At 54.8% G+C, this 115,343-nt stretch carries 78 protein-coding genes and 1 pseudogene (1 of these 79 running past the window's edge); 50 read left to right on the top strand and 29 right to left on the bottom strand.

The features are described from left to right. Positions 1-220 precede the first annotated feature (220 nt). Both CA54_RS11005 and CA54_RS11000 read left to right on the top strand, forming a co-directional pair. Positions 221-844: a hypothetical protein gene (locus CA54_RS11005; protein ID WP_146370817.1), complete on the top strand. Its 624-nt coding sequence runs from the start codon at positions 221-223 to the stop codon at positions 842-844. Beyond that, a complete protein-coding gene (locus CA54_RS11000; RefSeq protein WP_146370816.1) occupies positions 822-1,223 on the top strand; it encodes a transcriptional regulator in 402 nt (133 codons plus the stop codon). The genes CA54_RS11005 and CA54_RS11000 overlap by 23 nt, the downstream gene beginning before the upstream one ends. Positions 1,224-1,232: 9 nt before the next feature. On the opposite strand, the gene CA54_RS10995 is transcribed toward CA54_RS11000, so the two are convergent. Beyond that, positions 1,233-2,624 (bottom strand): glutamate decarboxylase, encoded by a 1,392-nt coding sequence (locus CA54_RS10995; protein WP_146370815.1) that lies wholly within the window; start codon positions 2,622-2,624, stop codon positions 1,233-1,235. Positions 2,625-2,793: 169 nt separating this feature from the next. On the opposite strand from CA54_RS10995, the gene CA54_RS10990 reads away from it, so the two are divergent. The 5 genes from CA54_RS10990 to CA54_RS10970 all read left to right on the top strand — a co-directional run bounded on the left by CA54_RS10990 (position 2,794) and on the right by CA54_RS10970 (position 6,607). Continuing rightward, the gene (locus tag CA54_RS10990; protein ID WP_197532387.1) at positions 2,794-3,405 is read left to right on the top strand and encodes a TMEM175 family protein; all 612 of its coding nucleotides are present in this window, start codon (positions 2,794-2,796) and stop codon (positions 3,403-3,405) included. Positions 3,406-3,494: 89 nt separating this feature from the next. After that, complete coding sequence (locus tag CA54_RS29805) at positions 3,495-4,349, top strand: DUF1559 domain-containing protein (protein ID WP_146370813.1); 855 nt, start codon at positions 3,495-3,497, stop codon at positions 4,347-4,349. A gap of 10 nt (positions 4,350-4,359) precedes the next feature. After that, entirely contained in the window at positions 4,360-5,082 is a 723-nt protein-coding gene (locus CA54_RS10980; protein ID WP_146370812.1) for a DUF1559 family PulG-like putative transporter, read from the top strand. A 1-nt stretch (position 5,083) separates the two neighbouring features. Next, the gene (locus tag CA54_RS10975) at positions 5,084-5,869 is read left to right on the top strand and encodes a DUF1559 domain-containing protein (RefSeq protein WP_197532386.1); all 786 of its coding nucleotides are present in this window, start codon (positions 5,084-5,086) and stop codon (positions 5,867-5,869) included. 9 nt (positions 5,870-5,878) lie between these two features. Further along, positions 5,879-6,607 carry a DUF1559 family PulG-like putative transporter gene (locus CA54_RS10970; RefSeq protein ID WP_146370810.1) on the top strand — a complete coding sequence of 243 codons (729 nt, stop codon included), beginning with the start codon at positions 5,879-5,881 and terminating at the stop codon, positions 6,605-6,607. Positions 6,608-6,673: 66 nt separating this feature from the next. On the opposite strand, the gene CA54_RS10965 is transcribed toward CA54_RS10970, so the two are convergent. Next, on the bottom strand, positions 6,674-8,170 hold the full coding sequence (locus CA54_RS10965; RefSeq protein WP_146370809.1) for an ABC transporter substrate-binding protein: 1,497 nt from the start codon (positions 8,168-8,170) through the stop codon (positions 6,674-6,676). Between the two features lie 253 nt (positions 8,171-8,423). Beyond that, positions 8,424-11,180 (bottom strand): phosphoenolpyruvate carboxylase, encoded by a 2,757-nt coding sequence (ppc, locus tag CA54_RS10960; RefSeq protein ID WP_146370808.1) that lies wholly within the window; start codon positions 11,178-11,180, stop codon positions 8,424-8,426. A 347-nt stretch (positions 11,181-11,527) separates the two neighbouring features. On the opposite strand from ppc, the gene CA54_RS10955 reads away from it, so the two are divergent. After that, positions 11,528-11,947 carry a methionine-R-sulfoxide reductase gene (locus CA54_RS10955; protein ID WP_146370807.1) on the top strand — a complete coding sequence of 140 codons (420 nt, stop codon included), beginning with the start codon at positions 11,528-11,530 and terminating at the stop codon, positions 11,945-11,947. A gap of 129 nt (positions 11,948-12,076) precedes the next feature. Here the strand turns inward: CA54_RS10955 and CA54_RS10950 are convergent, their stop codons facing one another. Continuing rightward, positions 12,077-13,588: a B12-binding domain-containing radical SAM protein gene (locus CA54_RS10950; protein ID WP_146370806.1), complete on the bottom strand. Its 1,512-nt coding sequence runs from the start codon at positions 13,586-13,588 to the stop codon at positions 12,077-12,079. 580 nt (positions 13,589-14,168) lie between these two features. Here CA54_RS10950 and ppk2 point away from each other — a divergent pair. The 16 genes from ppk2 (at position 14,169) to CA54_RS10870 (ending at position 34,306) form a co-directional block, all read left to right on the top strand. After that, a complete protein-coding gene (ppk2, locus tag CA54_RS10945) occupies positions 14,169-15,047 on the top strand; it encodes a polyphosphate kinase 2 (RefSeq protein WP_146370805.1) in 879 nt (292 codons plus the stop codon). 140 nt (positions 15,048-15,187) lie between these two features. Next, positions 15,188-15,826 (top strand): adenylate kinase family protein, encoded by a 639-nt coding sequence (locus tag CA54_RS10940; RefSeq protein ID WP_146370804.1) that lies wholly within the window; start codon positions 15,188-15,190, stop codon positions 15,824-15,826. A gap of 179 nt (positions 15,827-16,005) precedes the next feature. Beyond that, the gene (gene coxB / locus CA54_RS10935; protein ID WP_197532385.1) at positions 16,006-17,160 is read left to right on the top strand and encodes a cytochrome c oxidase subunit II; all 1,155 of its coding nucleotides are present in this window, start codon (positions 16,006-16,008) and stop codon (positions 17,158-17,160) included. Positions 17,161-17,175: 15 nt separating this feature from the next. Then, positions 17,176-18,840 carry a cytochrome c oxidase subunit I gene (gene ctaD / locus CA54_RS10930; protein WP_146370803.1) on the top strand — a complete coding sequence of 555 codons (1,665 nt, stop codon included), beginning with the start codon at positions 17,176-17,178 and terminating at the stop codon, positions 18,838-18,840. A gap of 16 nt (positions 18,841-18,856) precedes the next feature. Beyond that, positions 18,857-19,483, top strand: coding sequence for a cytochrome c oxidase subunit 3 (locus CA54_RS10925; protein WP_146370802.1), 627 nt, complete (start codon positions 18,857-18,859; stop codon positions 19,481-19,483). 26 nt (positions 19,484-19,509) lie between these two features. Continuing rightward, positions 19,510-20,388, top strand: coding sequence for a hypothetical protein (locus CA54_RS10920; protein ID WP_146370801.1), 879 nt, complete (start codon positions 19,510-19,512; stop codon positions 20,386-20,388). After that, a complete protein-coding gene (locus CA54_RS10915) occupies positions 20,385-21,158 on the top strand; it encodes a c-type cytochrome (RefSeq protein ID WP_146370800.1) in 774 nt (257 codons plus the stop codon). Before CA54_RS10920 ends, CA54_RS10915 begins: the two co-directional genes overlap by 4 nt. A gap of 22 nt (positions 21,159-21,180) precedes the next feature. Further along, entirely contained in the window at positions 21,181-21,735 is a 555-nt protein-coding gene (locus CA54_RS10910) for a QcrA and Rieske domain-containing protein (RefSeq protein ID WP_197532384.1), read from the top strand. 28 nt (positions 21,736-21,763) lie between these two features. Continuing rightward, the gene (locus tag CA54_RS10905) at positions 21,764-23,227 is read left to right on the top strand and encodes a cytochrome b N-terminal domain-containing protein (RefSeq protein WP_146370798.1); all 1,464 of its coding nucleotides are present in this window, start codon (positions 21,764-21,766) and stop codon (positions 23,225-23,227) included. Between the two features lie 40 nt (positions 23,228-23,267). Further along, the gene (locus tag CA54_RS10900; RefSeq protein ID WP_146370797.1) at positions 23,268-25,703 is read left to right on the top strand and encodes a cytochrome c oxidase assembly protein; all 2,436 of its coding nucleotides are present in this window, start codon (positions 23,268-23,270) and stop codon (positions 25,701-25,703) included. Positions 25,704-25,705: 2 nt separating this feature from the next. Then, positions 25,706-26,260: a hypothetical protein gene (locus CA54_RS10895; protein ID WP_146370796.1), complete on the top strand. Its 555-nt coding sequence runs from the start codon at positions 25,706-25,708 to the stop codon at positions 26,258-26,260. A gap of 160 nt (positions 26,261-26,420) precedes the next feature. Then, on the top strand, positions 26,421-28,043 hold the full coding sequence (locus CA54_RS10890) for an FMN-binding glutamate synthase family protein (RefSeq protein WP_146370795.1): 1,623 nt from the start codon (positions 26,421-26,423) through the stop codon (positions 28,041-28,043). A 41-nt stretch (positions 28,044-28,084) separates the two neighbouring features. Further along, positions 28,085-29,332: a hypothetical protein gene (locus CA54_RS10885; RefSeq protein WP_146370794.1), complete on the top strand. Its 1,248-nt coding sequence runs from the start codon at positions 28,085-28,087 to the stop codon at positions 29,330-29,332. A gap of 72 nt (positions 29,333-29,404) precedes the next feature. Then, positions 29,405-31,093 (top strand): NAD-dependent malic enzyme, encoded by a 1,689-nt coding sequence (locus CA54_RS10880; protein WP_231963032.1) that lies wholly within the window; start codon positions 29,405-29,407, stop codon positions 31,091-31,093. Positions 31,094-31,108: 15 nt separating this feature from the next. Beyond that, entirely contained in the window at positions 31,109-32,815 is a 1,707-nt protein-coding gene (locus tag CA54_RS10875) for a thiamine pyrophosphate-binding protein (RefSeq protein WP_231963031.1), read from the top strand. A gap of 117 nt (positions 32,816-32,932) precedes the next feature. Beyond that, positions 32,933-34,306, top strand: a complete 1,374-nt coding sequence (locus CA54_RS10870; RefSeq protein ID WP_146370791.1) for an NAD(P)/FAD-dependent oxidoreductase — start codon at positions 32,933-32,935, stop codon at positions 34,304-34,306. Between the two features lie 45 nt (positions 34,307-34,351). Here the strand turns inward: CA54_RS10870 and CA54_RS10865 are convergent, their stop codons facing one another. The 14 genes from CA54_RS10865 to CA54_RS10800 all read right to left on the bottom strand — a co-directional run bounded on the left by CA54_RS10865 (position 34,352) and on the right by CA54_RS10800 (position 53,432). Then, positions 34,352-35,326: a TraB/GumN family protein gene (locus tag CA54_RS10865; RefSeq protein WP_146370790.1), complete on the bottom strand. Its 975-nt coding sequence runs from the start codon at positions 35,324-35,326 to the stop codon at positions 34,352-34,354. A 347-nt stretch (positions 35,327-35,673) separates the two neighbouring features. Beyond that, entirely contained in the window at positions 35,674-36,498 is an 825-nt protein-coding gene (locus CA54_RS10860) for an SH3 domain-containing protein (protein WP_146370789.1), read from the bottom strand. Further along, positions 36,495-38,390, bottom strand: coding sequence for a BatD family protein (locus CA54_RS10855; RefSeq protein WP_146370788.1), 1,896 nt, complete (start codon positions 38,388-38,390; stop codon positions 36,495-36,497). Before CA54_RS10855 ends, CA54_RS10860 begins: the two co-directional genes overlap by 4 nt. Positions 38,391-38,441: 51 nt before the next feature. Beyond that, positions 38,442-39,848, bottom strand: a complete 1,407-nt coding sequence (locus CA54_RS10850) for a tetratricopeptide repeat protein (RefSeq protein WP_197532383.1) — start codon at positions 39,846-39,848, stop codon at positions 38,442-38,444. A 19-nt stretch (positions 39,849-39,867) separates the two neighbouring features. After that, positions 39,868-40,989: a vWA domain-containing protein gene (locus CA54_RS10845; protein ID WP_146370786.1), complete on the bottom strand. Its 1,122-nt coding sequence runs from the start codon at positions 40,987-40,989 to the stop codon at positions 39,868-39,870. 108 nt (positions 40,990-41,097) lie between these two features. Continuing rightward, positions 41,098-42,174: a vWA domain-containing protein gene (locus CA54_RS10840; protein WP_146370785.1), complete on the bottom strand. Its 1,077-nt coding sequence runs from the start codon at positions 42,172-42,174 to the stop codon at positions 41,098-41,100. A gap of 3 nt (positions 42,175-42,177) precedes the next feature. Beyond that, positions 42,178-43,212 carry a hypothetical protein gene (locus tag CA54_RS10835; RefSeq protein WP_146370784.1) on the bottom strand — a complete coding sequence of 345 codons (1,035 nt, stop codon included), beginning with the start codon at positions 43,210-43,212 and terminating at the stop codon, positions 42,178-42,180. Positions 43,213-43,220: 8 nt separating this feature from the next. Further along, entirely contained in the window at positions 43,221-44,096 is an 876-nt protein-coding gene (locus CA54_RS10830) for a DUF58 domain-containing protein (protein WP_146370783.1), read from the bottom strand. Positions 44,097-44,181: 85 nt separating this feature from the next. Next, positions 44,182-45,195 carry an AAA family ATPase gene (locus CA54_RS10825; RefSeq protein ID WP_146370782.1) on the bottom strand — a complete coding sequence of 338 codons (1,014 nt, stop codon included), beginning with the start codon at positions 45,193-45,195 and terminating at the stop codon, positions 44,182-44,184. Between the two features lie 393 nt (positions 45,196-45,588). Further along, the gene (locus CA54_RS10820; RefSeq protein ID WP_146370781.1) at positions 45,589-46,953 is read right to left on the bottom strand and encodes a sigma-54-dependent transcriptional regulator; all 1,365 of its coding nucleotides are present in this window, start codon (positions 46,951-46,953) and stop codon (positions 45,589-45,591) included. A 49-nt stretch (positions 46,954-47,002) separates the two neighbouring features. Continuing rightward, on the bottom strand, positions 47,003-48,460 hold the full coding sequence (locus CA54_RS10815; RefSeq protein ID WP_146370780.1) for a sensor histidine kinase: 1,458 nt from the start codon (positions 48,458-48,460) through the stop codon (positions 47,003-47,005). A gap of 327 nt (positions 48,461-48,787) precedes the next feature. Beyond that, positions 48,788-51,427 (bottom strand): zinc-dependent metalloprotease, encoded by a 2,640-nt coding sequence (locus CA54_RS10810; protein WP_197532382.1) that lies wholly within the window; start codon positions 51,425-51,427, stop codon positions 48,788-48,790. Between the two features lie 168 nt (positions 51,428-51,595). Then, a complete protein-coding gene (trxA, locus tag CA54_RS30095) occupies positions 51,596-52,240 on the bottom strand; it encodes a thioredoxin (protein WP_197532381.1) in 645 nt (214 codons plus the stop codon). 328 nt (positions 52,241-52,568) lie between these two features. After that, complete coding sequence (locus CA54_RS10800) at positions 52,569-53,432, bottom strand: FKBP-type peptidyl-prolyl cis-trans isomerase (protein ID WP_146370779.1); 864 nt, start codon at positions 53,430-53,432, stop codon at positions 52,569-52,571. A gap of 432 nt (positions 53,433-53,864) precedes the next feature. Between CA54_RS10800 and CA54_RS10795 the strand changes: the two genes are divergently transcribed. Further along, positions 53,865-55,127, top strand: coding sequence for a hypothetical protein (locus tag CA54_RS10795; RefSeq protein WP_146370778.1), 1,263 nt, complete (start codon positions 53,865-53,867; stop codon positions 55,125-55,127). A 29-nt stretch (positions 55,128-55,156) separates the two neighbouring features. On the opposite strand, the gene CA54_RS10790 is transcribed toward CA54_RS10795, so the two are convergent. Then, on the bottom strand, positions 55,157-58,603 hold the full coding sequence (locus CA54_RS10790) for a protein kinase domain-containing protein (RefSeq protein WP_197532380.1): 3,447 nt from the start codon (positions 58,601-58,603) through the stop codon (positions 55,157-55,159). A gap of 249 nt (positions 58,604-58,852) precedes the next feature. Here CA54_RS10790 and CA54_RS10785 point away from each other — a divergent pair, with 249 nt between their 5' ends. From CA54_RS10785 to CA54_RS10765, 5 genes are read left to right on the top strand one after another with little or no spacing between them, the layout of a single operon-like run. After that, a complete protein-coding gene (locus CA54_RS10785; RefSeq protein ID WP_146370776.1) occupies positions 58,853-59,170 on the top strand; it encodes an ArsR/SmtB family transcription factor in 318 nt (105 codons plus the stop codon). Positions 59,171-59,229: 59 nt separating this feature from the next. After that, positions 59,230-59,790: a rhodanese-like domain-containing protein gene (locus CA54_RS10780; RefSeq protein WP_146370775.1), complete on the top strand. Its 561-nt coding sequence runs from the start codon at positions 59,230-59,232 to the stop codon at positions 59,788-59,790. 48 nt (positions 59,791-59,838) lie between these two features. Further along, entirely contained in the window at positions 59,839-61,251 is a 1,413-nt protein-coding gene (locus CA54_RS10775) for an MBL fold metallo-hydrolase (RefSeq protein ID WP_146370774.1), read from the top strand. A 25-nt stretch (positions 61,252-61,276) separates the two neighbouring features. Then, complete coding sequence (locus CA54_RS10770; protein WP_146370773.1) at positions 61,277-62,113, top strand: sulfite exporter TauE/SafE family protein; 837 nt, start codon at positions 61,277-61,279, stop codon at positions 62,111-62,113. Positions 62,114-62,159: 46 nt separating this feature from the next. After that, positions 62,160-62,693 carry a hypothetical protein gene (locus CA54_RS10765; RefSeq protein ID WP_146370772.1) on the top strand — a complete coding sequence of 178 codons (534 nt, stop codon included), beginning with the start codon at positions 62,160-62,162 and terminating at the stop codon, positions 62,691-62,693. Positions 62,694-63,135: 442 nt separating this feature from the next. Here CA54_RS10765 and CA54_RS10760 read toward each other — a convergent pair whose 3' ends face one another. Continuing rightward, on the bottom strand, positions 63,136-64,587 hold the full coding sequence (locus CA54_RS10760) for an HTTM domain-containing protein (protein ID WP_146370771.1): 1,452 nt from the start codon (positions 64,585-64,587) through the stop codon (positions 63,136-63,138). A 701-nt stretch (positions 64,588-65,288) separates the two neighbouring features. Here CA54_RS10760 and CA54_RS10755 point away from each other — a divergent pair. After that, positions 65,289-68,810, top strand: a complete 3,522-nt coding sequence (locus tag CA54_RS10755; RefSeq protein WP_197532379.1) for a DUF2339 domain-containing protein — start codon at positions 65,289-65,291, stop codon at positions 68,808-68,810. Here CA54_RS10755 and CA54_RS29265 read toward each other — a convergent pair whose 3' ends face one another. After that, positions 68,811-68,972, bottom strand: a complete 162-nt coding sequence (locus CA54_RS29265) for a hypothetical protein (protein WP_197532378.1) — start codon at positions 68,970-68,972, stop codon at positions 68,811-68,813. Positions 68,973-69,133: 161 nt separating this feature from the next. On the opposite strand from CA54_RS29265, the gene CA54_RS10750 reads away from it, so the two are divergent. Further along, on the top strand, positions 69,134-70,231 hold the full coding sequence (locus CA54_RS10750; RefSeq protein WP_197532377.1) for an SGNH/GDSL hydrolase family protein: 1,098 nt from the start codon (positions 69,134-69,136) through the stop codon (positions 70,229-70,231). Between the two features lie 1,582 nt (positions 70,232-71,813). Here CA54_RS10750 and CA54_RS10745 read toward each other — a convergent pair. Continuing rightward, positions 71,814-72,644 carry an ankyrin repeat domain-containing protein gene (locus CA54_RS10745; protein ID WP_197532376.1) on the bottom strand — a complete coding sequence of 277 codons (831 nt, stop codon included), beginning with the start codon at positions 72,642-72,644 and terminating at the stop codon, positions 71,814-71,816. 100 nt (positions 72,645-72,744) lie between these two features. Then, on the bottom strand, positions 72,745-73,410 hold the full coding sequence (locus CA54_RS10740) for a hypothetical protein (RefSeq protein WP_146370768.1): 666 nt from the start codon (positions 73,408-73,410) through the stop codon (positions 72,745-72,747). A gap of 325 nt (positions 73,411-73,735) precedes the next feature. Between CA54_RS10740 and CA54_RS10735 the strand changes: the two genes are divergently transcribed. Together CA54_RS10735 and CA54_RS10730 are read left to right on the top strand one after the other, a co-directional pair. Beyond that, positions 73,736-75,949, top strand: coding sequence for a DUF1549 and DUF1553 domain-containing protein (locus CA54_RS10735; protein WP_197532375.1), 2,214 nt, complete (start codon positions 73,736-73,738; stop codon positions 75,947-75,949). 16 nt (positions 75,950-75,965) lie between these two features. After that, a complete protein-coding gene (locus CA54_RS10730) occupies positions 75,966-77,393 on the top strand; it encodes a DUF1501 domain-containing protein (protein ID WP_146370766.1) in 1,428 nt (475 codons plus the stop codon). 466 nt (positions 77,394-77,859) lie between these two features. On the opposite strand, the gene CA54_RS10725 is transcribed toward CA54_RS10730, so the two are convergent. Beyond that, a complete protein-coding gene (locus CA54_RS10725; protein WP_146370765.1) occupies positions 77,860-78,579 on the bottom strand; it encodes a hypothetical protein in 720 nt (239 codons plus the stop codon). 102 nt (positions 78,580-78,681) lie between these two features. Next, positions 78,682-97,443: an Ig-like domain-containing protein gene (locus tag CA54_RS10720; RefSeq protein WP_146370764.1), complete on the bottom strand. Its 18,762-nt coding sequence runs from the start codon at positions 97,441-97,443 to the stop codon at positions 78,682-78,684. 1,427 nt (positions 97,444-98,870) lie between these two features. Here CA54_RS10720 and CA54_RS10715 point away from each other — a divergent pair. From CA54_RS10715 to CA54_RS10700, 4 genes are all read left to right on the top strand, one after another. Then, a complete protein-coding gene (locus CA54_RS10715; RefSeq protein WP_146370763.1) occupies positions 98,871-99,227 on the top strand; it encodes an ArsR/SmtB family transcription factor in 357 nt (118 codons plus the stop codon). Between the two features lie 83 nt (positions 99,228-99,310). Next, on the top strand, positions 99,311-100,444 hold the full coding sequence (gene arsB, locus CA54_RS10710) for an ACR3 family arsenite efflux transporter (RefSeq protein ID WP_146370762.1): 1,134 nt from the start codon (positions 99,311-99,313) through the stop codon (positions 100,442-100,444). Between the two features lie 41 nt (positions 100,445-100,485). After that, on the top strand, positions 100,486-100,923 hold the full coding sequence (locus CA54_RS10705) for an arsenate reductase ArsC (protein WP_146370761.1): 438 nt from the start codon (positions 100,486-100,488) through the stop codon (positions 100,921-100,923). Beyond that, a complete protein-coding gene (locus CA54_RS10700; RefSeq protein ID WP_146370760.1) occupies positions 100,920-101,390 on the top strand; it encodes an ArsI/CadI family heavy metal resistance metalloenzyme in 471 nt (156 codons plus the stop codon). Before CA54_RS10705 ends, CA54_RS10700 begins: the two co-directional genes overlap by 4 nt. Positions 101,391-101,450: 60 nt before the next feature. On the opposite strand, the gene CA54_RS10695 is transcribed toward CA54_RS10700, so the two are convergent. The 4 genes from CA54_RS10695 to CA54_RS10680 form a co-directional block, all read right to left on the bottom strand. Beyond that, entirely contained in the window at positions 101,451-102,869 is a 1,419-nt protein-coding gene (locus CA54_RS10695; protein ID WP_146370759.1) for a YncE family protein, read from the bottom strand. 46 nt (positions 102,870-102,915) lie between these two features. Then, positions 102,916-103,320, bottom strand: a complete 405-nt coding sequence (locus CA54_RS10690) for a hypothetical protein (protein WP_146370758.1) — start codon at positions 103,318-103,320, stop codon at positions 102,916-102,918. Positions 103,321-103,386: 66 nt separating this feature from the next. Beyond that, positions 103,387-104,349 (bottom strand): DUF1559 domain-containing protein, encoded by a 963-nt coding sequence (locus CA54_RS10685; protein WP_146370757.1) that lies wholly within the window; start codon positions 104,347-104,349, stop codon positions 103,387-103,389. Positions 104,350-105,145: 796 nt separating this feature from the next. Next, positions 105,146-105,697, bottom strand: coding sequence for a MarR family winged helix-turn-helix transcriptional regulator (locus tag CA54_RS10680; protein ID WP_146370756.1), 552 nt, complete (start codon positions 105,695-105,697; stop codon positions 105,146-105,148). Positions 105,698-105,933: 236 nt separating this feature from the next. On the opposite strand from CA54_RS10680, the gene ectA reads away from it, so the two are divergent. The 12 genes and pseudogenes from ectA to CA54_RS10620 form a co-directional block, all read left to right on the top strand. Next, positions 105,934-106,422, top strand: a complete 489-nt coding sequence (gene ectA / locus CA54_RS10675) for a diaminobutyrate acetyltransferase (protein ID WP_197532374.1) — start codon at positions 105,934-105,936, stop codon at positions 106,420-106,422. A 24-nt stretch (positions 106,423-106,446) separates the two neighbouring features. Further along, positions 106,447-107,742: a diaminobutyrate--2-oxoglutarate transaminase gene (gene ectB, locus CA54_RS10670; protein ID WP_146370754.1), complete on the top strand. Its 1,296-nt coding sequence runs from the start codon at positions 106,447-106,449 to the stop codon at positions 107,740-107,742. 38 nt (positions 107,743-107,780) lie between these two features. Then, positions 107,781-108,176 (top strand): ectoine synthase, encoded by a 396-nt coding sequence (locus tag CA54_RS10665; RefSeq protein WP_146370753.1) that lies wholly within the window; start codon positions 107,781-107,783, stop codon positions 108,174-108,176. A 225-nt stretch (positions 108,177-108,401) separates the two neighbouring features. Then, a pseudogene (thpD, locus tag CA54_RS10660) lies at positions 108,402-109,352 on the top strand (ectoine hydroxylase). Between the two features lie 18 nt (positions 109,353-109,370). Further along, the gene (locus CA54_RS10655; protein ID WP_146370752.1) at positions 109,371-109,670 is read left to right on the top strand and encodes a hypothetical protein; all 300 of its coding nucleotides are present in this window, start codon (positions 109,371-109,373) and stop codon (positions 109,668-109,670) included. Positions 109,671-109,703: 33 nt separating this feature from the next. Then, positions 109,704-110,192: an aminopeptidase P family N-terminal domain-containing protein gene (locus CA54_RS10650; RefSeq protein WP_197532373.1), complete on the top strand. Its 489-nt coding sequence runs from the start codon at positions 109,704-109,706 to the stop codon at positions 110,190-110,192. A gap of 9 nt (positions 110,193-110,201) precedes the next feature. Further along, positions 110,202-110,828, top strand: a complete 627-nt coding sequence (locus CA54_RS10645) for a M24 family metallopeptidase (protein WP_146370750.1) — start codon at positions 110,202-110,204, stop codon at positions 110,826-110,828. A gap of 97 nt (positions 110,829-110,925) precedes the next feature. Then, positions 110,926-111,465, top strand: coding sequence for a TRAP transporter small permease (locus CA54_RS10640; protein ID WP_231963028.1), 540 nt, complete (start codon positions 110,926-110,928; stop codon positions 111,463-111,465). Between the two features lie 55 nt (positions 111,466-111,520). Continuing rightward, on the top strand, positions 111,521-112,783 hold the full coding sequence (locus CA54_RS10635; protein ID WP_146372356.1) for a TRAP transporter large permease: 1,263 nt from the start codon (positions 111,521-111,523) through the stop codon (positions 112,781-112,783). A 5-nt stretch (positions 112,784-112,788) separates the two neighbouring features. After that, positions 112,789-113,856: a TRAP transporter substrate-binding protein gene (locus CA54_RS10630; protein ID WP_146370749.1), complete on the top strand. Its 1,068-nt coding sequence runs from the start codon at positions 112,789-112,791 to the stop codon at positions 113,854-113,856. A gap of 343 nt (positions 113,857-114,199) precedes the next feature. Next, positions 114,200-114,778 (top strand): cytochrome c nitrite reductase small subunit, encoded by a 579-nt coding sequence (gene nrfH, locus CA54_RS10625; RefSeq protein WP_146370748.1) that lies wholly within the window; start codon positions 114,200-114,202, stop codon positions 114,776-114,778. 14 nt (positions 114,779-114,792) lie between these two features. Continuing rightward, positions 114,793-115,343, top strand: partial view of an ammonia-forming cytochrome c nitrite reductase subunit c552 gene (locus CA54_RS10620; RefSeq protein WP_146370747.1) — the start only. The gene runs 1,000 nt beyond the window's last position; 551 of the gene's 1,551 nt are visible here — the first part of the coding sequence; it begins with the start codon at positions 114,793-114,795; the stop codon falls past the right edge of the window.

Below are 115,343 nucleotides of genomic sequence, written 5' to 3'. Positions count from 1 at the left end.
ATTTTCGGGTATGACTCCCGAGAATCCCAAACCGACCGCTTGCGGTGGCATTGTGCGCTCCGTGCCGGGACGACGCTCTTCGCGAATCGTGCTTGGGGCCCCTGGTGTGGATCCGACTCTTGTGGTGCTTCCCCGTGATTTCTCTTGACGGCGGCCTATGCGGGCGTGTAGCTTTGTACTACAAAGCAAAAATGATCGCCACTTGAGGGTTGTCCCCGCTATGGAACTCCAGGAAGCACTGGTTCAGATATCCGAGATCCGCCAACAGATGGCGCGGGCGGAGGTGTTTCGCGGTTTTCGCGCGCTTCCCGTTGCCTGCTCCGGCGGACTGGCGATTGCCGCAGCCGTTGCGCAGGCCAGTTGGATCGAGAATCCGCTGGCTCAATCGACACCCTATCTCAGCTTGTGGATCGGAGTGGCGGCGATCAGCCTGGGGGCGCAAGCGATCGAGATGTGGATGCGTTCCCGCACATCGCAATCCGCTTATTCCAAAAGCATTATGCTATTGGCGGCGGAGCAATTCTTTCCCAGTGTGATCGCCGGAGCGCTGCTGACGTTTGTTTTGGTCAATTTCGCTGAAGAAACGATTTGGATGCTGCCCGGTTTGTGGCAAATGCTAATTGGACTGGGAATGTTCGCCACTTATCGCTTGTTGCCCAAAGCTGTGTTTTGGGTGGCTGCATTTTATGTGATTAGCGGCATTGTGTGTTTGGCCGTGGCACGGGGCGAAATGGCGCTCTCGCCGTGGGCGATGGGTCTGCCATTCGGATTGGGCCAATTGGCGACCGCTGCTGTCTTGTATTGGACGTTGGAACGAAACGATGACGAAGCCCTCAAAATCTGAAGCCGCCGCCGAGAACGGACGTTTCGCCTACAACGGTTTGGAACGCGTGATCCACGAACGCGCCCGGTTGAGCATTATGACCTCGCTCGTTGCGCATCCGCACGGCTTGCTGTTCTCGGACTTGAAGGATTTCTGCGCACTGACCGACGGCAACCTGAGCCGACACATCGACGTCCTCAAAGAAGCTGGGTTGATCGAAGTCTGGAAGGGACTGAAGAACAACCGCCCGCAAACGCTCTGCCGACTGTCGGATGTGGGACGCGAACGGTTTACGGAATATATCAACGTGCTGGAGAACGTAGTCTCCGACGCCGTCAATTCCGAAGCCGCCGAGCGTGCGGCGGATAAGACCATCACTGAAGGCTGGTCGCCGGTGTGATCGCCGGCATCAATGGTGAAAGTTTGAACCGGCTACCTTCGCGGTGTGTTCCGGTTGCGATTGAAAATGCTCCACCGCCCGCCGTAGATCGACCAGCAGCATGTTGGCCATATCGCGGGTGAAGCCTTCTTTACAAACTGCGCGTAGCACGGCCAAGTCATCGCGGTTTTTGGGGAACGTGTAAGCCGGGAGCAGCCAGCCTCGTTCTCGCATTTTGTCGGAAATGTCGAACACGGAAAAATTGTTTCCCGGTTTGACGGCGAAAGCGAACACGGGAATATCGCTGCCGTCGGAAATCAATTCAAACGGGCCGATCTTGGCGATTTCTCCTGAGAGAAACATAGCGACTTCCCGCGAGGCTTCGTGAATCTGCCGGTAACCTTCTTGGCCTAGTCGCAGAAAGTTGTAGTACTGCGCGACGACCTGATTGCCTGGCCGAGAGAAATTGAGCGCGAAGTTTGGTAGATCGCCTCCCAGATAGTTGCAGTGGAATACCAGATCGTCGGGCAACTCCGCCTGGTCCCGCCAAATGATCCAACCCACGCCGGGATAGACCAGTCCGAATTTGTGTCCCGAGGTGTTGATCGATTTTACCAATGGAAGACGGAAATCCCACTCCAGGTCCGGCTGTAAAAAAGGCGCGACCATGCCGCCGCTGGCACCGTCGACATGAATTGGGACCTCCCAACCGGTGTCGGCATTCAATTTTTCTAGAGCGTCGTTGACCTCTTTCACGTTTTCATAACGACCGTCGAACGTGCTGCCCATGATGACGACGACGCCGATTGTGTTTTCGTCGACCAGCTTGAGAGCTTCCTCAGCGTTGAGGCAGTAGCGATCCCCTTCCATCGGCACGAAGCGTGGTTCGATCTCCCAGTACCGGCAGAATTTTTCCCAGCAGACCTGCACGTTGATGCCCATCACCATGTTCGGTTTATCGTGCGGCTTGCCTTGGGCTTTGCGGCGGTCGCGCCATTTCCATTTCAGCGCCATCCCGCCCAACATGGCGGCTTCGCTGGAGCCGATCGTGGAACAACCGGTGGAGGTCGCCTCTTTGGGGGCATTCCACAAGCGGGAGAGAATATTCACGCACCGCAGTTCAATCTCGGCGGTTTGCGGATATTCGTCTTTGTCGATCATATTCTTATCGAACGTTTCGGCCATCAGCTTGGCCGCTTGCGGTTCCATCCAAGTTGTGACGAACGTTGCCAGATTCAGCCGCGAATTCCCGTCGAGCATCAATTCGTCGTGAATCAGGTTGTAGACGGTCTCAGGGGGTAACTCTCCGGCGGGCATTTCGTACTTGGGCACAGGTTCGTTGACCGCGCGTCCCCCATAAGCCGGGGTGAGCATCGTATCGGCCGGATTCAATTCGCTGAGGTCGACTTTTTTATGCATAATGCTTTTGCCTTGAAATCTATTTTAGTGGTACACGTTATCGTGTAAGTGTTGGTGGCTATCAGCTCGACGGTCATTGTGCGCCGTCGATGCAAGCTTGGCAACTAGCTTTCTTTTTGACCGGGCCATCGGCACAATGACCGGCAATCGAATTTCACGCAAGGTGAGATGTATGGAATCGAACAACGATGCAAGGTGGACCTCTTCTCCGGTACGGTTATGTTCATTGACCGATGGAGTCTACGCGATTGTCTTGACGTTGCTTGTGCTGGACCTGAAGCCGCCGCAGGATGCCAACCTCTCGAACGACGCGTTGATGGATGACGTCTTACAGCAGTTCCCCACCTTCTTGGCGTATATTGCCAGTTTCACCGTGGTGGCTCAAATCTGGCAGCGGCACCACCGGTTGTTCACGCATCAGCGCGAGTGCGACTTAACAATCGTCAGCCTGAATTTCTTGCACATTTTTTTGGTGACACTAATTCCGTATACAGCTTCGCTGGTCGGACATTACGACAATGATCGTTTTGCGGTCATCTTGTTCAATGTCGACTTGGCCACAGGCGGAGGCTCGTTGGTGCTCATTGCCCGCCGCATGGCCAGCCGGCCCGATTTGCGCGAACCGGGAAAACCGCCCCCCTTGCTGAAGTATCCTTGGGCAGCACGACACGTTTATGGAATATCCGGTGCGCTGTCGGTGCTGATTTCTTTTATCAGTTTGCACTTCTCGCTGCTGGTGTGGATTTTCGGAGCGGTGATCATGGTCAAAGCCAAACGGCAATGACCCAATAAATTTGTTGCCACGGGAATTGCAGCGGGTATGATGAACCGCTGCTGCCGTCCACCTTTCTGCTTATCCTGGAGCGACTCAAGATGAAGACCTGCCCTTTTTGTGCTGAAGAGATTCAAGAGGCGGCGGTCAAATGCCGGTATTGCAACTCGGACTTGACCGGTGCGCCGGCGGCGCAGGGAGATGCTGCCTATGCCTCCAGTGATCCTCCGCGAAAATCGTCTACTTCGACAGCATGGATTTTAGTCGCTGTATTGGGCGGTGGCGCATTACTGGTCGTTCCCTGCATGATCGCCTTATTACTGCCGGCGGTTCAGCAAGCGCGTGAAGCAGCGCGGCGGACGCAGTGCCGGAATAACCTAAAACAGATTGGCTTGGCGCTGCACAACTATCACGATGTTTGGGGCTCGTTTCCACCCGCTTATATCGCTGACGAAACCGGCCGTCCCATGCACAGTTGGCGGGTGTTGATCCTGCCGTACCTGGACCAACAAGCGCTGTACGATCAATACGATTTCGACGAACCGTGGGACGGCCCCAACAACAGCCGTTTGTTAGGGAACCGCCCACCCGTTTACGCATGTCCTAGCAGTGACGTGGACGCGACCTCGACATATTACGCGGCGATTGCGGGGGAGACATGCGTCTTTGCCGGCGCGGAGCCGATCGCTATTAGGGACATCGTTGACGGCACGAGTAACACGAGCATGATTGGCGAAGTCTCCGGCATGGGGATTCCCTGGATGGAGCCGCGGGACGTGGACTTTGACACGTATACGAATATCGGCGACCCGGCGGGGTTTAGCAGCGACCATACTGGGGGCGCTTTCTTTTTGTTTGCCGATGGCAGTGTGCAGTTCCTGTCCGAAGAGACAGACCCGGACGTGGCGCGGTCGCTGTTCACGCATGCGGGGGGAGAAATGCCACCGGTGTTCTAGGAACGGATGAATGGACAGGCAATCGATCGATAAGCGGGGTTTCACAAAACTCGAATTGCTCGTGGTGGTTGTGATCATCATCGTGCTGATTCTGCTGTTGCTCCCAGCGGTACAGCCGAGTGGTCACGGCATTCGCCCCATGATTCGGAATCAACTCAAGCTGATCGGTTTGGCATTACATTACTATCACGACGACTATGGAGCGTTTCCCCCTGCTTATGTCGCGGATGAAAACGGACGCCGGCTGCACAGTTGGCGGGTGCTCATTCTCCCTTATCTTGGGGAACAGCAGGCGCAAGAATTGTATGAGCAATACGATTTCTCCGAACCCTGGAACGGCCCGAACAACGTTAAACTGGTGACGCAACGGCCAAACATTTATGGCTATCCGGGTCAAAAGGGGGATGCCACCGTGACGGCGTTTGCCGCCATCGTCGGGAAACCGTGCGTATTTCGGGGGACGGAACCGGTGGCGATCAAGGACATCCGGGACGGCACGTCAAACACCCTCATTGTCGGCGAGGCCGTTGGGGCGGGGATTCCGTGGACCAAGCCGCAGGACGTGGAATTTGATCAATTCACACATTGGGGCGACCCAACTGGGTTCAGCAGTGACTTTGTAGCCAGCGGAGCCTATGCGCTATTTGCCGATGGATCTGTGCAGTCAATTAGCAGCGACGAATTCAACGAGAAGACGACGCGGGCGCTGTTTACACGTGCGGGTGGAGATTGACATGGTTTATTACGAAGGCGAAGGCATAGCTATTCCCCGCAATGAGACGTCCGACTCACGGCCCTTTGTCAGGCGTGTAATAGTATACGGCATTCTTGCTGGCGCGCTATTTGTTTTCTTTCTGTTCATGATGCCCTCGGTCGGTCCGCATCGCGAAGCGGCTCGCAGGACGGCCTGCCGCAACAATCTCAAACAGATTGGCCTAGCGCTGCACAACTACCACGATGTCTACGGCATGTTTCCGCCGGCGTATGTTTCGAACGGCCAAGGACAACCGATGCACAGTTGGCGGGTGTTGATTTTGCCGTATGTCGACGATTCAAAAGACCGAGCCATCTACGATCAATATCACTTCGACGAGCCGTGGGACGGTCCGCACAATCTCGGCCTGTTGGAGAAAACGCCACAGCTGTATCGTTGCCCCAGCCATAAGGACGCGGAAGCGGGGACGACCGACTACGCAGCTGTGGTGGGCGATGCGTGCGTGATGCGGGGAACCGTGCCAGTCACAATCCGTGAAATCACCGACGGGACGAGCAATACGATTGTTCTTGGGGAATCGAGCGGTTCGCGCATTCGTTGGACCGAGCCGCGGGATGTGAGCTTGGGTACGTTCAAGCACATTGGCGATGTCGATGGTTTTAGTAGCGAACACGATGGTATGCAAGGCGGCGCATTTACGCTGCTCGCTGATGGAAGCGTGCATTTTGTAAGCGAGGAAATGCCTGCAGAGAGCGTGAAAAAGCTGTTTACACTCGCCGGTGGGGAAGAGATGCCGCCGTATTAGGAGTTCCGTATGGACCGTTCCAGTGACTCTGCCAAGCCGAAGCGCCGACGGTGGGTCTACTGGAGCCTCGGCGTTGCCGTGATATTTGGTTTTTTGGCGTGGCGTGTGGTTTCGTGGGGCATGCATGGGACCGAAGCAACTTGGAACCGCGGCATGCTCAAACAAATCGGGCTGGCGCTACACACTTATCATGATGAATATGGTCGCTTTCCGCCGGCTTATGTCACCGACAAAGACGGCAAACCGATGCATAGTTGGCGGGTGTTGATCCTGCCTTATATGGATCAAGACGCACTGTACAAAGCCTATGATTTCTCGGAACCATGGGACGGGCCTCACAATATCCGCTTGCTGGAAAAACGGCCCGTGACCTATGGCGGGAACTTTTTTGATGGCGATAAAACAAAAACGCATTTTGCCGCGATTGTCGGCGATCCTTGCGTTTTTCGTGGTGCGGTGCCGGTGAGCCTTAACGAAGTAACCGACGGCGCTCCTTATACATTAATCATCGGGGAGGCTGTAGGAGCGGGGATTCCCTGGAGCGAGCCGCGTGATATTGATTTCGAAAAATTCACCCGCTTTGGCGACCCTGAAGGCTTCAGTGGCTTCGACAACATTGCCGTTACGTCATTACGTGCCGATGGAGCGGTATTTCGGATTATTGTTGACCAAATTGATGGCGATGCACGTGCTTGGTTCACGCGCGCCGGAGGTGAAGAGATTCCGCGAACTGAATGACTCGAAGCGGAGCTTCGGGAAATTGCGTTCCCAAACGGAGTTTGGGAACGAGGGGACAACCAGTTGTTATTCCAGGTTGGCCAAGGGGCGCAGGCCGAGTGAGCGGCGATAGCTGTCGCGGAGGGTTTCCACGCCGAGCTTTTCGGCAATCTCTCTCCAACGCGTGGCGACCGTTTTGAGCGTTTCTTCGGCGGACTCTGGATTGGACAAGCATGTGGTCAAGCCTGTGGTCAGGGCGGCGCGAAATTGTTCGCGGCCGATGACCGGTAAGGCTGCCACGAAGGCTTTGTTGTCGAGGCTGCCAGCCACTTCGCCCAAATAACTGCCACCTTCGGCAGCGCTCATGTCTTCGGGCAGCCACAGATCGGGATAGGACGTCTGCGATGTGCGACAGACCGTGCGCGTGTCCGGGGGAAAGGTGGTTGCCATTTGTTCCAGCGAAGTGAGGAACTTGAACAGATTCCAAGCCGCAGCGGTTTCCAACTCAGAACTGCGGGCAGAGACGACGGCGGTCATGCCACCGAATCCGGAGAGCGTGACGTAGTTGACGCCTTCGTTCGCACCGGGCTCCCAAACGTCTTTTGAGCGACGGTAGACTTCGGCCGAACCGGGCAAGCGTAAGAAGCCGATTCTGATGTCAGCGGCGCGGGGTTGCGGGGTGACGGTTTCTGAATCGCGGGGATTCGCCGGCACCAAGACCGGTAACGGATTTTCAAAGCCGGTTTCAAACGTAATTGCCATTGCCGCCCGTCCGGCGAAGAATTCGCGGCGACAATCGTAGGTGTCATAGGTCATTACCTCGGGCGGCATCGCTTGGACGGCTTTGAGGCTGTCCTTGAGCGCGCGCTGAAATCCAGGGCCGTCGATTTGGGGCTCGCCGCTGCGGATATCGAAAAAAGTGGTGTATTCGTCGGGATGTTTTACATAAGAGACGGCCCGTGCGAGGTACATCGTGGAGCGGAATTCTTCGCTCCACGGCTCAATGACCGGCAATCCCCCCGCCCAAGCATCGACCGTCTCGGCGAGTTTTTGGTATTCCTCCCAGGTTCGAGGAGGAGACAGGTTAGCAGCGGCCAAAAGGTCTTCGCGGTAATAGCAGGTCAACACCGGGCAGGAAATCGGCACTGTCGCCGGGCCGCCGTAACGAGCGCCGATTGTATCGCGCAGCCCTTTGAACAGGTCGTTCCAGTTTAGTTGATTGGGTTTGCGGAGTTGCTCGGTGATCACCGGAAACCATCCCGCATCCCCGAGATCTGAAATTCCGGTTACGGGAAACAGAATTAGGTCGGCGGAGTCGGCGTTTCCACCATAGGCGTCGATTAAGGACTGATCACCATCCAGCGAGCGCGGCTTGAGAACGACTTCGGCTCCGGTCCGCTTTTGCCATTCGGCCAAGGCCAATTCCCAATTCTGTTCCAAGCCCAGCCCAGCGGGAAAGGAGACGGTCACTTGGGTTCCGGCAAAGGGATTGGTTTCGACGACTGGTTTGTCGTCTTCACAACCGACACAGCTGAACACGATGAACAGACACAACGTGGACCAAGAAGCAAGCGGGAATCGCATGCGTTCGCTTTCTCCAACGGGGATCGATAAGACAGGAACATCACGAGAGAAGAATAACTTACTGCAGAGTGTAATTGCCCGACACGCTCGTTCCTAGTGCAGCCTTCATTCTTAACAGCCAGGCTGTGTTACTTTCCAGGAGCGTTACTTTCCAGGAGCACAAACCCCCTGGGGTTCGTGCGGAATCTGCAAAATCCCGGCCGATGTCTTCGAGTGGTTCCATCACTACTGCTGTCCGCAAATTAACCGCAAATCAGCCGCTGGTTCGCATGCCGGCAGCAATGCCTTTGATTGTGAGCCGCATGAGATGCCGCAATTTTTCTTCACCCTCGGTATGCTCCTGTAACTGGGGGTTCTGCAAACGCCGCAACAAATCAACTTGGATCAAATTCAACGGGTCGATGAATTGGTTGCGGAGCTTGATCGACTCCTGCAGCCACTGAATTCCGTCGAGCAATTTTTCGTTGCCCGAGATGGCAAGCACCGCGTCGCGCGACCGAGCGTACTCTTCGGCGATCATATCTCCCACCTCAGACGATCCAGAGGCATCGTCGGTCAAATCGGCATACTGTTTGGAGATTTCCAAATCCGTCTTGCTCAGCGCCAATTCGGCGTTATCGATCGTGGCGCGGAAAAATGGCCATTCTTGATACATGGAACGCAATTGCTCCAAAGCGGCGGGATCGGCCAGTGACTCTTGAATCGCGGCGCCGAGCCCATACCAAGCGGGGACCAAACAGCGCGATTGCGTCCAGGAGAAGACCCAGGGAATGGCTCGCAGATCGCTGAGACTGCTTCCTCCCCGACGGCGGGACGGTCGCGACCCGATGAGCAACCGTTCGATTTCAGAAATCGGGGTGCACCGCCGGAAGAAATCGACAAAATTGGGATGCCTGACGAGTTCGAGATAAGCCTTAAACGATGCCTCGGAAAGTTGACGCATCGATTCAAACCACTCCTCAGGAATGTCGGCCGGGGGCATTCCCGCCGCCAAGAGCGAAGACCAGACGACCTGCTCCATATGGCGGTGAGCAATATTGGGATCATCGTAACGATCGGCCAAGACCTCTCCCTGTTCGGTCAGCCGCATCGCTCCGTGGAATGTTTGTGGTGGCAACGACAAGATGCTGCGCGCCGCCGGACCACCACCGCGTCCCAACGATCCCCCGCGACCGTGGAAGAACGTCAACTGCACCCCTTCGCGCGAGGCGATTTGGTAGAGCTGTTGCTGCGCGCGATACAGCGACCAACAGGCAGCCAAATAACCGCCGTCTTTGGTGCTGTCGGAGTAGCCCAACATAATGATCTGACGATCCTGTTGGCTCCGCACATGTTCCCGATAACAGGGAATTTCCAGCATGATTGCAAAGATGGCTGAAGCTTGCCGCAAGTCGTCAATGGTTTCGAACAACGGAATGATCGGCAGCGGCGGGATTCGGTCGGGTTTGACAAAGGGGAATTCCGAATCCGCATGCTCCCACAACCACAAGACATTGAGGATGTCACTCGGCACGTGGCACATGCTGATCACGTATCCCCCCAAAGCCTGTGCGCCGAATGCAACTTTGACCCGCTTGAGCAATTGAAACAACGACAACGTTTCCCGCGTTTCGTCGGACAGGCCTTCGGTTGAAAACGAGAGTGGCTGGGTTAATGTTTTGGACAGCAGTTCTTGCCGATCGGTTTCGGAGAGCGTCTCGGCGTTTTCGCAAACTCCCGTATATTGCAGCAATTCGTTCACCACGTCCCCATTGCGCCGCGAATCTTGACGCACATCGAGCCGTGCCAAATGGAAGCCGAACACATTGATTTTGTCGATCCACTCAGAGATTTCTTCGGCGATCAATTCGTTGCCGGGGGTAGAGAGCAAAGCCCGATAGATGACCGAAACGTCCTCAGCCAACTCTTGCGGAGTGGCATAAGCGCCGTCGACAAAGAAATCGTCGAGCCCTACGTTTTGAGTTTGCTCCAGACGACGCAGAATCACAGCCAGGTTCCGCCGCAAGATTTCATCCGGCGGGATTTCGCGCAAGATGCCTTGCAAGTGCGGCCAGCGTTCAAGCGCTGCTGTCAGCGCGTCATCGATCTCGGTCCCGAGTGATACTTGACGTTTGGAAACGCTCAGCGATTCGAAAAGATTCCGGCAGGCGGCGATATGCGCTTCCATGGCGGACTGCCGCAACCAAAGCAGGGTCTGTTCCGTCACCCGATGCGTGACAAATGGATGTCCGTCTCGGTCTCCGCCGATCCAGGAGCCAAAGGTGATGTAGGGATGTTCTCGGAAGGACTCACCGGGATAGACGTCGGACAATCCAGCACGAATTTCTTTGAGAATCTGCGGCACCACTTCCCACAGTACGGGTTGAATGGAAAGGCCGCGCTGGACTTCCTGCAAGACCGTAGGCCGCCAGGGGCGCACAAAATCGGTTTGCCACAATTTGGTGACTTCAGCACGAATGCCGCGACGATTGCGGGCGAGTTCTCCGGGGAGGAGGTCGCTCGTATTGACGTCCAACAAGACACGGATCCGCCGTAGTTTTCGGCGAATAGATCGTCGTTTGGCATCCGTGGGATGTGCAGTGAAAACGAGTTCGATTTCCAACTGATCCAACAACTGCTGCATCTGGTCGGTCGAATTGCCTTCATCCTTCAACTGCAGTAGAGCGTTCTCAATGGATTCGCTGCGCGGTGCGGATTGCGCATTTCGCGCACGGTCGCGCAGCACGCGGACCCGTTGACGGTCTTCGGCGATATTGACTAAGTCCAGAAAAATACTAAACGCGCGGATCACCACTCGCAGTTGCGGTTCCGTCAATGATGAGATCAGAGCTTTGAGCTCTTCATTGGCGTGTTGCTTATGGTTTCGGCGATCTTGCGAAATGCGAACGATGGTTGCGACTTGCTGTAACAACTCAGGGCCGGCGATTTCCTCAATGGTTTGTTCGAGCATTTCGCCCAATTCGGCGATCTCCCGATGCAACGAACTATTGTCTACGTTTTCAAACAGCATATTCTTCCTCAATGGTCTCGACTATGCAGCAGCCGTGGCCGATCAAAACATAATTTGAGTGTATATTTCAGTGAAGTGTGACCTTTGATGCAGGGCACGGCAAGCATATCGCAACAAGTATCCCCAGTCCGGTCTCCCCAGCAAGCGAAGCAGCGACCGGAAATGGCGGTTACTGCAAATAAAGCCGTTCCGAGCGGCTGTGCAGTTGTGACTCGGTCAGCGATGATGCGTGACACATTCTAACGGTTGTGGACGCAGGTTTTCCCCGACAGTATTTTGCTTTCGTGCGTCGCACGTATACAATTCCACTCGACACTTCACACGTGAGCAGACCGAGGATCGCGATTATGAGCAGCCGACCGTCAACCGACGCATTGAATGCACTGACGCCAGAGGAAGCACGCGTCATTCTTCACAAAGGGACCGAACGGCCGTTTAGCGGCGAACATGCCGATCGAAAAACGGCCGGAACGTATCTCTGCCGCCACTGCAACGCGCCGCTCTACCAAGCAACGGACAAATTTGACAGCGGCTGTGGTTGGCCCAGCTTCGACGATGAAATCTCCGGAGCTGTCACCCGCCACGTGGATGCCGATGGCCTGCGCACGGAGATCGTTTGCAAGAATTGCGAGGGCCATTTGGGGCATGTCTTTTTGGGCGAACGTATGACCCCTAAGAATACGCGGCACTGTGTCAATTCGGTGTCGTTGACTTTCACTCCCGAAGGGGAACCGCTGCCACCAGTCATTTTACTGAATGACGAATAAACGGCGATCACTGCCCAGCGCGGCTTAGGCACCGGGGGCACTTTTGTGTGGCGGCGTTTGTGCGTCTAAATTTTTTTGTCTGTTGGAATCCACATCGTCATAATCCGCTTGCCCCAAATGAAAACTGCTCTAGACACCGGGAGAGACGACTGTGCCGGCATGCCCGGGCTGGATGCCATCTTCCCGTTCTAGTCGGCGACGGAAACGCAAATGCCGTTGCCGGGTCAATTCCACCAACGGCCGCCACATTCGCGAGGTGAGTTGGTGTTTGATGAGCAGGTGCCACAGGAAATTGGACCGTTTGTACAAGTAGGACATCGCCAAATAGGCGGGTACCGCTCGCCAATCGCGCGGCCGTCTGCGCCAAATTGAGCGATTCGAAAACAGCCGCCGATAACACCAGGCATACCCCTCGGCCAACTGCTCTGGGGTCAGATGCTTGGGCTGATAGACGACGTGAGCGGTGTCGAACTTGCTCCAGTCGGTGTGCAACAGCCGGTTTTCGGATTGCATTTGCGCGAACAGCGGCGTGCTGGGATAGGGGGTCAGAATGTGGAACGTGGCGCAGGCCAACCGGTTCGCCTCGATCCATTGGACCGTCGTTTCAAACACATTCTCGCGGTCGTGATCAAAACCAAGGACGAAACTGCCGTTCACTTGAATGCCGTTGCGATGGAAAATCTCCACACGCCTCGCATAGTCGTCGGTGCGCGGGCTCTTCTTGTGTGCGTCGACTATATTATCGTTTTGTAGCGACTCGAACCCCACGAAAACTCCCGTACAGCCGGCCAATGCCATTTCGCGCACCAAAGAAGGATCATCGGTGACGTCGATACTGACAGCCGCGCTCCAAATCTTTTCCAACGGCCGCAATCTGTGGCATAATTTCCGCAGGTAGTCCGGTTTGGAGCCGAGATTGTTATCAACAAAGACCGCATACGGCTGCCCGTCGCGCACAAACTCTTCAGCGATTTGTTCGACATCGCGCGTCAGGTAAGGCATGTGCAACCCATCCGTCGACAAGTAGCAAAACCCGCAACGATTGTGACAGCCGCGCGTGGCAATCAAACTAGTGGTCGTCAAATATCCCCGCCGCGCCAACAGGTCTCGACGCGGCGGTGGGTCATCGCGATAGGGGCGGCGAAAGTCGGTGCGATAAACGTGTTGAAGTTTACCGGCATCGATGTCGCGCAGAATCCGCTCCCACAGTACGACCCCGTCGCCGATCGCTAGCGCATCGGCATGAGGCGCCGCCTCATCCGGGCAAGAGAGAACATGCAGTCCACCGAGCACCACTTTGGCTCCGCGTTCGCGATACCACCGTGCCAACTCGTAGGCTCGATTCGCGAACGTCAGATGCACCGAAATACCAACGACTTCCGGAAAGGGCGCGATCGGAGGTGGGCCTTGTAGCAGGTTTTCATCCCAGTAGGCGATTTCCCATTCTGCCGGGGTACTCGCAGCGATGCTGGTAAGTGCCAGCGTCGGAGTTAATACATGTTTGCCGAAACTGGCATGCGGATCTTTGGGATAGAACGGGTTAATGAGCAATGCATAGCGTCGCTGCACCCGCGCCGATATCGGGATCGGGTTGAGTTGCGGGGCGATGCGCATCGCTGAGGGCATCCAGGGAGTTGGCATGCGAGACCTTTCTGGTTTCAGAAGCCAAATAACTTGGTACCACAAAGTTATTTCTCAACAACTAGGTGGTGACTTAGCATGGGACGATCTAACACGAGTGTGAAAACCACGAATTTTTAACGACAATTACGTTATCCAACGGATGCCACTGAAAAAACAGATGCGCAAAAAGACGAAGACCAATCACTTTGCATTACAAAGTATATACTTCCTAGGCAGAAGTCAAATGAAATCCGGCCAAAAGCTCGCCAGCGATTTCTGGAAGAGATGAGACTTGAGACGCTTTGGTTGTGAGTCCACGTGCGGAAAGATATTGGTTGCATATCGAAGAGACTCGGTCCGTACCGCTCAGGCAATCGCCTTGACAAGGCGAATCTGCAAAACAACGATATGAGAAGGTGATGTGCTTGAAGTCCTCGCAAGTTCCGCTGTGTTGATTGGCATGCCAGATGTTGATCTCGGACTTTTCCTAGGAGTTGTCGCCATTGTGGCATGAAATTCCCTGTTTGGTACCGCACTTGCTCGCCTAAAATCAGCAAAGCACCCATTCACGATCCTCACTTTCTCGATTGGTGGCAGTATGGCGGCGAAAGAAAAACACGAGAAACCAAAGAAGGCGTCCAAAAAACATCGAGCGGAAGAAGCTTTGACGAACGGTACGGGCGACGTCAAAGCAGAGAAGCACGCAATTGATACCAAGGCCTACGAAAAAGAACTTGCTCGCCTACAAATTGAGCTGGTAAAGCTTCAAGAGTGGGTCAAGCATGAAAAACTGAAGGTCGTGGTGATTTTTGAGGGTCGCGACGCCGCCGGGAAAGGGGGCGTGATCAAACGGATCACTGAAAGCCTGAACCCCCGGATCTGCCGCGTCGTGGCCTTGGGAACACCGACTGAGCGGGAAAAAACGAGTTGGTATTTCCAGCGCTACGTTGCCCATTTGCCCGCTGCGGGAGAAATTGTGTTGTTCGACCGCAGTTGGTACAACCGGGCGGGCGTAGAACGGGTGATGGGATTTTGCAGTGATTCGCAGTATCAGGAGTTTCTCCGTTCCTGCCCAGAGTTTGAACGGATGTTGGTCCGCTCGGGAATCATGGTCATTAAGTATTGGTTTTCCGTCAGCGACGCGGAACAAGAACGTAGATTCCAGAAGCGGATGAATGATCCAACCCGCAGTTGGAAACTCAGTCCCATGGATGTGGAATCCCGCTCGCGCTGGATCGAGTATTCCAAAGCAAAGGACGTGATGTTCGCGCACACCGACATCAAACAAGCTCCGTGGTTTGTGGTCAAAGCCGACGTAAAAAAGTGCGCGCGGTTGAATTGCATCAGCCATTTCCTCAGCATGGTTCCCTACAAAGATTTGACTCCCTCGCCTCCCGAATTGCCGCCGCGGCCCGAAGGAACCGGCTATATGCGTCCGCCGATTGAGGATCAGACATTCATCGACGAACTCTGGTGAGCCTTTCATAACGTTGCCACTCAGAGTAATGTTTCCATCGGCCTATCGGCTCGTTGGCGATGTTGTGGTCGGGCGTTCACGAAAACAGTCGCCGCCAATGCATGCTGAACGAATCACGACATTTTGAAATTGAGTAAAACATGCACAAGTACGTCATCATGGGTGTTCAAGGCTGCGGCAAGGGCACGCAAGCCACAATGCTCGCTGAAACTCTGGACTTGGTGCATATCAGCGTGGGCGACATTTTCCGTTGGCTCATAAAGAATCACACGAAACTGGGGGCACAGGTTAAGCGTATTGTCGCTTCCGGAAACTTAATCGGCGACGAAGTCGTGGAGCCGATCGTGCGTAGACGGCTGAACGAACATGATTGGAATTATGGTTTCATCCTCGACGGATTTCCCCGGAGCGTCTCTCAAGCAGGGTTTTTCCTGGAAAGTTACGACATCGACGCCGTGATTCATATCCAGGTGCCCGATGCCGTCGTTAGCGAACGGGTCTTATCGCGGCGGCTGTGCAGCCAATGTGGGTTGGACTACAATCTGATCTCACACCGCCCGGCGGTGGAGAACGTATGTGACGTCTGTGGAGGCCAACTGGTCTCCCGCCCCGATGATACGCCCGAAGCATTGGCTGAACGCTTGAAGGATTACCACGAAAAGACAAAGCCGGTCCTCGAACTTTTCCGCCGCAAAGAGTTGGTGCTCGACATCGACGGTACGCTTCCGCCCCAGGAAGTTCAACAGGACATCCGTTCGCAACTCGGCGTTTCGCTATAGCTCGCGGCAGTTGCCCTGAGCCATCCTGCGCGCATTGGATTTCCCCCGCGGCTGAATCTACGCAGCAGCTCCGGTCCTCCCAAGGGGCACCTTCTCGGCGTGAATAAAATCCGTTCATCTCTCAACAACATTCCATATTCGTAGTTGCCGCACGAGGAATTTGTTTGTACTTTGCAGCAATGAAGGACAGACCCGTTGCTCAGGATGGAATTCAATCGCAACGATCGCACGGCAGAATCGAGCCGGACGACGCGCGTCGCACTTGCGCAGCCGGGTTGTTGATGACGGCCAAACTTCCCTCGCGGATTGTTATCCGCAGCCTACGGCGTGTCTTGCTGACGGCGATGGCTTTGCTGGGAACCGCCAATGTGCTGCTGGCCGAAAGCACGTCGATCTTCGACACGGCTTCGTACAACTCCGAAAAGATCAGCGAAATCTTCCTGCTGGTGTTGGCGATCACCGGCTTGATTTTTGTATTGGTGTTCTCCGCCATCGCGGTATTCGTGGTGCGGTTTCGTGCGCGTCGCAGTGAAACGGAGGATGAGCCGGAACCCCCGCAAATTTATGGCAGTTGGCCAATCGAGATTGCCTGGACGATCGCGCCGCTGTTAATCATTTTTGTCTTGTTCCTGGTGGTCGTCCGATCGGTCAATGAACAGCGGCCCACGCAGGCTCCGGGCGATGCCGTGCAGGTGCGGGTGATTGGAAACCAATGGTGGTGGTCCTTCGAATATCCCGAACTGGGATTCATCACCGCGAATGAATTGCATGTCCCGCTGGACGACACTGAAGATCCCAGTTCGGTCTTTATGCAATTGGAATCGGCAGATGTGGCGCACAGTTTTTGGGTCCCACGCCTGGCCGGCAAGACCGATCTGATCCCCAACAGAATCAACACGATGTGGTTTACGCCCAACGAGACGGGCGTCTATTACGGGCAATGTGCGGAATACTGCGGGACGCAACACTCGAAAATGTTGTTGCGGGTGATCGTGGAAACCCCCAGCGAATTTGCAGCTTGGGTGGAGAATGAAAAGAAGCCAGCGGTGAACGATCCTGCGGTCGCCGACGGGCGGGCGCTGTTTCTGGAACATTCCTGCGCCAGTTGCCATACGATTCGCGGCACCAACGCGCGGGGCACCTTTGGGCCGGACCTGACGCATCTAATGAGCCGTCAAACCATCGGTGCCGGGGCCGCTGAGAACAATCACGACAATCTGATTACTTGGATCACGAATCCACATGTTTTCAAAACGGGCTGCTATATGCCCGAGATGAAACTGACAGCCGAAAACGTCAAAACCGTCGTCTCATATCTGGAAACCCTTCGATAGCGGGCAATTGTTGTCATGGAAGCAGACGCCTACACCGCCCTACCGAACCGTCGCCCCGCCACAGCGGTGGCGCACGATTGGGTGACGACGGTGGACCACAAACAAATCGGCATCCTGTACATTGTGGCGAGTTGTTTTTTCCTGACGCTGGGCGGCCTGGAAGCTTTGTTGATGCGGCTGCAATTGTGGATGCCCGATCTGGAGATCGTCAGCCCGCAAACGTTCAACCAATTGTTCACGATGCACGGCACGACGATGATTTTCTTCGTCGTGATGCCGGTGGAAGCGGGCATGGCCAACTATTTGGTACCGTTGATGATCGGTGCACGGGACATGGCCTTTCCACGGCTGAACGCGTTTGGCTTTTGGATGTTTCTCTTCGGCGGGTTTTTGTTGTATTTCAGCTATTTCGGCGCGATGGGCCTATACGGCGCCGGCTCGGCTCCCGACATCGGTTGGTACGCCTATGCCCCCCTGACTTCGCCGGCATTTTCGCGCGGGAATAGCACCGATTACTGGCTGCTGGGGACGATGATTTCGGGCGTGGGGAGCGTTTCGTTTGCTGTGAATATGATCGCCACGATCATCACCATGCGGGCGCCCGGCATGCGGTTGTCAATGATGCCGTTGTTCGCCTGGATGATTTTGGTCACGTCTGGTTTGATTGTGTTCGCGTTTCCGCCCTTTACGGCGGCGGAAATCATGATGTTGTTCGACCGGCATCTTGGTGCGCATTTCTTTGATACGCAAGCCGGGGGCGACGGTCTGTTGTGGCAGCACCTGTTTTGGTTCTTTGGACACCCGGAAGTCTACATTCTCGCGCTACCGGCGTTTGGCATCGTTTCAGAAGTCATCCCTGTGTTTTCCCGCAAGGTGATCTTCGGCTATGCATCGATGGTGGCGGCCACGGTGAGCATTGGCTTTATCGCCATGGGGGTCTGGGCGCATCACATGTTCACGGTCGGGATGAGCAGCACGATCGACCTGTTTTTCAGTGCTGCGACTTTCCTGATTGCCGTGCCGACCGGAATCAAAATGTTCAACTGGACGGCGACGCTCTACGGCGGCAGGATTCGTTTGACCGTTCCGATGCTGTTTTCGCTGGGATTTCTTTCGCTATTTTTAATCGGCGGTTTGACCGGCATTATGCTGGCGATTGTGCCGATGGACTGGCAACTCAGCGATAGCTATTTCCTGATCGGCCACTTCCACTTTGTGGCCTTTGGCGGGATCTTTTTCGCGGTGATGTCGGCCTATTACTATTGGTACCCCAAAGCCATTGGGCGAAAGATGAACCGTAAGTTGGGGCTGTGGCATTTCTGGCTGCAATTTATCGGGTTCAATCTGACGTTCATTCCGATGCACTTCTCCGGCATCCTGGGCATGCCCCGCCGCGTGTATACTTATAAGGCGGGTGTGGGGTTGGAATTTTGGAATCAAGTGACCACCGTCGGTGCGATTATCACCGGCATTTCATTGCTGTTTTTCATTGTCAATCTGTGGTACTCCTATTTTTATGGCGAGGAAGCGGGCGACGACCCTTGGAATGCTTGGACGTTGGAATGGGCGACGACTTCGCCGCCCCCGGCTTATAACTTTGAAGAACTTCCGGTTGTCAAAAGCCGGCGGCCGTTGTGGGATTTGAAACATCCCGACGATCCGGACTGGAAACACGAATAACCGGCCTCACGAATTCATGAGCGAAATTGCGCACACCACATCCGGCGAAATGGCCGCCCCCCCACAGGGTTGGGAGGGGGAAGGGACGTCGCAACTGGATCCCAAGAAAGTCGGCATGGCCTGCTTTCTGTGTTCCGAAGCGGCCTTCTTCATGACCTTGCTGGTGGGTTACGGTTTGTATCTCGGAAGAGACCTAACTGGACCCACGCCGGCGGAAGTGCTCAGTATGCCGCTGGTGATTGTGAATACGATATTGCTATTGAGCAGCAGCATCACAATCGCCCTGGCTATGAAACGGTATGAGAAATCAGAATTCGGACAGTTTCGCCTGTTCCTGGGGCTGACCATATTTTTGGGCGCGGCGTTCATTGTGGGGACGGGCATCGAATGGAAGGGGCTGATTGAAGATCACGGACTGACGATCAGCCGCAATTTGTTTGGCACGACGTTCTATACGCTGATCGGTTTCCATGCGACGCATGTGACGATCGGCTTGATCATGATGTCGACGTTGTTGGGCATCCAAGCAGCCGGACGTTTGGGGACCGACAGCCCGGCAGCGGAACTGATTTCGTGGTACTGGCACTTTGTGGATGGCGTGTGGATTGTGGTCTTTTGTCTGGTTTATGTGTTTGGCCGTTGACGGCATCAGAAAGCAGATTTGACGCATTGAATTCTTCTCCCGAACAACATGAAGGCTCCACCGAACGTGGCGACGCACCAGTGCGTGAAGAGGTGGTGGAAATGCCCAACGCCACAGCTGCGCCGATGGTGATGGCATTCGGGCTGACTTTGGCGCTTTCCAGCGTGGTGATGCATTTGGCCTTTGCCGTGGTCGGCTTGGTGATTGCGGTGGGCGGATTGGTGTATTGGATACGCCACCTGACCCCGGGCGCGGGAGTGCACTGGGAAGAATGGGTTCCCGAAAGCAATCGCCCCCAACCGGTGCAGGTCTCACCGCGTGGCGTCTCCTCGATTCAATCCGGAATGCCGGGCCATCGGCTGCGTGTTCCCGCGGAGATTTATCCCTACTCGGCAGGCCTCAAGGGGGGGATTGTCGGCGGGGCGATGATGGCGCTCACGGCGCTGGCATACGGGCATTTCAGCGGGCATGGCATTTGGTATCCCGTCAATCTGCTCTCGGCAATGGTCATCCCGGCGTTCAATAACATGGGCGCTGAGGATCTCGACAAGTTCCACCTGATGGGCTTGATAGTGGGAACGATCATTCATGTGGTGACATCGATAATCGTGGGTCTGTTTTTTGGCATCATTTTGCCGATGTGCCCGCGCTGGCCGCTTTTGTGGGGCGGGTTGGTCGCTCCTCTGTTGTGGTCAGGATTTGTGTACGGATTCATGGGCGTCCTCAATCCAGTGATGAGTGAGCAGGTGGACTGGCCCTGGTTCTTCGTTTCACAATTCGCCTTCGGAATCACAATGGGGTTTGTCGTGATGCAATCGACAAAAGTTCAAATCCAACAGGTACTGGAAGTGGAAACCCAACAGTCGGCGGACAACAGCCAACACTCGCAACCGGACGAATCGTGACCAGACAACGCATCCAATCAATTCGCAAGAAAGTCCCACAACCGTCGCACGGTTTCTTGCGGCGATGGTGCGGCTGCTTGTGTCTGTTCTCGCTATTTTTCTCCGCGGGGTGCTTCGACTCACTGCCGGGCAAGCCCACGGAAGCAGATCGTTATAAACGTCCCGACACGATCATGGATTCTTCCACGCTCTACAAAACCAATTGCTCGGGTTGCCATGGTGCCGACGGCACAATGGGACCGGCGCCCCCGTTGAATGATCCGCTGTTTTTGGCGATTTGTTCCGATGCGGATATCAAGCAGATCGTCATGCACGGTCGCGACCACACCCCGATGCCGGCCATGGACCACAAAACGAGTGGGCCGCTGACGGAGAAACAAATCGATGCCATCGTTGCCGGCATTCGCGCGGAATGGGGAAAAACGCCACCCCAACTATCACCACCGTTTCCGCCCTACAAAATCTCCGACCCGCCCGGTAGCACGCAAGCCGGTAAAAAAGTCTTCTCGCAATATTGCGCCACCTGTCATGGCAAAGACGGCCAAGGGGACACGGCGGGAGCACTGAACGACGCCGGTTTTCTGGGGACCATCAGCAATCAAGCCTTAAGACGGATTATCATCACCGGCCGCAGCGACTTAGGCATGCCGAACTACCATGCGATTAGCAACGATTCGTTGGAGGGCAAACCGCTGACCTCGCAACAGATCACCGACCTGGTCGCCCTGCTGGCAGAGTGGCGCACCGCTGACGTAGGGGGCAACGAGTAACGGAATGGACGAAGGAAATTGTATGAATTCACAATCCGGCGAACCTCCGACCATGGAGACGGCAACCACCCGACGGGGGTTTATGGAGTGGTTTAGCTGGGCGCTCCTGGGGCTAGGCAGCGTGGCGATGGCGATCCCGATCTTGGGATTTTTTCTGGGGCCGATTCTCAAGCCGCGGGCCGATGAATGGGTCGATTTCGGACCACTCACGGACTTCCCGCAAAACTCAACACGTTTGGTGGATGTCTTAAACCCGCTGCGCGGCGCCAACGATGGGATGACCGGCAAGGTGGCCGCCTATGTGCGGCGGATCGAGGGTGAGACGTTTCAAATATTCTCCACGCACTGTACCCATTTGGGTTGTCCGGTGTCGTGGTTTAAGGAATCGGGGCTCTATATGTGTCCCTGCCACGGTGGCGTGTACTACGAAGATGGAGGACATGCCTCTGGTCCGCCGCCGCGCGGATTATACGAATTCGAGCATCGCGTCGAAGAAGACCGTTTGATGGTCAAATTGGGACATCTGCCCACGTTGCAAAATCCGGGAAGCGCGCACGTCTCGGGAAAAAACTCATAACGGCAGCGGCGAAGGAATCCGCAACACAATGAAACAGGCAATCGGTAAACTCTTGTGGTGGTTTGAAGAGCGGCTTGAGCTGCGCACATCGTTGTGGACGGTGATGCGACACCCCATTCCGCGCGATCTCCGCACGCAAGTCGGCTGGCTGTATGTTTTCGGCAGCACGGCTATGACACTGTTGGTGTTGCAGATAGTGACCGGCATCGGCTTGGGCATGGTCTATGTTCCCTCGGCCGGCGAAGCTTATGAAAGCTTAGAGCACATCAACTACAACGTCGAACTCGGTTGGATGTTGCGAGCGATTCACAATTGGTCGGCCAACGGCATGGTGGTGCTGGTGGTCGTGCATATGACCCAAGTCTTTTTGATGGGGGCCTACAAATATCCCCGCGAATTGACTTGGATGATCGGCGTCGTACTTTTCTTGTTGACGCTCGGCATGGCATTCACCGGTCAAGTGTTGCGCTGGGACGCCGATTCCTATTGGGGTCTGGGCGTCGGAGTGGCGATGGTTGGGCGGATTCCGTACATCGGTCCGGAGTTAGTGGAGTTGATGTTGGGCGGCCCGACGGTGGGAGCGGATACGCTGAGCCGGTTCTTTGCGCTACACGTGTTTGTCATGCCCGGCCTGTTGTTTGCCTCGCTGACGGTGCACCTGTATCTGGTGATCCGCAAAGGAATCTCAGAACCACCCAAGCCGGATGAACTGGTCGATCCGGAAACCTATGTTGAAAAATATGAAGAGAAACTAAAAACAGGCGATCCGTTTTTCCCGGATGTCTTTTTGCGGGATGCGGCGTTTATCGGATTGACGTTGTTGGTGATTGTGGGGATGTCCGCCATCTTGGGGCCTGATGGTCCCGGTGCGCCGCCCGATCCGACCTTGCTGGCCGTCGAACCGTTGCCCGATTGGTATTTCCTGCCCGCGTTCGCCGTGTTGGCGCTCAGTCCGCCCTCGTTGGAGACGGGGATTATTTTGATTGCGCCGGTGATCATTGTCGCCATCATGTTCTTGTTTCCGGTCTTCGCCGGAAAAGGACAGCGCAGTCCGCGTCGACGGCCGGTGGCTGTGCTGATCGTCATCGGCTGTTTCCTCAGCTACTGCGTGTTGTGGCAGTTGGGCGTGCAGGAACCGTGGTCGCCGCACATGACCGCCTGGAGCGGCGTGCCGGTGCCGACGCACATGATTAAAGGTCGCTCGCCCAAAGAGTTGCAAGGGGCGGCCATCCTTCAAGAGAAGACCTGTCGAAACTGCCACGCGCTCGATGGACAGGGAGGCCAGCGGGGTCCGGATCTGACCGTGGTGGCGACGCGACTGACGCGGGACCAGTTGATTCGACAAGTCGTTCAAGGAGGCGGAAATATGCCCGCCTACGGCAAAGAATTGAATCGCTTCGAAGTCGAAGCATTGGTCAGCTTTTTGGAGACATTAAAGCCAGAGGGTTACGCTTCGGCCGAAGCCTCGGTGGTCACCGATCGGGCTGATTGAACTGTCGCTGCGGATTCGTTTTTCGGACGATTTTTCACCGGTGATTTCAGTGGACTCCTCGTTCCAAGCCATTCTCAGTTCCTGGTCATTCGACGTTTGGATCGTAGCTCCGATTGTACTGTCATCGCTGCTGTATTTGCGGGGCTGGTGCGTACTTCGCCAACGTGGATCACAGCGATTCGGTGCCTGGCAATTGGCGGCGTTTGGTTGCGGCATGGCTTTGTTGTCCATCGCCCTGCTCTCGCCCATTGAAACTTTCTCGGCGTTGATGTTGCGGATGCACATGGTGCAACATCTGCTGTTGATGTTTCTCATACCGCCGCTGCTTTGGCTCAGTGCCCCCGAATTGCCGCTGCTGTGTGGATTGCCCTCCGGCGTGCGTCGTGAATGGATCGCGCCACTTTATCGTTGGAAACCGATCCGTAGCGGCTTTGCCTTTCTCACGCGGCCACCGGTGGCGTGGGGTCTGTTTGTCGCAGCGACTTGGATCTGGCATCTCCCGCGCTTTTACGATGCTGCGCTAAGCTCTGGAACCTTGCATAACTTGGAGCATGCCTGTTTCTTCTGGGCAGCCATGCTGTTTTGGTGGCCGGTCGTGCAGCCCTATCCGAGTCGATTGAAATATTCCCGGTGGGTCCTGCTACCCTATTTGTTTCTGGCGGCGGTCCAAGGAACGGTTCTGTCGGGAATTCTTTCGTTTGCCAACGATGTGATTTATGATCATTACGAATTACTTCCGAAGGTGTGGGGCATTACCGCAATCGATGATCAGGCCATCGCCGGAACGTTGATGTGGCTGTTTGGCATGCTGGCCTATGTGATTGCCGGAGCGTTAGTCGGATATAAATTGCTCTTTGCACCCCGGTCGAGGCAACTTCACTTTGCCGTGGCTGGTATGCCCCCTGTACAGAGCCGAGTAACCACGTATGCCCCCCCCGCAGCAGTGCGGCCGACTACCCGCCGATTGAATCGCGCTAAGCATCGCCCACCGGTGCGACAACAATTGCCGATACTCTCCCACGATGGGCATTCCAGCCACCGCCCTGCGCGGGACGTGCTGAACGTGCCGCTCTTGGGCCGGTTTCTGCGGTGGAACAAATCGCGGTTGGTGCTGCAATTCGTGATGTTCGCAGCGGCGGCTTTGGTGATCGTCGATGGATTGTTGGGAGCGCAGATTGTTTCGCTGAATCTGGCAGGTGTGCTGCCGTGGATTCATTGGCGCGGTTTTTTGGTGCTGGGGTTACTCGTCGCGGGGAATCTGTTTTGCATGGCTTGCCCGTTCAAATTATCGCGAACGTTGGGGAAGACACTGTTCGGCGGTCGTCGACATTGGCCGCGATGGCTGCGCTCCAAATGGCTGGCCGTCGGCTTGTTGTTCGTGTTCTTCTGGGCCTATGAAGTGTTTTCATTGTGGCAAAGCCCCTGGTGGACGGCTTGGATCGCGGTGGGGTATTTTCTGGCGGCGTTTGTGGTGGATGGTTTTTTTCGCGGTGCGGCGTTTTGTAAGTACGTGTGCCCGATCGGTCAGTTCAATTTTGTGCAATCACTCGTTTCGCCCTTAGAAGTTCGCGTCCGTGACACGTCTGTCTGTGAAGAGTGCACGACCAAGGAGTGCATTCGTGGGGCTGCGGCGACAGCGACGGCTGCGGCAATTCCCGGCTGTGAATTGCATTTGTATCAACCGCGCAAGTCGAGTAATTTTGATTGCACGTTTTGCCTCGATTGCGTGCATTCCTGTCCGCATCAAAACGTAGGGATTCTGACAACGCTGCCCGGTCGGGAACTACTCCGTAATCCGCGGCGGTCGGGGATCGGCAAGCTGGGCGGTCGAACGGATGTGGCGGCGCTGGTGTTGCTATTGGTCTTTGCCGCTTTCGTCAATGCGGCAGGAATGGTCGCCCCTGTCTTGGATCTGATCGACAGGCTGCAAGCGGGGTGGGGTTTTGCGAGTCGCATTCCCATTGTCACGGCTGGCTATCTGTTGGGTTTGGGGGCAGTGCCATTCTGCTTGGTGGCGATTGCTTCGCTGGCTGGACGTCGCTGGAGTGGGGATTCCGAATCCGCATTGCGGATCGCGACGCGGTTCTCGTACATGCTCGTCCCGCTTGGATTTTCGATGTGGTTGGCACATTACAGTTTCCATCTGTTCACCAGCAGCGGCGCGTTCAGCGCTGCGATGCGGCGATTTCTCAGTGAGTTTGGATGGCGCGACGTCGAGACGGCAGCATGGGTCTGCTCGTGCGGCTTAGAAACGGCCGATTGGTTGTTGAAAATGGAGCTGATCCTGTTGGATGCCGGATTGTTACTGTCGTTGTATATCGGCTACCGCATTGCCCGCGATCGCTATTTGGGGATGCGGCGCGCCATGGGAGCCTTTCTGCCTTGGGCGGGGATAGCGGTTATTTTGTTTCTCGCGGGCGTTTGGCTCGTGTTTCAGCCGATGCAAATGCGCGGCGTGATGCCGATGGGGATGTGAACATGATCACGGCACACTCTTCACGGAAATTTCTTCTACTGCTGGGCTTGTTCTGTTGGGCGTGGCTGCCCGCGCAGGCCAAGGGGGATGGAGGCACGGCCCGATTTTCGGGGAACGTTGGCGACTATCGCATGACCGTCTTCACTGAGCCGACTCCATTGCGCGCCGGTCCGGTCGATGTCAGTGTCTTGCTCCAGGACCGGCAAACAGGGGGATTCGTAACGGATGCGGCGGTTACTATCTCAGTATCTCACACCGACCGACCATTGAACGTCAATCGAGTTACAGCAACGACTGCTTCTGCGACGAACAAACTATTTCAAGCAGCATCGTTTGAATTCGCGCAGCCGGGCACTTGGAATATCGGTGTGGAGGTGCGCGGGAATCAACAAGCGGACAGCTGCGCGTTCGAACTCAATGTCGCTCCGCGTTTTCCGCGTTGGGTCGACTTCATTTTTTGGATTGGCTTTCCGGTCATTCCGATCGCGCTGTTTGGGGTGCGGGAGTCGGTCCGATATCGCCAAGCACGCGCATCGACTCCGACCGCCGCCGGCTGACAGCAAATTCACGTTGTATTTCCGACACGATTCGCGTATTTCTCGTAGAACAATTCGCTGTCAAATGGCCGTTTTGTAGTTCTAACTGATTGTTAATTGCACCGCAGACGACAGGTCCGGCATTATTCATCTTCCCTTCCCCCTGCAACGTGTTTGAATCATGAGATATTCCGCATTAATCATTATTCTGGCCGGCACGTTAATCTGCCTTCTACTCGGCGTGTTACGCGATTCGGTGTGGTATCTGCCGTTGATTGTGCTGGGGCCACTCTCGTTGCTCGGTCTCTGGGATTTGGCGCAAACCAAACATAGCATTTGCCGCAATTATCCTCTGTTGGGCCGATTGCGATTTCTGCAGGAGATGATTCGCCCCGAGGTCCATCAATATTACGTCGAAAGCGATCTCGACGGCCGACCGTTCAATCGAGACGAGCGTTCGTTGATTTATGAGCGAGCCAAGAATGTTTCGGGCCTCAAACCGTTCGGCACCGAGATGGATGTCTACGGCGACGAGTATGAATGGTTGGACCACTCAATTGCTCCCCGTCCTAAGCAGGATGAGCCGTTTCGTATCACTGTCGGCGGCCCGGATTGTAAGCAGCCGTATTCGTGTTCGGTCTTGAACATCTCTGCCATGAGTTTCGGGGCGCTCAGCCCCAATGCTATCGAAGCACTCAATCGCGGGGCTCAAAAGGGCAACTTTTATCACTGCACCGGTGAAGGAGGTTTGAGTTCCTATCACCTCAAGAACGGTGGAGATTTGGTGTGGCAAATCGGCACCGGTTACTTTGGTTGCCGCGACCAAAATGGCGCATTCGATCCTGACTTGTTCCGCGAACAGGCGCTCACCCCACAAGTCAAAATGATCGAGATCAAGATTTCGCAAGGAGCTAAACCAGGACACGGCGGTGTGCTGCCCGCGGCCAAGATCACACCGGAGATCGCCAGTACACGAAAAATCCCCATGGGCCGGGACTGTATTTCTCCGCCGGGACATACGACCTTCGATAGCCCCCGCGGTTTGTGCGAATACGTCAAACAGTTGCGGGATCTCTCCGATGGCAAGCCGGTTGGTTTTAAGCTGTGCGTGGGACATCGCCACGAGTTTCTTGCCATCTGCAAAGCGATGTTGGAGACCGGCATACTCCCCGATTTCATCACCGTCGATGGGGGTGAAGGGGGCACAGGAGCGGCACCGAACGAGTTTTCCGACAGCATCGGCACGCCGCTCAAGATGGGGTTGATGTTCGTACACAATGCGCTAGTGGGTTGCGGACTACGCGATAAAATTCGCATTGCCGCTTCGGGAAAAGTTAGTTCGGCTTTTGCTATTGCCCGCAATTTAGCGATTGGCGCCGATTGGTGTAACGCCGCTCGAGGCTTCATGATGGCAGTGGGCTGCATTCAAGCGCAATCGTGTCATACCAATCGCTGCCCGGTGGGCGTCGCCACGCAGGATCCCGTCCGCCAACGGGCGTTGGATGTGGGTGATAAGGGAGAACGGACGTACCATTTTCATCGGAATACCATGGAAACGTTGTCGGAGATCGTAGCAGCGGCTGGCATCGATCATCCCTCGGAATTTCGCCCCTACCACATTCATATCGCCCTCAGTCGCACCAACGTAAAGAACTATCAGGAAGCTCATCCATTTTTGCAGTCGGGCGAGTTGCTGAACGATTGCCAACATCCGGAATTCAAGACGCATTGGGACATTGCTTCGGCGGAGTCATTCCAGGCTCAAAGTGCGAACGTGGAAATCCAAGAAGAGCTTGCCACATAAATCACAGACGTTCATTTTTATTCAGCTATGGGGATTCAGCGATGGCTATTGATGAGTTGACGTATCCGCCCAAAGGCGACAAGAAGAATTCCGCATTTTTTGACGAATATCGCCTGAAAATCTATGAGCGGCGACGCGCTGCTGGCTTGGAACAGTTGCTCGGCAATATGGTGGGCATCGTCGTTCAGGTCGAACACGGCGAAGCGATTCCCTACTTGCGAGAACTCTACCTGCTAGGCCCTTATCGCTTTGAAGCGCTCCATCAAAACGAGACACATCGCATTTATACCCTGTGCTCACAGCCGAATTTTCCACGGATGATCGTGTTGGAGCCACTCACCGCGGACTATGCCGACGAGGTGACGTTGCTCAATCGACTCTATCCGTTGGCGGCTCAAAAGCCCAATGCGCGGTACATCGGCGAAATCTTTAACACCTCTGATACCGGCCAGACACGAGAGATTCTGGAATCACACAATATTCGTTTCAATTATCACCACGAAACAAAAAATCCGTTTTACACCGATTCGGGAGTTCTGTTTACCTTTCCCTCGGATTACACCTGCAACCGGATCGGCTACTTCGAAGGTGATATTGAGGACAGTGAAGCACTCAAGCTGGGCGACAAGATTGAATTCGATGCGACGGAACTGGCGACCTTGGAAAAGATCGCGGAGTTTGCCCAGGCTGAACGTCTCGATCCCCTTGTGTTGGGTGTCGATCATTTGGCGACACGGATTTTGGCGGGGGAACGGGAAGATGCGATTTTAGAATTCTTGACGATGACCCACTACTACTTCTGGGGGGCTTACAACATCGCCGAGATGAATTCGTCGACCAACGTCAATCGCAACGGCCATGTCGAAGACGACAAGCAGTCGCCGGCCAAAGTCTTCACGGCCAACAACACGCCCTCGTTCATCAATTCCTTCGAAGGCCTGCCAATGCCGACTGAGGATTTTGTGCGCAATTACGGACGGCGTTTGCACCATATGGCCTATGAAGTGCAAGACGGCGACCATCGTGGCGGCGAAAAGAACGTCGATTTTGTGGTCAATACCTTGCGGGATAAAGGGGTCAAGTTTCTCGCCCACGTGGTGGGAGAATGTCTCGACGATCCCAACCTCAAGCAGATCTTCTCCAAACATTCGGAGTATTCTATTTTGATCACCGAATACGTGGAACGCTGCCATGGATATGAGGGGTTCTTTACGAAGTCGAATGTTGCCTCCCTGACCGCCGCTGCCGGCCAGGATGAACGTTACGAACATGGACATGTGTTCGACTAATCGTCGGCCCCGCCGAATCGTTGTCGCGTCTCTTCACCAGCACCGATATTTGACCATGCAGAAAGCCCTATCGTGACTTCCAACCAACCAACGCAGGCCAGCCCGCCCTTGCACGGTCGGGCCTTGATCGAATCCCCGCTCGACAACAAAGGGACCGCCTTTACGGAGCAAGAACGTATTGATTTCGGGCTGACCGGACTCCTGCCTCCGCACGTGGAAACGCTCCAGGAGCAATCACAGCGGGCGTACGAAGCGTTCTGCATGAAACAGTCCGAAATTGAAAAGCACATTTATTTGCGGCAACTGCAGGACGAAAACGAAACACTGTTTTACCGGCTGATGCTCGACCACATCGAAGAAATGATGCCGATCGTCTATACGCCGGTGGTCGGCGCTGCCTGCGAACAATTCAGCCATATCTATCGCCGTCCCCGGGGGATTTTTGTCTCCTATCCAGAACGTCATCTGATGGATGGCGTATTGGATAACTTGATTGAAGACGTCGATGTCATCGTTGTGACCGACGGCGAACGTATTCTCGGCTTGGGCGATCAGGGTGCCGGCGGCATGGGGATTCCCATTGGAAAACTTGCGTTGTACACGCTGTGTGGCGGGATTCATCCGGGCAAGACTTTGCCGATTCTGCTGGACCTGGGAACGAACAATCAAGAACGCTTAGACGATCCGATGTACATCGGTTGGCGGCATGAGCGTATTAAAGGCAAGGAGTACGACGAGTTCATCGAAAGCTTCGTCGCTTCCGTCAAACGGCGTTTTCCCGATGTGTTGTTGCAATGGGAAGACTTCGCCTCGGTCGACTCTGAGCCGATCTTGGAGCGGTATCGCGATCAGCTCTGCACGTTTAATGACGACATCCAGGGGACGGCAGCGGTGACGACCGGGACGATTCTGGCAGCCGTGGCTGCGGTCGGAGGCGACCTGGCCGATCAACGCATCGTGATGCTCGGCGCCGGTTCCGCGGGATTCGGTATCTGCAGCCAACTCAAACGGACCATGCTTCGCCAAGGATTGAGTGAAGAACAGGCGCAGCAACGATTTTATATTTTGGATGTCGACGGCCTGATTCACGATGGCCGTAGCAATCTCAGCGCCGTCGAGAAAAGTCTAGCGCAAAGTGCGGCCAATCTCACCGACTGGGACTGTGATGTGACCGGTGCGATTTCATTCGCCGATGTCGTACACAATGCCAAACCGACAGTCCTTGTCGGTGCCACCGGGCATGCCGGCGCATTTCCGGAGGAGATTATCCGCGAGATGGCGCAGCACGTGGAACAGCCGATCATCTTCCCACTGTCGAATCCCACATCCCGCGTGGAAGCAACGCCAGCTGAAATACTGGAGTGGACCGAAGGTCGTGCCTTGATCGCGACCGGCAGCCCGTTCGATCCCGTTGAATATGCCGGCAAAACACATGCCATCGCACAATGCAATAATAGCTATGTTTTCCCGGCGATGGGATTGGGCATCCGCGCCTCGGGAGCGACACGCGTGTCGGACGAAATGTTCGCCGTGGCGGCAATTGCATTGCAGGAAAAATCGCCCGCTTTAGAAGATCCCACGGCGTCGCTGCTGCCCGCACTAAAAGATATTCGTGATGTCGCACGGCATATCGCGGTCGCTGTGGCAAGCGAAGCCCAAGCCCAAGGACTGGCCGAGAAGACTTCGCCTGAGGAACTTGAAAAGCGGATTGACCAAACCATTTGGTCGCCAATTTACGCTCCCTTGACGCGCTCAAACTAAGCATTGGTTCAATTCATGAATGCAAGCAATATGGACAACTCCCCAACAACCGTGGGTGGCTATCTGGCTGCGCGGCTGGAACAAATAGGTCTTCGGCAATACTTTGCTGTACCGGGCGACTATAACTTGGTGCTGCTCGATGAGTTCTTGACCAATCGCAACTTGCAGATGATCTCTTGTTGCAACGAACTCAACGCCGGTTACGCCGCCGATGGTTATGCCCGCGCGACGGGTGGTCCGGCGGCAGCGATTGTGACATTCAGCGTCGGCGGTCTGAGCTTGCTGAATGCGATTGCCGGCGCTTATGCCGAAGACTTGCCGGTCATAGCGATCTCAGGTGGTCCGAATACCAACTCCGAAGCGGAGTACGAGTTTCTGCATCATACCTTGGGCAATGTCGATTATGGATATCAACGCGAGATCTTTCGCCGCGTGACGGCCGAAGCGGTGAAGATTCAACATCCGACCGAAGCTCCACGGCAAATCGACCGAGCCATCGAGACGGCACTCGCGAAACAAAAGCCGGTCTATTTGGAAATTGCCTGCAATATTGCCGGCGCGACGGTCTCCTCACCGAATCCTCGTACCTTCAACGTGCGTTTCTCCAGCGATCCTACGTCCCTCGATCAAGCCATCGAGCATGCCGCTGAACTGCTCAACGCTGCTATCAAACCGGTACTTGTCGCCGGAGTGAAACTCCGCGCCGGTGGGGCGGTTCCCGCATTTCAACAACTTGCCGATGCAAGCGGCTACGCAGTGGCCCACATGCCCAACTCGAAAGGGTTTTTGGACGAACAGCACCCTGGTTTTATCGGAAACTATTGGGGGCCGGTCAGTTCGCCCGGTTGTGGAGAAATCGTGGAGTCGGCCGACCTGTGTTTGTTCGCCGGAGCCACCTTCACCGATTACACCACCACCGGCCATACGGCATTGATCAATCCGCAAAAAATGATTCGCGCCACGTCCGATAGCGTGATTCTTCCGACTCAAACCTACAACGATGTGGCGTTGGCAGATTTCTTGGACGGCTTGACGGCCAAACTCAAACCCAACGGCGCATCATTGGCGGCGTTTAAACGTATTCAAGAACCCGCCCAACAACCGCAGCCCAATGGGGACGACGCGCCGCTCACCACGCGAACCCTCTTTGCCGCAATCCAAGGGCTCCTGGATGAAGAGAGTGCCGTCATCGCCGAGACTGGTGATTCCTGGTTCAACGGCATGCAACTCGACCTCCCCTCGGGAGCCAAGTTTGAGATCCAATTGCAGTACGGTTCGATCGGCTGGTCCGTCGGCGCCACCTTGGGCTATTCAATCGGACTTCCCGAGCGGCGCGTGGTGGCCTTGATTGGCGACGGGTCGTTTCAACTGACGGCACAAGAAGTTTCGACCATGATCCGCTACGAGACGAATCCAATCATTTTCTTGATCAACAACGGTGGATACACGATCGAAGTCGAGATTCACGACGGTCCATACAACACGATCAAAAACTGGGACTACGCCGGCTTGGTCGACGTGTTCAACGCCAACGACGGAAATGGTTGGGGCTGCCGCGTGACCACCGAAAAAGAATTGAGCGAGGCCATCGCCCATGCGAAACAACATGATGGACTGGCTTTGATTGAGGTTGCCATCGACCGGGACGACTGTAGCAAAAACCTGCTGAAATGGGGCGGGCAAGTCGCGAAGAATAATGGCCGCCCGCCACGGACTCACTAGAACCAAACTGAAAACCCGGTTTCGCTTGTCCCGAAAACTTGCACAGCCGTCTCAGCGGGATGCGTCCGAAGGTTTTAAAGCTACTTGTAGAAATATTGCATTTGAGGACTCTGCGCTATGGATAGGAATCCCCAACATAAAAACGGTACGTCCCCGCCGCGTGTGGTGATTGTGGGGGGCGGGTTTGGTGGTTTGCAAATCGCCACTGCTCTTGGCAAGTCTCAAGCGGCGGTCATACTGATCGATCGCCGCAATTATCATCTGTTTCAACCGATGCTGTATCAGGTGGCGACGGCCGAATTGTCGCCGGCAAATATTGCCGCTCCGCTGCGATCGATTTTGCGTAAACAAAAAAACACCGATGTCGTCCTGGGCGAAGTCACCTCGGTCGATCTGGACCAAAAGATCGTCCGCTTCAACGGGGGTGAGATTAGCTACGACTATTTAGTGCTAGCCACTGGAGTGCGTCAGTCCTATTTTGGGCACGACGAATTCGCGCCGTTTGCACCGGGATTGAAGTCAATCGACGATGCCTTGGAATTGCGGCGACGGATTTTGCTGGCCTTTGAAGAAGCTGAATGGGAAGCGGATGAAGCATCGCGGCGGGCAAAGCTCACTTTCGTGATCGTGGGAGGAGGCCCAACCGGCGTGGAACTGGCCGGCGCCATTATGGACATCGCCTCCAACACGCTGCCGAGCGAATTTCGCAACATCGATACCAAAACGGCGCGGGTGATTCTCATCGAAGGGAGTCCACGTTTAATCGCCGCCATGCCCGAGGATCTGAGCAAACGCGTGCACAAGGCCTTGGAGGAGATGCATGTCGAGATTCGCTTGCACACCATTGTCACCAATGTCGACGATACGGGTGTCTATATCGGCGATGAACATGTGCCGGCGGAGAATGTGTTCTGGGCCGCCGGTGTTCAAGGGCAAGCGCTCGCGCATGAATTAGGAGTGGAGATCGATCGCGGTAGCCGCATCGTAGTGGGGCCGGATCTTTCGATCCCCGATCATCCCGAGGTGTTTGTCGTGGGAGACGCCGCCCATGCGACCGATGCCACTTCTGGAAAGCCGGTCCCCGGAGTCGCACAAGGAGCGATCCAATCCGGCCGCTTTGTCGCCGAGCAAATCAAACGCGAACTGGAGGGCGGCGATCCGAAAAACCGGCCCGCTTTCAGTTATCACGACAAAGGATCAATGGCGATGATCGGCCGCGGCAATGCGGTCGCAGCCATCGGCAAAAGACATTTTGGCGGCCTGTTGGGCTGGCTGACCTGGAGCGTCGTGCACGTGATGTTTTTGGTTGGTTTTGGCAACAAGTTGACGGTGATGTGCGATTGGTTTTGGAATTATATTCGCCACACACGGCAAGCCCGCCTCATTACCGGCGATCCGGAATTCCAACTGAAACAATTTGGCACTGGCGGTAAAACAGATGCGACACCGACCCCTTCGCAAACCGATGAGGTCGATGCCGCGTCTAACTAACTCACCACACCAAAACGTACCGTTGCCGGAACGCACACCTGCATGCTATTGAGGTTGCTGCAGTAGTTGCAACAATCCTTCCAAGGCTGATCTCTTAGACGCCCGCGTGATATCCCAGGCTTGCACCCAGCTGATGTCGCCTTGCTGCATTTGAAAGTCCTTCGTCAACCGCGATGCCATGTCGGACATGTGCGCTGCTCCGTAATAGATGGCAATTCGTAGCGGCTTTCCGTTTTTGCGATTCGCCAACTGCTCCTTGAGGACCTTCAGTGCTGCTTCATTGCGATCGACGATGAGGATGGAATCCAACGTCGCTCCCAGTCCCATGTCCGGTCCGAGTTCCTCAAGTTTGCCAGCGATCATCGCTTTGAGTTGTTGGGCACCCTCTTTGCGGGTTAGGAACGATAGAATCTCCGCATCCGACACATTGCCGCTCAGCGATCCGCCGGTCGCCCATTCTTCTTGGTATTGTTGCATCACCTCTTTGACAACCTTGATGAACAGGCTCATGCGGGTTTCGCCCCGCTTTCGCATGGCTTCGCCGAGTTCTGTGGGGGTCAGGTCGGCATGCACAAAGTTCTCGGGTGTATAATCCACCGAGTCGACTTGGAAACTCAGATCCAACATCGAGGGCAGCATGCGTTGCACGAGTGCCAACGGAGTCTGCTGGCGATCTTTCGATCCGCGCTGTGGTGTGACATCCTTCGGCTTGACCATTTCATACAACACAACATCGTAGTCCTGAAACAGACGGTTTAAAGTGTCGAAGTACGCCTCGTCGCCGATATGAATCGCGCCGACCAAATCGACCGTGACGTTTTTCGCCCCGGACTTCGGCGCAAACGAGACGACCGCGGTCTCCAACGTTTCGGGTTTGTTGTCTTTGTCGCGTGAGACGCGGAGGTATTTTGTCGGCGAGGATTCCTCCTGCGGACTTTGGGCCTGCACCGCCGTGCTTCCCAACAATGTGGCAGCACATAACGACGTCGCCACCAGTGCGCGGTTGACTAAATAAGACATAAATTTGAGTTCCTTTTGAAGTTTGCGGCGAGTTTGACAGGCCCGCGAACGGCTCAGCGACACGTCACCGTCATACGATAATTCGCAAACTCCACACAAACATTGATGGAATTCGCGGTTGCGGAGAAAAGATTCCGCCTAACAACCCAGACAACACAGTCTTCTTTTAAATACGACTCCTGCCCTCAAACCGTTGGGCAACCGGTAGGCTCCCCCGTTTGAAAGGTTATTCACCGTCGATCGATACGTTAAGTCTACTTCGATTTGCAAAACTGGGTCGTTGACTCGCTCGTCAACGACCGCGGGTTTCACAAACCATCTTGCTCGCATGTCGAGCATCAATCAAGTTAAATCACTTCCAGTTGGGAATCAGTTAACCAACCGGTACGACCATCATGCAATTGCACATGGATCCACTCACCGCGTTGCTCGACGACCTGAACGCGTTCGCCTTCGATCAGCGACGTCCCCTCTTGAGAACCGAACGCCTCCCCGTTGCCTTCGCGTAGTGGGACTTGGTCGGCGGTGATAATTCCCACGGGCAATTGGGGCTCTTGATCGCGGTTGGCCATGATCAACGTGGCAGACAAAAATAGTCCGGTAGCCACGACCCCGATGGTTTTCATCGAGCGTTGCCAATTTGGTATCCGCAGACTCATCGTGATCCAGAAACAAGCCCAGGCGATAGCGGCGACCATCAACAGATTCTCGAGCGGAACGGCCGCTAGATGTTGTTGGGCGCTCTCCCACGTCGTTTGCGGAATTGCCGCCGGTGCTTCGGTTTTCACCAACGATCGGGCATGCTCCAGATTGGCGTGCACAGCTTTGTCGCCGGTCATCGCCGCCGCCCGTTCGTAGTTGGCGATGGCTCGCCCCAAAGCACCGCTTTGCAAGTACGCGTTGCCGAGGTTGAAGTGCATTTGCCAGTTGTTAACGCCGTCGTCGACGAGCGTTTGATACTTCGCCGCAGCCGCTTCGAATGCCTCCTTTGACAAGGCGCGATCGGTTGCGTTGGCTGTCCCGCTTTCGTACAGCGTGTTGGCTTCGTGCAGGATCGTTTGTTGTTGTTCATGATTCAATTCCCCCGCCCGAGCCTGTCCCGGATCGAAAGTAGATGCTAACAGGGCTGCGACCAAAATCGCGAAGCCAGCAATAGTGCGGTTGGTTTTCATATTTGAGTTCCTTGTAGTCTCGAATTCATGGTGGTGTTGGAATAGTTGGGGGCACTGCCAATGCCGGCAACAGACGATTTGGCCGTCTGAATCAAACCAGCGATGTCGACTCCGCCCGAAGCGGCGTAACTACAACGTTCGCACTGTTCGATCGTCTGCTCACATTCATCAAGCCCGCTGAAACCGCGCGAGCGTAATTCGATGATCATATCGCGAGGACTCATCGTCGAGCTCGGCTGATTCAGGCAGCTCGCCAAATACATCCGCAGTGCTTCGATGACTTCACCCGGCGATTTGGCCCGGTCCAACATGGCATTGAACGCCCGCTGGTTCGATCCCGGCATGATGGTCATCCAATGCCCCAAGTGCTCGCGATTGCGATACAACACCGTGCCGACAAACAGCAATGGCGGAAACACAAAAGCGATCGTCCAGGGCCAATCTCCCATCGGTCGCGTGACCGCGAGAACATTGTCACCGGTAAAATTCGCGTAACTAACAAACGATTGTGGCTGTTGCGGATCAGCGGCCGGCTGCGAACCGTTTCCTTGTCGACCGACGATGGCGCTGGCGGCTAGGTTATTGCCCGGCGTCACGTTGATCTTGATCGGCTCGCTTTTGACCGTGACAAACTCTTCCCGGTTGGGATCGAAAAAGGTTAACGGAATCGCTGAAATCTCGGTGATCCCTGCTTTACGTGGTCGAATGCTGACGGTGAACAGTTTCGTATCATCCTGCACGATTCCCGCCAGCGGGTCATCGGAGACGCGAAAGTCGGACGACAACACACTCAGTGAGGGGGCTTGCACCAATTCCATCGGACCATCGCCGCTGATGCCGATGTACAGTGTAATCGGATCCCCGGCCTGCACGTCGGTCGGTGTGGCTTGCGTGCCGATTCGATATTGCCCCACCGTTCCGCGATAGTCATCAGGACGGTTTTCTGTGGGAACATCCGAGACGAGCGTCGCATTGACACTGGCCGTGGCCACGATGGGCCGTGCGTCGGCGACGACCAACTTCGGTCCGAACATACTCGGCATATCGCCGCCGAACATGCTACTGCGTCCGCCGAAAAACGAATCAAATGGATCGCGCGATTTGCCCAAACGGGTGGGATAGTCGACAACGATTTGTACATCTTCGGCGTCGACTTCGCCCGGACGCTTGGGGTAAATCGTGGCGGGAATTTCATACTGGTAGTAGCTATGCTCGTTTCCATCGGCATCGGCGCGAAGCACTTCTTCACCACCGGGTCGCTGGTTGTTTTCAGCCAGTTCCTGCATGCGTTCGCTAAAAACGCCCCATTGGCTGCGGTCGACGGAAATCATCTGCCACATATCTCCTTCCCCCAGTTTGATGTCCAGGGAACGGTCGTAGTACGGCTTGACCCAGATTTTCAACGTCAAATTCATCGGCTGGCCGACGTAGATTTTGTCGTCATGTCCCACGATTTCAGCGAACAGCAGATCACCAGTTTCGCTGCGGGTCACAACAAAACGTTGCGGACGCGTCGAAACAGTCTGGCCGCCCACCTTGATATCGATCGAGGGAATTTCGAACGTCCCGGTTCGCCGGGGCACGATCCGCCAGGCGTGTGTTTCGGAAACACGGTGCGATCGCCGTCCATTAATGATCGTTGTTTGCGAACTCCGGCTGGGTGATCCCATGGACTTGATTTCCAATCCATCGACCTGCGGAATCTGGGGAACGACGGAGGAATCCGCATTCTCGATCTCTACGGACAACGTAATCGGCGAGCCGACATAGGCTTCGCGCGTCGATAAGGACGCCCGCACTTGAGCGGCCGAGGCCGGGGTTGCGGCGAAACCGGCGCCGCTCAGCATGGCGATTGCCAGTGCCGCAATTGTGAAAGAGGATCTTGATTTCATCGCTTATGCTCCAAAATATAATGCGCCAAACCAATCAGGCCGGGCAGTGGATTACCAATCTTTATCAACGGGAACGTAACGGCTTTGCACTTTCTTGAGGTTTTGCATCCGTCGCATCAAGTCGCGATCGCGGACGGCTTGCAACATTTTTAGTGCTTCCTGCTTGGTCATGGCTTGCTCCATTTCTTCGCCGTGCTCTGCTGCGGCAGCGGCTGCGGCCTGGGGTTCGCCTTGTGCTTCCTCGTCGCCGGCCTGGCCGACGGCGCCGCCCGATTGCTGCGTCTGTTGTTGATCTTCAGCGGATTGCGGGTCGGCGCCGTGCGGCTGAGCCGGTTGTTGCTGCTCGTCCTGTTGCTCATCACCCGGTTGCGGCTCGTTATGCATATCGGATTTGTCTTGCTGCTCCTCGGGAGACTGAGGCTGACCACCGGACTGTTGATCCTGTTGTTGCGGATCCTGCTGGTCTTGGTTTTGCTGATCCGACGGGTTGCCCTGGTCGGATTTTTGCTCGTCCTGCTTCTCGGAATCCTGTTGGTCGGAATTCTGTTCACCAGAGTCCTGCTGGTCAGCTTCGTCTTGTTTATCTTCCGGCTGGGCATCATCTTCTGACTGCTCGTCCTGCTTGCCGGAACCTTGTTGTTCATCCTGCTGCGATTCTTCTTCATCCTCTCCCTGCTCGCCTTGTTGATCCTGGGATTCGTTCTGCTGATCTTGCGAGTCGGATTCCGATTCAGAGGAATCTTGTTGGTCCTGGTTTTGATCCTGTTGTTGATCCTGGTTCTGCTGCTGGTCTTGTTGTTGCTCTTGATCCTGGTTCTGTTGTTGGTCTTGCTGTTGGTCCTGATTCTCCGAGTCCTGTTGTTGTTCCTGCTGCTGTTGATCTTGTTGCTGATCTTGCTGTTGCTGCTCGTCCTGCTGTTGTTCTTCTTCTTGTTTTTGCTCTTCTTGCAGCTTGTTGATCAACAGGCTAGCCAATTCGATGTTGGCTCGCGCATCGGAGTCGTTGGCGTCAGCAGCTAAGCTGCCACGGTAGTGGGAGATGGCCGACCGTGCTTTTTCGATCGCCGCGTCGCGATCTTGTTCGGCCAGTTTCAAGGCATCGGTATAGTCGCAATTCGCGAGATTAAACCGCGCTTTCGCTTCCAGTTTCCCATTGCGTGTCGCGGTCGCTTCGGCGAACAATTGCCGGGCGCGTTCCGTGTCGCCTTGGCGGTATAGGGCGATCGCTTCGTTGTATTTCAGTTCGTTACGATTCGGTGCCAGCGTTGCCGCTTGCTGATAGTCCTCCAGCGCCTTATCCACCTGCCCTTCAGTGAGAGCGGCATTACCGCGATTGACGAGATTGGCGAAATCATTTTCGCCCGCCATTGCCGGCTGTCCCGGAGCGAATGCCGCCAGGGCCAGCAACGGCACAGAGGTCTTTACCAGTTTGGATCGAAATATCGTTTTGATGTTCATGGTTTTGGTCCTTATCAGGTCACGCCGCATGGGTGTGCTTGGAGGTGCGATGGGTTGAGGATTTCGAATGTCTCGTCGGTTTCAAAGGTGCGTCTTGCGGCGGCGTCTCGACACCGTAACGGTGAGGAACTGCCGAAGCTCGTTTGCTGCCACTCAACAGCGTGTCTGTTAAGAGCAATAACAATGCCAAACCGACAATCCATTGGTACCGCGGAATGTAACTGTTGATGCGGGCGGTCTCGAAATCTTGCTCATTCACTTGAGCGACGTATTGACGATAGACGCTCGCCATGTCGACTTGCTTCGTCCCGGCCGGGATGTAGGCCCCGTCGGTTTTCAAGGCGATTTGCTTCAGGACCTCGCCATTCATCTTCGACCAAATCTGCTCGCCGTTGTGCGTTAGGTAGCTACGATGCCGCGGCGAAGATTGCACCGGCACCCGCGAACCTTGTTCGCCATCGCCCAGTCCCACGGTAAACATGCGGATTCCATTGGCTTGGTGCATTGCTTCGGCCACTGCCACAGGGTCACTTTCATGGTCTTCGCCATCAGTAAAGATCACAATGGCCTTGTGGTCGGACGTTTTATCCAGAAATGCTTCGGATGCCATGCCGATCGCATCGCCGATCCGCGATCCACCGCGGTCGACTTCGTGCGGACCAACTTCGTCCAGCGTCCGTTTGAAGTCGTTGTAATGACTGGTCAGCGGGATCTTCTGACGGACGTCCCCGGCGAAGACCACCAGCCCGACGCGGTCGCCGGCCATTTCGTCGACCATATCCTTAATCTGTTGTTTCGCCCGTTCAAGACGGTTTGGTGTCACGTCTTCGGCCAACATCGACCGCGAGACGTCCAGCAGGAACATGACCTCGATTCCCTTTTGCGGAACCTCACGCCACGTCTTGCCCCAACGCACATCGACTAAGGCCAAGACCATGGTGGCCAAGGCGGCCGAGACGATTCCCAATTTGAAAATTCGTCGACGTCCCGAAGCAGGAAATAGGAACGGCGTCAGGTTTTTGGTGGCGAATCTTGCCACAGCGCGGCGATTTGCCACGGCTGCGGCGACGGTCACCGCCACAACTGCGGCCACCAGCCACAAGTAGTTGAAGTTGGCGTAATTGCCGATTTGAATATCCATGACACGTCTTTCAGAATATGGGTAAAACGTCGATGAGGAATGCGGGAATAACAAGGTCGGGTGCCACTGCCGGCTTGTGCAGCAGTGGCACCCTTTGTCAAAGGGCTATTAAACAAGCCGTCGGAACATCGTATGACTAAGCACAACCTGTGCCACGAGTGCAAAAAGTGCTAACAGGACCAGCGGAGGCATCTTCATGCCGGCGACTTGCACCGGTTCGATCGCCCATTCGCGATAGTCCACATACTGCTTCTCTTCCACACGGCTCTTTTCCAGTTCATCAATCTTTTCGTAGATAGCTGCCAATGAGGCTGTGTCGGTGGCTCGGAAGTAGTTGCCGCCGGTCAGCTCCGCGACTTTGGTCAACGTCTCTTCATCAATATTGACCTCCATCATCCGGTACTCCTTACGCCCGGTGAACGGGTCGACCACCGGCACCGGTGCTTGTCCTTGCGTGCCGACGCCGATCGTGTAGATCTTCACTCCCAACGTCGCAGCTAGTTCCGCCGCTTGGATTGGATTCACATCCCCGGCATTGTTCTCACCGTCCGTCAGTAGGATCATGACCTTGCTTTTGACCTTGTCGTCCCGGTCGTTATCCAAGGCGGTCAGTTTTTCGACCGCCAATCCCATGGCATCACCGATGGCGGTGCCGTCTTCATTGCGGTCGTCGACGATTTCAGACTGATTTAACTGTGCGATGAGAAATGGGTGGTCCAGTGTCGGCGGGCTGATGCCATCGGCATGCCGTGCGAATGTCACCAAACCGATCAAATCGCTGAACCGTCCTTCCAAAGCTTCGCCGCCGGTAATGAATTTGCCGGCCACGTCTTTGACCGCAGTCAAACGGTCGACCGGTTGGCCTTCGACTTCAAAATCCATGGCCTGCATACTGCCGCTCCGGTCGACCACCATTTCGATGGCAATCCCTTCGGATTCGCTGACCGTCTGTTTTCGGCCTTCTTGCGGCCGTGCTAAAGCGACGATCAACAGCACCACAGCGGCAATCCGCAATGCGGGCGGGACCCAAGCGAGGCGTTGTTTCCACGTCTTGGGAAGATTTTGTAATCCGCTCGTATCGCTGAACGCGACCGAGGTCGTTTTGCGTTTTCGCAGGACATACCAGGCCACGAACGGCACGGCTGCCAGTAGCATGAGAAACCAGCTAGATGCGGTGGTGAACATGATTTATGCCTCCTGAGCGACGGGGTTAGGGTCGGATTGTTTACGCGTCGGAGCGGTCTCCGCCACAAAGCGACGCGCCGTTTCCATCGCCTCATTGCCGTCCGACGTCGCCGGGCAGTAACTCGCGAATTTGACGATGTCTGCTTGCGTCAAAAAGTCCTTTAGTAATTCACAATGTTCGCGGCTGAGTGTTTCCCCGTCGCGAATGTGTGCCAAAAACTCGTCGGTTGTCAGTCGTGGAGCGGCGATTTCAAAACGACGCTCGATATAGATGCGTACGATGTCGGTCAGGCGCGAATAAAACAGTTGCACCCGTCCTTGCTCAACATGCTGCTCGTCAACCAACCGGTCCATCTCGGCCAAGGCCCATTGCTCAGCGGTTAACTGTCGTCGGTTTCGCAGTGCGACAACCAATAACAAGGTCGCAATTACCAATCCGGTTCCACCAGCGATCCACCACGCCGTATAAGTCGGCGGAGCGGTGATGGGTAGGTCGACAACCCCTTTCAGGTCGCGAAACTGCGTCGGATCCGCCTGGCCTTCCAGGACACTGGTGATAGAAATTGGAATCGACTGCGAGGTAACAACGCCGTGTTGCGGGGTCTCCCCCCGTTTGTCGGTGAATGCTACCGCGATCTCCGGAATCTGTTGATCCCCGGAAAGCAGTGATTCCAACTCGTAGACCCGCGTCCAACTCCGTTGGTCTCCCAACGGAATATCCGGCTTGTCGGTGACGTCGACGACATCCAGTTGCCCCAGCGAAGTGGGCTGCTCAGGGAACGAGACAGTCACCGCTTCGGGAACAACCACCGATAAAGTCAGTCGAATCCGCTCCGCGATTTGCGCCGCAGAGCGATCGACTGTGGTTGTCATTTCCGCGGGGCCGCTTTGCGTGGTGAATGCCACGCCCTTTTCCGCTGAGTCCGCAGGCGTCGATTGGGCCTGCAGTTGGCCCGCCAGCAACAGGATGGCCGCCGCTGCGAACGCAGAGCATGTGAACGATCTGCATCGATTTAATTTGTTATGTGAGATTTTCATCAGACGGCTCATCGCCGAGCCTCCCGTTTGTGAAAGAATTTTCGAAGTGGATCGACGAAGTCGTCGCCGGTTTGAATGTGAATCGGGTCCATTTTCAGTTTCGTGAACAGTGCGTCCCGCTTTTCACCGACCCGCTTGGCATGCTCGGCATACAACGCGCGATGTCGGCGGCTACTCGTATCCAACGTGACAATCTGGCCGCTCTCTGCATCTCGAAGTTCGACCAACCCGACGTTGGGGATTTCCAACTCGCGTTGGTCGCCCACAACAACCGGAATCACATCGTGTTTCCGCGTCGCGATCCGCAAGGTTTTTTCGTAACTGTCGTCTTGGAAGTCGCTCACCAGAAACACGATCGAACGCCGTTTGACCGTGCGATTGAGGTGCTCCAACGCGGCTTTAATATCCGTGCCGCTGCCCATGGGGTTGCAGTACATCAATTCCAGAATCAGCCGCATCACGTGACGCGAACCTTTCCCCGGCGGCACCACCTTTTCGATGCCGTCGGTGAATAGATTCAAGCCGACCTTGTCATTGTTTTTGATGGCGGAGAATGCGAGCGTTGCTCCCAACTCCGTCACCAATTCCCGCTTCGTCTGATAGTGCGTCCCCAGGCCTTGTGAGGGACTGAGGTCGACCAACAACATGACCGTCAACTCACGTTCCTCGCGGAACAGTTTGACGTACGGCTCGCCGTAGCGGGCCGTCACGTTCCAGTCGATGCTCCGTACGTCGTCGCCAACGTGGTAGGGACGCACCTCCTCAAACTCAACGCCGCGGCCTTTGAAGGCCGTATGATATTGGCCGCTCAACATGTCGTCCGCCAAATGCGACGTGCGAATCTTGATGCGGCGCAGTTTGTTTAATAATTCCAGGGGAATCATCGAATTCAGACCTCACTTTCGTTGGCCACGATAAAACTAGAACACAACCTGCAGGGCCCGCCGTGCGGACCCCACGCACCTTGGATTAAGGAACAGGGATGTGTTCGATAATCGCCCGGACGATGTCATCCGACGTCTTGTCTTCCGCTTCGGCCTCGTAAGAGATGACCACGCGGTGCCGAAGAACATCCAAGGCAATGTCCTTAATGTCCTGCGGAGTTACATATCCGCGACCATGCAGGAAGGCATTCGCTTTGCCGGCCAGCGTCAAATTGATCGTTGCCCGCGGCGAACCGCCATACTGGATCAACTCGTTGATCGGCAATCCGTATTCACTCGGATTCCGGGTCGCCATCACCAAATCGACAACGTACTCTTGGACTTTGCTATCGACATAGATCTCGTCGACCAACTCACGCGCCTGGGCGATTTCTGCCGGTGAGGTTACCGCACAAATCTCCATCGAATTCTTGGTCTTCGACATCCGCGAGAGGATTTCCAGTTCCTCATTACGGCTGGGATAATCCACCACAACCTTGAGCATGAAACGATCCATCTGTGCTTCGGGAAGCGGATAAGTTCCTTCCTGCTCAACAGGGTTTTGTGTCGCCATGACGAGAAACGGCTCATCCAACAGAAACGTTTCGGATCCGATTGTGACTTGTCGTTCTTGCATCGCTTCCAACAAGGCACTTTGCACCTTGGCGGGAGCACGGTTGATTTCGTCAGCCAAAATCAGGTTCGAGAAGATCGGTCCTTTTTGAATGACGAATTTTTGATCCTGGGGTTGATAGATCAACGTTCCCAACAAGTCGGCCGGCAACAGGTCCGGGGTAAACTGTAGACGTTGGAAGCCGGTGGAGATTCCTTTGGCCAACGTCGCCACAGCTGTGGTCTTTGCCAATCCGGGTACGCCTTCGATCAACAAGTGGCCGTTGCCAAGCAAGCCGATCAACATGCGGTGCATTAATTGTTTTTGCCCGACAATCACGCGACCGACTTCGTCCAACAGACGCTGAAACGGTTCGCTACGAATTTTGGCCTCTTCGGTCAATTCGTTGATTTGAGCATGAGTTTTTGAATCGGTCACAGTCGCCATGTCATCATTCCTCGCGGAGTTTCAGACACCGCCTTGGAGCGAGGCGGTGCCGATGGGAAAGGATTAGGTTTCGTGCTCCGGTGATGACAAAAGCAAAGTGCGTGCCAATGCGAAAACGAACGTAAATTCCCTGAAAAACCGCTGAAAACACGTGTTTCCGAATGGGGCAGAATGCCCCACGGGGGAAGTTCGCCCCAAGCGCATCGATGATTGAGCGGGAGGATGGGAGGAAGCAAAGAGAGCGGCAGCCACTGAGTCTCATGAGAAACGTAGGGCCGGTTTTACCGGCCGTAGCCGGCTGGCGAATACTCTCTGAGCATGGTCTTGCCTTTGCTCCAAGCGCTCCCACATTCGTCCGGCACAGCCGGACCTACGACGCTGGTGGCAACGGCATTAGTCGTTGTCGACGCCGTATTGCTTCAGCTTGCGATACAAGGTCTTGCGATCCAGTCCCAGTACGCGAGCAGCGAGCGTTTTGTTCTGGTCGACGGTCTCCAGCACGTGCAGGATATAGCGGCGCTCGACTTCCTCCATCGAGACCAACTCCGTCGGATCGGAACCGCCTATGAAGACTTGCGAGGACTGGTAGTTGCGGATTTTCTCCGGCAAGTCCTCCACAGCAATTTTATCGAACCGCGTTAAGGCGACCGCCCGCTCCATAATGTTTCGCAGTTCGCGGATATTGCCCGGCCAGGAATAGCTCAGTAGTTTTTCGGCAGCCTGTTCCGAAATCCCCACGATTTCCTTTTTTGCACGTTCGGCAAATTGCTCGACGTAGTGTTGCGATAACAACAACACATCCATGCCCCGTGACCGTAGCGGCGGTAACTCGACTTGGATCACATTGATGCGGTAGTACAGATCCTCGCGAAACCGATTCTCCTCGACTGCTGATTCGAGATCACGGTTTGTGGCGGTGAGGATGCGGACATCAAACGGAATTTCCTTGTCACTGCCGACGGGACGTACGCGATTTTCCTCCAGTGCTCGCAGCAACTTTACCTGCATAGCCATCGGCATTTCGCCCATTTCGTCTAGCAGCAACGTGCCGCCTTCTGCTTCCAGAAACAGCCCTTTGCGCTCGGTCCGTGCATCGGTGAATGCGCCTTTGGAGTGTCCGAACAACTCGCTTTCCAGCAAGGTTTCCGATAAGGCTGCACAGTTCACAGCGACAAATGGCTTCTCCACGCGGCGACTTTTTTGATGAATCGAGCGTGCCACCAACTCCTTACCGGTGCCGCTTTCGCCGGTAATCAGCACCGAAGCCTCAGAATCAGCAATCCGCGCCAGTTGATCGTACAAACCGTGCATCACCTGGCTATCGCCCAGCATCTCGCCAAACCGCCCGGTTCGCTGCACAGCCTCGCTGAGGACTTGCACCTGCTGTTGTAACCGGCTGTGCTTGCAGGCCCGCTCGATCGTCAGTGCCAACAGGTCCATTTCAATGGGCTTGGTGACAAAGTCATAGGCCCCGGCGCGAATCGCAGCCACCGCTGTCTCGAGGCTGCCAAATGCAGTCATCACGACGACCGGGATGTCGGGGCGGTTGTCGGTGATTTGTCGGCAAAGTTGCAAACCATCGGTGCCCGGCATCCGCACGTCAGTGAGCACGACGTCGAATTCCTGCTCCTGCACGGTGCGCAGCGCATCATTCGCGCTGGTGCACCACGAGGATTCCATGCCCCGCAAGCGCAGATCGGTGTCGATCAATTCGCACATGCTTTGTTCGTCATCAACCACTAAAACTTTGCCGTTCATGTCGGTTCCCATAACCTGACTGACTACTTCCAACTGGTTTTAGAAAAACTTAGGATTCCGCCGGTGCCGATTTCGGGAGATACACGGAGAAACAACTACCCTGCCCGACTTCACTCGTTACCGAAATCCACCCGCCATGCTCTTGCACAATGCCGTACGAAATCGACAATCCCAACCCCGTCCCCGCTCCGACATCCTTCGTGGTAAAAAACGGTTCGAAGATGTCGTGCAAACGTTCTTCCGGAATTCCGGAACCGTTGTCCGTCACATCGATCTGATAATACTCTCCCGCCGTCAGATTCACATCCTCCGGCGGCTGCGCATTTATGGCTGTTAACCGCAATTCGACTCGTCCGGCATCGTCCATCGATTGGACCGCGTTCATGACCAGATTTGTGATCACCTGTTGGATTTGCCCTGCGTCGACGTGGGCGGGAAAAGCATCGCCGTCTGATTCCACATCGAGGGTCACATGGGCTTTGTCGGCAAAGGCCCGCAGCAGGTCCACCGCGTGATCGACCACTTGCCGCAGATCGACCGCTTCGCGCTGCGGTGTCGAGCGCCGCGCGAAATCCAGCAATTCGCGGATAATCTTAGCAATGCGGTCCGCTTCGGTTTTGATCACGACCGCGCTTTTTTGAATTTCTTCGTCGTTCAGTTTTCCGCCGGCAATCAATCCGGCGCGGCCGGAGACGACATTGAGCGGAGTTCCCATTTCATGCGCAATCCCCGCCGCCAAACGGCCGACGGTCTTCAGGCGATCCGCATGCCGCAATTGGTGCTCGGTCTCGATGCGGGAAGCGGTCTCAGCTTGGATGGTCTCCCGTTGCCCGGCCAATTGATCGCACATCTCGTTGAGCGCTAGCGCCAATTGGCCCAATTCGTCTTTGCGATTTAGGTGCAGCGGTTCAGAAAAGTCGCCTTGGCCGACGCGTTTGGTCTTTTCCACCAATTGAGTCAGCGGCCGTCCAATCATGCGCACGCCACCAAAGATCAAAATCGCGCCGCAGATCGCCGCAACCGACAACACCGAAAGCACCGAATTGGTGATCGTCTCCCGCATTCGTTCTTCGACCGGCTCGGTGGGTTCCGAAACGTCGATTTCCCCACGGGTTTTTCCATCAATATCGAATGGAAAGATCGTATGCACCCAGTTTATGCCATTGCTGTCGGTGATCGATTCAGTCACGGACTGATTCTGCCGCACATACGCCAGCGTTGCCGGCGTTTCGCCCGGTGCATTATCGTCCAAACGAAAGTACCGCACGATCGTTTGTCGAACCTCTCTGGTGGAGATCCGCACGACATGATCCACCTCATCATGGCCACCCTCGTTCCAAGCGTCGAGCAGGTGAGGTTTCATCGATTCGACAAGATTTGCGGCTTTCTGTGCATGATCCTCAGTAAAATCTGTCGTGTCCTGCTGAATCGTGAGGTAACTAAATAACCCCGTGATGGCCACCACGGCCACTAAAAACAACAGCATGATTTTCGATGCAAGCTTCATGACTATTTTCCGCGGTTCCACATCCCAATCTTCATTGCCCTCTCTTGCGCCAATGCTACGTGACCCACTCCGTTTTGGGAAGGAGCCAACCGATACCCATGACACCGCCAAGTTGATGTGTTGTGTTTGCCTCGGATAAAGCAGTGAGACGCTGCGGCTTCTTACTCATGGCGGCAGGCGGGAGCCTGCCCTACAAGGACTAACCAACACTACCTATTAAATCGCCGCCACCGGCAGCGCGAACGGCCGGTCGTACGATCCCCATTGGATCGCCGACCGGTCCGTCGGGCTACAAGGACGCACAAGTGAACGTCGAATAATCAATCGCTAGGCTGTCTTCGAAATCCCCGCATCCAGGATCTTTCCGATACGAAGGGAAATGTCCTGCAGATGGGAACGGGTATAAATATCCAATTCGATCTTGCCGGCCAACAGGTTGTCGATCGAGTGCCGCAGTTCGCCGATTTGTGCTGCGGCCACAACCGCCGCATCACCCGGTTGTTGTAAGACCAAATGCGACACCCGCTTTAAATAACTCCGCTGCAGGTTGCGGCGAAGACTGCTAATGGCTGGTTTCCGAGCCGTATATTCTCCAGGTTGGATCGCATCGACTTCACTGAAGATCGATTGGGTCAACCGGGAAATCAATTCCGCGACTGTCAACGCATCCTGATCGGCCGGCGTTTTCAGCTCGTTATCCGCCACACGATCCAAGGTCAACGAAGACAGCAACTGGTCCAGGATTCGATTTTGCCACAAGGCAATCGTTTCGTGCACCGGAAAATCAGAACGATCCGCGACATCACTCCCCCAGTGCGACCACCGCGCCGGGCTCATGTGATTGAACAGCTCCGGCGGAATCTCATAAGCCGCGTCGCTGAAGACCGAGTCCTCCAACAGCTGCAGCGCCTCCCGCTGTTGGGCGGGGGTGACAATCTCCGCCGGATTCTTAGCCCCGGCATCTCCCTGGTGGCTACGATTCATACGAACGCCCCCCACATAACGCGCCGCGAAATGCATGGCTTGTCCTTGAATCGATAACAAATTATTCAGCGAGGGACGCACGCGTTGATAACCCTTTCCGTCCGACGTCGCACGCTCCACGACTTTGGGCAACAATTGACGCACCAACTCACTCCGCTGGCGGGCATAACCGATCAGGTCATTTCCCAAATCGAAACGATTCGCATCCGGATCGGGGTCGATGCCCCGCGTATCTTCGTCTGTTGCGAAGATTAGACCCGGCTCCCCGCTCCGTGCGGCGATGGCCTGCAATAGCGGAACTTCTCCGCGCGGCCCACCCGGTAGCGGGGTGTAACCGTATTGAATGGCCCAGATGTCATAAGGGCCGATTGTTGTTGAGAAATAATCGCCTTGCTTATCTTTATCCGGCACGATGTTGGTCGGCAGATAGTCCATCACCGACGCGGCCAAACCGGTTTGGCTCGTGAGTTCACGATTCTGCAGTTCCTCCAAGCTGCGAAACGTGCTCGCCTTGAAGTTGTGCCGCAATCCCAGCGTATGGCCGACCTCATGCATCACGACCTCCTTCAGTCCCTGCATGACGGCCGTCTCCTTCAGTTCCTCTAAACGCTCTCCCTCGGCATGCAGCGGCAGTACACTGTGCACCAATGCTAACTGGTGGGACATTCCCTGACAGTTACTGCAGTGGTGTGCGTGCTCAGCGGCGGATTTCTCTGCTTGCTGCCGCCGATAGGTTTCAATATCCAGCGCTCCGCCAGTCATCCCCGCCACATCCTCTTGCGTGAGCGTTTCAATCTGCTTGCTCCACGATTTGACAAAGTCGGCGTCGAGAATAATATCGGCATCCAAAATCTCGCCGGTGTACGGATTGATCCGTGATGGTCCCATCGCGAAACCAGCATTGGCCGTCATCCAGCGGAAGGTGTTGTAATTGATATCTTCCGGATCCCAGCTGGCATCGTCGGGCTGCTGACGCACTTCGATCGCGTTGAGAATTCCGGCTGCTTCGAATGCCTTATTCCACTCCGCAATCCCTTCGCGGATCGGCTGACGGTATTTGTACGGAACGGTTTTCTCGATCCAGAAGACGATAGGCTTTTTCGCCGGCGACAACTTGACCGAGGGATCGGCCTTTTGCACATTCCAACGATTGATCAGACGCACGAATTGATCGTCGCCGTCATTGTCCGAATAGTCCTTGACTGCTGTCACAAAATATCCCACGCGATCATCGGCCAACCGCGGACGATAATCCGAAGGTGTCAACCGGCTGATGGAATAGTGCACGTGAATCGTCACGCCGCGGGTATCGGCCACGGTGTCGATCTTCACATGGCCGCTCGAGGCGTACGTTGCTGCCACTTCCAGCTCGATATTGTTCTTGAAACCCTTGACCCCTGCCCAATGCGAACGATCCGCTGCGAACGAAAATCCCGGCAGTACGTGGGATATCTGGGGCAGATCCGACATGAATACCTTGGTGATATCGACCAAATCACCGCCGTGAGGGCCTTTGGTAATCACCGGTAAGCTGAATAACACGCTATCGGTAAACGCATTGGTAACGGCTGTCGATTCCGGGCTGCCGTGATTTGCGCGAAAGCGAATATTACGGCGGACGATCTGTATCCTGTCATCGACCTTCTTAAAGCTCCACACCCAGTCGTCATCGAATCCCCAGGTCATGCCTCCCAAGAGTGGTGTTTTGCCGATACCCCGAGCGATCGAGGTAAGCACCAGGTATTCACTCCCCAGTTGTTGAGGCCCCATTTCCGCATAAAGTTTGCTGCCTTTGCGGTAAAGCGGTACGACCCCTTCAATGGCCGTCGCCCCTTTGAGGATCTTTTCGTAGGACGGTTTGCCGGCTGTATCGGCGGCTTTCGCTGCGTTCTCTCCGCCGGCAAAAGCGGCAGGAGCCCAAAGTGCCATCGGTGCGATTGCGATCGCGACGATGGCACGCTTGGCGAAACTTGTGAATTGCATGACTGCTCCTCTTCGACTCGCTGAGGGATATATTGTGGGAAACCGGCTGTTCGGCCGGATTGTCTGTATCAGGGACTCTTGAACCCGGCTCACACGGAACCGGGTCCAAAAGTCGTTGCACATCAAAGGTGCTCGCAACAATGATTCTTTGACTTGCTTATTACTGCGTTACAGCAACGTCTTGCTCGGTCCAGTGTGAGAATCGACTCTCGCACGCAACTCCGCTTTGCGGGCCGCTCCGACAACCTTTTCGACCGGCTGTCCGTCCTTGAAGACCATCAACGTCGGCAGGGCTTTAATGCCGTAGCGGGCCGCGATTTGCGGATTGTCATCCACATCCACCTGTGCCACCACCGCTTGACCGCCCAGTTCACCCGCTAGTTCATGGATCACCGGTTCGATCATCCGACACGCTCCGCACCAGTCCGCTCCAAAATCGACCAGCACCGGCAGATCGTTGTCGAGCACCACCGACGAGAATGTCGCATCGGTAACATCCACCGGCTGCCCGGCCGCGGCTTGAGGCACTGCTGTGTGCGGGACCATCGCTTGCGGAACCCGCGTATGCGGAACCCGAGCTTGCCGAGCAGCTGCCTGCGGGGCTGCAGCGCGGCGCAACTGTCGTTCGACATCCCGGGTGGGGTTATTAATCACGGCGGGTTGAGCGAGTTCGGCTCGCTCTCGTTCAATGATGGTGTCCATCGTCGTGAACTGCGGTCGCTGCCGTTGCGGGCTTTGCAGTGACCACCACAACGCCAACCCACCCACTGAAACCGCGACTGCCAGATAAAGTTGTATGCCTTGATTCAACATGTTTTTTCTCCTTGTGCCAACCGCGAAATTGCGGTCTGTGGTTGTATATAGCAAGCGGCGTGCCCAACTGAGCCAACGCTAAATAATTGGCAAATTACCCGTGTTTTCGCATGTTTTTGTAATCTCTCGTCCCTGCGCGCTGGGGCATAATTCCCCAAGCGACGCCTTCTGCCCCTGACGACACGCTCCCACGGACTGTTGCTTGCCGCATGGACTCATGCGACTTCGACGACTACAGAAAAAAACCCGCGCCCGGCAGATTGACTTGCCGGACGCGGGTAACTGCCAGGAGTTCACCACGCTCCTGTCTCATCATTTCCACAGCGAATCACTCCGTCGCCGATTGGGCCTCAGACAGATTCACCGAAAGCGGTTTGGACGGTTGTTGCTCCATGACGTCCAACAATTCCACTTCAAACACCAACACTTCGTTGGGCCCAATCGCCCCGCCTGCTCCGCGAGGACCGTATGCCAATTCCGCAGGAATATACAATTCCCATTTCGCCCCTTTGGACATCAACTGCAAAGCTTCCGTCCAACCAGGAATGACGCCACCGACGTTGAACTCGACCGGCTCACCACGTTTGTAAGAGCTGTCAAATTCCTTGCCGTCCATCAATGTGCCGCGATAGTGCACTTTGACGCGATCCGACTCGGAGGGCTTTTGGCCGTCACCCGCTTCAATGACGCGATATTGCAGCCCGCTCGCGGTTTCGGAGACGCCCTCTTTCGACTTGTTTTTCGCGAGGAAGTCCTCTCCTTTTTTCTTCGCCGCTTCGCTCATCTTGGCATGTTCGGCCATCAAGTCTTCCATTTGCTGTTTTTGAAAGGCCGTCAGTACGGCTGCCATTTCCTCATCGGAATATTTCGAGGCCTTGCCAGCCATCGCATTGCGAAATCCGGCGATGAATTCGTCCGCCTGCAACGGAAGCTTTTGTTCCTGCATGCCCTGCGCTACATTCGTACCGATGATGTAACTGAGAGCCTTCAAATCGACTCCCGCCTCTGAGGCGTTCGTTGCCTCACCGGCTTTGGATTCGCCGGAAGGCGCTTTCGCCGATGTGGCGGCAGTATCCGCTCGCGCCGTTTGCAAGCTCCCCTGCATCAACCCGGTACTTGCAGCGACTGCCCCCACGCCCAGCAAGGCGCCCATGGCAATGGGGAACTTCATTTTTGAAAAACTGAAACTCATCTCAACGTCTCCTGGTTCGTGTTTAGAAGGGAAAGCATAAATGGTTTTGCACCGGACCAACTGGTTTTGTTGTTGTGCCCCCGTGCGGTTTTAAAACACAAATGCAATCGACGTGCCAAACATCTCAATCCCGCTTCGGTGGAGATGGCAATCATGCATTTCCACCTACCCCGCTAGCATGAAACGCTTTTTTGATTTTTCTGAACCGGGTGAATCGCTTACTTGTTCCCGGTGCGCTCCCCACGGGGCAGGCTTCCCCAACGTGGCGCTATGCCCCGTTCTGCTCACGGTTCCCTGGGCGGAGTCAATCAACGATCCGCTTTACAGAACCGTTTGCGAATTCAAAACGACGGATGAGATACGGATTGTTCTCGCTCCAACTAAAACGAATAGCCACCAAGTCCCAGAATCATTTGTCTGATCGGGAGACGAATGAGTAAACTGGCAGGTCTCGCTCGACTGGCGCAGCACAAATGCGTTGTGCAGTCTACGGCTACGCATCTCTGGAGATTGTGCAAGATTTTGAGTGACGATCGATTTCGACATCAGCAATACACAAACGCCCCGCCGGCAGCGGCCTATCAGCTCCTCCGCGCAGATCCCGGGCCGGAATTGGGCTGCGAAGAGTTTCGCCTGCGCATGCGGGCCGTAGGCGATCAATTGCGGGCCGCCGGTGTTTCGTCTCTCTATTTGGTGCACGGAACGTTTGTCGGTGGAGACGCCGCTGGACTGTGGTTGGAATTGTCGCGGTTGCTGCCCGCTTATGGTGAAACACTGCGGCAGTTGAATAAGCAGTGGGTGGACGCCACTGTTGGCGAACATGGCAACTTTACCGCTCAGTTTGCGCAGAAACTCGAAGAGTCACTCAACATCGGCAGCGAGCGACCGATCCCAGTTCGCCTCTTCCATTGGTCCAGCGAAAACCATCACATCGGCCGTGCAGACGCTGCCGTCCGATTGTTCGACGAATTGTACAATCGGAAGGACCAAGGACGGATTCTGCTTTGGGGCCATAGCCACGCCGGCAACGTCTTCGCGCTGTTGTCGCAACTGCTCGCGGCTGACAATGCGACGATCGACCTGTTTTTCAGAACGGCACAAGTCTATTTCCGCAATCCCATGACACGTCGCATCGATCTCCCCTGGTGGCCGAATGTCTGGCGGCGGCTTAAGGATCCCCACCGCGCGCTCGCTGCCGAACAATGCGATTTTGTCACGTTCGGGACACCCATTCGTTATGCCTGGGCCCCCAATGGCAATGCACGCCTGTTGCATTTCATCAATCATCGACTGCGTGAGGGATTGCCCGAGTACCTGTGCCCTTTTCCGCCCACGCTCGACGACTTCTTGCATGCCGCGGTTGGCGACTACATCCAGCAACTGGGCATCGCGGGAACCAATGTACCTCCCGGCGTTCTTGCGTGGCGGAATTTTTTGGCCGACCGCAGACTCAACCGGTTGTTGCAGCACAACCTGCGGCTGCGCGATCTTCAAGAACGTCTCAAGCTGGGAATGCGCGTTCCCGAACAAGGGGTCTCGCTGTTGTGTGACTACGGCCTACCAAACAGCAACATCGCCCGGCACCACGCCGGTCATGCTGTATATACACAACTACAATGGCTGCTTTTTCACGCTGAACAAACCTGCTTGCATTTATACAAGCGAAACCTCAACGCGTCGCCTCCGACCGATTAAGCCCCGCAACGCGAACGAGTTTCTCCGTATCAATCAATTCGCCAGAGAAAAATATTGCTCGGCTCCGTGCGGACAACTTCCCGCCAATTGGCATGATTCCACAGTTCCACCCGACCAGGCCACCCGGCAGCAATGATTGTCTTGCCGTCTGGTGAAAACAGCAGATGTTGGAAACTACTTCGTCCTCCCGGAATTGGCAGTGAGAGCAGCGCCTCCCAATGACGCATGCGCCATAGACGGATCGCCGAATCGTCCGATGCGCTGGCCACAATTGAATTTCCGTCCGGTGAAAACTTCACAGATCGGTATGTGGAAAAGCCTCCTTGCAGTATTTCGATTTCCTGATTGTTCAAATAGTCCCAAAGTGCAATTTCGCCACGCTTCAAACCCAGCGCGATCGTGCGGCCGTTGGATGAAAAACCCAATGCGGTGGCAGTTATCGGAATATTGAGGCGACTGGTCTGCAAAAACCCTTTGCGCCCCAGAGGGACAATCAGGTTTGGGCCGGAATTGGTCGCGACCCATTTACCGTCACTTGAAATAGGCGTCTGCAAGTTTTCACCGTGCATACTAAAATGCCCTAGCGATTTGTAATCGAGTCGTCGACTCGCCGCCAAGTCCCACAGCGAAATGGCATTCAGATCGTCTTCCCATTCGTTGCTGCCGACCAGCAAGCGCCGATTGTCGGCGGAAAATGCCAATTGCAAAGGAACGCCATCTCCGATCCCAAACTTCGACTGTTGGTCAAACATCTGCAAATCGACGATGCGGACAATGCCCTTCCCGGAATCCTGTGCCAGACCTCCCAGTGCCAGATGCTCGCCATCGGGCGAAAATGCCAGCGAGTAAATCGAATCGCCCGTTTCTTCATGGACGAGACGTGGAATCTCTGCGGTGATATCCCAAATTTGCCACCCTCCCCTTGCCTGCGGTGGGTACCTGGTACCGGTATGCTGACCGAGCGCTAAAAACCGGCTATCCGGAGAGATCGCCATGCACTGCAAACCCAACGGCTTAGCGGAAAGTTTCGTTCGATGAAAACCGGCAGAAATGTCCCAGATGCGCACTCGGCCCGCACTGTCTCCCGCTACAAACAGTCGGCCGTCCGGGGAAAAGTCCATTCCCCAAAACGTAACGCCAGCATTCTCGATCACGTGGGTGATACTTTGCGTTGGCAGATCCCAAAGGTAAATCGGCCCATTGCTGCCCACTGATGCCATTGATTGATCGTCCGGCGAGATCCGGATGGCTTGTGCTGTATCCTCTTGCTGCCCCACTAATGAAATCCAACGATTTCCATTCTCGACACGATCAAATCTGACATCGCCACTGTCGCCACAATAGGCCACATGTCCGGAGTCGTGTGTAAACACGGCGGAACGGACTGAAGTACCATAACGGCAAGTGTTCTCTGATTGATAGTTTGTCGTGTCCCAAACGATTGCCGTGCTGTCGCGGCTAGCGGTGACCAACCACCTCCCATCTTTTGAGTACTCGACCGCTTCGATCCGTCCGCGGTGTGCCTGAATCGAATACCTTTCCTTAAAACTGTCTACATTCCAGACCTTGAGGATTCCATCATCATCGGCCGAAACAACGTCCGATGTCAGTGGCGAAAACGCCACCCCAACAACCATTGTTGAATGCCCCGAAAATGTGCCGATTTCCTTCCCCGATTCCGCGTTCCAGATTATGACCGTATTGTCGTCGCTTGCCGTTGCGACTCGCGAACCATCTGCTGAGAACGTTACGCAGTTCACTTCATTCGAATGCCCCTTTAAAGTTTGCAAGCATTTTCCGCTGGCCGCATCCCAGATATGGACCAAGCCGTCGCTGCCCGCCGTTGCGAACGAACGGCTATCCGGCGAAAACCGGATGAAGTAAATGTTGTTGAGATTGTCATCCTCGTGGGCGTGGGCGTCGAACGAAGTGAGCAAGACCGGCGGCGGCGCGTAGTCTTGAGGATGAGCAAGTTTCCACAGGTAATGCCATTCGAATCCGCGCAGATCGCTTTGCCCATCCTGCGGCAAATGGCGTTCCAGCAATTCTTGCATCGCTGTGGATGTGTTCGGTTGGTCTTTGATACGGAAGTAACTATCAGCCCATATTTCACCGGCACGTTTGACATCGCTGTAGTATTGGTCTTCGCGCAACACTTGGGGGTCACTGGGGATTGTACCGTTTCCAGCGGCAACGGTGACCGCTCCGCGGGGCATCACAAACCAAGCGACGGCGAAGACCAATACGGCAACTGCAACGGCCCCCATCAGGACGCTCACACCCGAAAATTTCCTGCGGTTCACCCAATGCACCGTTTTACGCAGCGTTCCCTGGCCGCGGGCAAGAATCGGGTCACCGCGAAGAAACCGCCGCAAATCCGCCGCCAAATCGCCCGCGGTCGCGTAGCGCTGCGCGGGTGTTTTCTCCAAACATTTTAGACAAATCACCGCTAATTCCCGCGGAATCTCCGGCCGCTGTTTGCGGAGTGACGGAGGTTCCTCGGAAACCACCTTTTGCAATGTCTCTAGGACAGTTTCTCCCAGAATTGGCGGCTTACCCACGAGCAGTTCATACAGGACCACACCGAGCGCATAAATGTCGCTGGACTCATCGACATCCTTCGTCCGACCGGCGGCTTGTTCGGGCGCCATGTATTGCGGCGTTCCCAAAATCGCCCCGGTTTGAGTCACACTGCTGTCGGCCGCGATAAATTTTGCGATACCGAAATCCGTAATGCGCGGAAGATATGCGTATTCACCGGAATTTGGCGTAGAGGAATCTGGTTCCAACATGATATTGCTGGGCTTCAAGTCGCGATGGACGACTCCCTGACGGTGGGCGTATTCGCTCGCTTCCACCAATTGTGCGACCCATTCGGCCACCTGGCGGGGGTCATTCACCAAGCCTTGTTCGCAACGTCGCGAAATCCACATCGCTAAATTCGGACCCGCGCAATAAGCGGAGAGAATATAACGGCCTTCCTCAATTTTCCCGGCTTCGTAGACCGGAATGATATTCGGATGCGTCAGCGCCGCCGCCGCTCGCCCTTCGCGTAAAAAACGACGATCCATATCATCCGAAATAGAAGCATCCGTACGTGGAATCTTGAGCGCTACCTCCCGATTCAATTGCGGATCGAACGCTAAAAGAACAATCCCATTTCCCCCCGCGCCGATTTTGTCCAGTATTTTGAATCGGCCAAATTGTTTGGGGAACGTCCCCGCTTCTGCGGGCTTGTGATTTGTCTGGGCATTTGTCAGCGCGACGGTTGCGTCACGATGAGAGATGAAGCCGGCTAGATCCGTCTCATACAGTTCTTTGAGCATCAACAGAATTTGCAATTGTTCCGGACCGAAGCGTCGCAGCGCGTCCGCTTCAAACGCCGCTGTCTCCTGACTCTCGCGCAGAGCCTCCTCAAACTCGTCGAGCAAAACAAGCCATTTCAGATCCTTCGTCGGTGAATCATCAGAGTTCACAATTATCATCCCGTCGTAATACGGTGATGTCGCATCAATCGCTGCTGCTCGATCCGGTCGGTGCTGAGCCGGGGCGCAGCACTCAATTATCGTAACGCGCCCAAGCGAATTGATGAAGCATCACGGCCCTTTTGTCACATCTCGGCCTATTCCCGTCCCGGTTCCTTAGCGCGCTCCCAATCCCAAAAATCTGCAAAAATACTAATTGACATATCGCGAGATGACGATATAATTAAATAGGAGTCAATTATGAACGCAAAAAAACCAAAAACTACGATCGCCCCGATGGAGGCACTCAAACAAGCAGCTGAATGCCTCAAAGCGCTGGCCCACCCGGCCCGACTTCGCATGGTGCAGTTGTTGCTCGAGGGTCGGTATACCGTCGGGGAGTTGGCAGAAGACTGCGATATTCCTAACAACGTCGCGTCGGAACATCTCCGACTGATGCAGCGTTGTGGGTTTTTGACGAGTCAACGCGAAGGGCGCAAGGTGTTTTACGAAGTCGCTGAACCGCACTTGGCTGACATCATGAAGTGCATCGAAAGCCGGTTCCTGGCGGCCTCCTGAGGGCGTCTGCATATTTTTGACATATATATCTTAACCTTACGATATTACGAGGTGTTACCATGGCCACGCTGAATTCAATCTCAGTCCAAGAACTGGCAGAAATCGGAGACAAAAGTACGGTCGAATTGATCGATGTCCGTACTCCGGCGGAATATCGCGAAACACATTCGACCATCGCCCGCAACGTTCCTCTGGATGAGCTGGACGCGGAAAAACTGCTTGCCGACCGGAACAGTTCAGCGGATCAACCGCTGTATGTGATTTGCAATAGCGGCAATCGGTCGCGCAAGGCGTGCGAGAAACTGATCAATGCTGGTTGCACCAACGTGGTGAATGTGCAGGGCGGCACGCAGGCTTGGGAACAAGCCGATCTCCCGGTCGTCCGCGGCAAGAAGACAGTCTCACTGGAGCGGCAAGTCCGTATCGCCGCCGGTAGTTTGGTGTTACTGGGCAGCGTGTTGGCCTTGACGGTGCATCCCTATTTCGCCGGACTGGCGGCCTTTGTGGGAGCCGGCTTGGTGTTCGCCGGCGTGACTGATACCTGCGGAATGGCCATGCTGCTCGCCAAAATGCCTTGGAACCGTGTCAGCAGCGAGGATCAACAATGCCATGTTGCTTGATGCCCGATTCCTTTAGCGAACACGAAAATTGTGATAAGGAACTCAATCATGTACTTCCAACGTTACTATCTAGAATGCTTGTCGCATGCCTCCTACATGGTGGCCGACGAACAAACGGGCGTCGCCGCGGTGATTGATCCGCAGCGGGACATTGAAATCTATATCGAGGATGCAAAAGAGCACGGATTCAAAATAGAGCATGTTATCCTCACGCATTTCCATGCCGACTTTATCGCCGGACACATCGAATTGCGAAACAAATGCGGAGCTAAGATCTATCTCGGCAGCCGCGCCGAGGCCGAATTTGAATTCCAAAGACTCGGTGACGGCGATGCGATTGAATTCGGCAAGGTACGGTTACAGGCGCTGGAAACACCGGGCCATACACCGGAAGGCCTTTCGATTCTGGTCTTCGACAAGAGCGTCGATAGCGAGCATCCGCAATCAGTTTTAACAGGCGACACCTTGTTCATCGGCGATGTCGGTCGCCCCGACTTGTTGGCATCGATCGGAGTCACGGCCGATGAATTGGCGGACATGCTCTACGATTCATTGCATAACAAATTGATGAAACTGCCCGACGCCACATTGGTTTATCCCGCGCACGGCGCCGGATCGATGTGCGGCAAGAATCTGAGCGACGCCGCCTCAAGCACGATTGGGGAACAGAAGCAATACAATTACGCGCTGCAGCCGATGACGCTGGAAGCGTTTAAGGAATTGGTCACCGCTGAACAGCCCGAAGCTCCTGATTACTTCGTGCACGATGCCATTTTGAACCGCCAAGAACGGCCGGCACTGGATGAAACCATGAGAGACAAGTTGCGTCCGCTGGATGTCGACGAAGTCTTGAGCCTCCAACACTCCGGCACACAAATTGTCGACGTCCGCAATGCATTGGATTTTGCCGGCGGACACCTGCAAGGAGCGTTGAATATCGGTTTGGACGGAAAATATGCCACGTGGGCCGGAACGATTTTACATAAAGACCATGAAATTGTGGTGACCGCCGAACCCAGCCAGGAGCAGGAAGCCGTCATGCGGTTGGGACGGATCGGCTTTGATAACGTTGTCGGTTATTTAGACAACGGTCTCAATGCCCTGAACGATCGCCCCGATCTGTTACAGCGAACTGAACGGATTACGGCACAGGCACTGGCCGAACAACAATCGACCGGTAGTCACTACTTCATCCTCGATATACGTACGCCGACGGAATATCAGCAGGGGCACATCGGGGGGAGCTACAACATACCGCTGAATCACCTGGAGGAACGACTGCAAACCATTCCCAGCGATGAAACCGTGGTGATCCATTGTGCGGGAGGCTATCGCTCATCTATTGGCGCCAGCTTATTACAAAAACATGGGTTGGAAAACGTCCTCGATTTAGTGGGCGGATTTGGAGCTTGGAAAGCGTCGCAATTGCCGCAAGTCCCCGCGACTGCTTCAACAACTTGAGTCACATAATCATATAGGTAAACTCATGGAGACTGTCATTCTCAGCTTGGGCTTTGGTCTCGTCATTGGATTGGCTCTGGGGCTGACCGGTGGAGGCGGATCGATCTTCGCGGTGCCGTTGTTGGTGTATGCGATGTCCGTTCCGCCGCACGAAGCTGTGGGGATTTCGCTGGCAGCCGTCGGGGCGACAGCCGCCTGGGGTGTGATTCAACATCTACGTGGAGGTCAAGTCGAAGTCCGCACCGGGTTGCTCTTCGCCGTAACCGGAATGCTTGGTGCGCCGCTCGGCACCTGGCTGAATTCATTGATGCCGGAAAAGCTATTGATGCTGCTCTTTGCCGGTTTGATGTTGGCAATCGCGCTTCGCATGTGGCGCCGCTCTACAGCATCGAACACAGAAACCGAAACGACTGGCTGTTCCCCAGCCGCAGACGAGGAATCGACGAATGAGGCAACGTGTCGCCGCGATCCGCAGGGCCAACTTCAATTGACCTCGCGCTGCGCGGTGCTGTTGATCGCACTGGGGTTTGCCACAGGGATCTTATCGGGACTGTTCGGCGTCGGCGGGGGATTTGTGATCGTTCCAGCATTGGTGTTATTCAGCGGCATGCCCATCCATCGCGCCGTCGCCACCTCTTTACTGGTGATCGCCTTAATCAGTGCATCGGGAATTGCGTCCAACCTGATTGCTGATCGCCCCCTCGATTTCCACATCGCGGCGCTGTTCACCGGAGGAGGGATTGTCGGCTTGTCGATCGGCACCCAACTGGGCCGCCGGATTTCAGGAGCCGTCTTACAGAAGGGCTTTTCGATGGCCGTCGTGGTTGTGGCAGTCTTCGTAGTCACAAAAAGCATGTTTTAACGACCAGTATGTAGTGAGCGGCCGTTTCATTCAGTGGAGAACAATCATGAGTACCACACGACGGATATTTCTGGCAGCATTGAGTGGACTCTTCAGCTCGCGTCTTGCCGGTCCGCTATGGGGTTCACCGCAGCGAGGACGTGGTGGACGAGGACGCGGCGGCAGGCGGGGACAGAATGACCCGCAATTCCAAAGAGACCGCACGGTATTTCAATATCTGTTAGCGAATCACAAACAGATTCGGCGTGAGGTCAAGAAACTGCCCAATGGCGTAGAGACAGTCACCGAATCGGACGTGCCGGAAATCGTCGCCGCGATTCAAGAACATGTCGCTGCTATGCATCGCCGTGTCAAGAAAAAACAACCAATCCGGCAGCGCGATCCCTTGTTCGCAGCCTTATTTCGCAAAGTACAATGGACCTCGATGACTATAAAAAACACCCTCAAAGGGGTGCACGTTGTGGTCACGTCAGAAAAAAAGGCTGTCGTCCCGTTGATTCAAGCCCACGCTCAAGTTGTGTCGGCATTTGTCAAACTGGGATTCGTGGAAGCACGCAAGAACCATGCTGTCCCCAAATAAACGACGCACGTGGCTGCCCGATGTCTAACTTCCCTCAACAGCTGACGGCTACAGCAGCAATTGCGCCCGCAGGCCAAACACGACGGCCGTGTCGTTGAACTGCACCGACGGTTCCACGATTTGCAGGTCGGCGCCCAAACGGGTTGCGCCGTATCACAGGCCGTAGGGCAATAATCCTGAGCACGCGCGGTGCCGCAAAACGAGATCACCAGGCAAACAACACTGAATTCGAAGATTTTTGAAGAGCGTTTCAAGATCATGACTCCATTCCAGTGGGGCCCGGGCATAACAAAAGAAGCACAGCTTCTCATTGATCTTGCCTCTCCGTGCAGAATATCACGGAATTCATCAGTATTAGAAAATGCGCTTCAATCCGCAAATATTAACAATTGGTCAAGAATGAGGCACTTCACCCTGTACAGTCAAAGTGACGGCGCTCAACTCAATTGGTGACATTCACTTGGGGAAGTTTGATTCCCAACTCCTCTGGCCATTTGTCGGTGGGTACATCCCACGGCTCTGTGCGGAGCGGTTCTGTCAACGGGATAATCCATGGCTGGTGCCCCCACGTACGATCGACCGTTAACAAATCAAGCTCCGGATCAATCATCAATTGAGGCTTGCGCCCGTTAAGAGAAACGAGGACAACCGCGCGAATCTCCACCTGCTCGATTCCCCCCTGGCGTGCCATTTCTGCAAAGAGCCGGGCAGTCGCCACGATCTGATCAGGCGAGACGACCAGTTCGCGAAGTTGGAGAGCGTTCAACATCCGGTCCACGGGAATCTGGCCGGTTTCTCCTTTCGCTACGTCAGTCGCATAGAAACGGATGAACACGTTCTTGTTACGGAGCATCATCCGCCATGCGAACTGGTGCCCCTCTTCCGTCCAACTGGGATCGCCCGGATAGACCCAATGCCGCAGAGGGAAAACCAACTGCCACACCACAAAGAGCGCCACCACCCCCAACACGGCCCGTTGCACGAGAGTCGGAACTGCAGCTTGAACGCTGTCCGTAGCCGGCAGTGGACGGCGGAGAAGTTTTCGCGGCCAATCAGCTGAGAAGTAGATGGTCGTCAGCAGAATCATCATCCAAGGAAAGACGTCGATGTCGAACAGCATCGCGTTCATCAAATGGAATAAGATGGCAGCGATGTAGGCAAACCAGCGAGTCTTCTTCCACAGCAACAACGGCACAATCGACAGGTCGAATATCAACCCGGCATAGCTCAAGGCCCACGCCATCCACCGCTGCGTGAGATACGGGCCAATCACCGGTAGATCACTTTTGTAACTAATCCAAAACCCAACCGGCATCGCTTGCAGCCAGTCGCCATTCAATTTGGCAATTCCGCCGTAGACGTATGGCAGTGCCACCACAAGCATCAACACCCACCGGCACCAATTGGGAATAAAGCGACTTGCCCTCTCGGGTACGACGGTCGCATCAACCGAGAAAGAACGGTGAGCAGGAATCAGAATCATTAGAAACGCAAGCAAACTCATCATGTAGTAGTGGTTCTGAAACAGACCGGCCTCTGAGAGAAACGTGTAGGTGTAAGTCACGAAGAGCACCAACGCGCTGAGTCGATAGAACCACCCCAAACCGACCCCGATGGCAGCCAGTCCCATCAGATAGAACACCTGCTGCATGCGTTCGCCGCTCATTGTCCGGACCCACTCAAAACCAAAATAGCTCAGGTGGTGCGGCGAGTCGGTGAAGTAGAAGGTCACCCAGTCTCGACTGAGAAACAGACCCACGTGCCACAGCATGACGCCAGCAAAAGCAATCCGAAAGAATACCACACTCGCAATGTCGCAAGGCTCCCACAGACGACGCCACCAAGGTGTCGAGGGTTGTGCATCCTTCACCGCTGGTTCATCGGGCTGGTTCATCAGGAGTCGTAACCTTCAATCGAGACAAACCGGTTGTATTCGAACCCAGCAACGCGGCTATTCAAGCGGTGCCAATTACGCGTCCCGGCCGCAATCAGCAGGCTCTCCAGAGAAGTCTATGCTTTCGCCATTCTTATCTGCAGTCGGTGCGTTCGATAATACCCGCAGACCGTGTGCTCGTCAAAGATTGGGCCTCGTTGTCCTTTACCAGTACCCGTTGGCGAGGGTAAGCGGCACTGCGGCGGGCGCGATACCTGTAAAAAAATTGCTCGCTTGCGTTATATCCCATGACCAAACATCGTCTGTTCTCTAAACGCTTATTGTTTCTTTTTTTGAACTATGCGAAGCTCGCGATTGAAGCGTTGACATCGACGGTATTACTGAGGGGGGACATCGGGATGGAGTCATTATTAATCCTTTTTGCGATTGGGATTGGGGTCTGGATTCTCGTTGGACCGGTCGTCGTCTTTCTTCTGTATCAGCGCGTCCGTCGCATGGAGAACCGCATCGATCAGCTCGAAATTTCCAGATACCACAGCACAACGGAAAAGACACAAATCGCGACCACCAAACCGGCAAAGCCCTCCTTACCGGTCCACCCCACAGACTTTTGGCTGAATGATGTTGAGCAGCCTCCGAAACCTCGTTCGCATACTGCACCAAAGAAAGCGCCAAAGGCTGCGACCGCGTCACCGTCAGTCATGTCTAGCCCTGCGGACAAAACAGAAACGAAGGTTTCCATTGAAGAACTCTTGGCCGGCAAATGGCTGACGTGGGTTGGGGCTGTTGCCGTGATTATCGCCGTTGGTTTCTTTTTCAAATACACAATCGACACGGGCCTGATCGGCGAAACCGGGCGGGTTGTGTTAGGGGTATTGGGCGGAATGGCCTGCTTTGCTGGTGGGGCGTTTGCCATGCTTCGCAACTACCGCTGGCTCTCGCAATCGCTGGTCGGTGCAGCGCTGGGCATTTTGTATTTTTCGCTATTCGCCGGTTATCGATGGTACCAGTTGATGCCCCAAGAAATAGCTTTCGGTGGCATGATCCTCTCGACGGCGGCTGTTCTCTCGTTCGCTGGTTATTTCAAAGCTCAACCGACCGCAATACTGGGATTGATAGGTGGATTTCTAACGCCCGTCATGCTCTCCACGGGTCAAGATGCACAATGGTCACTTTTCGCCTACATCTTCCTATTAGATGCGGGCGTGTTGGGGCTTGCCACATTTCGCAAGTGGCAACCCACGCAAGTGCTGGCGTTTGTGGCCACACTGTTCATGTGGCTAGGTTGGATTGAACAACACTATGCCCCAGTAAAGATGTCGGCGACCTTAATACTGATGACCGCCTTCTTTGTGCTCTTTGCGTTGTTGGGTGTGTGGCACAACATCATCCGTCGTGAACAGGCTAAGCCAGCCGATTTCTTTCTGATCCTGGCCACACCCATCGCTTATTTCGGTGGTCTCTACGCAGTGACATTGAATGAATTCTCCGCATTGCACGGGTTGCTGGCAATCGCCATGGCTGCGGTTTATTTGGCGTTGGGGTTTGCAGCGCTATCCCGCCACCCCGAAGGCCGTCGCGCCATTATCGCCATGGGGGGGATTGCCGCATCCTTCTTGACGCTGGCGATTCCACTGCAATTTACGGGGCACTGGGTGGTGATCGCGTGGGCAGCCGAAAGTTTGCTGCTGGTCGAACTGGGATTGCGATTCAATGAAGTCAGACTTCGTCAGGCGGGCTTTGGACTTTTAATCTTCGTGCAAATGTTGCTCGTTTATTATTCCGCTGGAACATTTTTGGAACCGAATCGTTTCCAAACACGGTTCACCAGAATCGATCCGATTGCTCTTGAAACATTGCCCGGAAGTGCGAGGCGGCCTGCGGTGAATTCCACTCCAGACGATCCGCCATGGACAAGTATATTCAATGGTCGTTCCCTGAGTTTTTTGGCATCTGTTCTCGTGTTGGCAGTCCTGGGGTGGGAATATCGAACCCGTTTCGCTGCCACCTCTGATCAACCATCAACAGTGGGAACAAAAATTTCGGATCCCACCCGCGCAGGGCCGCGTTCATTGCTGGGTATCTGGTTACACGCGTGTGTGCCGCTTGTCGCTTGGGCGATGCTCATTGTCGAATCGTTCGCCTTCGGCCATGCCCGGCATTGGCGGTTTCCCAATTTTACAGGTATGTTTCTGATCTGGACCTCGTTGATTGCGGTTTCCGTGGCGTTGATGTCCCGGTTGTTAAAAACACGTGAACTGCGAATCGTGACAGCGGGTGTCTTCACGATCTTGGGGGCTCTGTTGGCCATCACATTCGTCGGCACTCTTGCGGGCTGGCCGTTGGACTGGCGTAGCCTGGAGACCGTGGCCAATGGCGGTCTGTGGAATCTGTTCATCTTCAATCCCCGTGGCTTGGGATTCCTCTTTGCGATTGCTGCCTCATGTTTTGTGGCGTTCTTGTTTCGAGACAACAATTCGGAACAACCGACTGAAACGGAATGGGAACGACAGTTTTATGCCCTCCCGCTGAAGACAATACTGGGCCTGTTCGCCAATATCACGGCCTTGATGATGCTGACCGCTGAAGTTTACGCCCAGGGTGTCGTCCGCGACTGGGGAACAACCAGTTCCCTGTTGATCACCATCGTCTGGACCTGCTATGCCATCGGAACCCTGATTGCCGGCATCTATTTTCGATCAAGTTCGATCCGCGTTCTTTCGTTGTCGCTGTTTCTGCTCACGACGTCAAAAGTCTTCTTTTATGACATTTGGCACCTCAGCACAGCGATCCGCTTTATTGCGTTCGGCGGACTGGGGGTCTCGTTGTTCTTGGTTTCATTCCTCTATCGCCGCTATCGCGAACGTATCCGTGCATGGATGACCCCGGTCTTGATTGCGATTTTGGTGCCGCTCGCCGGTGTGTCGAATTCGACGACCGCCTATGCTGCTGATTCCACGGAAAACGTATTGGAGAGACTCACCCATCGCTATCCAATTGATGCAGAAGAGACCTCGACTAACGTCTACGGCGAGATGGTTTTGCCGCCAGACATATACGGCATCGCCCGACGTGACTTGGGTGATCTACGAATACTCTCCGTCGATGTCGACTCAGAGGCTTGCGAGGAAATCCCGTATGTCTTGAGTCGCAAAACCGATGAAAAACGCGCCGTGACGCATAAAGCGGAAATGTTAAACCTCTCCGAGGTGGACGGAAGCACTCAGTTTCTGCTTGCGCTAGGAGAGACGCGCGAACCCATCAACGAGATTGACATTGGCATTCAAAGTACCGATCGCAATTATGAACGGCCGGTCAAAATATTTGCCGCAAATCAGCGTGATCCTAAAGACTGGAACCTGCTCACTGACAAAGGTTATGTCCTTGACGTCTCGCGTTCTGGGCATCGTTTCCAGGTGCATCGTGTCCATTTCCCGAAAAGTCAGTTCGCGTTTTACAAGGTGGAGATTCACAATGGTGATTTGCCTCCATTAAAAATCACCGGCGCATCCATTCTCGACCATATCCACTTACAGGCTCCCCGTATCGAATCTCCAGCTCAGATCGTTTCAAAGACAACCTCAGCTGAAACGAAGCAAACAATTGTCGTTTTCGATTTCGGATACGATCGCCTGCCAAGTGTCGGGATAAAACTCGACATCAATTTTGTCGGGAATTACTATCGCACGGTACAGCTTGACGCTTCAGACAGTTTGGAGGAACCCATTGACTGGCGGACTGTTCGGTCGGGACAACTGTACCGGATTCAGCGCCTGGGCGTGAACGTGGTGGAAGATCATTTGGAATATCAGCAGATCACTGGCCGATATCTCCGGCTGACCATCAACAATGGCGACGACCGCCCACTGCAAATTGCCGGTTGTACGGCAGAATCTTTGGAACAAACCGTCGTGGTGCAGAATCGGCACTTGAACATCGCCGGTCGTGAAATCGCCCTCTATACCGGCAGTGAACGTTTGCAGCCACCTCGTTATGACCTAGCCAAGACAATCGGCTCCACGCGCCAACTGGCTGCATCCAAAATCAGATTTCGTCCCGTCGAAAAGAATCCGTTCTTTACCGGGCCGATCAAACCCAAGCTTCCCTGGAGTGAGGAACATCAAGGATTGCTTTGGACGGTCACCATTTGCGGCGTTGTGATTCTCGGGACGCTCACCGCATTCATGCTCAAAAATGCAGCCCATGACCCGGGGTCGGATTGATCATATAGTCTGCCAGTCCTTAGCACCGAATCCAACCTCGCTCGCCATGCGCGCTTGAGCGAAAAAGGTTGCCGCATTGCCGTGCGGAGTCACCATCAGTAGCATGTCTTCGCCATCGTTGTGATGCAGCACGTCGCAATCGAACGTCTTGCGAAGAATCACGGCGAGTGCCGCAACGCCAAAGGGTGTGGCATGAATCCGATGGCTGGTATCTTGTTTTTAGAAGCCACTGCTCTGTTCTGAACAGAAAATCCATATACCGAAAGTACGTGATGATTGCTCAATCGAGATTGACATTGAGATTTACACTGTGGTTGTTCGCAATGGTGATCCTTATTGCGGAGCCTTGCCGAGCTGAGGATGTGGGTGGTCCGCTGCGTCTCACTTTGCCGGCGGAATGTCATGCGGTTCCCGATGTCGAGTTTAGCATTTACTACGATAACATTGTGCTCACCGAGACGCCTGAGGACTATGATTTTCAAGTAACGTGTGATATCGGAGAATCCGCAGCTAAGCGTTGGCGGGTCACTCCGGAAGAGGCTGATGTGGGCGATCATCCGTTGACGGTCTCGGTTTCTGATGCCGACGGGAAATCTCTGGGCATGGCCAAGACGGTGCTGCATGTAACGAAATCTGATGCGGGAGCAAATCGCCCGCTCCGTTTGCTGATCGTCGGCGACAGCCTGACGCACGCCACGCATTATCCCAACGCAATCGCTGAGCATCTCGCAGGCCCGGGAAATCCGCAGTGGACCATGCTGGGAACGCACCGGCCTTCCGCAGCCAAGGCCGGTGTCGCGCACGAAGGTTACGGCGGTTGGACCTGGCAACGATTCGTTGCGCATTATGAGCCCAACCCCGATGGCACCTATCGCAAGCGAAGCAGTCCCTTTGTTTATCTGGACAAAACGGGAAAGCCGCAATTGGACCCGCAACAATATTTCGAGAAGGAATGCGACGGCAAGCCCGCTGATGTGATTGTGTTCCTACTGGGAATCAACGATTGCTTCCGGCTCAATCCCAACGACCCGAAGAGCTTGGACGACGGGATCAAAGCGGTTCTTGCGCAGGCAGAGATCCTCTTGGCCGCATTCCACAAAGCAGCCCCACAGGCCAAGCTAGGCATCTGCCTCACCCCGCCGCCCAACACGCGGGAGTCCAGTTTCGAGGCCAACTACAAAGGCAAGTATCCGCGCTGGGGCTGGAAGCGCATCCAGCACAGACTGGTCCAACTTGAAATCGCACAGTTCAAAGGACGGGAGCAGGAACAGATCTTCATCATCCCAACAGAACTCAACCTCGATCCGGTCGACGGATATCCAACCAACAACGGCGTCCACCCCAACCCAGCGGGCTACGGCCAAATCGGAGCAGAGATTTTCGCGTGGTTGAAAGCGGAATTGGCAGCGGACGGTCGGTAGGGACGGGTTTCGATGCCACGACATGCCTTGCCGTTAAGTGGCTGACAACTCACAAACAGCTATCGCTAATTCAATTAACTTTTGTCATTGTTTTTGCACCACACGAAGTTGTCCTTCGGTCTTTAATGGAGTTGAAATGTTTCGAAATATTTCCACATGACCTCGGGTACTTCTGCCAAATCGTCATCAATATGATAATAGATGGCCACCCAGACTCCCTCCCCGTACTCACAATAGATCTCACATTCATACCGCCCAGGATGATCAAGCCAAACAGCGCTTTGCCGTTTCGACACCATGAATGCGTCCCGGTCTTTAAATTTTGTCTCAATCGCACTTGTCGGAATATTCGGCGGTTTCTCCGATATCAAAATGGACCACAACGCGCACCGATTTTCTGACATAAGTGAGACGCTTCGAGACATACCTTGGAAATCTTTGCCATCCTTTTGCCAACTCTGAATAAACCAAGCATTGGGTCTAGCCACCGAAAAGCGTGTCCCACACTGGACGCGCCGCATTTCATCCGGTGGAGTCTTTGGAATTGCAGGAGACGGTGATGTGAAACTGCGGTAGCCACCGCCTGCAATCAGCAGTAGCACAGTAAAACTGGCAATTCCGACGACGAGTGTTCTTCGATTAAGAGAACTAATTGGAGCAGACAAATGTCGCCTCCGAAATCGAGTGCCTTCAATCCTGATTGTTTACGACTGGTCCAGAAATATTTTATCTACACCGACTGAGCCGGTAGCAGGCTTTTCCGCAAAGTTGCGACTCAATCGTGACGACCGTTCGGCTGAACCATACATGCTCGTTCACGATGTATCACCGTGTAGCCCCCACATACTCTTAAGCCTTTGAACCCTTTGCTCGTGTCGCTCATGCGGAGGGACACTTGCAAGGATATCGTCATCGGAAACGGGCTGCACCAGACGTGTGAAAGCCCCTGATCGCCATTCCACCCAATCGTCGTGTACCAGAGGTTCGCACAATTCCAATACGGACGCAGAAGAGGCGGCAACGACCTTCGATGCCGTCTCCCATACCTCAAGACACCCCTGAGGGTCCAGTCCCTGGACACTGAACAAGACCGCAACAATATCTGTTTTCAAGGCAGTAAGTAGCTTCAGCCGAGTCTGCCGACTTGCCCCGATTTGTGAGACCGAATACCTACCGTAGATTCCGTTCTCAGCCAGTATAGCTTCCGCAATAGGCTGTGATATTCGACAATTTCTAGCATACCATCCAATTGCTGACTCCTGAGAAGCAAATGGAAAGCCCATCGCCAACTTTGAATCTAGATTGCAACGCACGCTCGTAGCAAAAGTACGATGGTACGTTCGGTCAGGGAATCGCAAGGCTACGTATTCACTCTGGACAAGTTCAACCGGCGGAAACATCGCATTCTCACCACCCGAGAACTCTATGCGTTCCTTCATTCTTGACCTACCCCTTTGACGACGTCCTTCACTGCTGCACAACGTTCATGTCTATTCACAAACATCTCCCACGGCTGAGTCCTGAAAGAATCTTTCGAGGCCAACCGTGCGGATTATCGTGTTTCTTGGAAGCATGAATCCAGCTACTCGGACCCGAGGAGATAAACTGCTGGCCGCCTTCCGCCAGAACCATCCCAGTCAACGTTAAACCCATTTCTTCGAAATGTGTCAACAATCAGCTGGCCAACCCGTTCCATGTCTTTCGGTTGTCCTTTGGGAGCACCCCAAAAAGCGAGCTGTAGCTGGCTGGTTTGCTTGGCGCGATCTAGGTCTTGACGTGTATAAAAACAGCATCCATGCAGACCGCCTTTTTCGCCGCCGCAATCGTGAAATATTTCGGCGCAATCGGAGAAGCCATCTTCTTGAGTGTATCCTGCGTCCTGAAGTGTAACCAAACCCGCTTCTGAGAGTTGATCGAATATCGAGTCGATGTGACGCTTGGCCTCGTTCCATTGCTCGGCTGTCATTTTAATTGGCTCGGGTTCAGGCGGCGGTGGTTCGGGCACAGGTTCGCCCGTAACTCGCGAAAGGAGTTCTTGCGCTTCAGGTGTCATTGCGTTGGTAACAATGTGATTCCCGTGTTCATCGCGAGTACTTGGATTTGCGCCTGCATCAAGCAGTAGCTGAATTGGTTCAGTCGAGGGCGAAAACTCTGCTGCGAGATAGAGCGGCGTACGGCCCCCACCTCCTATCGACTCCAATGGGCTACCAGCATCGATAAGAAGTCGCATCACGGCAAGGATTTTGCTTAGATCACCAGTGTTCGTTCCCATTGCTGCGCAATGCAGGGCCGTGAATCCGTATTCATTCCTGGCGGCTGGCTTGGCCCCCGCTTCGAGGCAAGCGCGTGTCATCTCCAAGTCACCGTCCTGAGCGGCCTCGAAGATTTTCTTGCGGTTTATTTTCAATTTCATTGTGGATTCAAAAACAGAACGCTTGAAGACCACCGGGCGACAGCCAGTGCAATTTGAACTTAGAGCCTCGCACAACCCAACGCTGCAGTGCACGCATTGGCTATTTGCTGAGGTCTCGCTGAAGGGCGTCTGGAATAGCCGACCCGTTTTCCGACATACCAATGATAATGTTGCGCTGGCTTGCAGTCTCCAGAATCTGTGGCAGAGCGAAACGCATCATGCCCGATATGGGTACGCGCGTTTCCGCTCCATCGGCGGCGATTGCCACAAGCTCGTGCTTGGGTTCACGGCTGCCCGGGACTTGATCGATGTAGAGATAAGCTGTTTTTGTAAAATCAATACTGTGGCGAATCGGTTTAGCCTTGGTGCCGACCTCACGAGTAACGCGCGTGGGTGTGAGAGTGACGTTATGGTTGCTACTGACTATGTCGAATGTATTGAATGCCATCCATGCGGTTATCGCGACAAGTGCAACGGAAAAGAAGCGATAAATCCCAGGTTGAAGTGCGAAGACAAACGCACCGATTCCCGTAAGTACAGGAAAGATGATGAAGGGCAGTTTGGATGAAAAATTCTCGGTATAAACAGTCGAGTCCCCTTTGGTGGCAACGTTTATATAGGAAGTTCCAGAAAACTGCAGGGCGATAATCATAACGAAGGCAACAACGACGATGATCCGTGCCAGGTGAACCTGTATCGGGTGAACGGGTATGGGGTTCCCGTAATCGTCAACTGTTGCTTTCGTCTTCTTTTCCACTTCGGTCAAGGCTCCGGCAACTCACTGATGTTAGAGGGGGTTTCAATCCAGTACCGGCAGGCGGCGAATTTGCGGCCTATCGCCCGGGTCGCCCCATTGTAGACGGCTGTTTCCGCATTGTCACGTTTTTCCTGCGCGATACGAGCCCAGTGATGCAAACAGCGAGATACCATTTCTTGCCACAAATCGGCCTCGATCAAACAGTACACGTTCGCTATTCACTCAGTGATTCACACAACCTGTTTCGCTCGAATCATGGACAATCAGCTTGAAAAGGGTCTGGACATGGTTAAGCTAGAATGGGGCTCTTTTTTCGTAGGCTGAGGAAATGCGTGTGTTGAGTTTTCGATTGGCAATCCTGGGCATTTTATTGACGTTTGCCCCTGCATGCGCGGTTGCGGGCGAGATTAGCTACCTCAATGACGTGATGGCTGTCTTTTCCAAAGCGGGGTGCAATCAGGGTGTTTGCCATGGCAATAAATTTGGCAAAGGGGGCTTTCGACTTTCACTGCGTGGACAAGACCCGCGCTTTGATTATCTGTCTCTGTCGCGCAACTTATCCGGGCGTCGCGTGAATGTGCAAAATCCCGCCGAGAGTCTGTTGTTGCTCAAACCGACCATGGAGGTCGCACACGAGGGTGGGCGACGGTTTGATGTTGATTCGGTTGAGTACAAAATCTTGCTGCAATGGCTCGAAGCGAACATGCCTTTCGACTCCGACCATGCAGAGCGTTTGACGGGACTCACAGTCACTCCGCAAGAGAAAATTGTTGTCGGTGACGTTGACGAGATTCAACTGACGGTGCTGGCGCAATTCTCCAACGGCACCTCGCGCGATGTCACACGGTTGGCGGTTTATGAACCGGTGAATCAAAACGTAACCGTGAGCATCGGCGGTCTCGTGCAGCGCGAAGATTTTGGCGAAACCTGGGTGAATGTTCGCTACTTGGACCAACAATTCGCCGTGCGACTCGCGTTCATTTCACGACAAAACGGCGACAACTGGAAGGCCACGAATCCGCACAACTATGTGGACGAACATGTTTTCGCAAAATTGAAACAGTTGCGGCTGAACCCGACTCCTCTGTGCAGCGATGAAGTCTTTCTACGTCGCTCGTATCTGGACTTGTTGGGTCTGCTACCGACGTCCGTTGAAGCTCAGCGCTTCATTTCAGATCACCGGCCGGATAAGCGAGCACGGCTGATTGAGGAATTATTGGACCGAAACGAATTCGCCGATTTCTGGGCACTCAAATGGTCCGACCTGTTGCGAAACGAAGAGAAGACGCTCGACCGCAAAGGGGTGGAGAATTTTCACGCTTGGATTCGCCGCGCATTTGCGCTGAACATGCCGCTGGATCAGTTCGTCCGAGAATTGATTGTCGCCCGGGGATCGACCTATGAGAATCCCCCGGCAAACTTTTATCGCGGGCTGCGTGATCCGATCACCCGCGCCGAGTCGTCCGCCCAATTATTTCTGGGCATCCGACTGCAATGCGCTAAATGCCACAATCATCCCTTTGATCGTTGGACACAAGACGACTACTACGGTTGGGCGAATTTGTTTGCACAGGTGAATTACAAAACGGTCGACAACACCCGCAAGGACCGGCTCGACAAGAATGAATTTATCGGTGAACAAATCGTCTTTATGTCTTCAAAAGGTCATGTGAAGCATGCGGTCACAGGCCAGCCGGCCCCATCGAGATTTTTAGGAGCCGCGGACCGATCCATCGATGAGAAAGACGATCGACTGCTACAGTTGTCTGCTTGGATTGTCTCGCCGGAAAATCGTCAATTTGCCCGCGCGCAGGTCAATCGCATTTGGTACCAATTGATCGGTCGCGGGATCGTTGAACCGATCGACGATTTTCGGGTTACCAATCCTCCTTCGAACCCGAAGTTACTCGACGCTTTAACCGACGACTTCATCGCCAGCGGCTACGACGTCAAATGCATGATTCGCACGATTATAAATTCGCACGTATACCAAGCAGCATTGCCGACTGCTCCCGGCACAGCGATGGAGTTGGAGAATTTCGCCCGCCCCGTTATCCGCAGGCTGACCGCGGAGCAAATCCTGGATGCCATCTCGCAAGTGGCCGGCAAACCGGTTGCATTCAACGGCTTTCCCATGGGAATGCGAGCGTCGCAATTACCCGGAGTACGGGCGATTCGGCCGCGCGACAAACAACTCAGCCTGGGGGATCAATTTCTCCTGACCTTCGGGAAGCCGCAACGGATGCAAACCTGCGAGTGCGAGCGCTCCAACGAGACGACGTTGAGTCAAACACTCCAAATGGTCAGCGGCCCGTTAATGAATCAATTGCTGGCTGCGGATGAAAACCGCCTGGACGAGCTACTGCAATCCAAACGGTCACCAGCAGAGATCATCAACGACGTATTCTGGTCGACATTGACACGGTCTCCCACTGCAGAGGAAATGGCCGCAATCTTGTCCAAGGTCTCAGGCGATTTGACGCGCGAAACATTGGAGGACCTGTTGTGGGCGCTGCTGAACTCGAATGAATTTCTTTTGCGGCACTAAATGAAGCACCAAGATCATGAATAGGCCACAGTACAATCAAAGCCGGTTGGATTCCGCCGTCCGTCATTTTCAGGATGAGCCGTTTCTACGCCGGGATTTGTTGAAGATCGGCGGTGCTGGCTTTTTAGGGCTCACGCTCCCGAAGTTGCTTTCCGCCTCCGAACCGAAACAGCCCAGTGCAAAATCACCAGGTCGCGCTAAATCGGTGATTTTTCTGTTTCAGTTCGGTGGGCCGAGTCATGTTGACATGTTCGACATGAAGCCCACTGCGCCGGATGGGATTCGTAGCAAGTTCGCACCAATTCAGACCTCCGTCCCTGGACTGGTCACCTGCGAACACCTGCCCGAAACCGCTAAGGTGATGGACCGCGTCGCCCTCGTCCGGTCGGTGCATCACAAAATGAAGAACCACAACTCAGCCGGTTACCACGCTTTAACAGGCGTTGCTCCTCCACTCGACGATCAGCGTCTGCGCGAATTGCCCGACCTTTATCCGGCCTATGGTTCGATCGTCGATCAAGTGGCCCCGGCGAGTACGGAATTGCCGACGTTTGTGTCTTACCCTTATGTGATCGCCGACGGCTCGACCACGCCCGGCCAACGTGCCAGTTTTCTCGGCAAGAAGTTCGATCCGCTGCTCATCACCGAAGACCCCAACGATCCCCATTTCAAGCTGCCCGAACTGAGCCTGCCTGCGAATCTTTCGCAGGACCGACTCTCGAACCGACGTGACGTGCAACGTCTGTTGAATCGACAGTCCCAACTTTGGGAGTCTTCCACACAAGCCCGCGGCCTGGACGACTATTATGAAAAAGTCCTGACCATGCTGGCCTCATCGCGTGTCCAACAAGCATTCGACCTGACACGGGAATCAGAGAAAGTCCGCAATAATTATGGCCGCACAACCTACGGCCAAGGCTGCCTACTGTCACGACGGTTGGTCGAAGCGGGAGTGAAATTCGTCAACGTGTATTTCTCCCGAGGGATTGGAGGACAAAGCACAACCAGCGGAGGGTGGGACACGCATGGTTTTAACAACACGCGGATGTACAAGATCCTGCCAGAATTCCATCTCCCCATTACCGAGCAAACTTTGCCGACGTTACTGCTTGATCTGGAAACGCGCGGTTTGCTAGATGAGACGTTGGTGGTCTGGATGGGTGAATTTGGACGCTCGCCGAGAATCAACAAAAACATCAGCCGCGATCACTGGCCGTTCTGTTATACCGTCCTGATGGCCGGCGGGGGGATTCGCGGCGGCGCTACTCATGGAGCATCCGATAAACGAGGCGCCTATCCCGATCGCGATCCCGTCACGCTAGGCGACATTGCTGCGACCATGTACGCCTTATTGGGTATCGACCCGGAAACACAGATCTACGACCGGCTCGATCGCCCCTTGCCAATTGCTCAGGGCAGACCGATCCAGTCGATCATGGCCTAACAGCCCGTTGAAAATGGGTGCCAATGGCGGCTTGTCCGCCAATGCGGAATCACGAGTCCCGCAAAACACTGCCGGACAAGCCAGCAGTGGCACCCAACGCTCGAATGTTTTTGGTTTTTCAACGGACTATTAAACATGGATTCCGCCATGTGGTTATCACGGCGATCGCGACGCATTGGGTGTCCTGAAGCATACGATCAAGCTGATTGATGAGCGGGAAATGCAAACCGACATGACCAATGCGACGGCGTTGGCTGAGACAGACTTGATTCTCACCATAAAGTTGACGGCGAGCTCTCCCGGCGCAAATCCCTCGGCTCCGCAAGCCGCTTCCGTCAATTCGACAGAAACGAGGATGGCCTAATCAGGCCCGATGAGACTTCTGTTTGTGCTGAAAGGCTGTCTGTTCACCGAGGAACAGCGGCGAATTCAGGCAAGGCTTTTTCCGCCCGTCATTGATTGAGAATCACGCAGTGCAACTGGCCGAAGCGTTTTTAAACTTCGCACGAAACAGGAACAAGCAGAACGCGCCAATGCCCGCCAAGAGTAGGCCTTGCGGTTCGGGAACGACAGTAATCGGTTGTTCAACGGCGACCGAGCCCGAAACCAACTGAGCGTCAATTGGTTGCCCAAAAAATGAGAGTACGGGACTCCCCGGCGGCGTGCCGACCGCTAGAACTGTACTTTCCCCCGGCGTCAGTGCAACGAAGTCGTAACTCAACACCGAAATTGTTTGACCGGGCAGGATCACAAAAGGCGGGGCGGAGAACAGACCCACTGCGCCTCCTCCCGATGCGAAACCAATCGGAGGAACAGCAAATTGCGCTGTTAAAGGAGCACCGGTCGCAGCAAACTGCGGAAACGGTAAGCCAAACAGATCGATCGATCCTGGATTGACTCCGGCCAATGCTCCGCCCAAATATCCAGTGGGACCGGCACCGAGAACGGCTCCCGCATCATTAAAGGCGAGGTCGAACAAGATCGTATCGAAAATTGTGGGTGTCTGGGGCAAGCCGTTATCGCTGATCACAACATCTACGGTGAACATGTCGCCGAGCAGCACTGTCGTCGAGCTTTGAATTCCCGGCGTCAGCGGATCCATATCGACAGAAATGACAGCTCCCGCATTTGTCACTGCCGGCGAAACGAAAAACGCCAGGATGGCAATTGGTAAAAAATAACGCATGAATACGAGCTTTCTAAACAATATCTTGGTTGGACGTCACGGTCGCAATTCAGCCCTACCTACATTTAACCCAGTCTCTTTAATCCACGCAAACGATTCGATTCAATATTGTTCCGATTCCAAGAAAATATCATCAGGAAGTGAGCTGCCGATATTTCCGTAGACGGACCAGAAGTCCAGAATGTTCACTTGTCCATCACCATTGGCATCGGCGTCCGTATTGAACTGGCCAAAGTTTGCGATGAGCTTCATCGCATCAGAGGCTCCCACACTCCGGTCGCCGTCAATGTCACCTTCCAGGCGATGGAATCGATAATCATAGATTCCGTCGTCAACACCGTCCGTATCCTGCAAGACCGCATCGACAAGTTGTGGGTTGAGGATTTCGCCCGTCTGAATCCGCAGTGCATAGTTGTCATTGCTCAAGAGAGTTTGACCGCTACCACCAAATCCGTCCACGGTCAGGTCGACCGTGACTGAATTCGTCGAATCGTCCCAAACAAACCGGTCGGCGGACAGGACAACTTCCGTCGACGGAGAATTCGTCAAACCGTAGATCTGAATAATATCCACGATCTCACCGCTGGCGATCAACGCCCCGATGTTCGTATCGTCACTGAACGTGACGGTGATCTGCCGCACATTCGAACGGTTCTCTTCGCCATCGTTCACCGACACGTCGATGATCGTAAATTCATTCACCGCAGCGACATTGACATCAATCGTCACCGGTCCCGACGTGATCGCAGCCGCGCTGCCATCGCCGGTGTCGGTCACATCGTAATCAAACGACGCCGGACCGTTGTAGTCCGCACCCGGTGTAAACCGCGCCGTGTAGCCGTCGGCCAGTAATTCCACGCTTCCATTCACCGCACCTGACACACTGAAGACAAGATCATCATCGGCCGTCTCCACATCCTCAACCAGCGTTCGCAAGTCCATCTCCACGGGGGTATCTTCATCGGTGTTGAGTGTTGTTGTGCTAACTATAGGATCATCATTCACCGCGGCGACGTTAACATCGATCGTCAACGGGCCACTTGTAATCGACGCATCACTGCCATCGCCCGTATCCGTCACATCGTAATCAAACGAGGCTAGGCCGTTGTAATTCGCACCCGGTGTGAACCTCGCGGTGTGGCCGTCCGCTAACAGTTCCACGCTGCCGTTAACAGCACCCGAAACGGTGAAGAGCAAATCATCGTCAACCGTTTCAACATCGTCCACCAGCGTCCGCAGATCAATCTCCACCGGCGTGTCTTCGTCGGTATTCAGCGTCGTTCCCGTCGCCACCGGGTCGTCATTCACCGCAGCGACGTTGACGTCAATGATTTGCGGATCGGACGTGATCGCCGCTGCGGCGCCATCTCCCGTATCCGTCACGTCGTAGACGAACGATGCTCCGCCGTTGTAATCCGCACCCGGCGTAAACCGCGCCGTGTAACCATTGGCCAGCAGTTCCACCGTGCCATGTACAGCTCCGGAGACGCTGAACAGAAGATCGTCGTCGGCCGTCTCGATGTCGTCCACCAGCGTACGCAAGTCGATTTCGACCGGCGTGTCTTCGTCGGTCGCCAATGTCGTCTCTGTCGCCACCGGATCGTCGTTCACCGCAGCCACATTGACATCGATCGTTTGAGGAGCGGACGTGATCGCCGCTGCGGCGCCATCTCCCGTATCCGTCACGTCGTAGACGAACGATGCTCCGCCGTTGTAATCCGCACCCGGCGTAAACCGCGCCGTGTAACCATTGGCCAGCAGTTCCACCGTGCCGTTGACCGCGCCGGAGACGCTGAACAGAAGATCGTCGTCGGCCGTCTCGATATCGTCCACCAGTGTACGCAAGTCGATTTCGACCGGCGTGTCTTCGTCAGTCGCCAAGGTCGTTCCCACAGCCACCGGATCGTCGTTCACCGCAGCCACGTCCACGATGAACGTCTGGCTGATGCTCAGCCCGCCTGTGTCGGTCGCTTGGACCGTGATTGTTGATGAACCGTTGGTGTCCGCCGCGTAATCGAGTGTCAATTGACCCGTCGTCGGGTTAATCGTTGCTGAGGCAAACAGCGATGCGTTGCTGTTGGCTGTGATCTCAAAGTCCAACTCACTGTCCGCATCTTCCAAATCTTCGAAGGCGACAAACAAATCGATCAAACTCGACGGGGCATCCTCAACAACAGCAATATCGCCAATCGGACTTTCCACAAACGGTCGATCATTGTCGCCGCCGACGGTTACATCGATTGTGACCGGTCCGACCGTAATGGGGTCGTCACTGCCGTCACCCGTGTCGGTCACGTCATAGACAAACGCTGCCGGGCCGTTGTAATCCGCTCCGGGCGTGAACCGTGCTGTATAACCATCGGTTAGCAGTTCCACACTGCCGTTGACCGCACCCGACACACTGAAGATCAGATCATCATCGGACGTCTCCACATCGGCAACCAACGTTCGCAAGTCGATCTCAACCGGTGTGTCTTCATCGGTCGATAAAGTCGTCCCTGTCGCCACCGGATCGTCATTGACTGCTGCGACGTTGATGTCGATCGTGATCGGGCCCACGAAGATCGAGGGGTCCTCGCCATCCCCGCTGTCCGTCACGTCGTAGACAAACGAGGCCGGACCGTTGTAGTCTGCAACTGGCGTGAACCGCGCCGTGTAACCGTCGGACAGTAACTCCACACTGCCGTTGACCGCACCGGATACGTTGAACACCAGATCATCATCAGCCGTCTCCACGTCATCAACGAGCGTCCGCAGATCGATTTCCACCGACGTGTCTTCGTCAGTCGCAAGCGTCGTGGAATTCGACACCGGATCATCGTTCACTGCAGCCACATTGACGTCGACGGTTTGTAGAGCGGACGTGATCGAAATCGCACCGTTGTCTCCACCATCCGTCACGTCATAACCAAACGACGCCGCGCCGTTGTAATTCGCTCCCGGTGTAAACCGCGCCGTATAACCATCCGCCAGTAGTTCCACTGTGCCGTTCACGGCGCCGGACACACTTAAGACCAGATCATCATCGACGGTTTCGACATCCTCCACCAACGTTCGCAGGTCAATCTCCACCGGCGTATCTTCGTCAGTCGCCAAAGTCGTCCCTATTGCCACCGGATCATCATTCACCGCAGCGACGTTGATGTCGATTGCAATCGGACCCACAAGAATCCCCGGATCCGCACCGTCGCCTGTATCCATCACGTCATAGACGAAGGAAGCCGGACCATTGTAATTCGCACCGGGCGTAAACCGCGCCGTGTGACCATCGGCCAACAATTCGACCGTACCGTTCACCGCCCCGGACACGTTGAACACGAGATCATCATCGACCGTTTCAACATCCTCCACCAACGTCCGCAGGTCAATCTCCACCGGCGTGTCTTCGCCGGTCGCCAAAGTCGTTCCCACAGCTACTGGATCGTCGTTCACCGCCGCCACATTGACGTCGATGGTCTGCGGAGCGGACGTGATCGCTGCATCACCACCATCACCCGTGTCGGTCACGTCATAGACGAACGAAGCCGCACCGTTGTAATCCACTCCCGGCGTAAACCGCGCCGTGTGGCCATCCGCTAACAGTTCGACCGTGCCATTCACCGCCCCAGACACGTTGAACACGAGATCATCATCGGCCGTTTCAACATCCTCCACCAGCGTCCGCAGGTCGACCTCCACCGGCGTGTCTTCGTCGGTTGCCAAGGTCGTTCCTGTTGCGACCGGATCATCATTCACTGCGACCACGTTGATCGTCATGGTGAGCGGTCCGGTCGTGATTGCTGCTGCACTCCCGTCGCCGGTGTCCGTCACATCGTAGTTAAACGAGGCCGGACCGTTGTAGTTCGCTGTCGGTATAAAGCGAGCCGTGTGGCCGTCCGCCAGCAGTTCTACGGTACCGTTCAATGCGCCCGAGACATTGAACACGAAATCTTCGGCGGCCGTTTCGACGTCGGAAACAAATGTCCGCAGGTCGACTTCCAGCGGTGTGTCTTCCAGGATGTTGAATGTCGTGACGTCCGCTTGCGGAACGTCGTTCACCGCCGCCACATCCACCACAAATGTCTGGCTGATGCTCAGCCCGCCTGTGTCGGTCGCTTGGACCGTGATTGTTGATGAACCGTTGGTGTCTGCCGCATAATCGAGCGCCAGCTGTCCCGTCGTCGGGTGAATCGTTGCCGAGGTAAACAGCGACGCGTTGCTGTTGGCCGTGATTTCAAAGTCCAATTCGCTGTCAGCATCTTCCAGGTCGCCAAAAGCGGCAAACAGATCGATCACGCTCGAGGGAGCGTCTTCAAGAACGGCAACGTCGTCAATCAGCGTCTCCACAAACGGCTGATCATTGTCGCCACCAACATTGACATCGATCGTGATCGGACCAACGAGGATTGCCGCGGCACCGCCGTCACCTGTGTCGGTCACGTCGTAATCAAACGACGCCGGACCGTTGTAATCCGCCCCTGGCGTAAACCGCGCCGTGTAACCGTCCGCGAGTAGTTTTACCGTACCATTCACAGCACCCGACACATTGAAGAACAGATCATCATCAGCGGTTTCGACGTCCTCCACCAGCGTTCGCAAGTCGATCTCGACCGGTGTGTCTTCGTCAGTCGCCAAGGTGGTTGCCGTCGCCACCGGCTCATCATTCACCGCAGCCACGTTAATGTCGATCGTCAACGGCCCCACAATGATGCCAGGATCGTCACCATCGCCCGTATCCGTCACGTCGTAGACGAAGGATGCTGCCCCGTTGTAATTCGCACCCGGCGTGAACCGTGCCGTGTAACCATCGGCCAGCAATTCCACCGTACCGTTCTCAGCGCTGGAGACATTAAAGGCCAAGTCATCATCAGCGGTTTCGAGATCGTCCACCAACGTTCGCAGATCGATTTCAACAGATGTGTCTTCCTCGGTCGCTAAGGTTGTTCCTGTCGCGACCGGATCGTCATTCACCGGTGTCACAATCACGTCGATCGTGACCGGACTAACCGTTATGGGAGCATCACCGCCATCACCTGCATCCGTCACGTCGTATTCAAATGAGGCCGGGCCGTTGTAGTTGGCACCGGGAGTGAACCGGGCCGTATAACCATTGGCCAGCAATTCCACCGTGCCGTTCACGGCGCCTGACACACTGAAGATCAGATCGTCGTCGGCTGTCTCCACATCCTCTACCAACGTTCGCAGATCGATCTCCACCGGAGTATCTTCATCGGTCGTCAAAGTTGTGAAATCTGCCACCGGGTCGTCGTTCACCGCAGCGACGCTCACGTCGATCGTCAATGGGCCAGTAGTAATCGCTGCATCACCACCGTCGCCCGCGTCCGTCACGTCGTAGTCAAATGTGGCTGCGCCGTTGTAATTCGCACCCGGCGTAAACCGTGCAGTGTATCCATCGGCTAACAATTCCACGCTGCCGTTGACCGCGCTGGAGACGTTGAACAGCAGATCAACATCGGCTGTTTCAACATCGTCCACCAGCGTTCGCAGGTCAATCTCCACTGGTGTGTCTTCGTCGGTATTTAGCGTCGTCGTGTCGGCTACCGGATCGTCATTCACAGCGGCGATGTTGATTTCGATCGTGAGCGGCCCCACGGTGATAAATTCATCACCGCCGTCTCCCCTGTCCGTGACCTGATAGTCGAAGGAAGCCGGACCGTGATAATTGGCTGTCGGTGTGAACCGTACTGTAAATCCGTCGGCCAATCTCTCTACCGTGCCGTTGATCGCATTGAACTCGAAGAACTCCAGGTCGTCGTCAGCCGTTTCGACATCGTCCACCAACGTCCGCAGGTCAATTTCGACCGGCGTGTCTTCAACAGTATTCAGCGTCGCTCCAGTGGCTACAGGAGTATCATTCGTCGCACTGACCGTCACATCGATCGTCACCGGATCGCTTGTGAAGGGCGTATCAACACCATCCCCGGAATCAGTCACGTCGTAATCAAACGAGGCCGCACCGTTGTAATTCGCACCCGGCGTGAACCGTGCCGTATAACCATCGGCGAGCAATTCCACCGTGCCGTTCGCAGCACCCGACACACTAAAAAGCAGGTCGTCGCCCGCCGTTTCAACATCGTCAACCAGCGTTCGTAGATCAATCTCCACCGCTGTGTCTTCATTCGTATTCAGCGTCGTCGCACCGGCAACTGGAGCATCATTCACAGCGGCCACAGTGACGTCGACGGTTTGCGGAGCGGACGTGATTGCCGCAGCGCTGCCATCGCCCGTGTCCGTCACGTCATAGTTGAACGATGCCGGGCCGTTGTAGTTCGCACCTGGTGTGAATCGTGCCGTGTAACCATCGGCCAGCAGTTCGACCGTACCATTCACCGCGCCAGAAACGTTGAACACGAGATCGTCATCGGCGGTTTCCAAATCTTCAACCAGCGTTCGTAGGTCGATCTCCACCGGCGTGTCTTCGTCGGTATTCAGCGTCGTTCCCGTCGCCACCGGATCGTCATTCACCGCGGCCACATTGATATCGATGGTCTGCGGAGCGGACGTGATCGCAGCCGCACCACCATCACCTGTATCCGTCACGTCGTAGACGAACGATGCTGCGCCGTTGTAATCCGCACCCGGTGTGAACCGCGCCGTGTGACCATCGGCCAGCAGTTCGACCGTACCATTCACCGCACCAGATACGTTGAACACAAGATCGTCATCGGCCGTCTCGATGTCGTCCACCAGCGTACGCAAGTCGATTTCGACCGGCGTGTCTTCGTCAGTGTTGAGCGTCGCGGGATTTACTTGCGGGTCGTCGTTCACCGCCGCCACATCCACGATGAACGTCTGGCTGATGCTCAACCCGCCCGTGTCGGTCGCTTGGACCGTGATTGTTGATGAACCGTTGGTGTCGGCCGCGTAATCGAGCGCCAGCTGTCCGGTTGTCGGGTTGATCGTTGCTGAGGCAAACAGCGATGCGTTACTGTTGGCTGTGATCTCAAAGTCCAATTCACCGTCCGCATCTTCCAAGTCTTCAAAGGCGGCAAACAAATCGACCATGCTCGATGGAGCATCCTCAATCACAGCAATGTCGCCAATCGGTGTTTCCACAAACGGTTGGTCATTATCGCCACCGACATTCACCGTAATCGTCACCGGCCCAACGGTGACAAACGGGTCGTCTCCGCGGATTCCGTCATCAGTGACGTGATAATCGAATGCGGCAACTCCGCTGAAGTCCTCACCCGGGGTGAAGCGGGCTGTGTAGCCGTCAGGTAATAATTCGACCGTGCCATTCACCGGGTTGGATACGGCAAAGGTGAAATCGTCATCCTCCGTTTCGACATCTTCAACCAAGGTCCGCAAATCGATCTCGACCGCTGTGTCTTCAGTGGTGTTCAGCGTCGTCGTGCTTGCCACGGGTGGGTCGTTGACGTCTTCCACAATGATGCGGAACGTTTGTTCGACGAACAGCCCACCGGTATCGGTCGCGCGAACGGTGATGACGGTCAGCCCTGCGGCGTTGGCTGCATATTCCAACGTGAGTTCACCGGTGACATCGTCGATGGAGACGTTTTCGAATAATGCAGCGTCGGTATTGCCGGTCACCTCGAAAACTAAGTCTTCATCCGGATCTTCAATGTCGCTGAAATATGTGAAGAGGTCCAGGACCGTCGGCGGGGCATCCTCATTGACATCAAAGTTAGACAAGACCAACTCGATCGCCGGTGTGTCGTTTTCAGCAGCTATAACAACAGTGTTCACGATCGGTCCCACAGTGATCGGTTCAGCACCAGAATCGCCCGTGTCAGTCACGTCATACTGGAACGACGCTGGGCCGAAGTAATCCGCTCCGGGTGTGAATCTCGCGGTGTAGCCATCCGCCAGCAATTCGACGGTGCCGTTGACCGCGCCCGAAACGCTGAACACGAGATCGTCGTCAGCCGTTTCATCGTCTTCGACCAGCGTCCGCAGGTTGATTTCGACAGCGGTGTCCTCGTTGGTATTCAAAGTGGTACTGACGGCGACCGGTGCTTGGTTCACGGCGGCTACGTTGACGTCGATGGTCACCGGTCCGGAACTGATCGGCGCGTCGCCGTTGTCACCGGTATCTGTGACTTCGTAATTGAAGGCAGCGGGACCGTTGTAGCCGTCAGCAGGTGTGAACACCGCCGTATACCCATTGGCCAGGAGTTCGACGGTGCCGTTGACTGCGTTGGATACGGAAAATGCCAGATCGTTATCTGCTGTTTCTACATCGTCAGCGAGCGACCGCAGATCGATTGCGACCCCAGTCCCCTCGGTAGTGTTGAGCGTTGTCGTTTCCGCGACCGGAGCGTCGTTGACAGGAGCGATGATGATGTTGACTATAAACGGGCCGACAGTGACCGGACCGTCGGCACCATCGCCAGTATCCGTGACTGTAAACTGAAACCAACCGAAATTGTTGTAATCGGGGACGGGAATAACAGTTGCAAAATGGAGGCTGTCCCAATTGAGAATGATGTTACCAACGTCGGTGATGTCGAAGACTAAATCTCGACCGGTCGTTTCTACATCGCTAATCAATGACGTCAGGGAAAAGTCGAATCGCTCGTCTTCATTCAAGTTCAACGTTGTGAATATGTAAATGGGCGCATCATTGACGGCAGCGACGTTGACGTTGATCACAACCGGTCCAACCGTGATCGGCGAATGAATCCCATCCCCCGTATCAGTCACGTCATAGAGAAATGACGCCGCACCATTGTAATCCGCCCCCGGCGTGTATCGCGCCGTGTAGCCGTCAGACAGCAATTCCACCGTGCCGTTGACAGCACCGGAAACACTGAATACGAGATCGTCATCAGCTGTTTCAGCATCATCAACCAGCGTTCGCAGGTCGATTTCGACAGCCGTATCCTCGTTGGTATTCAAAGTCGTGCCAACGGCGACCGGTGTTTGGTTCACGTTGGCCACGATGACGGCGATTGTCACCGGTCCGGAAGTGAGCGGTGCATCTCCATTGTCTCCGGTATCGGTGACTTCGTAATCAAACGACGCAGGTCCGTTGTAACCGGCAGCGGGGGTGAAGCGCGCTGTGTAGCCGTTTGCTAACAACTCCACGGTACCGTTGACAGCATTGGACACGGAAAACGTCAGAGCGCCGTCCGATGTTTCCACATCGTCGACCAGCGTACGCAAGTTGATATCGACGGCGGTCTCTTGGTCGGTGTTGAGCGTTGTCGTTTCCGCAACCGGGGCGTCGTTGACCGGAGCGTAGTTGATGTTAACGATAAACGGGCCGACAGTGATTGAGCCATCAGCACCGTCACCGGTATCCATCACGGTGAATTCGAATGAGGCAGGACCGTTGTAATTGGGAACGGGAAGAACAGTAGCATCACCGTCGGAGGCGAAGTTGAGAACGATGTGATCAACACCAATGATATCGAAGACCAAATCTCCGCCCAGTGTTTCGACATCGGTGACGTACGACGTCAGGAAGAAATCGATCCTCTCGTCTTCATTTAAGTTGAGAGTTAGACCGGAAAAGACAGGGGCGTCATTGACCGCATTGACGGTCACCGCAAATGTCGTTTCAACAAAATCGCCGCCAAGGTCGGTGGCGCGAATCGTAATGTCTGCCACACCGTGTAAATTGGGAGCGTAATCTAGAGTCAAGATTCCCGTAGCAGGACTGATCGACACTGTTGTAAACAGCGCGGCGTTCGAGTTGCCCACAACTTCATACGTCAACTGCTGATCGGTATCTTCTGCATCGTCGAATGCAGCAAAGAGGTCGATCTGAGTTAACGCCGCGTCTTCGTCGACGGTGACATCGGCGATACCAGTCGTGGTCGGCGGTTGGTTGGCGCCGATCTCTTCCACGATAGTAGTGGTTACTTGTTGTTCGCCTAGTTCCGTTCCACCGGTGACGTCGGTGATGTCGACGATGACCGTTTCGCTACCTTCATCCAAATCATCGGCGACTGCGGTGATTGTGATGCTACCCGACAGGCTGCCTGCTTCGATGACGATCGAGCGTCCCGAGAGCGTGTAGTCGCCTGCCGCGGCCACAAATAACAACCCCAGGGGATTGGTCAAACCACCGCCGGAGACCACGCTTCCCAGAAAATCGCCCGTAGTCCCGTCGTACTTGAGTATTTCGCCACTGGCGCTGCTGACATACAGATTTCCATCTGGACCGAACGTGAAATCGGTCGGCGCACTCAGTCCACCACCCGATGCAAACGTATCAATATATGCACCGGTGGTCGAATTGAAACGGAGGATCTCGTTATCGGGCTCGTCAATGAGATAGAGATTACCATCCGGCCCGAAAGCCAAACCGGTCGGCTCGTCAAGACTACCAGCTCCGTCTTCAAATAGTTCCTTGATGAATGCGCCGGTTGTGCCGTTGAATACTAAGACATTGTATGGCCCGCGACGACCACCACGTCCTTGATTGGAGACGTAGAGATTACCGTCCGCGCCAAATGCTAAACCAATCGGTTCACCCAAATCCCCGGATTGCGGAGCTACAAACTGATCGATGAATGCGCCGGTCGTGCCGTTGTAACGCAGCACGCTGTCGGTTTGACTGCTCGTCACGTACAGGTTTCCGTCCGGGCCGAAGACCAAGCCCCGGGGGCCACTGAGGCCTCCGCCGGATGCGAATGTGCCGAGGGGGGCACCGGTCGCGCCGTCGTAACGCAGGATCGAATTGGTCGCCACGTTGGCCACATAGAAATCACCATTGGGGCCAATGATCATGTCACCGGCAGCACCCGTGAAGTATTCATCAAGGTACGCACCGGTGGCCCCGTCATATCGGAGAACACTATTCGTTGCTCCATTGGAAACGAGCAGCGATCTGCCTTCAATGAAATCGTCGGCAGTTCCGCCAAAGCCCAAGAAGACCGTCACGTCCTCGGTTGATATGCCTGAGAGTGTCGCGGTGATGGTCACGTTGCCACCCGTTTCTTCCACTGTGTTCGATGAGACGTCCAGCGTGACCTCCGGAACAAACGCCGCTGGAATGACATTCACGTCGATGGTTTGCGGTGCGGAGGTAATAGCGGGTGATCCGCCGTCGCCGGTATCGGTCACGTCGTAGTTAAAGGCTGCTGCGCCGTTGAAGTTCGCACCGGGTGTGAACCGCGCGGTGTAACCATCTGACAACAACTCAACACTGCCGTTCACAGCCTCGGACACGCTGAAGATGAGATCGTCATCGGCCGTTTCGACGTCATCCACAAGTGTCCGCAGATCAAACTCGACAGCCGTGTCTTCGTCGGTGTTGAGTGTCGTTCCATTGACGATGGGGTCGTCGTTCACAGCGGCGACGTTAACGTCCATCGTGAGCGGGCCGGACGTGATTGGCGGTGCGTCGCCATCGCCGGTATCGGTCAAGAAGTAATCAAACGTAGCCGCTCCATTGAAGTTCGACGTAGGCGTGAACCGTGCAGTGTGACCATCGGCCAGCAACTCGACGCTGCCATTCACCGCTGCGGAAACACTGAAGCTGAAGTCTTCGATAGCCGTTTCGACATCGCCGACGAAATTCTGCAGATCGACCTCGAGAACGTTATCTTCTAAGATGTTGAATTCGGTGACATCCCCTTGTGGAATGTCATTTACCGCTGCGACGTTGATGTTCAGAGTTTGCGGTGCGGAAGTAATGGCCGGTGAACTGCCGTCGCCCGTGTCGGTCACATCGTAGGTGAATTCAGCAGCGCCGTTGAAGTTAAAGGCCGGCGTAAACCGCGCCGTGTAACCATCGGCCAGCAGTTCAACGCTGCCGTTGACCGCACCCGAAACGTTAAACACCAAATCGTCATCGTCCGTCTCGATGTCATCCACCAGCGTTCGCAGATCGACATCCAAAATCGTGTCTTCCACAGCATCGACCGATGTGGAGACAATCACCGGATCATCATTCACAGCCATGATTGTCACATCGAACGACTGCGTTACGGTCTGTCCGGTCGTGTCCATTGCCTCAATGGTTAATGTTGCCGTGCCGTTGGCATTGGCGGCATAGTCGAGCGTGAGCATGCCGGCGGCGATGTTCAGTGAGGCAAACAGCGTCGGATTGGTATTGTCGCTGACGCGGTAGGACAACTCTGCATCGGTATCTTCCGTGTCGCCAAATGCGGCAAACAAATCAACGATTGTTGAATTCGCATCTTCTGCAACGGTGACATCGTCAATCTGGGCCTCAATGAACGGCGGCACACTCGTGGGAATGCGACTGCCGAAATCAAGGTGACCGATCGTCTCACCCGGATGGACGGTTACGGTGTAGGAAAGCGGAATGACCGGCTCGACAAGTTCGTCGTCCTCAATGGTCACCGTGGCATAGCGCGGCGCACCGACCGTATATCCGCTGCCCGACTCCACCGTGATAACAATCGTCTCCAACCCTTCCGCCGCTCCATCCGTGAGCGGTGTCAGGTCGACCGTGACGGAGGAGTCTCCATCCAGGATTGTCGCGACTCCGGAGAGTACTTCGAAATCACTACCAGCGGTCGCTGTGCCGCCGATGGAATAATGAACTTCCAGCGCGCCGGAGGTCGTATCCGTACGCGTGAACGTAAACGCCCCCGCGGTGGCCCCTTCTTCGTCAATTGTTGAAATCACGGTATCGACCGTGACGAAGGGTAAATTCGTTCCCGGCGGGCGATAGGACTGGGCTTGGTTGTAGTCGACTTCGTATCCCAGGTCCGCCAACGCGCCGACCGTCACCAGACTGAGCACCGCATTCGGATCGCTGATCGAGGTCATCAATTCGTTGTCGAAGACCGTCTCGCGCCAGTGACTGCCGACCGAGCCTGGACCGCCTACATTTTCGACGGGAACCGAAGAAGCCGAGATATTAAAGATGTCTGCGTACTGCTGCACCGCTTCAGCGCCGATGTATTGTGGATCTGAAGTCCCCGCACCTACCAATAAGCCGGCATCGTCCCACAACGCGCCCAGCCCCAAAGCATGACCGATTTCGTGGAGAATCGTGCCGAAGAGTTCTGGGTGATCAATGTCGGCAATGTCGAGCTGGACTAGTCCCCGCAAGGGCAGCAACGTCCCTTCATGGGACCAACCGGTGCCGGTGGTTAGACCGCCTTGACCGAGAGTATTCCCCACGCCGTCGATGCTGATTACAAACACATCGATCAGAAAATCATCGACGAAGAATCCATCCGGGCTGACCATGTCGGACAAGTCGCCAACGATAATCGACTCCCAAATCGCAGCCGCATCCAAGAAGAGTTGTTCTTGTTCCGGTGACAGTGCTGCCGTCAAAAACTGGAAATCAATATCGAAACCGGCCTGCGACTCCGCTTGCGAACCAGGAAACGTCTGCACACGGTCGGTCCCATCGGGATATTCCACAGCTACCGTATAAGTCCCCGGGAGGAGATTCGTGAATTCGTATTCGCCTTGTGCGTTCGTGGTCGTAAAGGGTTCATCTGCAACGTCGCGGACACCGTTGCCATTGATGTCGAGATAGACCACAAATCCTGCCAGAGGATCTTCGACCGCGTCCTGCACGCCATCGCCATTTGTATCGTTCCATTTGACGCCGCTGAGCGTCGAGGGCTCGAAAACCGTAAATGTGCGAGAAAAGACATTGTTGTCTTCGCCAAGTGGCCCTTCATCGACGTCGTCACCCGAGTCGAGCGTCATTTCGAGCGTGTGTTCGCCAGCCAATAACCTGCCTAAAAAGATGTCTTCAAACCCTGCAAAATTAAACACTCCAAGTGTGCCGGTCTGTTGCAGAGTAGTGACTTCTTCGCCGTCGAGCGTCAGCGTTACCGAATACGAACCGGACGGGATGGTCCCAAAATTACCGCTGCCCAGATCGACGTAAATATCATCCGTCGTGAGCAGCAGCGGTGTCGACGTATTGGTTCCCGACTCCTTGGAAATCACGATGGGGTTGTCCCACCCCGCGGCTAAGCCGGATCCAATATCCGCGTATCCCGCGGCGCCAACGTTGATGACCTTATAGAAGACATTGTTGTCTTCACCGCCGGACAGCCCTTCATCGACGCTGCCCGTGGAATCGATGATCAACTCGATGGTGTGGATACCGTTGCTGAGCGTGCCGATCGCGATGTCCTGGAAGTCGAGCGCAAACTCATTCACGCCCAGTGACGTTGAGCGTGTGAGAGTTGTGATCGTCGAGCCATCAATACGAAGCGTCACCGAAAACGGACCCGCGTCGGCAATGCCGAAGTTCGCTACCCCCAAATCGACATATAGGTTGTCCGTGGCATTAAACACTGGAGCATCAGTATTGGTTCCCGTGACAGTGGAGACAACGATCGGGCTGTCCCACACACCATCGACAATGGCTGGCGCCAAGTCGGGTAAGGGAGAGTCATCATTCTGAATGGTGGCAACTCCCTCGCCATCATCGATGACCGCACCGGAGGCGTTGTTGAGCACCACCGAAAAGGTTTCGTCATCCTCAAAAAACGTGTCGCCGAGAATCTGTACAACGATCGTCCGCTGAGTCTCACCCGCGGCAAAGGTGAGCGTTCCGTCGGTGGCCGCATAGTCCTTGCCTGCTTCGGCGCTATCAAATAGTGGATCAACAAAGACCCGATCGACCAACGCCGATGCGGAAGCTTCGACGGTCATGAAATCGACCGTAGCTTCGCCAGAGGTATCCCCTGAGCGGGTGACCGTGAAACTCGCCATAGACCCGGCCGGACCGTTGAACCGGAGTACCTCATTGGTCCCGGTGCTGATGACATACAGGTTACCGTCAGCGCCGATTTGAATATCGCTGATGTCATCCAACCCACCGGCGCCGGGTGCTACAAAATCATCGATCAACTCACCCGTCGTCGCATCAATTTGCATCACTGATGAGCCGGAACGGTCGGTGACAAACAGCAACGAGCCGTCGGCTGAAAAGGTGAGACCGATTGGGACCCGCGGACCGGGAATGGCGGCAAAACGCCCCAAGAACGCTCCTGTGTCACCATCATAGCGCAGCACTCCGGCGGTGCTGTCATTGCGGGTATCGTTCACGACGTACAAATCGCCGTCCGGACCGAAAACCATGTCCTGCACACCGGTCAATCCGCCGGTTTCGTCGACACCGCCGGTCAGCGGATCATCTCCGACGAAGATGTCGACAAATCCCCCCGTGACCGCGTCGAAACGGAGAACCTGATCGGGGAGACTACTTTGACCGATGAGCACATACAACAGCCCGTCTTCGCCGAAGAACATCGTTCGCGCGTTGAGCACTTGATCGGCGGGAATGAAGGTGTCCACGAAGGTGCCATCCACCGGATTGAAACGGTGAACACCATCTCCCAAGGTGTAGACGTTGTCGTCTGGCCCGAACGCGACCGCGTCGAAGGTCTGGACGCCTCCATCGTTGTCGAGAATAAACTCCGCACCATGATTGAGCGGCGTGGACAGCGGTTCGCCAGTCTGCCCGTCATAGCGAAACACGCCAACCGTCGAACCGACATAGAGATTTCCATCAGGGCCAAAGGTGAGGGAACGCGGGACATTCACCCCTCCTTCGCCGGAGGAAACAAAAGCATCCACAAATTCCCCGCCACCCAGCCCCGCCCCTTCAGTGACAGTCACGTCGCTGATGGAAATCGTCGGCTGTGCTGGCGGAGGGGCGTCGTCGTTTAGGATCGTGCCGACCGCCCAATCACCCGTAATTATTGTGTCGTTAACCTCGTAGAAAAAGACCCCAAACGACTCGTCTGGTTCTACGACCAAATCGGAATAGACTGGAACCGCAATGATGATTTCCGACACGCCCGGCTCAAAGATGATGCTTCCTTCCCATCCCCATTGTGCCGTCGGCCCGAAATCCTCACGAGCACTGCCCGCCTCAAGGCCGAACCTAACGCGCAACCGCTCGGAAGTGCTGCCGGGACGCGTCACGACAAAGTTGAAGTTCTTGGTCCCCAAGTTGCCTTCGACATAGGTGACGTCAGAAATGAACAACTCGCGGACGTCGTCGTTGAGAATCCGGCCTTCCCCTTGGCCGTCATCGATCACCCCTCCAGCAACATTGGACAAATTGACGAAGAAGGTCTCATTGGCTTCGTCGTCGAAATCACCAGCGACTTGCACCGTGATCGTCTTCTCTGTTTCATCGGCTAAAAAGGTGAGCGAACCGTTTGTCGTTTGATAGTCGCCCCGCTCGCCGATCACACCGCCGTTGTTCTCGAACCATCGGATCGAATCGTCACCGAAGGAGGCCGCAGCCACATCCACATCACCATCACCGTCGATGTCGGTTAGGATAATTTTTTCAACGCCTACGGAGACTGTCGAGATATAGTGAAACCGGAAATTCCCATAGCCGAGATTTTCATACCAAGCGATTTGCGACAAACTCGCAGTAGCGGCGACGACGTCTAGGTCACCATCACCATCAATATCGGCAGTCGCCACCGAGTTTGACGACCCCGCAAAATCATCAACGACATAATGTGTGAAGTTTTGATTTCCGTCGTTTTCGTACCAGTCGATGGCGTAAGTTGAGCCCGTAAGCACGTCGAGGTCGCCATCACCATCCATGTCGGCAGCCCACACCGATTCAATGGCCCAGTCGGCGTCGGCAATGATATGCTTGGTAAAGTTCTCGCTACCGTCGTTTTCAAACCACAAGACCTGCCGCGGATTTAGCGTCGAACCAACAAAGTCGAGATCGCCGTCCTGGTCGAGATCAATGACTTCGAAGTCTTCTGCACGTGTCACGCCGTTACTCACCGTGTGGTACGTAAAACCGCCAGCGCCGTTGGACTCATACCAAACCAGGATGGAGTTAAAATTAACGGACACGACGATATCCAGGTCTCCATCCTCGTCCAGGTCGACCACTTTGACGTCCGAGGGACGATCGACTTGGCCTGCGACACTGATCGTCTGCCCAGTGAAATTTTCGCTGCCATCGTTCTTATAAATGTTGACCTCGTTGCGGGCGTAGGAGGTCGCAATGATATCCAAATCGCCGTCGCCATCGATGTCCGCTGTTGCCACCCCATAGACGTCGCCCAAAATGACGATTTCGTGAAACGTATAATTTTCATTCCCGTCGTTTTCATACCACGCGAGTGTGTCATCATTTCGCGACGAGGAAACCATGTCGAGATCACCGTCACCATCCACATCGGCGACCTGCACGCTGCGGGCCCCATCGGCTGTGTTGTCGATCAGATGTTCTTCGAAGCGCGAGAACTCTGTCGAGACATCCACGATCCCCAATGCCGTGCCGTCCGCCGTGGTGAAATCGACGGTGGTTTCTCCCGATGTATCTCCGCTGCGGGTCACCGTGAATTCAAAGGTCTTTGCGAGAAGATCGCCTTCAGTCAAGATGGCATCGCTGATCGACACACTCGCCCCCGGCAAGGCATCATCATCGAGAATTGTGCCGCGCGCCTGACCATCATCCACCGAACCGCCCACGGTGTTACTGAGGCTGACCAATAGGTATTCGTCTTCTTCATGCTCGACGTCGCCATTCACGACGACCGTGATCGTCTGCTGGGTCACGCCATCGGCGAACATCAAAGAACCGCTCGTCGCAATGTAATCCCCCAGCTTCTGATTCTCGTACCAGTGGATCGTGTCATCGACCGTTGAAGCAGACAAGATCTCCAGATTGCCATCACCATCTAAATCGTCAGTGAAGAGCGTCGGAGCAACCAGCTTGCCCGCTGATACCGTATGTGATGTCCAAAAGTTGCGGCCAAGGTTTTCATGCCATTGAATGCCCGCATCATCCCCCCCCACGGAAACGACGACGTCCACATCACCATCGCCGTCCATATCGGCGGTCCGCACATCGCGTACCCCGTCCGGGGTGGTACGGATCTCTTGGAATGTAAAGTTTTCACTGCCGTCGTTCTCAAACCACGTGATGGTGTAGTCACCGTCATAGACAGCCACCACGTCGAGATCGCCGTCATCGTCGATGTCTGCGGAGGAGACCGCTGTGGGTGTCGCCTCGTTCGGGGCAACGAAAATAACGTGCCGCGTAAAGTTTTCATCCCCATCGTTTTCGAACCACGATATGGTGTTGTCGCCGGGGTTTGATGCGAGAACATCCAGATCACCATCACCATCAAGATCCGTCGCCTCAAACGCATTCACTTGGTTCGCAATACTCGTCACAACCCGCGTCGTGAAATTTCCATTTCCATCATTTTCGTACCAGAAAACGGTGTGGTCGAAATCCGACGACGCCATCGCATCCAAGTCGCCGTCGCCATCTAAGTCGGCAACAGCCACCCTTTTCTCGCCTGCGACGGCAGTGTCGATTGCATGGAATGTGAAGTTCTCGTTGCCGTCGTTTTCGTACCACGCAATCGTGTTGTCTTCGCGAGAGGCCGTCAGAATATCCGTATCGCCATCGCCATCGAAGTCGCCGCTGGTCACGTCTTCGGCACCATTGGCTGACGTGGTCACGGTGTGTGTTGTGAACACACCACCACCGAGATTTTCATACCAATGAATCGTATCGGAAAAATACGAGACGGACAGAATGTCGGTGTCCCCATCGCCATCAACATCGGCCGACGACACGGACTCAGCGCGATCGGCTGTGGTGCTGAGGGTCTGTTCGTTGAAAAACGTTTGGACCGGCGTCGCGTTCCCGCCGCCGGTTTCAAAATCGACGGTGATCACTCCTGAGGAACTACCGGTCCGGTCGACAGTGAATTCGAATGTCGACGTGCCGGCATCGCCCTCGGAAATCGAGAGATCGCCAATTGTCAGCGACCCCGCCAACAACGTGCGGTCTTCCAGTCCTTCCAAGGACAGCGGGATCTGTCGTCGACAGGTGCTAAACTTCCGCCAACTGCGATTTCGGCGACGGCGTTGAGAGGTCAAGCGAGTATAACGTTGCGAGCGGGCCCAGGAGGTGGTGAGCAATGACCAGAAAGACATGCAGGTTCATCCCGTCGAATTAAGGGGCGATGAATCGATTTTCGATAATAAACAAATGATGGAGATGGAATAAAACAATCACCGATCTGCCGATCCCAGAAGGCAACGGCAGATGTGCGAATCCGCAGATCTGCGAATCCAATGACTGGGAGTTCGTGTGGCAGAGGGCCCGCAAAAGCGCACCACACCGAACGAAGCATTAACAAAGCGAGCAGCGAAGCGATGTCATAGAAGAACGGCTTAAGAGCGACGACGTGCTTTCGAGGGTGAGCGATCCCAACATGTACTGTCTCCGTAAATCCCAAGGTGTAACATCAGCGCGAAAATGTTCGACACGCGTATCAACTGCAACTTCAAGCATTACCGGATAGCAGCTGACAAAACAGGGGCAGATGAGTTCAACGCAAACCCCTAATGAATCGAGCAAAAACGACTGACGAATAAATATAACAATGCGTCGGTGTCGTTGCCTTGTTCAGCAAAGCGGACTTGCGATGCGGGTCAGTCTAAACTGCGCAATTCGCGAAATCAACAAAAAAAGCAGAATCCCCACAAACTCTCTGACCTGCGGAGAATGGAGAGAGCGAGTCGGCACAAGATTTCACGCGGGACTCAGCACTGCGAAGACCGGCTCAGACGTGGGAGTCAATCAAGCGAACAGCGAGGAAGCATCTGCGTTTTCCCTGTTTTGCGTTTGGACTTCACAAACGGAGCACTCGACTCCGCATCGGTAAGGAAAGTTAATATCCCGTTAAGTACTAGTTCGATACCCGACTGCGTTCGTTCTTAAACCTGCAAAACAGTGACAACAGGAAGCGTCAGAGGGGGTTTGATTCGAACTGGAGACAGACGATAACTTTTTTCATACCTGACGTCAGGAGACGCTCTCCCACTGAAAGCCAATCGACCATCCGTGACGAGAGCGTCTTCCAAACAAGACTGGCCTGACTGATCCTAGGGCAAGAGCGTGCGGCGCGACTTGTTACTATCGAGACGAAGGTGATTACTGAACACTCATCTTCACACCACCCCCGCCCAGCGCCTAATAAGCGTTTTGGATCGTACGCTGGAATCATTAAGCTTTCACAATTGCACAGCATTGGCTCTGAAATCATCGGCATTGTTCGCTCTTGGTTGCTCAACGGCCCGACGAGATCACCCGCAACGTTGTAAATCAGCGACGCCGGCGTCGTGAACAGCTACTGCGGATTGAGAGCCTAGCAACCCACCCCAGCCGGCAAAGCCCTGGAAAACTTCTCGGCAGAGGATATGGCAACATCGCGCCGATTCACCACCAGCAATCGCCGCTGGAATTTGGCCAATTCATTTCGCCTGCCGCAATTCACTGGAGTTTCGGATTGCCATTGACGATCGATTGGTAGCGGCGTAGTATATTCGCATAGGCGAATTCAATAGGATCCACCAAGATGGCTACAAAAACTGCCAGCATCTCGCTCACGACCATATTCCGAGCGCTGTCCGATCAGACGCGATTGCGGATTCTGAATCTGCTGCGCGACGGCGAATTGTGCGTCTGCGATTTAGTCGATGTTCTGGATGTGCCGCAACCAACGGCTTCGCGGCATTTGGCCTATCTGCGGAAGTCCGGACTGGTACTCGCCCGGAAAGAAGGCCTGTGGCACTACTATCGATTGACCCCCAGTCCCTCTCCGTTTCACGAAAAGCTCTGGGAGTGTTTGGCGACTTGCGAAGCTATCGAGTCTGAACTTGCCGGTGATCGACAACGGCTCAAACATTCGTCGTGTCGTGACTGCTGCGACTAATTTTTTTAACCAATACATTCGCCTAAGCTCATATAATATACCTCATTTGGTTTGGAACGTTAAGAAATTGGAGATTGCTTCCCATGGCTGATGGAGTTTCCAAGCGTCTGGGTTTCCTGGACCGGTATTTGACATTGTGGATTTTTCTGGCGATGGCAATGGGCGTTGTTGCCGGTCGCTTGCTTCCCGGTTTGGAAGGCTGGATCAATTCATTCCAAGTGGGCACCACAAACATTCCCATCGCGGCCGGCTTGATTTTGATGATGTACCCGCCACTAGCCAAAGTTCGCTACGAAGAGATGGGCGAAGTGTTCCGCAACTGGAAACTTCTTGCCCTGTCGCTGGTCCAAAACTGGGTCATTGGACCGGTGTTGATGTTTGCCCTGGCGATTCTTTTCCTACAGGACTACCCCGAATACATGGTAGGACTGATCATGATCGGCCTAGCCCGTTGTATTGCGATGGTCATCGTCTGGAATGAGTTGGCCAAGGGAGACAGCGAATACGCCGCCGGATTGGTCGCCTTCAATAGCATCTTTCAAGTGCTGTTTTTCAGCGTGTACGCCTGGGTGTTCATCACTGTCTTGCCGCCGTTATTCGGATTGGCGGGAAGCACCGTCCAGATCGGTATTGGTGAAATCGCGCAGAGTGTCTTCATCTACCTGGGTATCCCATTCCTGGCCGGTATGGCAACACGATTTGTCATGCTCCGGACCAAAGGCCGGGAGTGGCATGAACAGCAATTCATTCCGGCCATAAGCCCGCTGACGCTCATCGCACTGCTGTTTACGATTCTGATGATGTTTGGGCTGAAGGGAAATTTGATTGTACAGATCCCCGGTGACGTAGTGCGGATCGCCGTGCCGCTGTTGATTTACTTTGTCGTAATGTTCTTGGTGAGTTTCTGGATGGGGAAAAAGATCGGCGCGGACTATTCGAAAACGACCACAATTGCCTTCACAGCGGCCAGCAACAATTTTGAACTCGCTATCGCCGTCGCCGTCGCCGTCTTCGGCATCAACTCCGGCGCCGCTTTCGCAGCTGTGATCGGACCGTTGGTGGAGGTTCCCGTATTGATCGGATTGGTCAATGTCGCTCTCTATTTTCAAAAACGATACTTCGGGGACGAAATCTCAGACGACGACGCCCTGCAGTCCGCTGCGGCAGCAGCCTGCCCCAATGTCGGCGGCAGTCCCGCTGAAGTCGGGCAAGATTAATCACCAATTGAAGCGCGAATAACAAAAAGGACTTTCATCCGATGCCAAAGCGAGTCTTAATTCTCTGCACCGGAAACTCATGTCGTTCACAGATGGCCGAAGCGCTCTGGGAATCGCTGGGCGGCGGCAGTTGGCAGTCCGAATCCGCCGGCTCGAAACCCTCCGGCTACGTCCACCCTTTGGCAATCCAAGCGATGCAGGAGATGGATATCGACATTTCCGCACATACAAGCAAGTCGCTCGATCAGTTCCAAAACCAACCGTTCGATCTCGTCGTCACGGTCTGCGACAACGCCAAAGAGTCCTGTCCCATTTTCCCCGGGGCGCAGACCACGTTGCATTGGCCCTTTCAAGATCCCGCCGATGCCACAGGCTCCCAAGAAGAACAAATGACCGTATTCCGCCGTATCCGCGACGAAATCAGAGACAAAATTGAAACCTACCTGCAAACTCTTAAACCTAAAGGAGAGTCAAAATGATCAACGAATCCGCTGTCGATTTTCCCGGCAATTACCGCCTGCACGTCGCTTTGACCGTTTCCAATCTGGAAAAGTCCAAGCATTTCTATGAAATTCTGTTCGGCCAACCCGCCTGTAAGGAACGGCCCCGTTATGCGAAATTTGAGCCGCATGACCCGTCGGTCAATTTGACACTGAACGAAGAAGATGGCAATGTGCGAATCGAAGGCGGATCCGCTCATTTCGGCGTTCAGGTCAAATCCATTGCAGCAGTTCACGCCGCCACCGAGCGTTTCCAAGCAGCCAACATCGAAACGATCACCGAAGAAGAAACCACTTGTTGCTACGCCGTGCAAGACAAGGTGTGGGCCATCGATCCGGATGGACACAAGTGGGAAGTCTTCGTCGTACTGCAGGCCGATGCGAAAGATGAACGTTACGAAGCCGCCGGTTGCTGTGGCCCGGAAACCGTTCAACTGAACAAGTAAGACACGGGACTTCCCCACGATGTGTGGGGAAGTCCAAGTCGCTCCGCTGCGAAGATTTGTTCAATGTCCGTGATCTTCCTCACCCAGGGCAATCAACTTGGTCGGCTTTCCGCCGACCGGCACTGTGGCAAGCACTCCCAGATCCTTGAGCGACATGATTGAAATCGTACTGTCGCCGGGGTTGGTCCAAAATGCGTATTGACCGGCGTGATCAAACGCAATCTGGTGGTGCCCGTAGTGGCCTTCGACGTCGCTGTGCCCCACGGGAATCGTTTTCAGTAGCTGCGCGTCGGAAAAATCGAGATCTTGGTTGGGATCGAGTTGGACGATGCTCAAGAATTCGTCCCCTTCGACATTACCGGGATGGTCGTGAAACACGAACACCAAGCGCCGCCCATCAGCCGCCTTGACGATTGCCGGAACCGTCGGCCCGTTTCCCGGTTGCATGGGAAGTGGAACGCTCACGAGTTGTGGGGAAGTCTCGTTCGCATTCAACAGACCCAGCGTAGCGTAGTCCTCCTCTCCGTAAACAAAACAGACGTAGTCGCGGTGAGTTGCAAAAGCCCCCGTGCGCAATGGCTTTTTCGTCTCGGGATTCTCACCAAGCGAAATATGGTGAATTTCCGCATCCGCATGTTCCGCCGTCGGCTCAAGATCGGCAGTGACCCAACAGATCCCATCGGCCGGCGCAAAGAAGACCTTGTCCGCCGCAGTCGTGGCGCCGTGAATCACTCCCGTAGGAAGCGCTAGTGAATAACTGATCTCCTCGTTTCCCTCAGGCTGAATGCGAGTCACGTCCACGCGCCCTTGATTGGGACCGCCGCCGTCAATCCATGTCCCATAACCGGTTGTGTTCTCCGCCACGGCCAACGTAATATGATGTCCGCCGCCGGCATGAAACCCTTGCGGTACGTCGACCTCCCCTTCACCATCGCCGACCGAAGGATCGATCCGGGTGTAACCGTTGTTGCGGTCATTGGCCAGGTAATAGACGTCTCGATAGATATACAAATGAGCCGGGTTGCCTTGTTTGTCGTCGAGTTTCTGGGCAATGATCCGCGGTTTGTCGCCGAAACTCCAATGCCCATGATCGCCGTGCGCCTCCTCTTCGACACCGGTCGCTAAGAGCAACCAGCCGCTCTGAAATTCGCCGCCCGCGTCGTCTCGCACCCCGACAAGCAACGTGCCTTGGCTCACGTCCATCTGCACGAGATTTTGACGCTCAGCATCGAGCACCGGAAAATCGTCGATGTCGTGGATCTCTCCCAAACTGGGTGGGTTACCCTGTAAGACATGCGCCCAGCGCAGCTTTCTCGTATCGTGGTCTTGAAGAAACAATCGGCAAATAACCGACGGCTCCGGTTCTTCGGCGGCGATGGCCGATGCATCAAATTTGATCAACTCCTGCTGCTGACCGCAGCCCACCATCACGAAGGCTGCGAGCAATAAACCAATGTAATTCCAAGTTTTCAGATTCATGTTATTTTCCTGGGCGAGTCGCGTATGTGGGTTCGAAAGATGAATTTCATTCCGCGGCGGATACAAAGGGCGGCCCGGTTCCCGCTTGAGTTTCCATAAACCGGCCCCGTCGAAATCCAAGGAACACCCAATGGACTTCCGTGTCCGTTTGGGAGAGCCAATAGAACCGCCTCCCTCCCGCAGGTGAACGATAGACCGACGGCTTTCCGTGTAGCAGTGGATTCTCTGCCACCGAGGGTTGAAGTCGTAGATAGCTGGTCAGCAACCGTTGGTCCCCCTCGGTCATTTCTGACTGCCGCTGCCACGCTGTGCTGTCGATTTGCAGTTCGTCCGGCGGTGTGGGCATCGGCCGAAAGACAGCCGAGTTTTCCGCCGAGCAGCCCTGCAGGCCCCACAGCATGAGCAAAGTGGCCAACTGTTGCACCGCCGAAGTTACAGTGATGAAGCGCATATCCAATTCCTATCAGCGACGGCACAAGCAACGATCCGTTGCTGCCGACTAGCGAGCGAGTCAATCTTAAAATTCACTGATGACCTGACCATCACTGCGAGAAAACAGTTGCCGCATGGTCGCCAAGTCGATGTTTTCGTTCATGAATTGCACACTTCCGTCACACATCAAGACATTGACCCCGCCCGCATGCTGGCTCCGCGGCCCAGAGACCAATTCGCCGTGGTGTGACACATCCGGCTCAGCGGAATTCGGCTGAAAATGGGCGTTCACCAGCACGTGATAGCCTGTGCTGCGAATCCAAGAACCGGCGCGGCGTCCCTCATAGCGCGTAGCGGGAAATGCCGTCAATTTATCCGCATTCACAGTACAGGGGCCGCCTCCACTCACCCGCTTCATTTGCCGTTGTGCGTCGACCAAATCAGTAGTATCGTCGCCACGCGAGCCAAACAGAGTTTCGGCCATGAACACCGTCGTTGTTGTACCGTCTGAAATGTCACTGAAACGGGTCGATGATCCTCTCCAAAACAGGCCATCGTTGATATTCGTGCAGTAATTCAATTCGATGCCGCTGCCTCCGTTCACCAAATAATTCCCACCGGCATACAGATCGCCGTTGCTATCTCGATACATGACTTCGCCGGCATCACTTGGGCAGACAAAGACCGGCACAACGTGTGCAGCGGCAGGTGCCAAAAGAGGATTTACTTGAGCAGCCCAGGGCGGTCCCAGCAGCAGTGGTTCGTTGAAATCAATCAGAGCATGCAGATTCGTCTGTTCGAGATAGGGAAGGACTTGAGCTTGCGGTGAATAGCCGTAGTTCGAGTCCGCGGCCAATAGCGGAAAGGCGGTATGCACATCGTAATAATTGTGCATGGCAATCCCGAGTTGTTTGAGATTATTGCGACACTGCGTGCGCCGCGCCGCTTCCCGCGCTTGTTGCACAGCCGGTAGCAACAGAGCAACTAGAATCGCAATGATGGCGATCACCACCAGCAATTCAATGAGTGTAAAACCAGAACGTTTCATAGGTGAGCTCCCAATCGATGAAAACGAAACAATGACGAATTGCGGCCAACCAGAATCACGCAACCGGCGCCGACAAGTAAGCCGCAATTATGAACGCACAACACAATCCTGTAAATGCAATAACTATGCATTTGCTTCGTTTTTGCATAAAAAACTGATTGCGCCTGACAACACGATTCCGTTTGCCACCACCCGCCAGCAAATCTTTGCCGACCGTCGTTGAATCATTTCACATCACACTCACCGAATAATTTCCCGTTTTCTACTATTATTCAAGTGTATTATAGCAATCTATGCACGCAACAAGATTGCACGAGACCGACTGACGCTCGGCGACCGTCTTGTGTGGATAGCTCAGTCCAGCATCACCCTCTGGGACCGGTGTCGACTGGCCTGCCCCAGAAAGGAGTGGCCCTGCGGACTCACGACTGCAGGGCCGCCAGGAGAGTCGCATTTGCACATCGTTTGCACGATAGGTCAAAACGCGAGAAGCATTCGATCCGACAAGCCTTACGACGAAACCGCCAACGAAACCCTAAATGAACTTCCCACCTCGCCAATAAGACGCACCTCATGCCCGGAATCAGTGGTGCAACTACACAACCGACACTCGCCGCACATGCCTTGCCAAGGCGCGACGCTGCCAGGACCGACCACCCACAAGCCGGGAGCCATTGCTCTTGTTGATAACGAGGACTGCATGCCAACCACTTCCCCAGCGCAGGTCTCTCACCTCAGCTCGATACATAACGCAGGCGGAACCGGTGCCGCCCTGATCCACCGCTAGAACACCCCCCTAAGCGGGCGGCTGTTCGCTGAGACGGTCGGCCGCCTTCTCGGCCGATTCGCCGATCGCACCGATGGCCAGCATGGGAGTTGCGTCGATCTCCTCAGCCTCCATCATGGAGACGATCCGCTGCAGCGAAGAAAGCGTCTGGGATTTTTCCCAATCGGCCAGTTTGGCGAATTCGTGAACGAACTGCTCTTGAAGCAATGACGGAGCACTACGAACAAGCTCGGTGGCCTGCGGCGTCGCGACGACAAGCATCCGACGCTTATCGACAGGGCAGCGGCGGCGGACGACAAAATCGCGGCGCGTCAGCCGATCCAAAATCCCCGTAACCGTGCCTTGGCTCAAGTGGACCTGTTTCGCCAATTCACCAGCCGGCACCTCACCAATTTCACAAAGAGCTTTGAGCACAGTGAGTTGCGGCCCGGTGAGCCCGTGTTTCTGCAACAGCTTACGCGAGCGCAGGTCGACAGCACGGATAATACGACGCAGTGCAATGAGCACTTGCTCGCAGAAGAAGTCATCGGGCTGCAGCGTCGTTGTCCGTTGAACGGCCATGCGTCATGTCCGAAAATGCAGAGAAAGTAGTGTGTACAGAAAGCATCTACAGGCAAGATGCCTGTTGTCCTGGACACAAATTCAAGTTAATAAACGGTGAATTCAGCGAAACCTTGAATTTGAAAGGGATCACTGTGGACATTTATATTCAATTGTGTACAAAGTAAATACGCATTATTGGCAATTACTGCCAATAATGCGTTTTCGCCACAAAACAACAGGGTAGTCAAATCTCTTTGAATTTCCGGGAGCCGACTTTAGCCGACGCGGCTCGGATTACGCGGCTGGTTCGACGGTGTCCACCGTTGGACGTGAATTCGCACTATCTTTCCCTGCTGTTATGCCGCGATTTTCATGCAACCTGCGTCATCGCGGAGCTCGACTCTCAATTGGCTGGGTTCCTGTCAGCATACCGTCCGCCCGGACGGAATGACACTGTTTTCGTTTGGCAAGTGGCCGTTGATCCCCAACATCGCTCTGCCGGCGTTGCCTCGCAGTTGCTCGACGAGCTGTTGGCCCGCCCCGCGTGCGGCCAAGTCAACTGGCTGGAAACAACCGTCACACCCTCCAATACATCGTCGCAAAAATTATTTCAGTCGCTGGCAGCGCGGCTGGAGACGGAGTGCAACCGAGAAGAGGGTTTTACAACAGAATTGTTTGACGAGACCAATCCGCATGAACCGGAAGACTTGCACCGCATCGGTCCATTCACATTGAATCACTAATAACCAGAAGGATCTTTTAATCATATGTCTATTTTTGATCGTCTTGAATCGAACGTGCGGGGCTACTGCCGCTCGTTTCCCACGACTTTTACGACCGCTCAAAACGCAACACTCACCGATGAGAACGGGCAGGATTTTATCGATTTTCTCGCCGGTGCGGGAACCCTGAACTACGGCCACAACAATTCAGATATCAAAGGCCCGCTCATCGAGTATCTGCAGAACGACGGCGTGCTGCATGGGCTCGACATGCATACTGATGCCAAGGCGCAATTTCTGGAAGCCTTTGAAGAGCACATTCTGTGGCCGTTGGAGCTTGACTACAAAATTCAGTTCACCGGACCGACCGGAACAAACGCCGTCGAGGCCGCTTTCAAACTGGCTCGCAAAGTGACCGGACGGACGAATATCGTTTCATTCACCAACGGTTTCCACGGAGTCAGCCTCGGCTCGGTGGCCGCTACGGGAAATAGCCACTTCCGTGACGCAGCGGGAACACCGCTGAACAATGTCACGTTTATGCCGTTCGATGGCTATCTTGGCGAAGACATTGATACGCTGGATTATTTCGAGCGATTATTGCGCGACAGTAGCAGCGGCTTGGACCTACCGGCGGCTGTCGTTGTCGAAACCGTCCAAGGCGAAGGGGGCGTGAATGTCGCAAGCATCGAGTGGCTGCAAAAGCTCGAAGAACTGTGCCATGAATTCGAAATTCTGCTGATTGTCGACGACATTCAGGTCGGCTGCGGCCGAACGGGAACCTTCTTCAGTTTTGAAGAAGCCGGGATTGTGCCGGACATCGTTACGCTCTCAAAATCGCTGAGCGCCTACGGATTGCCGATGTCATTGGTCCTCATGAAATCGGAACTCGACGAGTGGAAACCAGGCGAACACAACGGCACGTTTCGCGGCAACAATCTGGCGTTCGTATCGGCCAAAGCGGCTATCGACTTGTATTGGCAAGATTATTCCATGACGCGATCGGTAAAACGCAAAGGGGCGCTGATACAGAAACGCCTGCAAGAGATTGCCGAGGAAATCAACGATGTCGAACTGGAAGTCCGCGGTAAAGGGATGATCTGGGGACTGGCTTGCCGGGAGTGCCCTCAACTGATGGAACTGGTCAGTGCTGCCGCGTTCAAACGCGGATTGATCATCGAAACCAGCGGCACGGACAGCCATGTCCTGAAATGTTTGCCGCCGCTGACGATCGACGATGACCAACTGATCAGCGGGCTGGATACAATTGCCGAATGTTTCACAGTCGTCCTCAATGACGCCGAGGCCATGAAGTCGCTCGGCCTCACCCACGCCAACTGATTTGATCTTTTGATACTACTCATCCGGAATTTGCAAAAATGATTGTAACCAACTTAAGCGAGATTATCGGCACCGAGCGTGATGTCCACGGCGAAACATGGAACAGTCGCCGGCTGTTGCTGGCCGGCGAAAACATGGGTTTCTCGATGCATGACACGCTGATCCATGCCGGCACCGAAACCACAATGTGTTATGAAAACCACCTCGAAGCCGTGTACACCATTGAGGGCGAGGGAGAAATCCAAGTGCTGCCGGATGGGCCGACCTATCCGATTGGTCCCGGCACGCTGTACGCGCTGAACGACAACGACCGGCATTGCGTCCGCGCGAAAACGCAATTGCGAATGGTGTGTGTATTCAATCCGCCGGTGACCGGCCGCGAAGTCCATAACGCCAATGGAGCCTACCCTGCGGCGACTGCGGCGGAAACTTAATGCGAGTCGTTGTGGCTCATCGAAAACTACCATCAAACTGGCGGCGAAGTCGCGCACGGCCAAACCGCAACTACAGTTAGATTTCAACTGAAGCGATAAAGGGCTCCGTCGTTCTTTCTGTATTTTTACGTGTGTGTCGTGTCTTTCATGGTCCTTAATTTTCTAAGGAAACCGAATACTTACACGCCACGCAAAGCTTTTGAAGGTTAGTAAATACGATTCGCCATGGAGACAACACCCCCACACAGTATCGATACGCGGGAAGACAGTTATCCGTCAAGGGTCTACCCTGAACCGGAGTTCCTGAAACGATGCGACCCGATCGTTTGCGACTTCGAAGCCCCAGGGCCGCTATCAACGGCACAACTCAGCCAGTTTGAGCGCGACGGGTTTCTGATTCTGCCCGCGTTTTTTCCTGAAACGGACATCGCCACCTATAAGGAAGAAATTAAAAGGCTCTGCGCGTCTCGAGAAATCCAACAGCGTCCGGAAGCGATTCTGGAACCGAACCATTGCGAATTGCGTTAGCTATTCTCCGTGCATAATTCAGAAATCAGCCCCTGTTTTTCCGAGGTTGCTGCGGATCAGCGCATTGCCGGCATGGCGGCACAAATCATTGATGATGAGGTGTATGTTCATCAATCGCGCGTCAACTTGAAACCGGGATTCGCCGGTAAAGAATTCTACTGGCATTCGGATTTCGAAACGTGGCACGTCGAAGATGGAATGCCGCGCATGCGGGCTGTCAGCTGTTCGCTGCTACTGACGGAGAACTACAATTTTAACGGTCCACTCATGCTGATCCCCGGCTCGCACCAGCAGTTTGTATCGTGCGAGGGAGAAACGCCCGACAATCACTATCAAAAGTCGTTGCGGCGACAAGAATATGGCGTTCCGGACCAGGAATCTCTTGCGCGATTGGCAGAAGATGGCGGGATCGTCAACGTGGTCGGGCCGCCCGGCACAATAGTGCTGTTTGATTGCAACACAATGCACGGCTCGAACGGGAACATCACTCCGTTTCGGCGATCCAATTTGTTTTTTGTCTTCAATAGTCTCGCCAATCGTCTCGTTGAACCGTTTTGCGGCAAAATACCGCGCCCCGAATTTATCGCCAATCGCACCGCAGTCGCGCCGTTGGCCATGCGAGAACTTAACGTCCAATCACACGCTTGATGAGGGAGGGGGCCCGTGATGCTTGAAGAATTACATACCATCCGTACGGCGGCACAATTGTTATCGATTCGCGAACCCGAATTGGCAGAATCATTACTCGGTGCGTGCGCAACGGTTTGGAAGCAGATGTACGAACTCAACGACTGGCCGGCCGATCTCGAAGCAAGTGCCCTGCAATTGGCGAAGCAGCTTAGTTCCACCGAGCACGATGTCGAAGGTACCGTTACAGCAATGGACCATTCAACGGCAGCTGCAATGGCCAAGGCGATCTTGGATTTCGCGAATGAGTTGGAAACCAAGAACGGAGCGCTAGTCTAAACGATGAGACAACGCGACGACTTATCCTTTCCTATGCATGAATATGCACGGCGTATGCAGGCTCTCCGCCAACGTATGGCGGAACGGGGCCTCGACGCGGTGTTGATCACCACGCCGGAAAATATCTGTTATCTCACAGGCTTTGAAAGCCAAGGTCACTTTTCGTTCTGCGCGCTGATCGTACCGCTGGAAGGGGAGCCAATCATGGTTCCCCGCCGAATGGAAGACAGCGGCGTGCAGGCCCGCACCTGGGTTGCGATCAGCTGCCCTTACGAAGAGGTGGAAGATCCGATCCAAAAGGTGCGCGATACGCTGCGTTTGTATGACTTGAGCGACAACCGCATCGGCTTTGAAAAGGATTGTTGGTTTTTCACCGCCGTGCAACAAGAGCGGTTATTCGCCTTATCGCACGAGACGTCGTTTGTCGACTGTGCGGGAATTGTTGAAGCGGGCCGGTTGATCAAGTCCGATCTGGAAATCGAGATGATCCGCAGCGCAGCCCGCGTTGCCGAAGCGGGTTAGCAGACGGGCATCGAAGCGGTCCAAGAAGGAGCCACGGAAAATTATGTGGCGGCCGATATTCATTTTGCCATGTTCAAAGCGGGGGGAGAATGGCCGGCGATTTCGCCCTTTGTAGCCACCGGCCATCGCGGATCGATCGGCCACCAAACTTGGGCGGGCGACTTCATCAAGAAGAACGAATGCGTATTTTTAGAAGTAAGCGGCTGTCTCAAGCGGTACCATGCCGCTATAATGCGGAACTGTTTTGTCGGCCAACCCGATCAGCAGATTTTAGATGCAATCAAGACTGTTCAAGAAGCAGTCGATGCCTCGATCGCGATGATCAAGCCTGGGATACGGTTGGGAGAAGTCGATGCAGTGAGTCGTAAGATCATCTCCCTTGCGGCCCCGAATTTTGGCGGTATGCAAGTTACGCGTTCGGCCTACTCGATCGGCATCGCGTTCGCTCCGGACTGGGGTGAGGGGCATATTATGAGCATTCGCCACCGTGACCCGCGGGTTCTGCAGCCGAACATGACGTTCCACAACATCCCCTGGGTACAAATCCCGGGAAAAGGGGGCATCGGCCTGTCGGAAACCATTCGTGTCACCGAGGACGGTTGCGAAGTCATTACGCAATTGCCGCGTCAGCTTTAGATCAAGTAATGACCAAAATCGCTTTTCAAGTTGAGCGGGAGTAGTGAGCATTCATGGAGAGACCCAAAAGACGGACCGACCGGGGGAGAGGAACGCGATGGCCCTTTTGACGCGGCTGTTTGCCGGTATTCAACGCATCGAAGAATTTCTCCTCGGTTGGTCGATCATCGCGATTGCAGCTTTGACGATCAGCAATGTCTTCTGCCGCGCCGTTTTGCAATTCAGCCTGCCATTCACTGGAGAGTTGTCACAATTCTTCATGATCATGGTCACATTTGTCGGCCTCAGTTATGCGGCCAGTCGCGGCCGGCATATCCGTATGACGGCCCTCTATGACCAATTCAGCCCGCGCGGGCGGAAGGTGCTGATGATCGCCATTAGCGCATCGACAGCCGCGCTGATGCTGGTTCTTGCTTGGTATTCCTTCCAATACATTGGTACCGTGCGGTTTTTAGAAAGCGTCTCGCCCGTTTTGCAGGTTCCGTTGTATGTGGTTTATTTACTAGTCCCGCTAGGATTGATTTCTGCGGCGATACAATATGCGCTCACGACCGCTCGGAACGTCATGTCGCCGGACGTCTATATTTCATTCGACGTGAAAGACGAGTACGACCAACCCCTCGACGGGGAAATCTAACGCGGCCCGACTGAGGCGGAGATATTGCGTGGAAGCGTTATTGATCATCGGAATCATGCTCGTACTGCTGATGCTGGGTTATCCGATGAAGGTACCCCTGCTAGCGGCGGCGCTGGGAGTCTTATGGGTCTTTCATCCGGATGTGACTCCGGCGGTGCTCGTGCAGCAAATGATCGGCGGCATCAAGCCGGCGGCGTTAATGGCCGTACCGATGTTTATTTTCGCAGCCGACATCATGACACGGGGATATTCCGCGCAGCGATTGCTCGACATGGTAATGGCCTATTGCGGACATCTTCGGGGCGGTCTGCCCATCGCCAGCGCGGTGAGCTGTACGTTATTCGGAGCCATGTCCGGTTCGACGCAAGCCACCGTCGTCGCTATCGGCGGTCCGTTGCGGCCGCGACTTCTCCAAGCCGGCTATTCCGATGCGTTCACCACCGCCCTGATCATTAATGCCAGCGACATTGCGCTGTTGATCCCCCCCAGCATCGGCATGATTGTTTACGGTGTGGTGTCCGGCACGTCGATAGGTGAACTGTTCATTGCCGGCGTCGGTCCCGGTTTGATGATCCTGGGCATGTTCTGTGTTTATTGCTGGATCGCCTCGGTACGGATGAACATCGCGCGTCAGCCCAAGGCGGATTCCGCCACACGGTGGAAATCAGTCCGCGGGGCAATTTTTCCGTTAGGATTTCCCGTGATCGTGATCGGTGGAATCTACTCGGGATTCTTCAGCCCCACCGAAGCGGCCGCGGTCTCGGTGTTGTATGCCGTGATTTTAGAGATCGCCATTTTCCGGGAACTGTCGCTGCGCGATCTCCCGGACATCGCTCTCTCAACGGGGGTGGTCACCGCCGTTGTGTTTGTTTTGGTCGGTGCGGGCGCCGCATTTAGTTGGGTCATCTCCTTCGCGCAGTTGCCCGATGCATTGATCAACGATTGGCTGGGCTTATCAGCGGCGTCGGGATATTGGACGATCATGCTCACAATCGCCGCTGCGTTTTTTATTGGATGCATGTTCGTCGACCCCATTGTCGTGATTTTAATTTTGACGCCGATCTTTCATCCAGTTGCCGCAGCGGCGGGGATCGACCCGGTCTTGGTGGGGATTGTGGTGACTTTGCAAGTGGCGATTGGTTCTGCGACGCCACCATTCGGCTGTGATATTTTTACAGCGATCGCCGTGTTTCGCCGCCCGTACTGGGAGGTCATTCGCGGGACACCGCCGTTTATCGCAATCCTGTTATTGGCCGCCGTTTTGTTGATCGCGTTTCCCGAGATTTCCCTGTTTCTCCGCGATCTGGCGTTTGGATGATGAACATGTCTCAAGCAAAATTGATCCGCGTCCGCTGGCTATTGGCGATCTTGCCGTGCGTGGCACTACTCTGCTCATGCGGCCGGCCTGTCGCGCAGAAATCACCTGGACCGATTCAATGGCGATTTGCCATCGAAGAAACGATTGGCAGCGTCCAGCATGAATATGCGCTCAAATTCAAGGAATTGATCGAGTCGCGCTCCCAAGGCGCGATTGAAGTCACGATCTATCCTTACGGCACGCTCGGTACGTCGGATCAGATTACAGAGCTGGTCGACATGGGCGTCATCCAATTCGCCATGGCCTCCCCGGGTCATCTCGGAAAACTGATCCCCGAAGTGCAGGTGTTCCTGTTGCACTTTGTGTTTTCCGATGACGAGGAAATCAACAACCAAGTGCTCAACGACAATCCGGAGTTGCGACGCACATTCGATGAACTGTATGCCCGCAAACGACTGAAGTTGTTATCAATCTATTCCGAAGGTTGGCAGGTGTGGACCACAAAAAAAGCAATCCGTACTCCGGAAGATTTTAGCGGTGTGAAGATGCGGGTAATGACCTCGCCTTTGCTGTTGGCCGCCTACGCCGCTTATGGGGCCAGCCCGACCCCCCTGCCCTATTCGGAAGTCTATTCCGCTTTGCAGTTGAACATGATTGACGGCCAGGAAAATCCGGTGTTTGCGATCCAGGAAATGAGCTTTTACGAAGTGACCGACTGGATGATCTTCGCTAAGCAATCACCGTTCATTACGACCTCCGTCACCAACCTGGAATTTTTCCAAGGCTTGCCATCAGAGCAACAGGAACTGGTGCTGGAAACCGTCGATGAATTGAACGGCTATATTCTAGAAGTCCAACGCGAATTTAACCGCGACCGGTTGAAATTGATCCAAGAGAACAAGCCCGGGCTGAACATCGTACCCGACTTAACCGCGGAGCAACGCGAGGCATTTCGCGACGCCAGCCAGTCAGTCCGACAACAGTTTGTCGAGTTAGCCGGCCCCGAAGGTCAGCGACTGCTCGACGAACTCATCCGGGCCATAAAATCCGCCGAAGCAAAGCGCGCTCAATAGTTCTCCTCGGTGCGAGAAAAACTGGTGCACAAAGCACCAAGGTTAGTCCGTGGATCAAAAGCAGGCACAGGTGGGGAAGCCTCTTTATTTTTTATTGAGTTGTTTTCGGAGAATCTGCGTTGTCTGAGAGGCGACTGCAAGGTAAAACACAAGGACATTTCTCGATCATTCGAATGTTCTGCAGAAGCAATTCCGGCGTAGTTCGCCGCTCAAGTATCGTCCCATTGTCTTAGGGGCGATCAACTTTTGCCGACGTTTGTGGTCCGTCTTTTGTAAAGATTGTCGATTGTTTTTCCTAGGCCCCATCTGATTAGGTCCGCCATCGTCTTGGACCGCAATAACAATGGCCAAACCCGATAAAGCTGAATTAGAAGATTCCGCAGCCTCTCCCCAGGGGAAGACGCCTCAGCCTGCCCGAAAACGAACCGCGTTCATCTTGGCTGTGCTGTTTATCATTGGTCTGGGATTTCTTTCGGGGGTCGGCACATTCACGTTCGGATACGGCAAGGGAGCCAGTTACTTTAGTAACAATCCCCAATCGTGTGCCAACTGCCACGTGATGCAAGACCATTTTGATTCCTGGCAAAAGAGCAGCCATCATCACGTCGCCGTCTGCAACGATTGCCATTTGCCGCACGAATTTCCCGGCAACTTGATCACAAAAGCAGACAATGGGTTTTTCCACTCCGTGGCATTCACGCTCCACGACTATCACGACCCGATCCAAACCAAGCCCCGCAACCAAAAAGTCACGCAGGATGCCTGCATAAGCTGTCACGGCGACTTCGTGCATGCCCTGCAACCACAGGCCGCGGGGGGCGAATCGCTCTCCTGTGTCCACTGCCATGCGGACGTCGGCCATGCATTTCGGCCGTATTCAACCGGCAGTCAACGCGAATCGGCTTCCTCTGAATCCCACTAACAGGCCCATGAACTATGGCAATCACTGATCATATCCGCTTTCGCTGGCTGGTCTTACTCACACTGCTGGTGGCCGTCACCTCGTTTGGAGTCGTGGCGCTGCTGGTCAGTATCATCGAACGCAAGCAAGAAGCCCGCACGCCGACGGTGAAAATCGTCGACGTCACGGAGATCAGTACCGATCCCGAACCGTGGGGCTTGAATCACCCGCTCCAGTACGAAACATATCTGCGTACGGCCGATTCCGAGCGAACAGATTACGGCGGCAGCAATGCGTTGCCGCCCAGCAAATTAAAACAATACCCGTGGCTGAAGCGATTGTTTGCGGGGTATGCCTTCAGTGTCGATTACCGCGAAGCGCGCGGCCACGCGTTCATGCTGCATGATCAAGAAGTCACGAAGCGTGTCACCGACTTTCAACAGGCCGGCGCCTGCTTGCATTGCCATGCCTCAATCATTCCGACCTATCGCCGCATCGGGTTAGAAGAACAAGGAGTGGAGGCTACGCCAGAGCGTCTGGCCGAATCGTTTGACCAAGAGGCAGTCCAGGCCGGGTTCAAAGCCGT

Source organism: Symmachiella macrocystis (assembly GCF_007860075.1).
Lineage (GTDB): Bacteria > Planctomycetota > Planctomycetia > Planctomycetales > Planctomycetaceae > Symmachiella > Symmachiella macrocystis.
The sequence above is the reverse complement of the archived record's forward strand: the minus strand, read 5'-3'. Positions and strand labels throughout refer to the sequence as shown.

What these genes read in the sequence shown, in the direction of transcription:
- CA54_RS11005 (WP_146370817.1), top strand. Translation starts at nt 221, where the DNA reads ATGGAACTCCAGGAAGCACTGGTTCAGATATCCGAGATCCGCCAACAG.
- CA54_RS11000 (WP_146370816.1), top strand. Translation starts at nt 822, where the DNA reads ATGACGAAGCCCTCAAAATCTGAAGCCGCCGCCGAGAACGGACGTTTC.
- CA54_RS10990 (WP_197532387.1), top strand. Translation starts at nt 2,794, where the DNA reads ATGGAATCGAACAACGATGCAAGGTGGACCTCTTCTCCGGTACGGTTA.
- CA54_RS29805 (WP_146370813.1), top strand. Translation starts at nt 3,495, where the DNA reads ATGAAGACCTGCCCTTTTTGTGCTGAAGAGATTCAAGAGGCGGCGGTC.
- CA54_RS10980 (WP_146370812.1), top strand. Translation starts at nt 4,360, where the DNA reads ATGGACAGGCAATCGATCGATAAGCGGGGTTTCACAAAACTCGAATTG.
- CA54_RS10975 (WP_197532386.1), top strand. Translation starts at nt 5,084, where the DNA reads ATGGTTTATTACGAAGGCGAAGGCATAGCTATTCCCCGCAATGAGACG.
- CA54_RS10970 (WP_146370810.1), top strand. Translation starts at nt 5,879, where the DNA reads ATGGACCGTTCCAGTGACTCTGCCAAGCCGAAGCGCCGACGGTGGGTC.
- CA54_RS10965 (WP_146370809.1), bottom strand. Translation starts at nt 8,170, where the DNA reads ATGCGATTCCCGCTTGCTTCTTGGTCCACGTTGTGTCTGTTCATCGTG.
- ppc (WP_146370808.1), bottom strand. Translation starts at nt 11,180, where the DNA reads ATGCTGTTTGAAAACGTAGACAATAGTTCGTTGCATCGGGAGATCGCC.
- CA54_RS10955 (WP_146370807.1), top strand. Translation starts at nt 11,528, where the DNA reads ATGAGCAGCCGACCGTCAACCGACGCATTGAATGCACTGACGCCAGAG.
- CA54_RS10950 (WP_146370806.1), bottom strand. Translation starts at nt 13,588, where the DNA reads ATGCCAACTCCCTGGATGCCCTCAGCGATGCGCATCGCCCCGCAACTC.
- ppk2 (WP_146370805.1), top strand. Translation starts at nt 14,169, where the DNA reads ATGGCGGCGAAAGAAAAACACGAGAAACCAAAGAAGGCGTCCAAAAAA.
- CA54_RS10940 (WP_146370804.1), top strand. Translation starts at nt 15,188, where the DNA reads ATGCACAAGTACGTCATCATGGGTGTTCAAGGCTGCGGCAAGGGCACG.
- coxB (WP_197532385.1), top strand. Translation starts at nt 16,006, where the DNA reads ATGAAGGACAGACCCGTTGCTCAGGATGGAATTCAATCGCAACGATCG.
- ctaD (WP_146370803.1), top strand. Translation starts at nt 17,176, where the DNA reads ATGGAAGCAGACGCCTACACCGCCCTACCGAACCGTCGCCCCGCCACA.
- CA54_RS10925 (WP_146370802.1), top strand. Translation starts at nt 18,857, where the DNA reads ATGAGCGAAATTGCGCACACCACATCCGGCGAAATGGCCGCCCCCCCA.
- CA54_RS10910 (WP_197532384.1), top strand. Translation starts at nt 21,181, where the DNA reads ATGAATTCACAATCCGGCGAACCTCCGACCATGGAGACGGCAACCACC.
- CA54_RS10905 (WP_146370798.1), top strand. Translation starts at nt 21,764, where the DNA reads ATGAAACAGGCAATCGGTAAACTCTTGTGGTGGTTTGAAGAGCGGCTT.
- CA54_RS10895 (WP_146370796.1), top strand. Translation starts at nt 25,706, where the DNA reads ATGATCACGGCACACTCTTCACGGAAATTTCTTCTACTGCTGGGCTTG.
- CA54_RS10890 (WP_146370795.1), top strand. Translation starts at nt 26,421, where the DNA reads ATGAGATATTCCGCATTAATCATTATTCTGGCCGGCACGTTAATCTGC.
- CA54_RS10885 (WP_146370794.1), top strand. Translation starts at nt 28,085, where the DNA reads ATGGCTATTGATGAGTTGACGTATCCGCCCAAAGGCGACAAGAAGAAT.
- CA54_RS10875 (WP_231963031.1), top strand. Translation starts at nt 31,109, where the DNA reads ATGAATGCAAGCAATATGGACAACTCCCCAACAACCGTGGGTGGCTAT.
- CA54_RS10870 (WP_146370791.1), top strand. Translation starts at nt 32,933, where the DNA reads ATGGATAGGAATCCCCAACATAAAAACGGTACGTCCCCGCCGCGTGTG.
- CA54_RS10865 (WP_146370790.1), bottom strand. Translation starts at nt 35,326, where the DNA reads ATGTCTTATTTAGTCAACCGCGCACTGGTGGCGACGTCGTTATGTGCT.
- CA54_RS10860 (WP_146370789.1), bottom strand. Translation starts at nt 36,498, where the DNA reads ATGAAAACCAACCGCACTATTGCTGGCTTCGCGATTTTGGTCGCAGCC.
- CA54_RS10855 (WP_146370788.1), bottom strand. Translation starts at nt 38,390, where the DNA reads ATGAAATCAAGATCCTCTTTCACAATTGCGGCACTGGCAATCGCCATG.
- CA54_RS10850 (WP_197532383.1), bottom strand. Translation starts at nt 39,848, where the DNA reads ATGAACATCAAAACGATATTTCGATCCAAACTGGTAAAGACCTCTGTG.
- CA54_RS10845 (WP_146370786.1), bottom strand. Translation starts at nt 40,989, where the DNA reads ATGGATATTCAAATCGGCAATTACGCCAACTTCAACTACTTGTGGCTG.
- CA54_RS10840 (WP_146370785.1), bottom strand. Translation starts at nt 42,174, where the DNA reads ATGTTCACCACCGCATCTAGCTGGTTTCTCATGCTACTGGCAGCCGTG.
- CA54_RS10835 (WP_146370784.1), bottom strand. Translation starts at nt 43,212, where the DNA reads ATGAAAATCTCACATAACAAATTAAATCGATGCAGATCGTTCACATGC.
- CA54_RS10830 (WP_146370783.1), bottom strand. Translation starts at nt 44,096, where the DNA reads ATGATTCCCCTGGAATTATTAAACAAACTGCGCCGCATCAAGATTCGC.
- CA54_RS10825 (WP_146370782.1), bottom strand. Translation starts at nt 45,195, where the DNA reads ATGGCGACTGTGACCGATTCAAAAACTCATGCTCAAATCAACGAATTG.
- CA54_RS10820 (WP_146370781.1), bottom strand. Translation starts at nt 46,953, where the DNA reads ATGAACGGCAAAGTTTTAGTGGTTGATGACGAACAAAGCATGTGCGAA.
- CA54_RS10815 (WP_146370780.1), bottom strand. Translation starts at nt 48,460, where the DNA reads ATGAAGCTTGCATCGAAAATCATGCTGTTGTTTTTAGTGGCCGTGGTG.
- CA54_RS10810 (WP_197532382.1), bottom strand. Translation starts at nt 51,427, where the DNA reads ATGCAATTCACAAGTTTCGCCAAGCGTGCCATCGTCGCGATCGCAATC.
- trxA (WP_197532381.1), bottom strand. Translation starts at nt 52,240, where the DNA reads ATGTTGAATCAAGGCATACAACTTTATCTGGCAGTCGCGGTTTCAGTG.
- CA54_RS10800 (WP_146370779.1), bottom strand. Translation starts at nt 53,432, where the DNA reads ATGAGTTTCAGTTTTTCAAAAATGAAGTTCCCCATTGCCATGGGCGCC.
- CA54_RS10795 (WP_146370778.1), top strand. Translation starts at nt 53,865, where the DNA reads ATGAGTAAACTGGCAGGTCTCGCTCGACTGGCGCAGCACAAATGCGTT.
- CA54_RS10785 (WP_146370776.1), top strand. Translation starts at nt 58,853, where the DNA reads ATGAACGCAAAAAAACCAAAAACTACGATCGCCCCGATGGAGGCACTC.
- CA54_RS10780 (WP_146370775.1), top strand. Translation starts at nt 59,230, where the DNA reads ATGGCCACGCTGAATTCAATCTCAGTCCAAGAACTGGCAGAAATCGGA.
- CA54_RS10775 (WP_146370774.1), top strand. Translation starts at nt 59,839, where the DNA reads ATGTACTTCCAACGTTACTATCTAGAATGCTTGTCGCATGCCTCCTAC.
- CA54_RS10770 (WP_146370773.1), top strand. Translation starts at nt 61,277, where the DNA reads ATGGAGACTGTCATTCTCAGCTTGGGCTTTGGTCTCGTCATTGGATTG.
- CA54_RS10765 (WP_146370772.1), top strand. Translation starts at nt 62,160, where the DNA reads ATGAGTACCACACGACGGATATTTCTGGCAGCATTGAGTGGACTCTTC.
- CA54_RS10760 (WP_146370771.1), bottom strand. Translation starts at nt 64,587, where the DNA reads ATGAACCAGCCCGATGAACCAGCGGTGAAGGATGCACAACCCTCGACA.
- CA54_RS10755 (WP_197532379.1), top strand. Translation starts at nt 65,289, where the DNA reads ATGTCTAGCCCTGCGGACAAAACAGAAACGAAGGTTTCCATTGAAGAA.
- CA54_RS10750 (WP_197532377.1), top strand. Translation starts at nt 69,134, where the DNA reads ATGGTGATCCTTATTGCGGAGCCTTGCCGAGCTGAGGATGTGGGTGGT.
- CA54_RS10745 (WP_197532376.1), bottom strand. Translation starts at nt 72,644, where the DNA reads ATGAAATTGAAAATAAACCGCAAGAAAATCTTCGAGGCCGCTCAGGAC.
- CA54_RS10730 (WP_146370766.1), top strand. Translation starts at nt 75,966, where the DNA reads ATGAATAGGCCACAGTACAATCAAAGCCGGTTGGATTCCGCCGTCCGT.
- CA54_RS10725 (WP_146370765.1), bottom strand. Translation starts at nt 78,579, where the DNA reads ATGCGTTATTTTTTACCAATTGCCATCCTGGCGTTTTTCGTTTCGCCG.
- CA54_RS10720 (WP_146370764.1), bottom strand. Translation starts at nt 97,443, where the DNA reads ATGTCTTTCTGGTCATTGCTCACCACCTCCTGGGCCCGCTCGCAACGT.
- CA54_RS10715 (WP_146370763.1), top strand. Translation starts at nt 98,871, where the DNA reads ATGGCTACAAAAACTGCCAGCATCTCGCTCACGACCATATTCCGAGCG.
- arsB (WP_146370762.1), top strand. Translation starts at nt 99,311, where the DNA reads ATGGCTGATGGAGTTTCCAAGCGTCTGGGTTTCCTGGACCGGTATTTG.
- CA54_RS10705 (WP_146370761.1), top strand. Translation starts at nt 100,486, where the DNA reads ATGCCAAAGCGAGTCTTAATTCTCTGCACCGGAAACTCATGTCGTTCA.
- CA54_RS10700 (WP_146370760.1), top strand. Translation starts at nt 100,920, where the DNA reads ATGATCAACGAATCCGCTGTCGATTTTCCCGGCAATTACCGCCTGCAC.
- CA54_RS10695 (WP_146370759.1), bottom strand. Translation starts at nt 102,869, where the DNA reads ATGAATCTGAAAACTTGGAATTACATTGGTTTATTGCTCGCAGCCTTC.
- CA54_RS10690 (WP_146370758.1), bottom strand. Translation starts at nt 103,320, where the DNA reads ATGCGCTTCATCACTGTAACTTCGGCGGTGCAACAGTTGGCCACTTTG.
- CA54_RS10685 (WP_146370757.1), bottom strand. Translation starts at nt 104,349, where the DNA reads ATGAAACGTTCTGGTTTTACACTCATTGAATTGCTGGTGGTGATCGCC.
- CA54_RS10680 (WP_146370756.1), bottom strand. Translation starts at nt 105,697, where the DNA reads ATGGCCGTTCAACGGACAACGACGCTGCAGCCCGATGACTTCTTCTGC.
- ectB (WP_146370754.1), top strand. Translation starts at nt 106,447, where the DNA reads ATGTCTATTTTTGATCGTCTTGAATCGAACGTGCGGGGCTACTGCCGC.
- CA54_RS10665 (WP_146370753.1), top strand. Translation starts at nt 107,781, where the DNA reads ATGATTGTAACCAACTTAAGCGAGATTATCGGCACCGAGCGTGATGTC.
- CA54_RS10655 (WP_146370752.1), top strand. Translation starts at nt 109,371, where the DNA reads ATGCTTGAAGAATTACATACCATCCGTACGGCGGCACAATTGTTATCG.
- CA54_RS10650 (WP_197532373.1), top strand. Translation starts at nt 109,704, where the DNA reads ATGCATGAATATGCACGGCGTATGCAGGCTCTCCGCCAACGTATGGCG.
- CA54_RS10640 (WP_231963028.1), top strand. Translation starts at nt 110,926, where the DNA reads ATGGCCCTTTTGACGCGGCTGTTTGCCGGTATTCAACGCATCGAAGAA.
- CA54_RS10635 (WP_146372356.1), top strand. Translation starts at nt 111,521, where the DNA reads ATGCTCGTACTGCTGATGCTGGGTTATCCGATGAAGGTACCCCTGCTA.
- CA54_RS10630 (WP_146370749.1), top strand. Translation starts at nt 112,789, where the DNA reads ATGTCTCAAGCAAAATTGATCCGCGTCCGCTGGCTATTGGCGATCTTG.
- nrfH (WP_146370748.1), top strand. Translation starts at nt 114,200, where the DNA reads ATGGCCAAACCCGATAAAGCTGAATTAGAAGATTCCGCAGCCTCTCCC.